Annotated in this window: 111 protein-coding genes, 2 tRNA genes and 2 riboswitches (1 of these 115 running past the window's edge); of the genes, 61 read left to right on the top strand and 52 right to left on the bottom strand. The window is 68.8% G+C overall.

Going from position 1 to position 111,119, the window contains the following annotated elements; all coding sequences use genetic code 11:
* Both GSQ87_RS14125 and GSQ87_RS14120 read right to left on the bottom strand, forming a co-directional pair.
* Positions 1-1,029, bottom strand: partial view of a leucine-rich repeat domain-containing protein gene (locus tag GSQ87_RS14125; protein ID WP_158916027.1) — the 5' portion only. Its footprint begins 279 nt before the window's first position; the window shows 1,029 of its 1,308 coding nt (coding positions 1-1,029); the start codon lies at positions 1,027-1,029; the stop codon falls past the left edge of the window.
* Between the two features lie 135 nt (positions 1,030-1,164).
* On the bottom strand, positions 1,165-1,428 hold the full coding sequence (locus GSQ87_RS14120) for a hypothetical protein (protein ID WP_158916026.1): 264 nt from the start codon (positions 1,426-1,428) through the stop codon (positions 1,165-1,167).
* Positions 1,429-1,654: 226 nt separating this feature from the next.
* Between GSQ87_RS14120 and GSQ87_RS14115 the strand changes: the two genes are divergently transcribed.
* Positions 1,655-3,172, top strand: a complete 1,518-nt coding sequence (locus tag GSQ87_RS14115) for an MDR family MFS transporter (RefSeq protein ID WP_174241437.1) — start codon at positions 1,655-1,657, stop codon at positions 3,170-3,172.
* Positions 3,173-3,266: 94 nt separating this feature from the next.
* On the opposite strand, the gene GSQ87_RS14110 is transcribed toward GSQ87_RS14115, so the two are convergent.
* From GSQ87_RS14110 to hemC, 4 genes are all read right to left on the bottom strand, one after another.
* Positions 3,267-3,342: transfer RNA gene (locus tag GSQ87_RS14110), tRNA-Ala, on the bottom strand.
* An 89-nt stretch (positions 3,343-3,431) separates the two neighbouring features.
* On the bottom strand, positions 3,432-3,884 hold the full coding sequence (locus GSQ87_RS14105; protein ID WP_158916025.1) for a TIGR02300 family protein: 453 nt from the start codon (positions 3,882-3,884) through the stop codon (positions 3,432-3,434).
* Between the two features lie 255 nt (positions 3,885-4,139).
* Positions 4,140-4,865 carry a uroporphyrinogen-III synthase gene (locus GSQ87_RS14100; protein ID WP_158916024.1) on the bottom strand — a complete coding sequence of 242 codons (726 nt, stop codon included), beginning with the start codon at positions 4,863-4,865 and terminating at the stop codon, positions 4,140-4,142.
* A gap of 5 nt (positions 4,866-4,870) precedes the next feature.
* Positions 4,871-5,824, bottom strand: coding sequence for a hydroxymethylbilane synthase (gene hemC, locus GSQ87_RS14095; RefSeq protein WP_158916023.1), 954 nt, complete (start codon positions 5,822-5,824; stop codon positions 4,871-4,873).
* 80 nt (positions 5,825-5,904) lie between these two features.
* On the opposite strand from hemC, the gene tsaD reads away from it, so the two are divergent.
* The 4 genes from tsaD to GSQ87_RS14075 are packed head-to-tail and all read left to right on the top strand — an operon-like array spanning position 5,905 to position 8,651.
* Positions 5,905-6,999, top strand: a complete 1,095-nt coding sequence (tsaD, locus tag GSQ87_RS14090) for a tRNA (adenosine(37)-N6)-threonylcarbamoyltransferase complex transferase subunit TsaD (RefSeq protein ID WP_158917687.1) — start codon at positions 5,905-5,907, stop codon at positions 6,997-6,999.
* Positions 6,996-7,985 (top strand): NAD(P)H-dependent glycerol-3-phosphate dehydrogenase, encoded by a 990-nt coding sequence (locus tag GSQ87_RS14085; RefSeq protein ID WP_158916022.1) that lies wholly within the window; start codon positions 6,996-6,998, stop codon positions 7,983-7,985. Before tsaD ends, GSQ87_RS14085 begins: the two co-directional genes overlap by 4 nt.
* A 34-nt stretch (positions 7,986-8,019) precedes the next feature.
* The gene (locus GSQ87_RS14080) at positions 8,020-8,307 is read left to right on the top strand and encodes a YciI family protein (RefSeq protein WP_158916021.1); all 288 of its coding nucleotides are present in this window, start codon (positions 8,020-8,022) and stop codon (positions 8,305-8,307) included.
* Positions 8,304-8,651: a Rieske 2Fe-2S domain-containing protein gene (locus GSQ87_RS14075; protein ID WP_158916020.1), complete on the top strand. Its 348-nt coding sequence runs from the start codon at positions 8,304-8,306 to the stop codon at positions 8,649-8,651. Before GSQ87_RS14080 ends, GSQ87_RS14075 begins: the two co-directional genes overlap by 4 nt.
* Before the next feature lie 143 nt (positions 8,652-8,794).
* Here the strand turns inward: GSQ87_RS14075 and thiC are convergent, their stop codons facing one another.
* Positions 8,795-10,621, bottom strand: coding sequence for a phosphomethylpyrimidine synthase ThiC (gene thiC, locus GSQ87_RS14070; protein WP_158916019.1), 1,827 nt, complete (start codon positions 10,619-10,621; stop codon positions 8,795-8,797).
* Between the two features lie 65 nt (positions 10,622-10,686).
* Positions 10,687-10,794: riboswitch (TPP riboswitch) on the bottom strand.
* A 156-nt stretch (positions 10,795-10,950) separates the two neighbouring features.
* Here thiC and pip point away from each other — a divergent pair.
* Positions 10,951-11,955, top strand: a complete 1,005-nt coding sequence (gene pip / locus GSQ87_RS14065) for a prolyl aminopeptidase (protein ID WP_158916018.1) — start codon at positions 10,951-10,953, stop codon at positions 11,953-11,955.
* Between the two features lie 72 nt (positions 11,956-12,027).
* Complete coding sequence (gene gpmA / locus GSQ87_RS14060) at positions 12,028-12,738, top strand: 2,3-diphosphoglycerate-dependent phosphoglycerate mutase (RefSeq protein ID WP_158916017.1); 711 nt, start codon at positions 12,028-12,030, stop codon at positions 12,736-12,738.
* Positions 12,739-12,895: 157 nt separating this feature from the next.
* On the opposite strand, the gene GSQ87_RS14055 is transcribed toward gpmA, so the two are convergent.
* The 3 genes from GSQ87_RS14055 to miaA are packed head-to-tail and all read right to left on the bottom strand — an operon-like array spanning position 12,896 to position 14,814.
* Complete coding sequence (locus tag GSQ87_RS14055) at positions 12,896-13,270, bottom strand: Hpt domain-containing protein (RefSeq protein WP_158916016.1); 375 nt, start codon at positions 13,268-13,270, stop codon at positions 12,896-12,898.
* A gap of 5 nt (positions 13,271-13,275) precedes the next feature.
* A complete protein-coding gene (locus GSQ87_RS14050; RefSeq protein ID WP_158916015.1) occupies positions 13,276-13,848 on the bottom strand; it encodes a nucleoside 2-deoxyribosyltransferase in 573 nt (190 codons plus the stop codon).
* Between the two features lie 33 nt (positions 13,849-13,881).
* The gene (miaA, locus tag GSQ87_RS14045) at positions 13,882-14,814 is read right to left on the bottom strand and encodes a tRNA (adenosine(37)-N6)-dimethylallyltransferase MiaA (protein WP_158916014.1); all 933 of its coding nucleotides are present in this window, start codon (positions 14,812-14,814) and stop codon (positions 13,882-13,884) included.
* Here miaA and serB point away from each other — a divergent pair.
* On the top strand, positions 14,813-15,706 hold the full coding sequence (gene serB / locus GSQ87_RS14040; protein WP_216839317.1) for a phosphoserine phosphatase SerB: 894 nt from the start codon (positions 14,813-14,815) through the stop codon (positions 15,704-15,706). The genes miaA and serB overlap by 2 nt on opposite strands.
* A gap of 8 nt (positions 15,707-15,714) precedes the next feature.
* Here the strand turns inward: serB and hflC are convergent, their stop codons facing one another.
* Together hflC and hflK are read right to left on the bottom strand one after the other, a co-directional pair.
* Entirely contained in the window at positions 15,715-16,587 is an 873-nt protein-coding gene (gene hflC / locus GSQ87_RS14035; RefSeq protein WP_158916012.1) for a protease modulator HflC, read from the bottom strand.
* Positions 16,584-17,903: an FtsH protease activity modulator HflK gene (gene hflK / locus GSQ87_RS14030; RefSeq protein WP_158916011.1), complete on the bottom strand. Its 1,320-nt coding sequence runs from the start codon at positions 17,901-17,903 to the stop codon at positions 16,584-16,586. Before hflK ends, hflC begins: the two co-directional genes overlap by 4 nt.
* Positions 17,904-18,004: 101 nt before the next feature.
* On the opposite strand from hflK, the gene GSQ87_RS14025 reads away from it, so the two are divergent.
* Positions 18,005-19,180 carry an Mrp/NBP35 family ATP-binding protein gene (locus GSQ87_RS14025; RefSeq protein WP_158916010.1) on the top strand — a complete coding sequence of 392 codons (1,176 nt, stop codon included), beginning with the start codon at positions 18,005-18,007 and terminating at the stop codon, positions 19,178-19,180.
* Positions 19,181-19,341: 161 nt separating this feature from the next.
* Here the strand turns inward: GSQ87_RS14025 and fliP are convergent, their stop codons facing one another.
* Together fliP and GSQ87_RS14015 are read right to left on the bottom strand one after the other, a co-directional pair.
* A complete protein-coding gene (gene fliP, locus GSQ87_RS14020) occupies positions 19,342-20,136 on the bottom strand; it encodes a flagellar type III secretion system pore protein FliP (RefSeq protein WP_158917685.1) in 795 nt (264 codons plus the stop codon).
* Between the two features lie 8 nt (positions 20,137-20,144).
* A complete protein-coding gene (locus GSQ87_RS14015; protein ID WP_158916009.1) occupies positions 20,145-20,423 on the bottom strand; it encodes a flagellar biosynthetic protein FliO in 279 nt (92 codons plus the stop codon).
* Positions 20,424-20,599: 176 nt separating this feature from the next.
* Here GSQ87_RS14015 and GSQ87_RS14010 point away from each other — a divergent pair, with 176 nt between their 5' ends.
* The 4 genes from GSQ87_RS14010 to GSQ87_RS13995 all read left to right on the top strand — a co-directional run bounded on the left by GSQ87_RS14010 (position 20,600) and on the right by GSQ87_RS13995 (position 22,626).
* Positions 20,600-21,010: a flagellar biosynthesis protein FlgB gene (locus tag GSQ87_RS14010; protein WP_158916008.1), complete on the top strand. Its 411-nt coding sequence runs from the start codon at positions 20,600-20,602 to the stop codon at positions 21,008-21,010.
* Positions 21,011-21,024: 14 nt separating this feature from the next.
* On the top strand, positions 21,025-21,450 hold the full coding sequence (gene flgC, locus GSQ87_RS14005; protein ID WP_158916007.1) for a flagellar basal body rod protein FlgC: 426 nt from the start codon (positions 21,025-21,027) through the stop codon (positions 21,448-21,450).
* An 11-nt stretch (positions 21,451-21,461) separates the two neighbouring features.
* Entirely contained in the window at positions 21,462-21,764 is a 303-nt protein-coding gene (locus GSQ87_RS14000; protein ID WP_158916006.1) for a flagellar hook-basal body complex protein FliE, read from the top strand.
* A gap of 133 nt (positions 21,765-21,897) precedes the next feature.
* A complete protein-coding gene (locus GSQ87_RS13995) occupies positions 21,898-22,626 on the top strand; it encodes a hypothetical protein (RefSeq protein ID WP_158916005.1) in 729 nt (242 codons plus the stop codon).
* Positions 22,627-22,669: 43 nt separating this feature from the next.
* Here GSQ87_RS13995 and folE read toward each other — a convergent pair whose 3' ends face one another.
* Positions 22,670-23,266, bottom strand: a complete 597-nt coding sequence (gene folE, locus GSQ87_RS13990) for a GTP cyclohydrolase I FolE (protein WP_158917683.1) — start codon at positions 23,264-23,266, stop codon at positions 22,670-22,672.
* 224 nt (positions 23,267-23,490) lie between these two features.
* On the opposite strand from folE, the gene fliQ reads away from it, so the two are divergent.
* Genes fliQ through cckA form a run of 4 tightly spaced genes read left to right on the top strand, consistent with a single transcriptional unit; the run spans position 23,491 to position 27,785 of the window.
* Complete coding sequence (gene fliQ, locus GSQ87_RS13985; protein ID WP_158916004.1) at positions 23,491-23,754, top strand: flagellar biosynthesis protein FliQ; 264 nt, start codon at positions 23,491-23,493, stop codon at positions 23,752-23,754.
* A gap of 10 nt (positions 23,755-23,764) precedes the next feature.
* The gene (fliR, locus tag GSQ87_RS13980) at positions 23,765-24,520 is read left to right on the top strand and encodes a flagellar biosynthetic protein FliR (protein WP_158916003.1); all 756 of its coding nucleotides are present in this window, start codon (positions 23,765-23,767) and stop codon (positions 24,518-24,520) included.
* A 6-nt stretch (positions 24,521-24,526) separates the two neighbouring features.
* On the top strand, positions 24,527-25,657 hold the full coding sequence (flhB, locus tag GSQ87_RS13975) for a flagellar biosynthesis protein FlhB (RefSeq protein WP_158916002.1): 1,131 nt from the start codon (positions 24,527-24,529) through the stop codon (positions 25,655-25,657).
* Between the two features lie 10 nt (positions 25,658-25,667).
* The gene (cckA, locus tag GSQ87_RS13970) at positions 25,668-27,785 is read left to right on the top strand and encodes a cell cycle histidine kinase CckA (RefSeq protein WP_158916001.1); all 2,118 of its coding nucleotides are present in this window, start codon (positions 25,668-25,670) and stop codon (positions 27,783-27,785) included.
* Positions 27,786-27,956: 171 nt separating this feature from the next.
* Here the strand turns inward: cckA and GSQ87_RS13965 are convergent, their stop codons facing one another.
* A complete protein-coding gene (locus GSQ87_RS13965) occupies positions 27,957-28,574 on the bottom strand; it encodes an ABC transporter substrate-binding protein (RefSeq protein ID WP_158916000.1) in 618 nt (205 codons plus the stop codon).
* Between the two features lie 108 nt (positions 28,575-28,682).
* The gene (locus GSQ87_RS13960; protein WP_254062959.1) at positions 28,683-29,594 is read right to left on the bottom strand and encodes a polyprenyl synthetase family protein; all 912 of its coding nucleotides are present in this window, start codon (positions 29,592-29,594) and stop codon (positions 28,683-28,685) included.
* Positions 29,595-29,809: 215 nt separating this feature from the next.
* On the opposite strand from GSQ87_RS13960, the gene ispH reads away from it, so the two are divergent.
* Together ispH and hpnH are read left to right on the top strand one after the other, a co-directional pair.
* A complete protein-coding gene (gene ispH, locus GSQ87_RS13955) occupies positions 29,810-30,814 on the top strand; it encodes a 4-hydroxy-3-methylbut-2-enyl diphosphate reductase (RefSeq protein WP_371416701.1) in 1,005 nt (334 codons plus the stop codon).
* A gap of 51 nt (positions 30,815-30,865) precedes the next feature.
* Positions 30,866-32,017 (top strand): adenosyl-hopene transferase HpnH, encoded by a 1,152-nt coding sequence (hpnH, locus tag GSQ87_RS13950; protein ID WP_158915998.1) that lies wholly within the window; start codon positions 30,866-30,868, stop codon positions 32,015-32,017.
* On the opposite strand, the gene GSQ87_RS13945 is transcribed toward hpnH, so the two are convergent.
* Positions 31,937-32,644: a hopanoid-associated phosphorylase gene (locus GSQ87_RS13945; protein ID WP_158915997.1), complete on the bottom strand. Its 708-nt coding sequence runs from the start codon at positions 32,642-32,644 to the stop codon at positions 31,937-31,939. The two genes, hpnH and GSQ87_RS13945, sit on opposite strands and share 81 nt — an antisense overlap.
* Positions 32,645-32,763: 119 nt before the next feature.
* Between GSQ87_RS13945 and GSQ87_RS13940 the strand changes: the two genes are divergently transcribed.
* Positions 32,764-33,141 (top strand): lysozyme inhibitor LprI family protein, encoded by a 378-nt coding sequence (locus GSQ87_RS13940; RefSeq protein ID WP_158915996.1) that lies wholly within the window; start codon positions 32,764-32,766, stop codon positions 33,139-33,141.
* A 74-nt stretch (positions 33,142-33,215) separates the two neighbouring features.
* Here GSQ87_RS13940 and shc read toward each other — a convergent pair whose 3' ends face one another.
* From shc to GSQ87_RS13895, 9 genes are all read right to left on the bottom strand, one after another.
* The gene (shc, locus tag GSQ87_RS13935) at positions 33,216-35,186 is read right to left on the bottom strand and encodes a squalene--hopene cyclase (protein ID WP_158915995.1); all 1,971 of its coding nucleotides are present in this window, start codon (positions 35,184-35,186) and stop codon (positions 33,216-33,218) included.
* Between the two features lie 26 nt (positions 35,187-35,212).
* The gene (gene hpnE, locus GSQ87_RS13930) at positions 35,213-36,460 is read right to left on the bottom strand and encodes a hydroxysqualene dehydroxylase HpnE (protein WP_158915994.1); all 1,248 of its coding nucleotides are present in this window, start codon (positions 36,458-36,460) and stop codon (positions 35,213-35,215) included.
* A complete protein-coding gene (gene hpnD / locus GSQ87_RS13925; protein WP_158915993.1) occupies positions 36,457-37,308 on the bottom strand; it encodes a presqualene diphosphate synthase HpnD in 852 nt (283 codons plus the stop codon). Before hpnD ends, hpnE begins: the two co-directional genes overlap by 4 nt.
* Positions 37,305-38,168: a squalene synthase HpnC gene (gene hpnC, locus GSQ87_RS13920; RefSeq protein WP_158915992.1), complete on the bottom strand. Its 864-nt coding sequence runs from the start codon at positions 38,166-38,168 to the stop codon at positions 37,305-37,307. The genes hpnD and hpnC overlap by 4 nt, the downstream gene beginning before the upstream one ends.
* Positions 38,165-39,310, bottom strand: coding sequence for a glycosyltransferase (locus GSQ87_RS13915; protein WP_158915991.1), 1,146 nt, complete (start codon positions 39,308-39,310; stop codon positions 38,165-38,167). Before GSQ87_RS13915 ends, hpnC begins: the two co-directional genes overlap by 4 nt.
* The gene (hpnA, locus tag GSQ87_RS13910) at positions 39,307-40,311 is read right to left on the bottom strand and encodes a hopanoid-associated sugar epimerase (protein ID WP_158915990.1); all 1,005 of its coding nucleotides are present in this window, start codon (positions 40,309-40,311) and stop codon (positions 39,307-39,309) included. Before hpnA ends, GSQ87_RS13915 begins: the two co-directional genes overlap by 4 nt.
* 102 nt (positions 40,312-40,413) lie before the next feature.
* A complete protein-coding gene (locus GSQ87_RS13905; protein WP_158915989.1) occupies positions 40,414-41,367 on the bottom strand; it encodes a VacJ family lipoprotein in 954 nt (317 codons plus the stop codon).
* Positions 41,368-41,501: 134 nt separating this feature from the next.
* Positions 41,502-43,550: a S9 family peptidase gene (locus GSQ87_RS13900; protein WP_158915988.1), complete on the bottom strand. Its 2,049-nt coding sequence runs from the start codon at positions 43,548-43,550 to the stop codon at positions 41,502-41,504.
* A 188-nt stretch (positions 43,551-43,738) separates the two neighbouring features.
* Positions 43,739-44,614, bottom strand: coding sequence for an NAD(P)-dependent oxidoreductase (locus GSQ87_RS13895; RefSeq protein ID WP_158915987.1), 876 nt, complete (start codon positions 44,612-44,614; stop codon positions 43,739-43,741).
* A 212-nt stretch (positions 44,615-44,826) separates the two neighbouring features.
* Between GSQ87_RS13895 and GSQ87_RS13890 the strand changes: the two genes are divergently transcribed.
* From GSQ87_RS13890 to GSQ87_RS13880, 3 genes are all read left to right on the top strand, one after another.
* Positions 44,827-45,153, top strand: coding sequence for a FeoA family protein (locus GSQ87_RS13890; protein ID WP_158915986.1), 327 nt, complete (start codon positions 44,827-44,829; stop codon positions 45,151-45,153).
* A complete protein-coding gene (locus tag GSQ87_RS13885; RefSeq protein ID WP_158915985.1) occupies positions 45,150-47,093 on the top strand; it encodes a ferrous iron transporter B in 1,944 nt (647 codons plus the stop codon). Before GSQ87_RS13890 ends, GSQ87_RS13885 begins: the two co-directional genes overlap by 4 nt.
* 90 nt (positions 47,094-47,183) lie before the next feature.
* Positions 47,184-47,414 carry a hypothetical protein gene (locus GSQ87_RS13880; protein ID WP_158915984.1) on the top strand — a complete coding sequence of 77 codons (231 nt, stop codon included), beginning with the start codon at positions 47,184-47,186 and terminating at the stop codon, positions 47,412-47,414.
* A 129-nt stretch (positions 47,415-47,543) separates the two neighbouring features.
* Here the strand turns inward: GSQ87_RS13880 and GSQ87_RS13875 are convergent, their stop codons facing one another.
* The 12 genes from GSQ87_RS13875 to GSQ87_RS13820 form a co-directional block, all read right to left on the bottom strand.
* Entirely contained in the window at positions 47,544-49,136 is a 1,593-nt protein-coding gene (locus tag GSQ87_RS13875; protein WP_158915983.1) for an alpha-glucosidase, read from the bottom strand.
* A 154-nt stretch (positions 49,137-49,290) separates the two neighbouring features.
* Positions 49,291-50,334: an LLM class flavin-dependent oxidoreductase gene (locus GSQ87_RS13870; protein WP_158915982.1), complete on the bottom strand. Its 1,044-nt coding sequence runs from the start codon at positions 50,332-50,334 to the stop codon at positions 49,291-49,293.
* Positions 50,331-51,254, bottom strand: a complete 924-nt coding sequence (locus GSQ87_RS13865; protein ID WP_158915981.1) for a RimK family alpha-L-glutamate ligase — start codon at positions 51,252-51,254, stop codon at positions 50,331-50,333. Before GSQ87_RS13865 ends, GSQ87_RS13870 begins: the two co-directional genes overlap by 4 nt.
* Before the next feature lie 4 nt (positions 51,255-51,258).
* Positions 51,259-52,014, bottom strand: coding sequence for an SDR family NAD(P)-dependent oxidoreductase (locus GSQ87_RS13860; protein WP_158915980.1), 756 nt, complete (start codon positions 52,012-52,014; stop codon positions 51,259-51,261).
* A 246-nt stretch (positions 52,015-52,260) separates the two neighbouring features.
* Entirely contained in the window at positions 52,261-53,787 is a 1,527-nt protein-coding gene (locus GSQ87_RS13855; protein ID WP_158915979.1) for an L-aspartate oxidase, read from the bottom strand.
* 11 nt (positions 53,788-53,798) lie between these two features.
* Complete coding sequence (gene nadA / locus GSQ87_RS13850) at positions 53,799-54,815, bottom strand: quinolinate synthase NadA (protein ID WP_158915978.1); 1,017 nt, start codon at positions 54,813-54,815, stop codon at positions 53,799-53,801.
* A gap of 166 nt (positions 54,816-54,981) precedes the next feature.
* Positions 54,982-55,233: an acyl carrier protein gene (locus GSQ87_RS13845; protein ID WP_158915977.1), complete on the bottom strand. Its 252-nt coding sequence runs from the start codon at positions 55,231-55,233 to the stop codon at positions 54,982-54,984.
* Complete coding sequence (locus GSQ87_RS13840) at positions 55,230-55,985, bottom strand: hypothetical protein (RefSeq protein ID WP_158915976.1); 756 nt, start codon at positions 55,983-55,985, stop codon at positions 55,230-55,232. The genes GSQ87_RS13845 and GSQ87_RS13840 overlap by 4 nt, the downstream gene beginning before the upstream one ends.
* 2 nt (positions 55,986-55,987) lie before the next feature.
* Positions 55,988-56,902: an amino acid--[acyl-carrier-protein] ligase gene (locus GSQ87_RS13835; RefSeq protein WP_158915975.1), complete on the bottom strand. Its 915-nt coding sequence runs from the start codon at positions 56,900-56,902 to the stop codon at positions 55,988-55,990.
* A 151-nt stretch (positions 56,903-57,053) separates the two neighbouring features.
* Complete coding sequence (locus tag GSQ87_RS13830) at positions 57,054-57,986, bottom strand: hypothetical protein (RefSeq protein WP_158915974.1); 933 nt, start codon at positions 57,984-57,986, stop codon at positions 57,054-57,056.
* 78 nt (positions 57,987-58,064) lie between these two features.
* Positions 58,065-58,526: a preQ(1) synthase gene (gene queF / locus GSQ87_RS13825; protein WP_158915973.1), complete on the bottom strand. Its 462-nt coding sequence runs from the start codon at positions 58,524-58,526 to the stop codon at positions 58,065-58,067.
* 201 nt (positions 58,527-58,727) lie between these two features.
* A complete protein-coding gene (locus tag GSQ87_RS13820) occupies positions 58,728-59,900 on the bottom strand; it encodes a PLP-dependent aspartate aminotransferase family protein (protein ID WP_158915972.1) in 1,173 nt (390 codons plus the stop codon).
* 74 nt (positions 59,901-59,974) lie between these two features.
* Here GSQ87_RS13820 and GSQ87_RS13815 point away from each other — a divergent pair, with 74 nt between their 5' ends.
* Both GSQ87_RS13815 and rimO read left to right on the top strand, forming a co-directional pair.
* Positions 59,975-60,961 (top strand): CorA family divalent cation transporter, encoded by a 987-nt coding sequence (locus GSQ87_RS13815; protein ID WP_158915971.1) that lies wholly within the window; start codon positions 59,975-59,977, stop codon positions 60,959-60,961.
* Positions 60,962-61,055: 94 nt separating this feature from the next.
* Complete coding sequence (rimO, locus tag GSQ87_RS13810) at positions 61,056-62,465, top strand: 30S ribosomal protein S12 methylthiotransferase RimO (protein WP_158915970.1); 1,410 nt, start codon at positions 61,056-61,058, stop codon at positions 62,463-62,465.
* Between the two features lie 148 nt (positions 62,466-62,613).
* Here the strand turns inward: rimO and GSQ87_RS13805 are convergent, their stop codons facing one another.
* Entirely contained in the window at positions 62,614-63,462 is an 849-nt protein-coding gene (locus tag GSQ87_RS13805; RefSeq protein WP_158917679.1) for an ABC transporter permease, read from the bottom strand.
* Positions 63,463-63,677: 215 nt separating this feature from the next.
* Here GSQ87_RS13805 and GSQ87_RS13800 point away from each other — a divergent pair, with 215 nt between their 5' ends.
* Positions 63,678-64,181, top strand: coding sequence for a GcrA family cell cycle regulator (locus GSQ87_RS13800; RefSeq protein WP_158915969.1), 504 nt, complete (start codon positions 63,678-63,680; stop codon positions 64,179-64,181).
* A 185-nt stretch (positions 64,182-64,366) separates the two neighbouring features.
* Here GSQ87_RS13800 and GSQ87_RS22800 read toward each other — a convergent pair whose 3' ends face one another.
* Positions 64,367-64,534 (bottom strand): GIY-YIG nuclease family protein, encoded by a 168-nt coding sequence (locus GSQ87_RS22800; protein ID WP_256375903.1) that lies wholly within the window; start codon positions 64,532-64,534, stop codon positions 64,367-64,369.
* Positions 64,535-64,667: 133 nt separating this feature from the next.
* A complete protein-coding gene (gene rpmE / locus GSQ87_RS13790) occupies positions 64,668-64,892 on the bottom strand; it encodes a 50S ribosomal protein L31 (protein ID WP_158915967.1) in 225 nt (74 codons plus the stop codon).
* Positions 64,893-65,031: 139 nt separating this feature from the next.
* On the opposite strand from rpmE, the gene GSQ87_RS13785 reads away from it, so the two are divergent.
* The 7 genes from GSQ87_RS13785 to acnA all read left to right on the top strand — a co-directional run bounded on the left by GSQ87_RS13785 (position 65,032) and on the right by acnA (position 77,254).
* On the top strand, positions 65,032-66,909 hold the full coding sequence (locus tag GSQ87_RS13785) for an ABC transporter transmembrane domain-containing protein (protein WP_158915966.1): 1,878 nt from the start codon (positions 65,032-65,034) through the stop codon (positions 66,907-66,909).
* A 151-nt stretch (positions 66,910-67,060) separates the two neighbouring features.
* A complete protein-coding gene (locus GSQ87_RS13780) occupies positions 67,061-68,035 on the top strand; it encodes a S1C family serine protease (protein WP_158915965.1) in 975 nt (324 codons plus the stop codon).
* A gap of 72 nt (positions 68,036-68,107) precedes the next feature.
* Positions 68,108-68,197: riboswitch (glycine riboswitch) on the top strand.
* 161 nt (positions 68,198-68,358) lie between these two features.
* The gene (gcvT, locus tag GSQ87_RS13775; protein ID WP_158915964.1) at positions 68,359-69,525 is read left to right on the top strand and encodes a glycine cleavage system aminomethyltransferase GcvT; all 1,167 of its coding nucleotides are present in this window, start codon (positions 68,359-68,361) and stop codon (positions 69,523-69,525) included.
* A gap of 204 nt (positions 69,526-69,729) precedes the next feature.
* Positions 69,730-71,073: an aminomethyl-transferring glycine dehydrogenase subunit GcvPA gene (gene gcvPA, locus GSQ87_RS13770; protein WP_158915963.1), complete on the top strand. Its 1,344-nt coding sequence runs from the start codon at positions 69,730-69,732 to the stop codon at positions 71,071-71,073.
* Positions 71,070-72,629: an aminomethyl-transferring glycine dehydrogenase subunit GcvPB gene (gene gcvPB, locus GSQ87_RS13765; protein WP_158915962.1), complete on the top strand. Its 1,560-nt coding sequence runs from the start codon at positions 71,070-71,072 to the stop codon at positions 72,627-72,629. Before gcvPA ends, gcvPB begins: the two co-directional genes overlap by 4 nt.
* Before the next feature lie 283 nt (positions 72,630-72,912).
* Positions 72,913-74,301, top strand: a complete 1,389-nt coding sequence (locus GSQ87_RS13760; protein ID WP_158915961.1) for a cystathionine beta-synthase — start codon at positions 72,913-72,915, stop codon at positions 74,299-74,301.
* Between the two features lie 208 nt (positions 74,302-74,509).
* Positions 74,510-77,254, top strand: coding sequence for an aconitate hydratase AcnA (gene acnA / locus GSQ87_RS13755; RefSeq protein WP_158915960.1), 2,745 nt, complete (start codon positions 74,510-74,512; stop codon positions 77,252-77,254).
* A gap of 307 nt (positions 77,255-77,561) precedes the next feature.
* Here the strand turns inward: acnA and GSQ87_RS22345 are convergent, their stop codons facing one another.
* Both GSQ87_RS22345 and glf read right to left on the bottom strand, forming a co-directional pair.
* Positions 77,562-77,729, bottom strand: a complete 168-nt coding sequence (locus GSQ87_RS22345) for a hypothetical protein (protein WP_174241435.1) — start codon at positions 77,727-77,729, stop codon at positions 77,562-77,564.
* Positions 77,730-77,865: 136 nt separating this feature from the next.
* Positions 77,866-80,136, bottom strand: a complete 2,271-nt coding sequence (glf, locus tag GSQ87_RS13750) for a UDP-galactopyranose mutase (RefSeq protein WP_158915959.1) — start codon at positions 80,134-80,136, stop codon at positions 77,866-77,868.
* Between the two features lie 546 nt (positions 80,137-80,682).
* Between glf and GSQ87_RS13745 the strand changes: the two genes are divergently transcribed.
* The 6 genes from GSQ87_RS13745 (at position 80,683) to GSQ87_RS13720 (ending at position 85,399) form a co-directional block, all read left to right on the top strand.
* Positions 80,683-81,813, top strand: coding sequence for an ABC transporter permease (locus GSQ87_RS13745; RefSeq protein ID WP_158915958.1), 1,131 nt, complete (start codon positions 80,683-80,685; stop codon positions 81,811-81,813).
* The gene (locus GSQ87_RS13740; protein WP_158915957.1) at positions 81,810-82,640 is read left to right on the top strand and encodes an ABC transporter ATP-binding protein; all 831 of its coding nucleotides are present in this window, start codon (positions 81,810-81,812) and stop codon (positions 82,638-82,640) included. The genes GSQ87_RS13745 and GSQ87_RS13740 overlap by 4 nt, the downstream gene beginning before the upstream one ends.
* The gene (locus GSQ87_RS13735; RefSeq protein ID WP_158915956.1) at positions 82,640-83,578 is read left to right on the top strand and encodes an MlaD family protein; all 939 of its coding nucleotides are present in this window, start codon (positions 82,640-82,642) and stop codon (positions 83,576-83,578) included. The genes GSQ87_RS13740 and GSQ87_RS13735 overlap by 1 nt, the downstream gene beginning before the upstream one ends.
* Positions 83,575-84,336: an ABC-type transport auxiliary lipoprotein family protein gene (locus tag GSQ87_RS13730; RefSeq protein WP_158915955.1), complete on the top strand. Its 762-nt coding sequence runs from the start codon at positions 83,575-83,577 to the stop codon at positions 84,334-84,336. Before GSQ87_RS13735 ends, GSQ87_RS13730 begins: the two co-directional genes overlap by 4 nt.
* Before the next feature lie 68 nt (positions 84,337-84,404).
* A complete protein-coding gene (locus tag GSQ87_RS13725) occupies positions 84,405-84,752 on the top strand; it encodes an acyl-CoA thioesterase (protein ID WP_158917677.1) in 348 nt (115 codons plus the stop codon).
* Between the two features lie 161 nt (positions 84,753-84,913).
* Positions 84,914-85,399 (top strand): hypothetical protein, encoded by a 486-nt coding sequence (locus GSQ87_RS13720; protein ID WP_158915954.1) that lies wholly within the window; start codon positions 84,914-84,916, stop codon positions 85,397-85,399.
* A 142-nt stretch (positions 85,400-85,541) separates the two neighbouring features.
* Here GSQ87_RS13720 and GSQ87_RS13715 read toward each other — a convergent pair whose 3' ends face one another.
* Positions 85,542-87,185, bottom strand: a complete 1,644-nt coding sequence (locus GSQ87_RS13715; RefSeq protein ID WP_158915953.1) for an acyl-CoA dehydrogenase family protein — start codon at positions 87,183-87,185, stop codon at positions 85,542-85,544.
* A gap of 78 nt (positions 87,186-87,263) precedes the next feature.
* Between GSQ87_RS13715 and GSQ87_RS13710 the strand changes: the two genes are divergently transcribed.
* On the top strand, positions 87,264-88,034 hold the full coding sequence (locus GSQ87_RS13710) for an enoyl-CoA hydratase-related protein (protein ID WP_158915952.1): 771 nt from the start codon (positions 87,264-87,266) through the stop codon (positions 88,032-88,034).
* A 56-nt stretch (positions 88,035-88,090) separates the two neighbouring features.
* On the opposite strand, the gene GSQ87_RS13705 is transcribed toward GSQ87_RS13710, so the two are convergent.
* Positions 88,091-88,165 (bottom strand) — tRNA-Thr (locus GSQ87_RS13705).
* A 126-nt stretch (positions 88,166-88,291) separates the two neighbouring features.
* Between GSQ87_RS13705 and GSQ87_RS13700 the strand changes: the two genes are divergently transcribed.
* From GSQ87_RS13700 to rpsU, 17 genes are all read left to right on the top strand, one after another.
* The gene (locus GSQ87_RS13700) at positions 88,292-89,623 is read left to right on the top strand and encodes an amidohydrolase family protein (RefSeq protein WP_254062958.1); all 1,332 of its coding nucleotides are present in this window, start codon (positions 88,292-88,294) and stop codon (positions 89,621-89,623) included.
* 40 nt (positions 89,624-89,663) lie between these two features.
* Positions 89,664-90,290 carry a DUF2059 domain-containing protein gene (locus GSQ87_RS13695; RefSeq protein ID WP_216839313.1) on the top strand — a complete coding sequence of 209 codons (627 nt, stop codon included), beginning with the start codon at positions 89,664-89,666 and terminating at the stop codon, positions 90,288-90,290.
* Positions 90,291-90,300: 10 nt separating this feature from the next.
* Complete coding sequence (locus tag GSQ87_RS13690) at positions 90,301-90,453, top strand: hypothetical protein (protein ID WP_158915951.1); 153 nt, start codon at positions 90,301-90,303, stop codon at positions 90,451-90,453.
* Positions 90,454-90,566: 113 nt separating this feature from the next.
* Positions 90,567-90,806: a twin-arginine translocase TatA/TatE family subunit gene (gene tatA / locus GSQ87_RS23160; protein ID WP_158917671.1), complete on the top strand. Its 240-nt coding sequence runs from the start codon at positions 90,567-90,569 to the stop codon at positions 90,804-90,806.
* 54 nt (positions 90,807-90,860) lie between these two features.
* A complete protein-coding gene (gene tatB / locus GSQ87_RS23155) occupies positions 90,861-91,400 on the top strand; it encodes a Sec-independent protein translocase protein TatB (protein ID WP_158915950.1) in 540 nt (179 codons plus the stop codon).
* A complete protein-coding gene (gene tatC / locus GSQ87_RS13675) occupies positions 91,397-92,296 on the top strand; it encodes a twin-arginine translocase subunit TatC (protein ID WP_158915949.1) in 900 nt (299 codons plus the stop codon). The genes tatB and tatC overlap by 4 nt, the downstream gene beginning before the upstream one ends.
* A 107-nt stretch (positions 92,297-92,403) precedes the next feature.
* The gene (gene serS / locus GSQ87_RS13670; RefSeq protein WP_158915948.1) at positions 92,404-93,684 is read left to right on the top strand and encodes a serine--tRNA ligase; all 1,281 of its coding nucleotides are present in this window, start codon (positions 92,404-92,406) and stop codon (positions 93,682-93,684) included.
* Between the two features lie 34 nt (positions 93,685-93,718).
* Positions 93,719-94,513 carry a 5'/3'-nucleotidase SurE gene (gene surE / locus GSQ87_RS13665; protein WP_158915947.1) on the top strand — a complete coding sequence of 265 codons (795 nt, stop codon included), beginning with the start codon at positions 93,719-93,721 and terminating at the stop codon, positions 94,511-94,513.
* Between the two features lie 4 nt (positions 94,514-94,517).
* On the top strand, positions 94,518-95,177 hold the full coding sequence (locus tag GSQ87_RS13660) for a protein-L-isoaspartate(D-aspartate) O-methyltransferase (protein ID WP_158915946.1): 660 nt from the start codon (positions 94,518-94,520) through the stop codon (positions 95,175-95,177).
* Between the two features lie 72 nt (positions 95,178-95,249).
* Positions 95,250-97,211, top strand: a complete 1,962-nt coding sequence (locus GSQ87_RS13655) for a LysM peptidoglycan-binding domain-containing M23 family metallopeptidase (protein WP_158915945.1) — start codon at positions 95,250-95,252, stop codon at positions 97,209-97,211.
* A 120-nt stretch (positions 97,212-97,331) separates the two neighbouring features.
* Positions 97,332-97,682, top strand: coding sequence for a preprotein translocase subunit YajC (yajC, locus tag GSQ87_RS13650; RefSeq protein WP_158915944.1), 351 nt, complete (start codon positions 97,332-97,334; stop codon positions 97,680-97,682).
* A 25-nt stretch (positions 97,683-97,707) separates the two neighbouring features.
* Positions 97,708-99,297 (top strand): protein translocase subunit SecD, encoded by a 1,590-nt coding sequence (gene secD, locus GSQ87_RS13645; protein ID WP_158915943.1) that lies wholly within the window; start codon positions 97,708-97,710, stop codon positions 99,295-99,297.
* A gap of 13 nt (positions 99,298-99,310) precedes the next feature.
* The gene (secF, locus tag GSQ87_RS13640; protein WP_158915942.1) at positions 99,311-100,267 is read left to right on the top strand and encodes a protein translocase subunit SecF; all 957 of its coding nucleotides are present in this window, start codon (positions 99,311-99,313) and stop codon (positions 100,265-100,267) included.
* Between the two features lie 4 nt (positions 100,268-100,271).
* On the top strand, positions 100,272-100,640 hold the full coding sequence (locus tag GSQ87_RS13635) for an Mth938-like domain-containing protein (RefSeq protein WP_158915941.1): 369 nt from the start codon (positions 100,272-100,274) through the stop codon (positions 100,638-100,640).
* Between the two features lie 3 nt (positions 100,641-100,643).
* On the top strand, positions 100,644-101,432 hold the full coding sequence (locus GSQ87_RS13630; protein WP_158915940.1) for a squalene/phytoene synthase family protein: 789 nt from the start codon (positions 100,644-100,646) through the stop codon (positions 101,430-101,432).
* Positions 101,433-101,684: 252 nt separating this feature from the next.
* Positions 101,685-103,199 (top strand): S10 family peptidase, encoded by a 1,515-nt coding sequence (locus GSQ87_RS13625; protein WP_158915939.1) that lies wholly within the window; start codon positions 101,685-101,687, stop codon positions 103,197-103,199.
* Between the two features lie 201 nt (positions 103,200-103,400).
* Positions 103,401-103,637: a 30S ribosomal protein S21 gene (gene rpsU, locus GSQ87_RS13620; protein WP_158917669.1), complete on the top strand. Its 237-nt coding sequence runs from the start codon at positions 103,401-103,403 to the stop codon at positions 103,635-103,637.
* A 75-nt stretch (positions 103,638-103,712) separates the two neighbouring features.
* On the opposite strand, the gene GSQ87_RS13615 is transcribed toward rpsU, so the two are convergent.
* From GSQ87_RS13615 to GSQ87_RS13590, 6 genes are all read right to left on the bottom strand, one after another.
* Positions 103,713-104,990: an ABC transporter permease gene (locus GSQ87_RS13615; protein WP_158915938.1), complete on the bottom strand. Its 1,278-nt coding sequence runs from the start codon at positions 104,988-104,990 to the stop codon at positions 103,713-103,715.
* A complete protein-coding gene (locus GSQ87_RS13610; protein ID WP_158915937.1) occupies positions 104,987-105,907 on the bottom strand; it encodes an ABC transporter ATP-binding protein in 921 nt (306 codons plus the stop codon). Before GSQ87_RS13610 ends, GSQ87_RS13615 begins: the two co-directional genes overlap by 4 nt.
* Before the next feature lie 21 nt (positions 105,908-105,928).
* Positions 105,929-106,306, bottom strand: coding sequence for a hypothetical protein (locus GSQ87_RS22540; RefSeq protein ID WP_216839310.1), 378 nt, complete (start codon positions 106,304-106,306; stop codon positions 105,929-105,931).
* 20 nt (positions 106,307-106,326) lie between these two features.
* A complete protein-coding gene (locus tag GSQ87_RS13600; RefSeq protein ID WP_158915936.1) occupies positions 106,327-106,602 on the bottom strand; it encodes a DUF2312 domain-containing protein in 276 nt (91 codons plus the stop codon).
* A gap of 183 nt (positions 106,603-106,785) precedes the next feature.
* Positions 106,786-106,911, bottom strand: a complete 126-nt coding sequence (gene ykgO / locus GSQ87_RS13595) for a type B 50S ribosomal protein L36 (protein ID WP_158915935.1) — start codon at positions 106,909-106,911, stop codon at positions 106,786-106,788.
* Between the two features lie 113 nt (positions 106,912-107,024).
* Positions 107,025-107,474 carry a hypothetical protein gene (locus GSQ87_RS13590; RefSeq protein ID WP_158915934.1) on the bottom strand — a complete coding sequence of 150 codons (450 nt, stop codon included), beginning with the start codon at positions 107,472-107,474 and terminating at the stop codon, positions 107,025-107,027.
* 145 nt (positions 107,475-107,619) lie between these two features.
* Between GSQ87_RS13590 and GSQ87_RS13585 the strand changes: the two genes are divergently transcribed.
* From GSQ87_RS13585 to GSQ87_RS13570, 4 genes are all read left to right on the top strand, one after another.
* Positions 107,620-108,855 carry a lytic murein transglycosylase gene (locus tag GSQ87_RS13585; RefSeq protein ID WP_254062956.1) on the top strand — a complete coding sequence of 412 codons (1,236 nt, stop codon included), beginning with the start codon at positions 107,620-107,622 and terminating at the stop codon, positions 108,853-108,855.
* A gap of 120 nt (positions 108,856-108,975) precedes the next feature.
* Positions 108,976-109,203, top strand: coding sequence for an aa3-type cytochrome c oxidase subunit IV (locus GSQ87_RS13580; protein ID WP_158915932.1), 228 nt, complete (start codon positions 108,976-108,978; stop codon positions 109,201-109,203).
* A 97-nt stretch (positions 109,204-109,300) separates the two neighbouring features.
* Entirely contained in the window at positions 109,301-109,990 is a 690-nt protein-coding gene (locus GSQ87_RS13575) for a DUF484 family protein (protein WP_158915931.1), read from the top strand.
* A gap of 191 nt (positions 109,991-110,181) precedes the next feature.
* Positions 110,182-111,066 carry a tyrosine recombinase XerC gene (locus tag GSQ87_RS13570; RefSeq protein ID WP_254063150.1) on the top strand — a complete coding sequence of 295 codons (885 nt, stop codon included), beginning with the start codon at positions 110,182-110,184 and terminating at the stop codon, positions 111,064-111,066.
* Positions 111,067-111,119 lie beyond the last annotated feature (53 nt).

Raw genomic sequence — 111,119 nt, 5'->3', positions numbered from 1 at the left:
GTCGCCGTGGAGCAGCCCGCGGGCGTGGAGGTGGGCTATGGCCTCGCCGACCGCGCTGGCGATCCGAATGGCGACATCGGGCGCCAGGCGCAGGGTGGGAGCGTAGACATCGCGACTACAGCTCTCCTGATCCGGAGGACCGGCCAGCGGGTGCCAGTGTGCGGGCAGCATCGGCATCACCAGCCCCGAGGCGTGGTCCGGATGTCCGGTCAGCCGGCCGAGGCCGCCGGTGAGCGCTGGATGATCGCCTGCGGTCAGACAGGCGGCCATCTCCCGCTCGGGCAGTCCGTCGCTCGTCATCGCGCCCTTGAACAGCTTCACGGCCACGCGCCTGGGCGTCGTGACTCCAGGTTCGCTCCATAGCGCTTCGTAGACCCGACCGGACGCGCCCTCGCCGAGCAGCGCGCCCGGCTGAAGGCTGGCCCAATCAATGACGGCGCCTTCGGGTTCGATGTCGCGGTCTAGGGGATTGCCGGCCCAGGCCAGCCAGGCCAGCTGTGGAAGCTCGACCAACCAGGACGGAAGCGCGGCGAAGGCGTTGGCCGACAGCCGCAGCAGTTCCAGCTTCGAAGCGCCGGCGAGGCTCTCCGGCAGGTCGCGCAACCGATTGCCGGCCAGCATCAGCTTCTGCAATTGCGGGCGCTGACCCAGGGCGTCGGGCAGGCGTTCGAGCGCGTTGTCGGTCAGGGTCAGCCAGCGGATGCGTGGAGGCAGCGCCTCGGCGGGGACCTCCCTCAGGCCGGTCCGCCTGAACCCGATCTGGCTCAGGGCGGGGCAGTCGCCCAGCACCGGCGGCAGGCGCTCGAACCGGGCGCCCGAGCAGAACAGCACCCTCAGCCTGCGCAACTGGCTGAAGACGTCCGGCAGGCGGGTCAGTTCGTTCCCGCTCAGGTCCAGGACCTCGAGCGTGTCCGCCAAGCCGCAGATGTCGGTCGGGAATTCCGTCAGACCGCCGTGGCTCAGGTCGAGCGCCCGGGCGCCTGCAAGGTCGCCGCGACGCAGCGCCTGTAGGGTCGTGGCCGAGGTCATGCAGCAGGTTCCGGGCGGAGGCTTACGGAACGCTCGCGCCCGTTTGCCTGGATCAATAGCGCCGTCGCCCGGCATGGGGAACATAGGCTTGCAGCCCGATCCTCGCTCGCCGCCTCTTCCGAGTGGATCCGTGGCCTAGGAGGCGAACTTCCAATGCAGGGCGCTCAGGGGGGCGACATGATCGCGACCGCTCTGCTCCTCGCGCAACGACGTTCTTTGATCCTCGAGCGCGATCACCCGATAGATCGGTAGTCCCCCGGCTTCTGCGGAGACGAGGTCTCCGGCCTTGATTTCGGAGCGCTCGATCGCAATCCAATGGCGCGCGCGCTGTTCCACGTCGACCTCCAGGCGATACCGGCCGTCGGGATCGGCGACCGTGAACCCACTCTGCGCGCGCAACAGTGACCAGGTGCTGAGGTCGGGCTTCAGCGGCCGTTCATCGTTTCTCCCGCAAGCCGGGGTGGCGGCGGGCTGGCGGGACCCGTTATGTCCTATTAGGAAAGCGGCCGAACTTTCGAATTGCGGATTGTCCGTTAGGGGACAAGCCGACTAGGCCAACGGCAGCCATGGGGACCCTCCTGCCCAGTTGTTCGCCCCTTCGCCCGCTCGCTCTGGGAAGCGGCGCATGCTGAGGCCCCGCCGGCGCGGCCTGGCGTCGATCAATGCGGAGATTCGCGACGGCATCGTGCCCGCCGCCGATGGGTTGGCGCTGGTGCCGAGCCGGCCGTCGACCGAGCCTCGCGGCTATCGCACTGTCGCCCTGATCATCGCCTGCGCCCTGTTCATGGAGCAGATGGACGCCACCGTCCTGGCCACCGCCCTGCCGACCATGGCGCGCGATTTCGGCGCGCCGGTCACCAGTCTCAGTTCGGCCCTGACCTCGTATCTGTTGGCCCTGGCGATCTTCATCCCCGCCAGCGGGCGCCTGGCCGACCGGTTCGGCTCCAAGACCGTGTTCCGCTTGGCCATCGTCCTGTTCCTGGCCGGCTCGCTGTTGTGCGGCCAGGCCAGGACCTTGCCGTTCCTGATCGGCGCCCGGTTCCTCCAGGGGATCGGCGGGGCGATGATGATCCCCATCGGGCGGCTGGTGCTGCTGCGCAGCGTGGCCAAGGAAGACATGGTCCAGGCCATGTCGTGGCTGATCATGCCAGCCCTGGTGGGCCCGATCGTCGGCCCGCCACTGGGCGGCTTCATCGTCACCTATCTGGACTGGCGGTGGATCTTCTACCTCAACCTGCCCGTCGGCCTGCTGGGGATCGCGCTAGTCACCAAGTTCATCGGCCAGGTGCGGGCCGAACGGCCGACGCGGCCCGACCTGGTCGGCTTCGTCCTGTCCGGTCTGTCTCTGGGTTGCCTGCTGTTCGGCTTCGAGATGACCAGCCGGTCGGGCGAACTGGTCCAGGCCCTGTCGCTGATCGCCGTGGGCCTGGTCGCCGGGCCGCTCTACATCCTCCACGCGCGACGCCGCCAGGACCCGATCCTCGACCTGTCGCTGATGCGCGTGCCGACGTTTCGGCTGTCGGTGATCGGCGGGTCGCTCACTCGCATCACCCAGGGGGCCCAGCCGTTCCTGCTGCCGCTGATGCTCCAGGTGGGGTTCGGCATGAGTGCTGCGGCCAGCGGCACGATCACCATCGCCGGGGCCATCGGCTCGCTGGGTATGAAGTGGCTCGCGCCGAAGCTGCTCAGGCGGTTCGGGTTCAGGAGCAGCCTGATCGTCAACGGTCTGATCGCCAGCGGCGGCTACGCCGTCTGCGGATTCTTTCGTCCGGCCTGGCCGGTGGCGGTGATCTTCGCCGTGCTGGCGGCCTGCGGTTTCTTCATGTCGTTCCAGTTCACCGCCTACAACACCATCGCCTATGACGAGATCCCACCCGAACGGATGAGCGCGGCGACCAGCTTCTACGCCACCTTCCAGCAGCTGATGTTGTCGCTGGGCATCTGCGTGGGCGCGGCCGCCCTGCACGTCGGCATGCTGGCCACCCACAAGACCACGCCCGGGCTCGGCCAGTTCACCTGGGCTTTCCTGGTGGTCACGGTCGTATCGGCCTCGGCGACGCTGTGGAACATGCGGTTCTCGGACACCGCGGGCGACGAACTCAGCGGGCGTTCCCCACCGATCAACTCGCTCCAAAAGACCTAGGCTGCGTTCCCGCGATCCTCCCTGATCGCCGCCGGCTCCTGGCGTTCCAAACGAACAAGGGGCCGGACCTTTCGGTCCGACCCCCTGTCGGTGTTGGTGGAGCTAAGCGGAGTCGAACCGCTGACCTCTTGAATGCCATTCAAGCGCTCTACCAGCTGAGCTATAGCCCCGGAGAACCGGGTTCGCGGCGGGCGGGGCCGCGAGGAGGGCGGAACCTATGTCAGGGTCCCGCGCCGATCAAGCCCCGTTTTTCGAAAGATTAGCGGCTCTCGTCTTCGTCGTGATGGGGCTCGATTTCGTCCTCGGGGAAGTCGTCCTCGTCTTCCTCCTCCAGGAAGGGCACGTCTTCGGTGTCGGCTTCCTCGAGTTCGGCGGGTTCCTCGAAGTCGACGCCGATATCGGGTTCGGCGGCGGGCTCGGCGGCGTCTTCGTCCTCGACCACGTCGGGTTCGACCGCCCCGTCGATCTCAGGGGTGGCGTCTTCCGCTTCCTCGAACTCCGCGCCCTCGACCTCCTTAGCCACGACCTTCGGTTCGTCGTCGCTCTCGTAGTCCGGGACGGCGCGGGTGCGGGCGCGGCGCGAGCGCACGGCCTCTTCGGGGTCGAAGGAGGTCGCGCACTTGGGGCAGACGGCCGGACGGCGGTTCAGGTCGTAGAACTTGGTCTGGCAGTTGGGACAAATCTGCTTGGTCCCCAATTCGGGATTGGCCAAGGAGGGACCTCTTGTTCGATCATATGCGATGCGGTCGGCTCCCTTGCCACGCGCCATGGGCGCTGTCAAAGCGCGCTTCACCCAAGCGTCCATGGGGCGCAGGCCCAGGCGCCGGCTTGGGGAACATCTGGGCGCCGAAAAGGCCTACCGCGCCACCGGCCAGCACCAGAGCCAGCCCGAACGCCAGGGCCGCCCAGAAGGCCGGGCTCAGCGTGGGACGAGGGACATATGGGTCCTCATCTTCGTCTGGCTGGGTCATCGCGACAGCAGGTCCAGCAGGCTCGCTTCGTCCGGGCTCGGCGCGACTACGGCTTCGGCGAACGCCATGGCGCGGAGCGGGGCGAGCGCGGCTTGGGAGATGGCGAGAACGCGGACGTCGGCGAGCGTGGCGGCCGGAATTCGCGCCAGCAAGGCGGCCACCGCCTGTGCGCCCTTGGGCGAGTGGATCAGGATTGTGGCCAGGGTCGAAGCGTCCAGCGCCTCGGCCGCCTCCGATGGAAGGGTGTCGTGAGCGTAGGTCTCGTAGACCGGCAGCCGGGTGAGCGAAATCCTGGCCGCCGCCAGGGGGCCAGCCAGATCGCCGGCCGTCTCGACCGCGCAGGGATGGACGACCACGGCGCCGGCGGGCAATGCTGCGGTGACAAGCTTCGCGAGGGTGGCGACGTCGCCGGCCGACGAGGCCACGCTCGAAAAGCCGGATGAGCGGGCCGTCGCCGCCGTGGCGTCGCCGACGCAGAAGACGGGCAGGTCCCGGCGCGGCTGTAGGTCCACGAACGTCCGCACCCCGTTGGCGCTGGTGAAGGCGAGGGCGTCGACCCCCGTCAGATCGATCCGTGCGGAGCCGAGGGCGCGCACCTCCAGCACTGGCGCGACGATGGGCCGATAACCCAGGGCTGCAAGCCGGTTCGCCGTGGCTTCGGCGCCAGGCTGCGCACGCGTCACCCAAACCTGGATCGGGGCCTGGGTCCGGGCGATCGCCATGCGTCTCAGCCCAGCTCCAGCCGGTCGCCGGCCTCGGCCCGGATCGCCTGGCCGAAGGCGAGGCCGAGCGCGTGGGCGTTCTGGTGATCCGGCGCGTCCAGGTCTCCCTCCCGCCGCCAGCAGGTGGAGCCGTCGGGCGCCAGGGCCTCGACCACCAGGCGCAGGGTTTCCCCGTCGCGCCAGGCGTGGGCGCCCATGGCCGTGCGGCAGGAGCCTTCCAGCGCCTCCAGCGCGCCCCGCTCGGCGGCGAGCGCCAGGGCGGTCGGGGCGTGGTGCATGGCTGTGGCCCAGACGCTGTGGGCGTCGTCTGTGCGGGTCTGGATCGCCAGGGCGCCCTGGCCGGGCGCCGGCGGGATGGCCCTGGGGTCGAAAGCCTGGGCGATGCGGTCCTGCAAGCCCAGCCGGTTCAGCCCGGCCGAGGCCAGCAGGGTGGCGTCCACCTCGCCGGCGTCGAGTTTGCGTAGCCGCGTCTCGACGTTGCCGCGGAACATGACGATCTGCAGGTCGGGGCGGCGGTGCAGGGCCTGGGCTTGCCGGCGCAGGCTGGCGGTGCCGAGCCGCGCGCCCTGGGGCAGGTCCTCGAAGCGGGCGAAGCGGGGACTGACGAAGGCGTCGCGCACGTCCTCGCGCTCGGGGTGGGCGGCCAGGACCAGGCCGGGTGTCTGCTCGGAGGGTACGTCCTTCAGCGAGTGGACGGCGCAATCGATACGCCCGTCGAGCAGGGCCTGCTCGATCTCCTTGGTGAACAGGGCCTTGCCCCCGACCTCCAGCAGACGGCGGTCCTGGATGCGATCCCCGGCGGTGGAGATCAGCACCAGCGGCGCGACCTCGTCGGCGGCCTCGGGCGGCTGGCCAAGCGCCTTGGTGATCGCAGCCTGGGTCCAGCGGGCCTGGATCTGGGCCAGGCGCGAGGCCCGTGTGCCGATGCGGATGGGGTTCGGAAAAGCGGTCGGTTGCATGGGGCGGGCGCGGACGCTACCTCGAAGGACTTGGCCAGCCCGGCTGGTATAGGAGGGCGGCCCCCTCCGCAACGCGAGCCCTGCACGCCTTGAGCGCCCTGACCGTCCTCGGTATCGAAACTAGCTGCGACGAGACCGCCGCCGCGGTCGTGCGCCTGGACGGCGACGCGGTGGAGGTGCGCTCCTCGGTGGTCGCCAGCCAGATCGACGCGCACCGCCCCTATGGCGGGGTGGTGCCCGAGGTCGCCGCCCGCGCCCATGTCGAGATCATCGACGACATCATCGAGCAGGCGCTGCGGGAGGCTGGGATCGGCATGGGCGACCTCGACGGCGTGGCCGCCACGGCGGGGCCAGGTCTGGTCGGCGGGGTGATGGTGGGTCTGTCGGCGGGCAAGGCCATCGCGCTGGCGCGCGGCCTGCCGCTGGTGGCGGTCAACCACCTGGAGGGCCATGCGGTGTCGGTGCGGCTGGCCCAGCCTGCGCCCTATCCCTTCCTGTTGCTGCTGGTCTCGGGCGGCCATTGCCAGCTGCTGGCGGTGGACGGGATCGGAGCCTGCACCCGGCTGGGCTCGACCATCGACGACGCGGCGGGCGAGGCCTTCGACAAGATCGCCGCCAGCCTGGGCCTGCCCTATCCCGGCGGCCCGGCGCTGGAGCAGCTCGCGCGTGCCGGCAAGCCGGATCGCTATGTGCTGCCGAGGATGCTGCTGGGGCGCAAGGACTGCGACTTCTCCTTTTCCGGGCTGAAGACCGCCGCGGCGCGCCTGGCCGAAAAGACCGAAAGCGAACAGGACCGCGCCGACCTGGCCCTGTCGGTGCAGACCGCCATCGCCGATCAGCTGGCCGAACGCTCGGGCCGCGCCATGGCCCTCTATGCCCAGGGCCGGGGCGGCGAGGGGCGGCTGTTCGTGGTCGCCGGCGGGGTGGCCGCCAATGGCGCGGTGCGCGCGGCGCTGGAGCGCACCGCCGCCGTCCATGGCTTCGCCTTCGCCGCCCCACCGCTGAAATACTGCACCGACAACGCGGCCATGATCGCCCTGGCCGGGGCCGAGCGGCTGGCGGCGGGGCTGACCGACCCGTTGGACGCGCCCGCCCGCCCGCGCTGGCCGCTGGACGCCGAGGCCGCGCGGCTCAACCCACTGCATATGCCCGGTCGCAAGGGAGCCAAGGCGTGAAGGTTGTCGGCGTCGTCGGCGCGGGCGCCTGGGGCACGGCCCTGGCCGAGGTCTGCGTGCGGGCCGGGCTGGAGGTGGTGCTGTGGGCGCACGAGCCGGAGGTGGCGCGCACCCTGGCCGAGACCCGCGAGAACCCCGCCTACCTGCCCGGCGTGCGCCTGAGCGACGCCGTGCGACCCACCGCCGACCTGGCCCACCTGGCGGCGGCCGATCTGATCCTGGCGGTCTGCCCGGCCCAGCACATGCGCGCGACCCTGGCCGCCCTGGGCCAGCACATAGGTCCCGGCGTGCCGGTGATGCTGTGCGCCAAGGGGGTGGAGCAGGGGACGCTGAAGCTGATGACCGAGGTGCTGGCAGAGATATTGCCGGACGCGCCCGCCGCCGTCCTGTCTGGCCCGAGCTTTGCGGGCGAGGTGGCGCGGGGCTTGCCCTGCGCGGTGACCCTGGCCTGCGCCGATCCCGTCCTCGGCGAGGAACTGGCGCACGCCTTGGCGACCCCCACCTTCCGCCCCTACCTGTCCGACGACCTGATCGGGGCCGAGGCCGGGGGCGCGGTGAAGAACGTGCTGGCGCTGGCCTGCGGCGTGGTCGAGGGGCGCGGGCTGGGCCGCAGCGCCCATGCCGGGCTGATCACGCGCGGCTTCGCGGAGATGACCCGGCTGGGCGTGGCGCTGGGCGGACGGGCGGAGACGCTGGCGGGGCTCTGTGGCCTGGGCGACCTGGTGCTGACCTGCTCCAGCCCGCAATCGCGCAATATGAGCCTGGGCGTGGCGCTGGGGCGGGGCGAGACGCTGGCGCAGGCGCTGGCCGGCAAACGCTCGGTGGCCGAGGGGCTGACCTCGGCCCCGGCGGTGCGGGCGCTGGCGGCGCGGCTTGGCGTGGAGACGCCGGTCTGCGAGGCGGTGGCGGCGGTGGTCGCCGGTGAGATCGACGTGGATGCGGCGATCGAGAACCTGCTCTCCCGCCCGCTCCGGCACGAAACCTGAAACACGAAACCTGAGACGAGCTGGGAGGACGCCCATGGCGCTGTTCGCAATGATCGGATTGGACAAGGCGGGCGGGGCCGAGCTTCGCGCCGCCACCCGTCCGGAGCACCTGGCCTACCTGGCGGCGCTGGGGGACAAGGTGAAGGTCGGCGGCCCCTACATGGATGCGGATGGCGGCTCGGTCGGCTCGCTGGTCATCGTCGAGGTCGAGGATCGCGCGGCGGCGGAAGCGATCCAGCAGGCCGATCCCTACGCCAAGGCCGGCCTGTTCGCCTCCACCGAGCTTTGGCCCTGGCGGGTGGTGGTCGGCGGCCTGGCGTGAGCGCCCGGCCTGCGCTCGGGCATGTCCTCTGTCGGCTGGACGAAATCGAGGACCCGGGCGCGCGGGGATTCGTGTTCGGGGAGGGCGAGGACCGCTTCGCCGGCTTCGTGGTGCGCCGGGGCGAGACTGTCGCGGGCTATGTCGACGCCTGCCCGCATGTGGGCGTGCCCCTGGCCCTGACGGCGACCGGCTATCTGACCCGCAAGGGCGACTACATCGTCTGCTCCACCCACGGCGCCCTGTTCCAGCTCGCGGACGGCCTGTGCGTCGGAGGGCCGTGCGCCGGCCGCAGCCTGCGGTCGTGGGCGGTGGAGGTGGTGGGGGGCGAGGTGCTGGCGGCATAGGCCCTCCCCCTCGCACGGGGAGGGAGGGACCCATTGCTTTAGCAATGGGAGGGTGAGGGTGGTCGGCGGCGCCCTATCCGGAAAGCACCCCGTTTCCACCCTCACCCCGACCCTCTCCCATGCAAGGGAGAGGGGGAATCTGATCAGATCGGCTGGTAGATTTGTCCGCCGAGTTCGCGGAACTTCTCGCTCATCTCGGCCATACCAGCTTCGGCCACGTCATTCTGGCCGCGGGCGGTTTCGCGGATCTCGTGGCTGATGCGCATAGAGCAGAACTTCGGCCCGCACATGGAGCAGAAGTGCGCGGTCTTGTGCGCCTCCTTGGGCAGGGTCGCGTCGTGGAACTTGCGAGCGGTCTCCGGATCGAGGCCGAGGTTGAACTGATCCTCCCAGCGGAACTCGAAACGAGCGCGGCTCAGCGCGTCGTCCCAGGCGCGGGCGGCCGGGTGGCCCTTGGCCAGGTCGGCGGCGTGAGCGGCGATCTTGTAGGCGATCACGCCGTCCTTCACGTCCTGCTTGTCCGGCAGGCCCAGGTGCTCCTTGGGCGTGACGTAGCAGAGCATGGCGGTGCCGAACCAGCCGATCATGGCGGCCCCGATGGCCGAGGTGATGTGGTCGTAGCCGGGCGCGATGTCGGTGGTCAGCGGCCCGAGCGTGTAGAAGGGGGCCTCGTGGCAGACCTTCAGCTGCTTATCCATGTTGGCCTTGATCTTGTGCATCGGCACGTGGCCGGGGCCTTCGATCATGGTCTGGACGCCGTGCTTCCAGGCCACCTGGGTCAGCTCGCCCAGGGTTTCCAACTCGGCGAACTGGGCCGCGTCGTTGGCGTCGGCGATGGAGCCCGGACGCAGGCCGTCGCCGAGCGAGAACGACACGTCGTAGGCGCGCATGATCTCGCAGATGTCTTCGAACCGCTCGTAGAGGAAGTTCTCGCGGTGATGGGCCAGGCACCACTGGGCCATGATCGAGCCGCCGCGCGAGACGATGCCGGTCACCCGCTTTGCGGTCAGGGGAATGTACGGGAGACGAACGCCGGCGTGGATGGTGAAGTAGTCCACCCCCTGTTCGGCCTGTTCGATCAGGGTGTCGCGGTACACCTCCCAGGTCAGGTCCTCGGCCACGCCGTCGACCTTCTCCAGCGCCTGGTAGATCGGCACGGTGCCGATGGGCGCCGGGCTGTTGCGCACGATCCATTCGCGGATGTTGTGGATGTTGCGGCCGGTGGACAGGTCCATGACGTTGTCCGCGCCCCAGCGGATGGCGAACACCATCTTCTCCACCTCCTCCGAGACGGTGGAGGTGACGGCCGAGTTGCCGATGTTGGCGTTGATCTTGACCAGGAAGTTGCGGCCGATCGCCATCGGCTCAAGTTCGCCGTGGTTGATGTTGGCCGGGATGATGGCGCGGCCGCGGGCGACCTCGTCGCGCACGAATTCGGGCGTCACGTGCATCGGCAGTTCGGCGCCGAAGGGATCGCCGTCCTGGATCAGGTCCTTGATGGTTTCGCGGCGCAGGTTCTCGCGGATGGCGACGAATTCCATCTCCGGCGTGATCAGGCCGCGGCGGGCGTATTCCATCTGGGTGACGCAGGCGCCGCCCTTGGCGCGGAGAATACGCGGCTTGTGGGGAAATTCGGGGACCAGGTAGCTGGCCGACACATTGCCGTTGTCCTCGGGCTTCACCGCGCGGGCCTCGACGACCTCGACGTCGCCGCGCGCCATCACCCAGGCGTCGCGTGGGCGAGCCAGGCCCTTCTCGATGTCCACGTCGGCGTCGGGATCGGTGTAGGGACCCGAGGCGTCGTAGATAGTGATCGGCGGCTCGTCGGCGCTCGGATGCACCGCAACTTCGCGAAACGGCACGCGCAGGTCGGGATATAGCTTGCCGGGCTCGTAGACCTTGCGGGAGCCGGGGATCTCGCCGGTGGCGACCTGGCCGGCGGGAAGGATGCGGGGCGTAGGGGCGTTCATGGGCGGCCTTCCGTAGCTCGGATCGGCTGACCTGGAATCGGACGGGAAAAGGGGATCGCGGGCATGTCCTGCCCTTGTTCCCTCCCTTCGCCGGCATGACCCGGATCAGGTTCGGCGGATCGCGGGCTTACCCGCCTCTCAGCCGCTCCGATGCGGCCCTCCGGTGAACGGGGGACACACTACGGCAGGCGTGGCCCGCGTCAAGCTCGGCCGGGATCACGATGCGACGCATCGTGAGCTGCGCAGGACGGAGGCGGATGACTTCAGGCCCTCTAGTCGTCGGGCGCGCGACGTTCTATCAGCGTTTCATGGAAGCTCGTCCGGGTCCCATGAACGTGGTCGTCCCCCCCAGCGGGCAAGGTCCGAATCCGTCGAGCCCGTCGGGGCGTCGCAGCCTGTATCCAGAGAACGAGCCCTTCGAAGCCGGCTGGATCGACACCGGTAGCGCGCACGAGGTCTATTTCGAGACCTGCGGCGCGCGCGACGGCAAGCCCTGCGTGATCCTGCACGGCGGCCCGGGCGGGGCGATCAACCCGACCATGCGGCGGTTCTTCGACCCGTCGCGCTGGCGCATGACCCTGTTCGACCAGCGCGGGTGCGGCCAGTCGCGGCCCAATGCGCTGCTGGACGGCAACACCACCTGGGACCTGATCGCCGACATCGAGCGGCTGCGCGAGCGGGCGGGCGTGGACAAGTGGACGGTGTTCGGCGGTTCCTGGGGCTCGACCCTGGCGCTCGCCTATGCCGTCACCCACCCCGAGCGGGTGTCGGGCCTGATCCTGCGCGGCGTGTTCCTGGTGACGAGGCGCGAGCTGGCCTGGTTCTATCAGGACGGGGCTTCCATGCTGTTCCCCGACGCCTGGGAGCGGTTCCTGGCCCCGATCCCCGAGGACGAGCGCGCCGACCTGCTCGGCGCCTATTACCGGCGGCTGACCGATCCCGACATCAAGGTGCAGCGCCCGGCGGCGGTGGCCTGGAGCCGCTGGGAGGGCGACACCATCTCGATCCGGGGTCCCGAGGCGCGCCCGGCCAAGTTCAATGAGCAGGATTTCGCCACCGCCTTCGCCCGCATCGAGTGCCACTACTTCAAGCACGGCGGTTTCTTCGAACACGACGGCTGGCTGCTGGACCAGGTCGACCGTGTCCGCCACATCCCCACCTGGATCGTGCAGGGCCGCTTCGACGTGGTGACCCCGCTGGAAACGGCCTGGAAGCTGAAGGCGGCCTGGCCCGAAACCCATTTCGAGGTGATCTGGGACGCTGGTCACGCCTCCACCGAGCCCGGCACCATCAACGCCCTGGTCCGCGCCACCGACGGGGCTTTCGCGGTCTGACCAAGGACCAAACGGGTTGACGGCCTGGCGCCCGCCTGACTACCAGCAGGGCGCTGAGATCAAGGACCTCCCATGCCCAAGCTCGTCATGATCCGCCACGGCCAGAGCGCCTGGAACCTGGAGAACCGCTTCACCGGCTGGGTGGACGTGGACCTGAGCGACCAGGGCGTGGCCGAGGCGGAACGGGCGGCCGAGCTGGTCCAGGCGGCCGGGATCGAATTCGACCGCGCCTACACCTCCGTGCTCACCCGCGCGATCCGCACCTGCGAACTGACCCTGCGCCTGTCCGGCCAGATCTGGGTTCCGGTGATCAAGGACTGGCGGCTGAATGAGCGCCATTACGGCGGACTGACGGGGCTCAACAAGGCCGAGACCGCCGAGAAGCACGGCGAGGCGCAGGTGATGATCTGGCGCCGCTCCTACGACATCCCGCCGCCGCCGCTGGCGGCTGGCGGCGAGTACGACTTCCACGCCGACCGCCGCTATGCCGGCGTGGCCATCCCCGACACCGAGAGCCTGAAGACCACGTTGGAGCGCACCCTGCCGTATTGGGAGGCGGAGATCGCGCCCAAGCTCAAGGCCGGCCAGACCCTGCTGGTCGCCGCCCACGGCAACTCGCTGCGCGCCATCGCCAAGCACCTGTTCTCCGTGCCCGACGACAAGATCGTCGGCGTGGAGATCCCTACCGGCAACCCGCTGCTGATCGAACTGGACGGGGCGCTGAAGCCGACCGCCGCACGTTACCTGGACGAGGCGCGCGCGACCAAGCTGCCTCCGATCTGACTTCCTTCCCCCTCGAAGGGGGAAGGGCGGGGTTGGGGGTGAGTGCAGGTCGTATCGGGGAGGGCGAACGAGGCGGTGCGGCTTCCCCGAGCTTTCCGAAAGCGTAGCGGCCACACCTTACCCCGACCCTCTCCCTTCGAGGGAGAGGGGGAATATTTTAGCGCCTACCCTTCAGCGATTGCAGCGCCCGTTCGTGGGTGTAGGCGGCGATATCGGACAGGGCGGCGTCGGCGGCGGTGCGGATGCGTTCGAACAGCATCAGCCGGGCGCCCAGCTCGGTGTCGGGCGTCGCTTCCGCCGCGCCGCAGACCTCGGCCAGGGCGAAGGCCCCGACGCCCAGGGCCGAGCCCTTCAAGGTGTGCGCCGCATCGCGCCAGCCTTGCGGCGGCCCGTTTGGGTCCAACAGTCGCAGCCACATGGAAAGCTGCTCGCGGAACAGGCCCAGCACCTCTTCGACCAGGGCGCTGTCGCCGGCCGCATAGTTTTCCAGATAGGCGAAATCCACCGCCCCGGTGATGTCGCGTCGCGCCATGGCCCTCAGTCCGCGTAGAGCTTCAGGGCGTCCAGGCACAAGGCCAGGCCGGTGGCGTCGGCCAGGGGGTCGGGCGTGACGATGATGTAGAAGCGCCGCGCCTCCGCCCACAGCATCAGGTTCTCGGGCAACTCCAGATCTTCGATCTCGCTGCCGTCCGGATCGCGCCAGACGCCAGCGCCGTCGACCTCCGCGCCCAGTATGGCCTCGACCCGGCCGAGGTATTCGGCCTCCGCTTCGTCCTCCACGTTCATGTAGGCGAACACGGGTTTGCCCAACGCCGAGGCGAAGCCCATTTCGAACGCCGCCGCCGGCTGGCAATTCGGCCCACGCCAGGGCGTCAGGTTGGCGACCACCGCGTCCGCGCCGCGCAGAGCCTGTAGCGCATCGGTGTAGAGCACCCGCGCCTGGAGCTCGCCCGCACGGCCCGCGCTCCCATCCTCGGGCGTCGGTTTGCGCGGCCCGACTGCGGTCAGGCCCACCGCCTCGCACATCTCGCGCTTGCGGTGATAGAGCGCCTCGCCATCGGGCAGGAAGAGGTCGGGACCGGAGAGGTAGATCGAATTGAAGCGCCGCATGACGCGGCACGAAGCGCGTCCCCGCCGCCGCCGTCAAGCTTCCGTCGGCAACCCCGCCAATCTCTTCAGCGCCACCCACTGGGCGTCGGGGTCGAGGGCGTCGATGCGGGGCCAGTCGGGGGTCTGGTTGCGAATCCAGGTGGATTGGCGCTTGGCGTAACGGCGGGTCTCCTGCTGAGCCAGGGCTAGGGCCTGCGCCAGCGTCAGGCCGCCGGCCAGGTGGGCGGCCATCTCGCGCACGCCCAGGGTCTTCATGGCCGGAAGCGTCGGGTCGAGCCCGCGCGCGGCCAGGGCCTGGACCTCGGCCAGGGCGTCGTGTTCGACCATCGCCGCGAGGCGGGCGTCGCATCGGGCGTAGAGGGCGGCGCGGGGCGGTTCCAGCGCCACGGCGCGCCAGCTCCCCTCGGCCAGGGTCGGCGTGGTCGAGCTCTGCCAGGCGTTCAGGGGGACGCCGGTGGCGGTCGCCACTTCGAAGGCGCGCAGCAAGCGCTGGCGGTCGCCGGATTCGATCCGCGCCGCCGCGTGCGGATCGCGCTCGGCCAGGGCCTGGCGGAAGGCGGCTTCACCCATTCGCTCGTAGTCCGCCCGCGCCGCCGTGCGCACGGCCTCGGGGACGGACGGGATGTCGGCCAAGCCCTTGGTCAGGGCCTGGAAGTAGAGCCCTGTGCCCCCGGTCACCACCGCGATCCGGCCCCGCGCGGCGATGTCGTCCAGCACGTGTCTTGCGGCCGTCAGCCAGCGCCCGACCGACCAGGTCTCGGCCGCATCGGCCACGCCGTACAGGTGGTGGGGCGCCTGGGCTTCGTCGGCGGGGGAGGGTCGTGCGGTCAAGGTGCGCAGGTCGGCGTAGAGCTGCATGGAATCGGCATTGACCACCTCGCCGCCCAAGGCCTGGGCCAGGCGCAGCGCCAGGGCGGACTTGCCGCTTGCGGTGGGGCCGGCGATCAGCCAGACGCTCGGCTCCATGCTGTTCGCCATAACCTTCGTCAGTCCCGATCCCATGGCCGCCGCGCTGGCGGCCGATCGCCTTTGCGAGGCCGTGACCTCCCAGGGCCTCGAGGTCAAGTCGCGCGGATTGCTGGGCCCAGGGGCCGAGGACGTGCTGGCCGAGGCGATGACCCTCGAACCCTTGCACCGCGTGGCCGCCGAGGCCGTGGCCGGCGTGGCGGTGGACGTCTGCGTCCAACCCTGGTTCGACCGGCGCAAGCGGCTGTTCCTGGCCGACATGGATTCCACCATGATCGGCTGCGAGTGCATCGATGAGCTGGCCGACTATGCCGGCGTGAAGGCCGAGGTCTCCGCCGTCACCGAGCGGGCCATGCGCGGCGAGATCGATTTCGAGAGCGCGCTGCGCCAACGGGTGGTGACGCTGAAGGGCCTGCCGGAAACGGTGCTGGCGCAATGCTACGAGGAGCGGGTGCGGCTGAACCCCGGCGCGCGGACCCTGGTGCGGACGATGGCCGTGCATGGAACGCGCTGCGTGCTGGTGTCCGGCGGGTTCGACGCCTTCACCGCGCGGGTGGCGGTCGCCGCCGGCTTCGCCGAGCACGCCGCCAACCGGCTGATCGTGCGCGATGGCGCACTGACCGGCGAGGTCGGCGAGCCGATCCTGGGCCGCGAGGCCAAGCTGGAGGCCCTATTGCGCCATCGCGCCGAACTCGGGCTGTCCGAGGCCGAAACCCTGGCGGTGGGCGACGGCGCCAACGACCTCGCCATGATCGAGGCGGCCGCGCTCGGCGTCGCCTACCGCGCCAAGCCCGTGGTGGCCGAGCGCGCCGACGCCCGGCTGGACCACGCCGACCTTACGGCCCTGCTGTACTTCCAGGGATATGCGGCGGCGGCTTTCGTGGTGGATTGAGGCGGCGCCTACCGCCCTTCCGGGCCCTTGGCGAAATCGCGCAGGAAGGCGTTGTCCGGCGACAGGATCAGGGTCGTGTCGCCTTGGGCCAGGGTGTTCTGGTAGGCCTCCATCTCGCGGAAATAGCGAGCGAAGGCGGGGTCGCGGCCGTAGGCTTCCCCCAGCACGGCGACACGTTGGGCGTCGCCTTCGCCCCGAATCCTCTGCGTCTGGCCTTGCGCGTCGCCGCGGATCGAGGCGACCTGCCGCTCGGCGTCGCCGATGATCTCCGCCTTGCGCTGGACGCCGTCGGCCCGGATCTGGGCGGCCTGTTGCTCGCCGCTCGCGCGCATCCGGCGATAGACGGCCTCGGCGTCGGCGGCCGGCAACTCCACATGACGCAGGCGCACGTCGAGGACCTCGATCCCAAGCCGGGCGAGAGCGGCCTGCCGGCGCAGGTCGTCCAGCGTCGCGACCAGTTCGTCCGGCCGCCCATGCGAGATGTCGCTCGCTGAAGCCGAGCCGAGCGTACGCTTCAGGCTGGCGGTCAACAGGGCCTCCATCCGTTCTTCGGCGACGCGCCGATGGCCGAGCGCGAGGTAGAACCTTTCGGGATCGTGGATGCGATAGTGGGCGAAGGCGTCCACCGTCAGCCGGCCGCCGTCGGCGCCGATAATTTCCGTCTGATTGGTCTCCACCGTCCGGCTGCGGGTGTCGAACCGCGCGGCCGTCTCGATCAGCGGCCATTGCAGATAGAGCCCCGGCGCGGTTTGAACCCTGACCGGGCGGCCGAAACGCAGCACGACCGCCTGCTGGCTCTGGCGCACCATGTGGACCGGGTTCAGCGCCACAGCGCCCGCCACGACTGCGATTGCGATCGCGACGATCGAACGCGCCTTCATCGCGCCGCTCCATCGGTGCGGGGGGGCTGACCTGCGCCCTGACTGGGGGAAACGCCTTGGCCCTGGCCCTGGGGCGCGGGCCCCGCCGGGTGCGCGACCGGGCCCTGCGAGGCGTCGGGCGTGGGGTGGGGCTTGAACAGCTCTGGGGGCAAGGCGACCGTGCTGTGCTCCCGGCCGTCGACCACCACCTTGTTGCTGGCGCGCAGCACGTGCTCCATCGTCTCGATGTAGATGCGCTGGCGGGTGACGGCGGGGGCCCGGCGGTACTGGGCGTCGATCAGGGCGAAGCGGTCGGCCTCGCCCCTGGCTTCGGCCTCCACCTGGTCGCGATAGCCCTGCGCCCCCTGGATCGCGCGGGCGGCCTCCGCCTTGGCGTCGCCGACCACCCGGTTGCGATAGACCTCGGCCTCGCTCACCGCCGCCTCGGCGTCCTGGCGGGCGGCGACGACGTCGCGAAACGCCGGCGCCGACGGCAGCGGCGGTTGGGCGTCGCGCACCTGCACGCCGACGATGGATACGCCCGCGCCGTCGCGGTCCAGCATGGCCTGCATCAGGGTCGCCGCGCGCGCCTGCACCTGGCTACGACCGCCGCCGAGAATGTCCTGGAGCGGGGTCTGGCCGACCGCCTCGCGCATGGCGCTTTCCGCCGCCATCTTCACCGCTGCATCCGGGTCGGCGATGCGGAACAGGTATCTGGGAACATCCGCCACGCGCCATTCCACGGCGTAGCCGACATCCACGATGTTCCCATCGCGGGTCAGCAACTGGTTCTCGCTGGGCGTCTCTTCGCCGCCGGAGCCGCCCACATCGAGACGGTTGACGGCGGAGACCGAGACCGTGCGCACGGTCTCGATGGGATAGGGCAGGTGATAGTTCAGGCCGGGTCCGGTCTGACCGACATAGGCGCCGAAACGCATGACCGCCGCCTGTTCGCCGGGTTGCACCTCGTAGAGGCCCGTCAGCGCCCAGATGGCCACGCCGGCGGCGATCGCAGTCCCCACGATCCTCGGGTTGAGCTTTTGCGCCTTGCCTCGGTCGAGCGCCCATCCCAGGCGGGCTTTCAGCAAGCGGGAAAGGTCGTCCAGGTCGGGTCCGCGCGGCGGCGGTGAATTGGTCTTCGGCGGTTTTACACGGGACGTCTCGGGCGGCCGCTCGCGCAGGCGTGGCGCGTCGCCCCAGGGATCGCCGCCTTCGCCGCCCGTCTTGGGCGTGTCCGCTCCGGATCGCCCACCCCCCTTTTTCGGGTCCGGCCGGTCCTGATCGCCGCCGGAAGGCGGGTTCCAGGGGCCGGGATCGCTGTTGTCGTTCCAGGGCATGGGGCTGCGCGAGGTCTCCGCCGCGGCTGGCGAACCCGATCAGGCCTTGATCTATCGTCCGCCCGTCAGGATATGAAGCGCCCCTAGGATCAGCGCAAGTCATGACCTCCAACGACACCAACCCCGTTCCCGACCGCGACCAGGTGCTGGCCGCCCTCGATCATGTCCGCGACCCCAAGTCCGGGCGAGGCTTGGCCGAGGCTGGGCTGGTGCAGGGGCTGGTGATCGCGCCCGGCCGCGCCGGCTTCATGCTGGAGGCGCCGGCGGATCAGGTGGAGCTTTACGCGTCCCTGCGCGACGCGGCGGAAAAGGTGCTGCTGGGCGTGGCCGGCGTGGAACGGGCCCAGGTGGTGCTGACCACCCAGGACGCCCCCGGCGCGCCGCCCACAGCCGACGCCTATCGAGTGGAGAGCCGTGCTCGCGGTGGTCTGCCCGACGCCGCCAAGGCCGTCCCCCCGTCCGGCGGCCATGGTCATGCCCACAAGCCCGCCCCGCGCCCTCAGCCCGTTCCCTTCGTCAAGCGGGTGGTGGCGGTGGCTTCCGGCAAGGGGGGCGTGGGCAAATCCACCGTTGCGGTGAACCTGGCCGTGGCGCTGGCGCGCGGCGGGCTGAGGGTCGGGCTGATGGACGCCGACATCTACGGCCCCTCGGTGCCGCGCATGCTGGGGCTGAAGGCCCAACCCAAGATCAACGCCGACAAGAAGATGATCCCGCTGGAGGCCTTCGGGCTGAAGACGGTGTCGATCGGCTTCATCGTCGACGAGGGTTCGCCGATGATCTGGCGCGGACCGATGGCGTCCTCGGCTATCACCCAGTTCATCACCGACGTGGTGTGGGGCGAGCCGGGCGATGAACTCGACGTGCTGGTGGTCGACATGCCGCCGGGCACGGGCGACGTCCAGTTGACCATGGCCCAGAAGGTCAAGGTCGACGGGGCGGTGATCGTCTCCACCCCGCAGGAGGTCGCGCTGATCGACGTGCGGCGCGGGGCGGGCATGTTCCGCAAGACCGACGTGCCGATCCTGGGCGTGGTCGAGAACATGGCCTACTTCCCGGATCCCGCCACCGGCGCGCCCATCCCCATCTTCGGCCGCGGCGGCGCAAAGGCGGTGGCGGTGGAGTTGGGCGTGCCGTTCCTGGGCGAGGTGCGCATCGACATGGCGCTACGCGAAGCCTGCGACGCCGGCCGCCCGCTGGTCGAGGCCGATCCGACCGGGGAGGTGGCCGGCGTGTTCGCCGCCATCGCCGAGCAGGTGGCGCGGGCGATCGGATACTAAACCCCTCTCCCCTTGCGGGAGAGGGAGGGGCCCAGCTTTGCTGGGAGGATGAGGGGGCGCGCTGCGGTATCCGCGGCCGACGTTCGTCGACCCCTCAACCTTCCCACACGTCTATCGACGCGCGGGCCCCTTCCTTCTCCCGCAAGGGGAGAAGGAGCGCCTTATCCCCCCGCTCCGTGCCGGAAGCTCTCCACCAGGCTGCCGCAGACCAGCCGCCAGCCGTCGACCAGCACGAAGAAAATCAGCTTGAACGGCAGCGACACCGTCACCGGCGGCAGCATCATCATGCCCATGCTGATCAGCACGCTGGCCACCACCAGGTCGATCACCAGGAACGGGATGAACAGCAGGAAGCCGATCTGGAAGGCGCGCTTCAGCTCCGAGATCATGTAGGCCGGCGTCACCACGGTCAGCGGCGTGGCCTGGGCGTTGGCGGGCTTGGGGATGCGCGACAAGCGGATGAACAGGCCGAGGTCGTCGCGATCCACCTGGCTCAGCATGAAGCTCTTGACCGGCCCGGTGCTAGCCTGGAACGCCTGGGGCAGCTCCATGGTGTGGTTCAGCAGCGGCTTGATCCCGGCGTTGTAGGACTGGGTGAAGGTCGGCCCCATGATGATGGCCGTGAGGAACAGGGCGAGGCTCACCATCACCGAGTTGGGCGGGCTCTGCTGCAGGCCCAGCGCCTGGCGCAGCAGGCTCAGCACCACGATGATGCGTACGAACGAGGTGGTCATCATCACGATCGACGGCGCCAGCGACAGCACCGTCATCAACCCGACCAGTTGCACCACCCGGTCGGTCAGGCCGCCGCCCGAGCCGAGGTCCAGGTTGATCGCCTGGGCGGCCGCCAGGGTGGGGCTGATCAGGGTCGCGAGCGTGGCGATCAGGGCCAGGCCGGCGGCGCGACGGGCGTCGGATGCTTGCGGCAGGGCGAAGTGGGCGGCCAGGGCCTTCAGGAAGCGCTTCACGCCGCACGCTCCGACGCGCGGCCGGCGGGGGTGGGCTCCAACACCTGGCCCTCGCCCAGCAGCACCAGCCGCTCCTGCGTGTCGACCCGCACCAGCAGCAACCGCCGGCTGGGGTCCAGTTGCAGGCTCTCCACGATCGCCAGGCGGCGGTCGGTCGAGGGCCGCATGGAGGCGAACAGGTTCTTCGGGCCCCAGCGCCGCGCGGCCCAGACGCCCATGCCGAACAGGCCGAGCGTCGCCGCCAGTGCGAACACCGCTTTCAGCAACAGAAACATGCGCCGCTCCGCCTACGGGACCCCGTGTCCGCACGCAGGCAATCTGGCGGGCCGGCGTTAAACCCGAGTTAACCACGATGGGGAGGGTTAACCGGTAAAGGCGCTTGGAAACCCCCTGTTAACCATGGACCCGGCAAATTCGACCCAGGTGGGGCCGTTCCTGCTGGGAGGATGCGATGAGTTTGGACTCCATTCCCCTGATGCAGATCATCAAGGGCAAGCTCGACTACACCAACCAGCGTGAGCGGGTGATTTCCGAGAACGTGGCCAACGCCGATACGCCCGGCTTCGCGCCCCGCGATCTCAAGCCGTTCACGGTCGAGGCGGCGATGACGCCCCACGCCCGTCCGGCGGGTCTGGATCGGACCAACGTCCAGCATCTGACGGGAACGCTCATCGGCGGCGGCGACCCCTACACCGCCAAGGAAGCGCCGGACTCCGAGACGCGACTGGACGGCAACCAGGTGGTGCTCGAGGAGCAGATGTCGAAGATGACCCAGTCGCGGATCGATTACGAGGCGGCGGTGGATTTCTACCAGCAGTCGATGAACCTCATCTCCACCGCGGCCAAAGAGCCGGGCAAGTAGGGGCGCGCTGATCCATGGCCAGTAGCCTGATCTCCAATTCCGACGCGGCGGTCTCCATCGCCAATTCCGCGCTGCGCGCCCAGCAGCAGCGGATGCGGGTGATCGCGGAGAATATCGCCAACTCCGATTCCACCGCCACCACGCCCGGCGGCGATCCCTACCAGCGGCAGGTGCCGGTGTTCGAACCCCACACCACCGACGACGGGGGCCAGGGCGTGCGGATGGCGGGGATACGGGCGGACACCGCCGCCTTCCACAGCGAGTACAATCCCAGCGCGCCGGGGGCCGACGCCAAGGGCTATCTGAAGACCTCCAACGTCGATCCCCTGACCGAGGCCATGGACCTGAAGGAGGCCCAGCGGGCCTATGAGTCCAACCTCAATGTCATCCAGGCGATGAACAGCATCGAGATGCGCACGCTGGACATCATCAAGAAGTGAGGTTTTAGGCGATGGTCTCCCCCCTCGTCGCCGCCAAGGCGTACGCCGCAGTCCAGAACCAGGGCTCCAAACCGGGCGGCGCGGCGAACGATATCGCCCCCGACTTCGGCCAGCTCGTCACCAACGCGATGAACGACGTGGTCTCCACCTCGCGCACGGCGGAAAAGCAGATGGTGGCCCAGACCCAGGGCAAGGCCGATATCGTCGACGTCGTCACCGCCGTCTCCTCCGCCCAGAGCAGCCTGGAGACCATGCTGGCCGTGCGCGACCAGGTGATCCAGGCCTACCAGTCCGTCATGAACATGCCGATCTGATTCAACATTTCAGCATTGCAAAGCGCCGTGATCCACAGCCGTGCTAGGCCTGCGCGTGTTGTGGGTTTTTTGCTGCGCTCCGGTTGAGCGGCCGCGTGGCGCAGGGGGCGTTATGATCAGCAGAGGTGCTTGGATGGGCTCGGCCGCCCTGGTGGTCGCAGCGGCGGGACTCTGGCCAGCGTGCGCGCTCGCCGAGACCGCCGTGGAGGCCCCCGTGCTCAAGGTCGGAGACCACTGGGTCTATAAGGAGACCACCGAGCGCGGGGCGGCTTACCGCGAGGAGCTGGTGGACGTCGTCGTGGACCGTATCGCCGGTAAATACGTCGAGATTTCCACTAAGCAGCCCGACTCCCCCGCGCCGGCCCTGGATCGACTCGTGCCCGCCGACTGGAGCCGCGAGCGAAGCGTCAATGGCAAGCTCACGATCGTGAACCGCCCGCTGAATTTCCCCCTACAGGAAGGCAAGCGGTGGACGGTGGAATACACCGAATTGAATCCCGCCCGCCTGGTCAAAAGCGAGCATCTGCACGTGGATTACACCGTGGGCGGTTGGGAGGATATCCAGACGCCGGCGGGCGTGTTCCGGGCGCTCAAGATCGAGGCGGAAGGGGACTGGACCAAGGAGACCGCCCCGGCGGTCGTCTCCGGAGGCGTGGCGGAGGCCGACGCCTCCGGCGCGGGCAGTTCGGCGCAGAGCCGCAGGCTACCGTCCCAGACTGGGAGCGGGCGAATCTATAAGGTCTTCTGGTACGTGCCGGAAATTAAACGCTTCGCGAAGGTTACCGAGGAGATTTTCAATTCCTCGGGCGTGCGCTCGGAGCGCACCACCGGCACGCTTCAGTCGTTCAAGCCCGCGACCTGAACGGGGTCTGATCTTCGCCGAACCGGCGGCGTGCTTTCCGCCCCTAAATCCCCACCAGCCGCAGGAACTCCTGGCGGGTGCGGGGGTCGTCGCGCACCGCGCCGATCAGGTGGCTGGTCACCAGCGCGGCGCCGGGCGAATTGACCCCGCGCAGCGTCATGCAGGAGTGGGTGCCTTCCAGCACCACGCCCACGCCCTTGGGCTTGAGCACCTCGTCGATGGCGCGGGCGATCTCAGCGGTCATCTTCTCCTGAATCTGCAGGCGGCGGCCGTAGCCGTTGACCACCCGCGCCAGCTTGGAGATGCCGACCACCCGGTCGTTGGGCAGGTAGGCCACGTGCGCCTTGCCGATCACCGGCAGCATGTGGTGCTCGCAGAAGCTGACGAACCGGATATCCTTCAGCAGCACCAGCTGGTCGTAGCCGCCCACCTCCTCGAAGGTGCGCTCCAGATAGGCGCGGGGATCGGCGTCGTAGCCGGCGAACAGCTCGCGGTAGGAGCGCGTCACCCGCGCCGGCGTCTCCAGCAGGCCTTCGCGGTCGGGGTCGTCGCCGGCCCAGCGAAGCAGGGTCCGCACCGCCGCCTCCGCCTCCTGCGCGCTCGGGCGGCCGTGGGGCGAGGGTGGGTTTCGGGGGGGCATCTCGCCGTCGACGGTGTCGTGGTCTTCGTCGATCGGCTGGCGAGGGGTCATTCGGCGGCTTTCGGATGGCGTTGCGTCGCTTTGGACCGAAGCCGGGTCGCTCGGCAAGTCCTGCCGAGAGATGGGTAGAAGGCGCCGAGCTGTACAGGCTTCGTTAACCTTAACCGCCGAGGGTCGCTCCGTGCGGTCGATGGACGGTCGCCTCAGTATCGGAGCGAAGGACCATGAACGGGTCGGAAGTCCTGGACATCGGCCGCGACGCCATCTGGCTGGTGATCCAGCTCGCAGCCCCGATCCTGCTGGTGGGCCTGGTCGTCGGCGTGACGATCGGCCTGCTCCAGGCCCTGACCCAGGTGCAGGAGCAGACCCTGGTGTTCGCCCCCAAGATCCTGGCCGTGTTCCTGGCGCTGCTGGTCTTCCTGCCTTTGATGGGGGGGCTGATGGGCGGCTTCATGCGCGAGATCGCCGCCCGCATCGCAGGGATGTAGGCGGCCTGCGGTGGAGCATTACGCCCTTCCGGCCCAGGTCTTCGGCGCGGGCCTGGTGTTCGCGCGGGTCAGCTCGTTCATGATGCTGATGCCGGGGGTGGGTGAGACCGCGATCCCAACGCGTATCCGCCTGGCCTTCGCCTTCCTGTTGTCGCTGACCCTGTATCCGCTGGTGCGCACTGCTTTACCGGCTGAGCCCGATAGCCTGGGCGGCCTGTTCAGCGTGATCGCGCTGGAGATCGGCATCGGGCTTGGTCTGGGCGCCCTGCTGCGGATGTTCCTGGGCGCGCTGGCGGTGGCGGGGGAGGTGATCTCGCTACAGACCACGCTCGCCATGTCCCAGACCACCAATCCGCTGCAGGCTCAGCCCAGCGCCACCATCGGCGCCTTCCTGTCCCTGGTCGGGCTGACCCTGGTGTTCACCACCAACCTGCACCAGCTGTTCATCGCCGGCCTGGTGCAGTCCTACCACCTGTTCCCGGTCGGCAAGGGCGCGCCGGCGCATGATTTCGCGTTGCTGGCGATCGAGACCTTCGGGCGCACCTTTTCGCTCGGCGTACAACTCGCGGCGCCGGTGATCGTGTTCGCCATGGTGTTCAACGTCGCCCTGGGCATGGTCGCGCGGATCATGCCGCAGTTCCAGGTGTTCGCCGCCGCCACGCCGCTGATCCTGATTCTCGGCCTGTCGGTGTTCGCGCTCAGCGTGGGGGCCATCGGCCTGGTCTGGCTGGACCGGGTTCAGGCCTTCGCCGAACGGCTGATCTGACCCGCCATGTCGGACACCCAGGACAAGGGCTCCAAGACAGAAGCCCCCACAGGCCGCCGTATCCAGAAGGCCCGCGAGGACGGCCAGGTCCCCAAGTCGCCGGAGGCCGCGTCCTTCCTGGCGCTGGCGGCGGCCTGCACGGTGGTGCTGATCGCCGGCGGCGGCATCGCCCGCCAGGTGGCGGTGAACATCCTGCCCTTCATCGCCCACCCCGACGCCATCGACCTTTCGGCCAACGGGGCGGTCGGCGTGTTCCGGGCCGCCATCGGCGCGGCGGCCCCAGTGGCGGTGGTGCTGGCCGCGGCGGCGGCGGCGGGCGTCGCCGGCCACATGGTCCAGCAGGGCTTCCTGTTTTCGCCCAAGAGCATCGCCCCCGACTTCTCCAAGATCGGTATAGGCGGCGGACTGAAGCGGCTGGTGGGCGTGGACAACCTGCTCAACTTCGCCAAGAGCCTGGTCAAGCTGGTGGCGATGGCCGCGGTCGTGTGGGCCCAGCTCAAGCCCCACGCCCACGATGTCGGCGGATTGGCCTGGATCGAACCTGCGAGCGTGTTGCCCTTCGCCGCCAACATCCTGCGGGCGGTGACGGTGGCGGCGCTGATCGTCTTCGGGCTCACCGCCGGGCTCGACGTCTTCCTGCAGCGCTATCGCTTCACCGAGCGGTTGAAGATGAGCCGCGAGGAGATCAAGCAGGAGAACAAGGACACCGAGGGTGATCCCTACATCAAGGCCAAGATTCGCCAGATGCGCATGCAGCGGGCCAAGACCCGGATGATGGCCAACGTGCCCAAGGCCACGCTGGTGATCATGAACCCGACCCACTACGCGGTGGCGCTCCGCTACGTCCAGGGCGAGACGGCGGCGCCCATCTGCGTCGCCAAGGGGGTGGACGAGGTCGCTCTGAAGATCCGCGAGGTCGCCGAGGCGCACCAGGTGGCGGTGATCGAGGACGCTCCCCTTGCGCGGGCGCTCTACGCCACGATCGACCTCGACGAGACCATCCCCCGCGAGCACTATGAGGCCGTCGCCAAGATCGTCGGCTTCGTGATGGGCAAGGGCCGCCGCAGGGCGCGTCCCGTTCGCCCGTCGGGAAGAGGGGCGGCGCCGGTGAAGGTCAGCAGCCCGGGCATGCGATGAGATCGAACACATGAATGCTTTCGTCTCCCGTATCGGCCAGGGCCGTCGCCGGGTCGATCCGTTGTCCGTGGTCGCCGCCGGTTTCTTCGTGCTGGCGATCGTGGCGGCGGCCTATCCGGCGTTCAAGGCGGGGCCGGCGACCGGACCCGGCCTGCTGCTGCTGATCGGTCTGGCGGGGGTGGCGTTCGCGGGCATCTACGCCTTCGCCAGCAGCGAGCCGCGCCGGGCCATGGCCACCGACGAGGGCCTGCACGCCCTGGTGGACGCGCTGACGGAGCCTGCCGCCGTGACCTCGGCGGCGGGGCGGCTGGTCAGCTTCAACGCCGCCTGGCGCGACGAGGCCGGCGTGATCCGCCGGCTGGATCGGGAGGGCGAAGCCGGTAAGGCCATGTACGCCGCCCTGGCCGCCGCCCGCCGCACGGGATCGGCCGAGGCCCGCCTGGGTCCCGACCCCGGCCAGCCCGTGACCATCTCCAGGCTCGGCGACGACAAGCTGCTGCTGCGTCTGGTGCGCGAGGAGGCCGCCGCCGAATGGCTGCCGGTGGAGCGGCTTGCGGCGGACGTACCCACGCTTTCCCCCGCCGCGCGCGCAGGCGGCTCGCCCATGGTGGTGGCGCTGGACGCCTTCGCCGCCGCTGCGCCCTTCGGCGCGGCCCTGTTGGACGGCGGGGATCCTTTCGAGGCCACGGTGATCGAGGCCAACGAGGCGATGGAGGGGCTCACCGCCGGCGCCGCCAAGCCGGGCGCGCGCTTTGTGGACCTTCTGGACACGGCGTCGCGCAACGAGGCGCGCGCACGTCTGGCCGCCCGGGGCGGCGGGCCGGTCGAGGTGCGTCTGGCGCACACGGCGGTCGGGGCCGCGCCCAAGATCGCCCACCTCTATGTCACCCAGGCCGAGGATCGGGTGGTGGCCTACCTGCTCGACGTGTCGGAGCAGAAGCAACTCGAACTGCAGCTCGGCCAGTCGCAGAAGATGCAGGCGATCGGCCAGCTCGCCGGCGGGGTCGCCCACGACTTCAACAACCTGCTCACCGCCATCCAGCTGCGCCTGGACGAGCTGCTACACCGCCATCCGGTGGGCGATCCCTCCTACGAGGGTCTGAACGAGATCCGCCAGACCGGGGTGCGGGCCGCCGATCTTGTGCGCAAGCTGCTGGCCTTCTCGCGCAAGCAGACCGTGCAGCGCGAGACCCTGGAGCTGGGCGAACTGATCAGCGAGTTCGAGGTGCTGCTGCGCCGCCTATTGCGCGAGGACGTGATCCTGTCCACCGACTACGGGCGCGACCTGCCCCTGGTGCGGGCGGACAAGAGCCAGCTCGAGACCGCAGTCATGAATCTGGCGGTGAACGCCCGCGACGCCCTGCGCTCGCACGGGACCAACGACGGGGGCATCGGCACGGTCAGCATCCGCACCGCCCGGCTCGACCAGGTCGGCGCCCGCGCGCTGGGCTTCCCCACCGCGCCGCCGGAAGGCTGCGCGCTGATCGAGGTGGCCGACAATGGGCCGGGCATCCCGCCCGAGGCCATGACCAAGATCTTCGAGCCCTTCTTCACCACCAAGCCGGTGGGCGAGGGCACGGGGCTGGGCCTCGCCACCGTCTACGGCATCGTCAAGCAGGCGGACGGCTGGATTCACGTGGACACCGCGCCGGGCAAGGGCGCCGCCTTCCGCATCTTCCTGCCGATCCACGTCCCCTCCGCGACCGCGCCCAAGCCGGTCGCCCCGCCGCCCAAGCCTGTCGCCCGCGATCTCTCCGGCGCCGGCCGCATCCTGTTTGTCGAGGACGAGGACGCGGTGCGTGTGGTCGCCGCCCGCCTGCTGCGCGCGCGCGGCTACGAGGTGATCGAGGCCGCCGACGGCGAGGAGGCGCTGGAACTGGCCGAGCAGCACGCCGGCGAGATCGACCTGTTGATCTCGGATGTGATCATGCCGGGCCTGGACGGGCCGACCCTGCTCAAGAAGGCGCGGCACTTCCTGGGCGACGCGCCCGTGATGTTCATCTCCGGCTACGCCGAGGCGGAGTTCTCCGACCTGCTGGAGGGCGAGAGCGGCGTCACCTTCCTGCCCAAGCCCATCGACATCAAGACCCTGGCCGAACGGGTGAAGCAGATCCTCCAGGGGGGATGAGAGGCGTCCCCTCTCCCCTTGTGGGAGAGGGAGGGGCCCATTGCATAGGCAATGGGAGGGTGAGGGGTCGACGGACGTTCGCCGTTGATATCGCAGCACGACCCCTCAACCTTCCCACGCGTCTATCGACACGCGGGCCCCTTCCTTCTCCCGCAAGGGGAGAAGGAGCAATCAGCCCTTGGCGGCCTTGTCGGACAGCTCGTTGATCTTCTTGACCAGGGCCTTGGGGCCGCCGCTCTGCAGGGTGGCGGCGTAGTCGGAGCGTTGCTGGCTGAGCTGGCTGATCGCGCCGTTGAAGTAAACGTCGATCACCTTCCACTCGCCGCCCGAGTCGCGCATCCGATAGGTCAGGTCCACGTCGCTGCCGTCCGAGCTCACCAGCTTGGTATGGACCAGCTTGTCGGGACCGCGGGTGTCCACCGTCCCCACCACCAGTTTCTGGCCGTGATAGCTGTCGAAATTCTTCGCCCAGGTGGACACGCTGTAGCGGGTGAAGGCGGTCAGCAGCGCCGACTGGTCGGCCGGCGCCATGGTCGTCCAGCCCGGGCCGACCGCAAAGCGGATCATCACCGGTAGGTTGAAGGTGCCGGTCACCGCCGGCTCCAGCTTGCGGTAGCGGCCCTGGAAGCCCAGCGAACGGCCGCCCTTCATCGCGTCCAGCAGGGTGTGGTCGAAGCTTTCGATCTGCTGGGCGGCCGGGTCGGAGGCCTGGGCGTAGACCGGGAGCGCCGGCGCGGCGAAGGCGGCGACGGAGGCCAGGGCGAAGAGGGCGGACTTCGACGGGTGCATTCGTAGGGTCCTGGACTAGCCGTTAGGACGGCGTTCGCATCGGGATATGGCCGAACTCGGGCCAGTTACCCAGAACGTAGCGGCAAGGCGAAGGTTTCGAGAGCGAAATCAGGCGTCGCGTTCCACCAGGAAGACGGGAAGGGCGCGCAGCACCTCGGCTTCGGCTCCGTAGGGCGCCAGGGCGTCGGCCGCCCGGGCTGCGACCCGCAGCGCTTCGGCCCGTGCGCCCTCGATCCCCATGATCGAGACCAGGGTCGCCTTGCCGGCTTCCGCGTCCTTGCCCACCGCCTTGCCGGCCTTCTCCGCCGTGCTGGTGGCGTCGATCAGGTCGTCGGCGATCTGGAACGCCAGGCCCAGGTCGTGGGCGTAGGCGCGGAAACGTGCGCGATCCTGTTCGCCCGCCTCGCCCAGCACCGGGCCGGCCTCGCAGCTGAACTCGAACAGGGCGCCGGTCTTCATGCGCTGGAGCAGGGCGACCTCGTCGGGACCGAAGTCGTTCTCCGGCGCCACGATGTCCATCATCTGGCCGCCGACCATGCCCTCGCTGCCCGAGGCGCGGGCGAGCAGGGCGGCCAGGGTGCAGCGCACCTCGGTCGAAGAATGGGTCTCGGGATGCACCAGCACCTCGAAGGCCAGGGTCAGCAGGGCGTCGCCGGCCAGGACCGCGGTGGCTTCGTCGAACTTCTTGTGGGTGGTGGGCCAGCCCCGGCGCAGGTCGTCGTCGTCCATGCAGGGCAGGTCGTCGTGGACCAGCGAATAGGTATGCATCATCTCGATCGCCGCCGCCGCTCTGAGCGCACGGTCCCGCGGCGCCCCGAACAGCTTGGCGCCTTCCAGGACCAGGAACGGCCGCATCCGCTTGCCACCGACCTGGATGGCGTAGCGCATGGCCTCCTGCACCCGGGCGTGATGGCCGGTGGGGCGGGGCAGCAGCCGGTCGAGTTCGGCGTTCACGGCGTCCGCGGCGGCGGTCATTTCCGACTTCAATCGGCTGGCGCTGTCGAGGGCTTGGGTGGTCAAGTCGGTGTCGCTTTCGATCGGTTGGCGAAGACGGCCGGTCACGATCCGGCGCGGCCGCGTCGTATAACGCGGGCGGTCTCCATAGCGTGACCTTGGCGCACCAGCACGTCGAAATCAGCCACCGGCGCCGATACGGTTTACGCCGCGCGCCTTCCAACCAGCGGGGCGGCTCCCTAATCTTATAAGATCGCGATGCAGCCTGGCTTCGAGCCGGGATCGATTGGCCGGCCGCCTGTCGCGGCGGCGGACCTAGGGAGACAGGGTTGCGGGTTGTTCTGGCTCAGCCGAGGGGCTTCTGCGCCGGCGTTGTGCGGGCGATCGATATCGTCGAGCGCGCGCTCCAGAAGTATGGCCAGCCCGTCTATGTGCGCCACGAGATCGTCCACAACCGCCACGTGGTCGAGAGCCTGAAGGCGAAGGGCGCACGCTTCGTCGAGGAGCTGTCGGAAATCCCCGACGGCGCCGTCACGGTGTTCAGCGCGCACGGCGTCTCCCAGAGCGTGGAGATCGAGGCGAAGGCGCGGGCCCTGCCGGTGCTGGACGCTACGTGCCCCCTGGTCTCCAAGGTGCATTCACAGGGCAAGCGCTACGTTTCGCGCGGCCGCTCGCTGATCCTGATCGGCCATGCCGGCCACCCCGAGGTGGAGGGCACCATGGGCCAGGTGGACGCGCCGGTGGCGCTGGTCTCCACCGAGGCCGACGTCCAGGCCCTGGCCTTCCCCACCAATACGCCGCTGGCCTATGTGACGCAGACCACGCTGAGCGTCGACGACACCAAGAGCGTCATCGCCGCGCTGAAGCGCCGCTTTTCAGACATCACCGGGCCTGATACCTCCGACATCTGCTACGCTACCCAGCATCGGCAGTCGGCTGTACGCGACCTTTGCAAGGTGGTGGACGTCCTGCTGGTGGTGGGCGCCAAGAACAGCTCCAATTCCAACCGATTGTGCGAGATCGGGCTGGAGGAGGGACTGCCGAGCTACCTGATCGCCGACGGTGGCGAGTTGGACCCCGAGTGGGTCCGCGGCCACGAAACGATCGGATTGACCGCCGGAGCCTCGGCTCCGGAGGAACTTATCCTGGACGTCATCGCCACCTTGCGCCGTATCGGCGATGTCGAGGTGACGCAAATGAACGGGATCAAGGAAGAGATCGAGTTCAGACTACCGGCCGAGCTTCGCACCCCGGCCGAAACCGCCGCCGAAGAGGCTGCGGCCTGATTGGGTTCATAGCGCCGCTCCCCCGGCGCGGACATACTTGAGGAGTGCGGCATGGGTCTTCCCCTGCAGCAAGTGGCCCGTATCGGGGCCTATGTGATGAAGAAGCACTGGTCGGGCGAGAAACGCTACCCGCTCGTGCTGATGCTGGAGCCGCTGCTCCGCTGCAACCTGGCTTGCGCCGGCTGCGGCAAGATCGACTATCCCGACGAAATTCTGAACCAGCGCCTGTCCTACGAGCAGTGCATGGCGGCGATCGACGAGTGCGGCGCCCCCGCCGTCTCCATCGCCGGCGGCGAGCCCCTGCTCCACCGCGACATGCCCAAGATCGTCAAGGGCTACATCGAGCGGAAGAAGTTCGTCATCCTCTGCACCAACGCGCTGCTGATGACGAAGAAGATCGACCAGTACGAGCCCGACCCCTTCTTCACCTGGTCCATCCACCTGGACGGCGACCAGGCCATGCACGACAAGTCGGTCTGCCAGGACGGCGTCTACCAGAAGGCGGTCGAGGCCATTCAGCTGGCCAAGTCCAAGGGCTTCCGTGTCCAGATCAACTGCACCGTGTTCGACGGCGCCGACCCTGAGCGTTTGGCTAGTTTCTTCGACGAGATGGAAGAAGCCGGCCTGGACGGCATCACCATCTCCCCCGGCTACGCCTATGAGCGTGCGCCGGACCAGGAGCACTTCCTCAACCGCGCCAAGACCAAGCAGTTCTTCCGCGACGTGCTCAAGCGCGGCAAGGGCGGCAAGGCGTGGAGCTTCACCAACTCGCCGCTGTTCATGGACTTCCTGGCCGGCAACCAGACCTACGAATGCTCGCCGTGGTCGATGCCGCTGCGCACCGTGTTCGGCTGGCAGAAGCCCTGCTACCTGATCGGCGAAGGCTATGTGAAGTCCTTCAAGGAGCTGATGGAAGACACCGAGTGGGAGGACTACGGCGTCGGCAAGTACGAGAAGTGCGCCGACTGCATGGTCCACTGCGGCTTCGAGGGCACCGCCACCACCGATGCGGTGAAGAACCCGCTGAAGATGCTGGGTCTGGCGATGAAGGGGATCAAGACCGAGGGCGCCATGGCGCCGGAGATCGACCTCTCCAACCAGCGCCGGGCGAACTACGTGTTCTCAGAGCAGGTCGACAAGAAGGTGACGGAGATCCGCATCGCCAATCCCAGGGCCTCCAACAAGGTGGTAGCTGCGGAGTAGGTCGAGCTTCCGGAAGGCGACCTCCGCCTCGCGCCCGGTGCGGATCAGCGCCGGGAGCTGGCGGGGATCGAGCGCCAGCGATTTGAGGACGGCGAGGATGTCCATCCCGCCGTCCTTTTTCATGCCCGCCTGCGCGGCCTTCGGCAGAGCGCGGTCGGCCCCGTCGGAAATGACCCGCAGGACTGCGAGCGGCAGGCCGTGGGCCGAGGCGAAGCGGGCGGCGACGTGGGACTCCATGTCCACCGCTATTGCGCGGGTCGCCGTGCGGAGGTCCGCCTTAGCCGTGGCGTCCACCACCATCGTGTCGCTGGCGGCGATGGAGCCAAGGTGAGCCGAGGATAGGGCTGTGACCAGTGCGCGCGCCCACCGCGCATCCGTGATCCAGCGCGTCGAAGCCTCGACGACCGCATCCCCGACGACCCAGTCCCCGACCGCCAGTTCCGGCGAAAGCGCGCCGCCGAGGCCGACGCTGACCACGCCGCGTGGGTGGTGGGTCAGGAAGGCGGTTTCAAGTTTGCGCGCCAGGCCGGCGGAGTCGCCGCCGCCGGGGACGACGATCAGGCCATGACTGGCGAGCAGGTCGGCTTCGCGCTTGAGGCCGGTGACGGCGAGGATGGGTGCGGTCACGCGATGGCCTCTCGGAATGATGACGACCCCGGATTCAATGTATGCAAGTTCGGCCCCCCTGGTAATTTGCCATCGTCACGCGATCTTCCCGCCACCATGCGCCACAAAGGAGTTCGGCCTTGAACCGACTGACTGTCCTACTCGCCCTTGTCATATCGACGCCCGGCGCAGCGGCGCTGGCGCAGGATTCGACCCACCTGTCGCCCCAGTTCCTGGCATGCCATCAACGGGCAGGTGACAATCCGGTCCAGAAATCCGTGTGCGCCCAGCGCGAGGCGGGCGCTCAGGACGACCGGCTGAACAAGGCCTATCGCCAGGTCATGGGCCAACTCGCGCAGAACCCGGCCGCTAAGACCAAGCTGCGCGATGAGGAGCGCAGCTGGATCAAGGACCGGGACTACACCTGCAAGGTCAACGGCAACACTATCGATGAGAGCTGTGTGGTGATGAAGACCGCCGTCAGGGCCGACGAACTCGAAAGCCGCGTGAGGTTCTAGCGGCGTCGTGGGATAGCTGCGGTCCGCAAAGGGCGGCGTCGGGCGTTCGCCCATCGCGCGGATCGCAGCCCGCCTCACATCCCGAACGCCACCTCGCGCGAGTTGCTCTGCATCAGGTTGCGGTAGCGGGCCATGGCCCACAGGGGGAAGAACTTCCGGTAGCCGTGGTAGCGCAGGTAGAAGACCCGCGGGAAACCGCCGCCGGTGTAGAATTCCTCCGGCCACAGGCCGTCCTCGTCCTGGGTGGCCTGGAGGTGCTTGATCCCGCGCGCCACCGCCGGGTGGTCCGCCTCGCCGGCCGACATCATGGCCAGCACCGCCCAGGCGGTCTGGGACGAGGTCGAGGGCGCGGGTACATAGCCCGTATAGTCCAGCTTGTAGCTGTCGCACGACTCGCCCCAGCCGCCGTCCGCGTTCTGGACCTTGACCAGCCAATCCACCGCCCGCGTCATCAGCGGGTCGGTCGGGCCGAGGCCGGCCTTGTTCAGCGCCACTAGGGCCGACCAGGTGCCGTAGATATAGTTCACGCCCCAGCGGCCCCAGAAGCTGCCGTCCGGCTCCTGTTCCTTGCGCAGGTAGTCGATGGCCGCGGTCATGCGCGGGCTGTCCAGCGGCTCGCCGAGCTGGGCCAGCATGCCGACGCAGCGCGCCGCCACGTCCACCGTCGGCGGGTCGAGCAGGGCGCCATGGTCGGCGAAGGGGATGTTGTTCAGGTAGAAGTGGGTGTTGTCCGCGTCGAAGGCGGCGAACCCGCCGTCCTTGCTCTGCAGGCCGACGATCCATTCCTCGCCGCGCGCGATGGCCTCGTCGTTTCCCTCGATCCCGAGGCTGGCGCGGGCGCGGTCCATGGCCAGCACCACCACGGCGGTGTCGTCCAGGTCGGGATAGTGGGCGTTGTTGTACTGGAAGGCCCAGCCGCCGGGGCGCACGTCCGGCTTGCGGTCGGCCCAGTCGCCCTTGACGTCCAGCACCTGGCGGTCGCGCAGCCAGTCGAGGGTGCCCTTCACCCGCGCAGCAGCCACCGGGCCGCCGGCCTCCATCAGGGCGTGTGCCGCCAGCGCCGTATCCCACACCGGGCTGGCGCAGGGCTGGCAATAGGCCTCCTCGTCCTTGATCACGAGCAGGTTCTCGATCGACTTGCGGGCGATGGCGCGGTGGGGATGGTCCTCGCCATAGCCTAGAGCCGCGAACATCATCACGCTGTTGGCCATGGCCGGATAGATGGCGCCCAGGCCGTCCTCGCCGTTCAGCCGCTCCACTACCCAGGCGACGCAGGCGTCGATGGACTTCTTGCGCAGCTTCTTGGGCCACAGGCTCTCGGTCGCCTTCAGCGCGCCATCGAGCATGTTGAAGCCGATGGTCCAGACCAGCTTGGGGTCGGCGGCGTTGGAGACGCGCGGGGCCTTGGCGACCGGCTTGAACAGCTCGCGCACGGTCACGTCGCGCGGGTTGCGGGCCTGGGGCCGCAGGTTCATCAGCACCAGCAGCGGCACGATCACCGTGCGCGACCAGTAGCTCATCTTGGACAGGTGGACCGGGAACCAGGTGGGCGCCAGGATCAGCTCGGCCGGCATGTTGGGGATTTCCGCCCAGGCGATCTCGCCATAGAGCGCCAGCTGGATGCGGGTGAAGACGTTGGCCGCCGCGGCTCCGCCCCGCGCCAGGATGGCTTCGCGGGCGCGCACCATGTGTGGGGCCTCGACGCTGTCGCCGATCATCTTCAGCGCGAAGTAGGCCTTCACAGTAGCGGAGATGTCGAAGGGGCCGTCGTGATACAGCGGCCAGCCGCCGTGCGCGGCCTGGATGCGGCGCAGGTAGACGCCGATCTTGCGCTCCAGTTCCAGGTCGTCCGGCTCGGCCAGGTACTGGCGCAGCAGGATGTATTCGGCCGGAATGGTGGCGTCGGCCTCCAGCTCGAACACGAAGTGGCCGTCCGGGCGCTGCGCACGCATGAGCGCGTCGGCGGCCTTGTCCACGGAAGCGTCAAGATTTTGGATCGAAACATCGCCGATCAGGCGGGTCTCGTCCAAGAAAGAGTCATACATTCTCAAGCTGTTCCCCAGGGGATCAACTACACGACCAAACGCGCGAGCGCCAAGTCGGCGGCGTGTCCTCCGGAACGCACTGCGCCCTCAATCGTCGCAGGCAGTCCGGTCGCGGTCCAATCGCCGGCCAGGATCAGGTTGCTCCAGCGGGTCTTCGCGGGCGGCCGCAGGGCGTCCTGCTCGGGCGTCGCGGCGAAGGTGGCGCGCTTCTCCTTGACCACCTGCCAGGGCGGAAGATCTTGGGACAGCCCGTGCACGGCGGCGACATCCTTCCACAACAGCCGCGCCAGCGCCTCGCGATCCATGTCCACGAGGCGATCAGCACCGCTCACTGTTACGGATATGCGCTCGGGGAAGGCGAAAATCCACTCCACGGTCCCGCCGATCACGCCGATCATGGGCTCGGCGTTGCTCGGCGGTGTCACCCTAAAGTGTGCGTTGACAATGGCGCGGTGCTCGGTCGGGACCGTCAGCCTAGGGACGAGTTCGCCCGCCACCCAAGGGGGAACGGCCAGCACGACCGTTTCACCGGCTCCGACCGTCACCTCGCCGTCCGCGAAGGTCAGGCCCGTGATCCGGTCTTCCGCCATCTCGAGCTTCCGCAGGCGGCGGCCCAGGCGCACCGTCGCGCCTGCGGATTCCAGCGTGGTGATGGCCGGATCGACGAAGGCTGCAGCCAGGGTGGGCTCGGCGATCCGGGGTCGATAGGCCGCGCCGCCCTTGGCCAGGGTCTCGCGCACCACCGCGCCGGCGAGGTCGGCCGATCCGCTTTTCGCCTCGGTGTTCAGCGCCGCCAGCAGGAAGGGCTCCATCAGCCGCTCCCACAGCACGCCTTCGCAGCGCATGGCCTGATCCACCCGCTTGCCGGGCTGAGGTCGGGTGAGGGGAACAAGGCCCAGATAGTCGCCGACCCGGGTGTCGGGCACGCGGCGCGAGGGCGAGAACACCCACCAGGGGATCGGGCCCTCGTTCGGGCGCAGGGTCCAGCGCTTGCCGGTGCGCACGTCGGCCCAGACGAACTCCGCGCGCTCGGGCCCGGCGAGGCGGTCGCGGGCGCCGATGGCGTCGAGATAGGCCATGATCGCGGTGTTGCCGGACAGGACCAGGTGGTTGCCGTTGTCGATGACCTGGCCGAGCTGCGGATCGAAGTATGAACGGCAACGCCCGCCGGCCTGGGCGGCGGCTTCGGACAGCTCCACCGTCACGCCCCGCTGGGCCAGTTTCACCGCGGCGGCGAGACCGGCGACGCCGGCGCCGATGACGTGGACCTTCATCCGAGCAGGCCGTGGCGCAGCACCAGCCACAGCAGTTCGCCCTTGCCGACCTTGACCCGCGTGCGCGGCGGCGTCCAGCCGAGCGCGGCGGTGCGGTCCAGCGTCTTGCCATAGACCGCCGACATCAGCCGAGGCGCCAGTAGCTTGCCGCGCGGCTTGGCCTTCAGCACCCGGTCGGCCGAGGCGTAGGCCTCGCGCGCCAGGGCTAGCAGCTCGCGGGCGGCCTGATCGATGTGGGGATGGTTCACCACCGTGTGCGGGTCGTCGCCCGCGATCCCGGCCCGGTCCAACGCCTCGCGTGGCACGTAGAGCCGCCCGATCGAGGCGTCCTCGTCGAAGTCGCGCAGGATGTTGGTGAACTGCAGCGCCCGGCCCAGGTGGTGGGCCAACGCCAGCCCCGGCTGTTCGTCCATGCCGAACACCTTCACCGACAGCCGCCCGACCGCGCAGGCCACCCGGTCGACATAGAGGTCCAGCGTGGCGAAATCCGGCGCGCGGATGTCGGCGTCCACGTCCATCTGCATGCCGTCGACCACGGCGACGAAGTCTTGCTTGCGCGCGCCGAACCGCTGCACCGCCTCGACCAGGAGGGCGGCGCGACCGGGATCGCCCCCCGCGTACAGGCTGTCCAGGTCGGCGCGCCAGGCGTCCAATTCGGCCCGGCGCGAGGCGCGGTCGCCCTGCATATCGTCGGCGATATCGTCGACGATGCGGCAGAAGCCGTAGATGGCGTACATCGCCTCCCGCTCCGCCTTGGGCAGCACGCGCATGCCGGCGTAGAACGAGCTGCCGGACGCGCCGGTCTGCTCGGCGGTGGCGGTCGTTGCTGGGGACGGTGTTGCGGTCATGCGCGCCGACGACGGAAGGGCAGCATGGCCATGGCGCTCAGCGCAAGGGCGGCGGCCTCGGCCTTGGTGTGGTGGACGCGCTCGCTGAGCGGATCGCGGACGATCAGGCGGCGGGTCAGGTCCTCGCCCAGGCGCTGGATCACCGCCACCTCCATCCTCAGCCGGGTGGCCTTGATCATGCCGGCGAAGGGCCTGGACTGGCTCAGCAGCACGTCGGTGCGCCGGGCCAGGTCGGCGATCACGCCCTTCAGCGCCGGCGACGCCTTGGGCGCGTCCAGCGCCTCCACCGTCAGCCCGGCCGCGCGCAGCTGGTCGTCGGGCAGATAGACCCGGTTCAGCGTGCGGTAGTCCTTCCCGCAGTCCTGTAGGTGGTTGATCACCTGCAGCGCCGCGCACAGGGCGTCGTTGGCGGGCCAGCTCGCCCGGCTCTCGCCATGCACGTCGAGCACGAAGCGGCCGACGGGCGCCGCTGAATAGCGGCAGTAGTCCATCAGGTCCGCCCAGTCGTCGTAGCGGAGCTTGGTCACGTCGCGGCGGAAGGCCTCCAGCAGGTCCAGGCCATGCTGCGGTGTAAGGCCATGTTCGTCCTGCACCCTGCGCAATTCCAGAGCTTCGGGATTGGCGTCGCTCTCGCCGGCCAGTGTCGCGCGCATGATCTCCAGGTGGGCGAGCTTCCCTTCCGGCGAGGCGGTCTCGCTGTCGGCCACGTCGTCGGCGACGCGGGCGAAGCGGTAGAAGGCGAACACCGTGGCCCTGTGCTTTGGCGCGATCAGGAAGGAGGCGACGGGGAAGTTCTCGTCGTTCTGGCCCTTGCCGGAGGCCAGCTCGGCGGCGCTCCCGTGTTCCAGTACAGCGCTCATGAGCCCGTCCCCACCATGGCTTGCGACCGGCCCTTCCACATGCCGCCCTTGCCCTGCCAGACCTGCACCGCCGACTGGAGGGTGAACAGGGTGTAGAGCGCCCCGATCACCGGCAGGGCCACGCCCCACAGCGGCGAGACGCGGTAGAGCCTCGTCATGGGGGTAAAGCTTATCGCCATCAGCAGCCAGGTCAGTGCGCCGGCGAGCTGGGCCCAGCCATGGCTGAACAGGGCGACCAGCGGCGGGGCCAGATAGGTCAGGATCATGCCCAGCACCGTACCGATCAACAGCCAGGGCGAATAGCCAAGCTGGGCGTAGGCGGAGCGCGAGATCATCCGCCCGATCTCGCCCAGGTTCTCGTAGGGGCGCAGGCTCGCCGCCCGCGTGCCGAGGCCGAGCCAGATCGGCCCCTGCCGCTTGAGCCGGGCGGCGAGCGCGCAGTCGTCGATGATGGCGTCCCGGATCGAGGCGATGCCGCCGGCCGCCTCCAGCGCCTCGCGCCGCACCAGCATGCAGCCGCCGGCGCCGGCGGAAACCTTGCTTCGGGTGTTATTGACCCAGCCGAACGGGAACAGCATGTCGAAGAAGTAGACGAACGCCGGGATCATCAGCCGCTCGGCGAAGGTCGCGCAGTGCAGCCGCACCATGATCGAGGCCAAGGCCAGCTTGCCTGCCTCGGCCCGTCCCACCAACTGGCGCAGGTTGGAAGGATCGTGGCCGATGTCGGCGTCGGTGAGCAGCAAATAGTCGGGTCCGTCCGCCGAGGCGTGGGCCGCCCCTTGGCTCACCGCCCACATCTTGCCGACCCAGCCGGCCGGCAGGGGCGAACCGGAGACGACTTCCAGCCTTTCCGAGCCCGGCAGGGCGCGGGCGACATCGGCGGTGCCGTCGTCGCTCTGGTCGTCCACCAGCACCACCCGGAATGGACCCGGATAGTCCTGGGCCAGCAGGTCGCCGATGGAGCGGGCGATCACATCGGCCTCGTTGCGGGCGGGGACCACGGCGACCACCGACGGCCAATGGACCGGCGAACCCGGCTGGTCTCGGTCGTCGCGTTCGCGCGCCAGCCAGAACAGGCCGCGCCCGAGCATCAGATAAAGCCAGATGGCGAGGCCGAGCCCGCCCAGGACGAGCGCGATCACTTGATGTAGCCCGCGGACCTGAACCAGGCGATGGCGTCCGACAGGGCTTGGCGATAGGGCCGCGCGCTATAGCCCAGCTCCCGCTCCGCTTTGGCCGAGCTGAAGAACATCTGGTAGCGCGACATGCGCAGCGCATCGGCGGTCAGGAACGGCTCCTTGCCGGTCAGCTTGGCTATACCCTCCGCCGCATAGGCCAGGGGGAACAGCGGCCCAAGCGGCAGGGCGACGGTGGGGGGCTTGCGGCCGGACAGGTCGGCGATCACCGCCAGCATCTCGCGCAGGGTGGCGTCCTGGCCGCCCAGGACATAGCGCTCGCCGATCCGGCCTTTGTCGAAGGCTAGCAGGTGGCCCTCCGCCACGTCGTCTACGTGGGCGAGGTTCAGCCCGGTCTCGACGAAGGCGGGCATCTTGCCGGTGGCGGCCTCGACGATGATCCGGCCGGTCGGAGTCGGCTTGATGTCGCGCGGGCCGATCGGGGTGGAGGGGTTGACGATCACCGCCGGTAGGCCGCGCTCACCCACCAGTCGCTCGACCTCGCGCTCGGCCACCACCTTGCTGCGCTTGTAGGCGCCGATGGCGGCCTCGGGCGTCAGTGGGCGGGTCTCGTCGGATGGGCCGTCCTTGAGGCTCAGGGTGGCGACGCTGGAGGTGTAGACGATCCGCTCCACCCCGGCGTCGAGCGCCGCTTCCATGATCCCGCGCGTGCCGGTCAGGTTGTTGCGCACGATCTCCTCGGGGTCGCGCGCCCACAGGCGGTAGTCGGCGGCGACGTGGAACAGGTAGCGCGCGCCTCGCACCGCCTTGATCAGCGAAGCCGGGTCGCGCAGGTCGCCTTCCACCTGCTCGCAGTCGAAATCGGCGAAGTTGCCGCGCGGACTGGAGGCCCGCACCAGGGCGCGCACGGAAAAGCCGCGCGCCGCCAGCTTGCGGGCCACCGCCGAACCGACGAAGCCTGAGGCTCCTGTCACCAGCACTCTGTCACCGGCCGAGCCGAACGCCATGGATCACGCCTAAACGCGGGCCGAACCCGCAAACCGCGCCTCTCTAGCGCATTCGCGGGAGCGGCGCGCTAGAGGCGTTTTGCATCGACGTCCGCCAAGGCCCTAGGCGTGGGGACCGGCTGGGGCCGCCACAGGCTGACCGGCCGGTCCCTGAGGCGTCGAAGGTTGCGGCGTCGGGCCCTGGGTTCCTGGTCCCTGATCGCCCTGGCCTTGCGGGGCGGGCGTTTCGCCGACCGAGGACTGGCCGTCGGCGGGCGCCGCTGCGCCGGGCTGCGGGCCGGTGTCGGGGCCGAAGTCCGGCAGGTCCTGCACGTTCACCTTGCCGCCGGTGATCTCGGCCTGGCGGTTCTGCAGGTAGAGCGAACGCAGGGTGGCGTACTGGTCGGTGGCCATGGCGTCGATCTGCTTGAGCTGCGGATCGATGTTGGCGCGGGTGTCCAGGCCGTTGACCACCGTCTTGGCGGCGCTGACCTCCCACCGGCCGGTGTAGCGGATCCAAGTCAGCGGATCGCTCAGGGTGTCCACGCCGCTGCCGATCAGGTCGCGCACGTCGGAGGGGCCCAGCACCGGGATGAAGATGAACGCGCCGGGCGGCACCCCGTAGCGGCCGAGGGTGTTGCCGAACCCGTTGGGATGAAAGGGGATGCCCGCCGTCGTCGCTGCATCCGCAAGGCCCGCGACCCCTACCGTGGAATTGATCGCGAAGCGGCCCAGCGTCTCGACCGCCGCCTTAGGATGAAGTTGGACCACGTCGTTGAAGAAGATCACCGGCGAGTTCACGTTGCGGATGGCGTTGTGCAGCCCCTTGCGGGCCGGGCTCGGCACCGCGTGGGCGTAGAATACCGAGGCGGGCCGGATCGCCACCCGGTCCAGATAGCGGAACACGGCGTAGGACTTGCGGTTGAGGTGCTCGTACGGGTCTTGGTTCGGATCCGTGGATGCGGCGCCAGCCGGGACGGACGCCTGATCCTGGGCGTTGGCGGGGGCCGCCTGCGCGATGGCCGCGCCTCCGGCGAGAAGCGAAATGGCGGTGGCCAGCAGCGATGCTCGAAGCACGCGGTATCTCCTGATGCGCGCGCCAACGGCTGCGCTTGGCTTCACAAATGATTTCGCAGGCGAAACGTTCAAGGCCACCTGTGCGGTAACTGCAGTTTGGCGGCGGTTTTTACAGGGTTGTGTCCGCCTGGGCCTCAGTTCCCGATCCAGCGCTTGAGCCAGCCTTCCACCGTGGCGTGCCATTGCAGCGAGTTCTGCGGCTTCAGCACCCAGTGGTTCTCGTCGGGGAAGGTCAGCAGTTCGCTGGGCACCTCGCGGCTCTGCAGGGCGGTGAAGGCGCCGAGCCCCTGTTCCAGCGGGATGCGGTAGTCCTTGGCGCTATGGATCACCAGCATCGGCTTGGACCAGTCGGCCACGTGGTCCACCGGATTGAAGCGCTCGAAGTTCTCCGGCTTCTCCCACGGCATGGCGTGGCCGTTCTCCCACTCGCTGAACCACTGCTCCTCGGTGGAATAGCCCATCATCCGGTTGTCGAAGACGCCGTCGTGGACGACCAGGCACTTCCAGGGCGTGTTCCAGACCCCGGCGATCCAGTCGATCATGAAGCCGCCGTAGCTGGCGCCCAGAGCACACGCTCGGTCGCCGTCGAGGAAGGAATACTTGGCCAGGGCCGCCGCCCAGCCCTTTTGCAGGTCCTCCAGCGGCCGGTCGCCCCAGTGGCCGGAGATGGCGTCGGTGAAGGCCTGGCCGTAGCCGGTCGAGCCGTGGAAATCGATCATCACCGCCGCATAGCCCGCGCCAGCGTAGGTCTGCGGGTTCCAGCGATAGCTCCAGCTGTCGCCGAAGCTGCCCTGCGGACCGCCGTGGATCAGGAAGGCGACCGGATAGCGCTTGCCGGGCTGGTAGCCGTAGGGCTTGACCACATAGCCGTGCACCGTCTCGCCGTTCCAGCCGGTGAAGCTGAACTGTTCGAAGCCGCCGAACTGCACGTCGGCCAGACGCTCGGCGTTGGCGTAGGTGATCCGCACCGGCGTGCTGCCATAGCGCACGGAATAGAGCTCGGCCGGGCCGCCGAGGCCGTCGCCGGCGAACACCGCGCCGTTGGGCGAGACATCGTAGTCGCCGACATGGCCGCGATCGGTCAGGGGCGTCACGCCGCCCGTGGCCACGTCGATATTGAACAGGCGGGTGACGCCGACGTCGTCGGCATTGGCCAGCAGGCTGTGTCCGTCACGCGACCAGGCGATGTGCTCGGCCGAGCGATCCCAGTTCGGCGCGACCTCGTGCTTCGCGCCGGTGGCGAGGTCCATCACCCAGACGCCGAAGCGGTCGGACTCGAAACCCGGCTTGGTCTGGGCGCGATAGGCCAGGAAGCGGCCGTCCGGCGATACGGTCGGCTCGGCGTCCCAGGCGGGATTGTCCTTGGTCAGGTCCACCGCCGGCCCGGCGCCATCGACCGGCGCGCGCCAGATGTCGAAATTGGTGCTCCAGGGCTCGGTCCGCCCAGCCATCCGCACCGAGAAGAACACGCTTTTCCCATCCGGCGACAGCGCGAAGTCCTCGGCCCCGCCGAACGGCTTGGAGGGGACGTCGCCGTCCAGGTGGGGCGTCAGCGGCGTGGCTTCCCTGGCCGCGACGCCGTTCGCGCCCAGCTTCAACGTGAACAGGTGGTTGCGCGTGCCGTCCGCCCAGGTGTCCCAGTGGCGCACGAACAGCTTGTCGTAGACCTGGCCCGAGGCCTTGTCCGCCTTGCGTTCAGTCGTGCGCGCGACAGTGCAGGCCGGCGTGCCGCAATCCGGGAACACGGCCATCGACACCACCAGGGTGCGGCCGTCGGCGCTGACGCGATAGGCGCCCACGTCCAGCGGTAACCGGGTTACCTGGGTCGCCTGGACGCCCGAGGCGTCGGTGCGCCAGACCTGGTCGGAGCCCGAGCGGCCGGACAGGAAGTAGATCGTGCGCCCGTCGCCCGACCAGCTCGCGCCGCTGGCCCCGCCGTCGGACGCCGCCAGCCGGCGCGTCTTGCCGCCCTGCGCGATCCAGAGGGCGTTGATCCCCTTGTTCGCCTTGAGATCGGTGGAGCGCACGCTGTAGACGACCGCGCCCCCGTCCGGCGAGACGTGCGGGTCCGACACCCGCTCGAGCGTCACCAGGTCCTTGGCGGTGAAGGGCCGGGCGTCGGCGCCGCCGGCCACGCCCAGGGTTGCGAACAGGAGCGGGATGGCGAGGCTTCTGAAGGTCATGCACCTGTATAGCCCCGCTTTCCGAGGTGCGGGAAGTGGGCTTGGGTTGCTGACCTGGCAGGCTGGGACCGGCCTATTACACCGCTCATCTCCGCGAAGGCGGGGACCCAGATTCATTCCGTGCGGCCGGCGGGCTTGATCTGGATTCCCGCCTTCGTGGGAACGAGCGGATTAAAACAAAGGTCAAATCACCCCAGCCCCGCGCGCCGGAACGCGACCTCCGACATCGCCGACCAGTCCTTCTCGCCCGCCCCGTTGGCGATGGCGTCGACGAAGTTGTCGCGTAGCACGCTGGCGAAGGGCAGGGGGACCTCGGCCGCCTCGCCGGCCGCCAGCGCCAGGCGGATGTCCTTCAGGCCGAGCTTCAGCTTGAACTTGGCCGGCTCGAACTCCTTGGCCAGGATCAGCGGACCGTAGACCTTGAAGGCCGGGGCCGCGAACAGGGTGCCGGTGATCAATTCGTAGAAGCTGTTCGGGTCCAGCCCCTGCTTCTCGGCGAAGGCGAAGGTCTCGGCCAGGGTCTCGATGGTCACCGCGATCATGAAGTTGGCCGCCAGCTTGGCGACGTTGGCCAGGTGGGGCTTGTCGCCGAGCGGCCAGGTCTTGCGGCCGATGGCGTCCAGCAGCGGCTGGACCTTGGCCAGGGCGTCGGCGGAGCCCGCGGCCAGTACGTTCAGCTCGCCTTTCTCCGCCACGTCGGGCCGGCCGAGCACGGGTGCGCTGACGAAGGCCACGTCCTTGTCGGCGTGGACGGTCTCTAGCTCGCGGGCCAGGGCGACGGAGATGGTGGCGCTCAACACGTGGACGAGGCCGGGGGCGGCGCGGTCCAGCGCCCCGCCGCCCAGGATGACCTCGCGCACCGCCTCGTCGTTGGCGAGCATGGTGATCGCGGCGTCGCCGGCGAAGGCGTCGGCGGGCGTGGCGGCCACCTTTGCGCCCTTGCCGGCCAGGTCATCAGCCGGGCCTTTGGAGCGGTTCCACACCGTCACCTCATGTCCCGCCCGCAACAAGCTCTCCGCCAGGCCTGCGCCCATGGCGCCCAGACCGATCACGCCGACCTTCATGTTCGTCTCCAAGGATCGCGGCCCGAGTTGCGCGCGCAACGCCCCATCTAGTGTGTCCAACTTCCCGACGCCCGCCTTCGATCCCGGCGGTTCGACGGAAAGGCGCGTTGGGCCCGCCGCCGCAGGGGCCTTGCTTAAGCCCTTCTTCGGACAGATATTGATAGTCAATCGCGGTTCAATCCGAAGGCGGTCCAACCCCAGTGCGCGCCGGTATGTTTTCAGGACGGGCCAAGTCGCCCGAGTCGTCCGGCGTGGTCCCGCTCGGATCGGCGGCGCGCGGCTTCAGCGGCGTGGTCGTCGGCGTGGGCGTGGCGTCCAACGACGGTGGGCTGCAGGCCGGCGAACTGGAGCGTCGGCTGCTGGAGATCGGCTTTGTCGAGGGCGCGCGGGTGGAGATCCTGCACGAAGGCGCCATCGGTCGCGACCCCATCGCTGTGCGGCTCGACGACATGCGCGTGGCGCTGCGCCGTCGTGAGGCCAATGCGGTGATGGTGCAGGCCGATGCGGGTGAAGCCGCCTACCTGACGGCCGCGGAATGAGCCTCGATCTCGGCGAGACGCTCGAATCGCCGTCCTCGCCCGCAACGGACAGCGTCGCCACGCCGCCACCGCCAACAAGCGCGACCCCGACCGCCATCCCCCGCATCGCGCTGGTGGGCACGCCCAACTGCGGCAAGACCGCCCTGTTCAACGCCCTGACCGGCGCGCGCCAGAAGGTGGCCAACTACGCCGGCGTCACGGTCGAGCGCAAGGAAGGCCCGGTCGTGGCCGCCGACGGCTGGCGCGGCCGCGTGGTCGACCTCCCCGGCACCTATTCGCTGCGCGCGCGCAGCCCCGACGAGGCCGTCACCCGGGACGTGGTGCTGGGCCGCTTCGCGGGCGAGGCCGAGCCTGACGTGATCATCTGCGTGGCCGACGCCACCAACCTGCGCCTAGTGCTGCGCCTGGCGCTGGAGCTGAAGTCGGTTGGCCGGCCCATGGTGCTGGCGCTGAACATGTTCGACATCGCCGAGCGGCAGGGCTGGCGCATCGATGTCGAGCGGTTGTCGCGCGAGCTCGGCGTGCCCGTCGTCACCACCGTCGCCACCCGCAAGCGCGGCATGGAAACCCTTCTGGACGCGGTGCGGGGCCTGGCCGTCCGCCCCATCGAGGCCCACGCCTGGCGCGAACCGACCTCGACGGAGCTGCGCGTCGCTCATCGCGAAGCCGAGCGCATCCGCAAGGCCTGCGTCACCCAACCGACCCAGCCCGACACCCTGACCGGGCGGCTGGACAGCGTGCTGCTGCACCCCATCGCCGGCAGCGCCATTCTGCTGACGGTGCTGTTCCTGATGTTCCAGGCGGTGTTCACCTGGGCCCAGCCGGTGATGGACCTGATCAAGGCCGGCTTCGACCATCTCGCCACCCTGGTCGCCCAGGTGATGCCGGAAGGCGTGCTGCGCAGCCTGATCACCGACGGGGTGATCTCGGGGGTGGGCAGCGTGCTGGTCTTCCTGCCCCAGATCCTGATCCTGTTCCTGTTCATCATCCTGCTGGAAGACTTCGGCTACATGGCCCGCGCCGCCTTCCTGATGGACAAGGTGATGGGCGGGGCGGGGCTGCATGGGCGGGCCTTCATCCCGCTGCTGTCGAGCTTCGCCTGCGCCATTCCGGGGATCATGGGCGCGCGGGTGATCGACAGCAAACGCGACCGGCTGACCACCATCCTGGTCGCCCCGCTGATGACCTGCTCGGCGCGCATCCCGGTCTACACCCTGATCATCTCGGCCTTCATCCCCAACAAGACGGTCTGGGGCTTCGTCAACCTGCAAGGGCTGGTGATGTTCGGCCTGTACGGAGCCGGCATCGTCAGCGCGCTGCTGGTGGGCTTCATCATCCGCAAGCTGTTCTGGCGGGGCGCGAGCGAGCCCTTCATCATGGAGCTGCCGGCCTACAAGCTGCCCGACGCCAAGAACGTGATCATGGGGGTGCTGACCCGCGCCAAGATCTTCCTGCGCCGCGCCGGCACGGTGATCCTGTCGATGATGATCCTGATCTGGTTCCTCAGCTCGGTGCCCGGCAAGCCGGCCGGCGCGGTGGGGCCGGCGATCGATTACAGCTTCGCCGGCATGATCGGCCACTTCATCGAGCCCGTGCTGCGCCCGATCGGCTTCAACTGGCAGATCGCCGTGGCCCTGATCCCGGGCATGGCGGCGCGCGAGGTCTCGGTGGCCGCGCTCGGCACCGTCTACGCCGTGGCTGGCGGGGCGGAGGCGGTGGGTCCGCTCGGCAACGCCCTGCACAATCAGTGGTCGATGCCGACCGCTCTGGCCTTCCTGGCCTGGTTCATCTTCGCCCCCCAGTGCGCCTCGACCTTCGGCGTGGTGAAGCGGGAGACCAACTCGTGGGCCTGGCCCACCGCCATGTTCGCCTACATGATGGCGCTGGCCTATCTGGCGGCGTTCGCGGCCTTCCATATCGCCAAGGCGTCGGGGCTCTGACGTCGGGGCTCCCGTTTCGCGCGCCGACCTCCTACATTCATAGTGTTCGCGCGGGGTCGACGTGCTGATCTTCAATGAGGTCGTCTGGCTATGAATCGTCCCTGGTTCGCCTCCAAGACCTACGGCATCGGAGCCTCCACGCCGATCCGTTGGGAAGGCTGGGCCGTTCTCGCCGGTTTCCTGGCGCTGTTCTTCGCCGATGTGCGTTTGGCGCCGGGCGTCTGGCGCATCGCGGGCGCGGTCGCCCTCCTGGTGGTGTTCGCCGCCGTCTGCGCCTGGAAGACCGAGGGCGGTTGGCGCTGGCGCTGGGGCGGACGCTAAGGGCTGGAGGCGGTGTTCGAATGCAGACCCTGATCGCTTACGTCATTGTCGTCCTGGCTGCGGGTTGGGTGGTCTGGTCGACCTTCCTGCCGCGCAAGCTGAAGGCGGATGTTAGGTTGAAGCTCGGGATCAAGCCGAAGCGAGGATCAGGCCGGATGCCGGAGCCAGTTCCACGTCGCCGTCGCTGAGCCGTCCACTCAGGTCGAACGCAACGCGCCAATCGCCGACGGGAAGCGTGAACCGGGCGTCGGTTTCGCCCAGGTTGAACAAGCATAGGCGCTCGCCGCCGCGAAAGAAGGCCAGCACCTCCGCTGGCCCATCCAGGAAGGCGATGTCGCCGGTCCGCATCGCCGGCTCCCCGCGACGCCAGGCGAGCCAACGCCGCACAAACGCCAGCATCGACTGCGGATCGCCGGCCTGAAGGTCCACCGCCAGCGGCCGGTGCGCCGGGTCGAGCGGTAGCCAGGGCTCGCTTTCGCTGAAGCCGCCATGCGTCGCCTGTGCGATCCACGGCATGGGTGTTCGACACCCGTCGCGGCCCTTGTCGGCGGGCCAGAAGGCGACGCCATTTGGGTCGCGTAGCCGCTCGAACGGCACCTCGGCCTGGGGCAGGCCCAACTCCTCGCCCTGGTAGACGAAGGCGGTCCCGCGCAAGGCGGTCAGCAGGGCGAACAGCAGCTTGGCGAACTGCGGCTGGGGTCGCCCAGCGCCCCAGCGCGTGGCGACGCGGATCACGTCGTGGTTGGAGAAGGCCCAGGACGGCCACGCCTCAGGCGCCAGCCGCATCAGCGTCTCCACCCCTTCGCGCAGGAAGGCGGCCCCGAACCGCTCGCCCAGGAACAGGAAGTTGTAGGCGGTGTGGTAGCCGTACGGGCCGCCGGTAAAGGCGGCGGTGACCTCCAGCGAGCGATGGCTGAACAACTCCGCCACGGTCATGCGACCCGGTTGCTCGTCGACCAGCGCGCGCAGGCGGGCGGCGAAGGCCAGGGCCTCGGGCTGCTCGCGGTCGTGGATGTGCAACTGCATGTCGTGCGGCTTGACCGCGTCGGTGCGGTGGGAGGGCGGGTTGTCGGTCAGGGCCGGGTCGTGGGCGAAGCAGTTGGCCACGTCGAGGCGGAACCCGTCCACGCCCCGGTCCAGCCAGAACCGCGCCACGTCCAGCACGGCGTTCTGCACCGCCGGGGTGTGGAAGTTCAGGTCCGGCTGCTCGGCCAGGAAGTTGTGCAGATAGTATTGCTGGCGTCGTCCGTCCCAGGTCCAGCTCGAGCCGCCGAACACCGCCTGCCAGTTGTTGGGCGGCGAACCGTCCGGCCTGGCGTCGGCCCAGACGTACCAGTCGGCCTTGGGGTTGGTCCGGTCGGCGCGGCTCTCGGCGAACCACGCATGTTTGTCGGAGGTGTGGGAATAGACCTGGTCGACGATCAGCTTGAGGCCCAGCGCGTGGGCTGCGGCCACCAGGGCGTCGAAGTGCGTCAGCGTCCCGAACAGCGGGTCGATGGCGCGGTAGTCGGCGATGTCGTAGCCGTAATCGGCCATGGGCGAGGCGAACACCGGCGACAGCCAGATCCCGTCCACGCCCAGGCTGGCGATATAGGGCAGACGCGCGATGATCCCCTTCAGGTCGCCCACCCCGTCGCCGTCGCCGTCGCTGTCCTGGAAGCTGCGCGGATAGACCTGGTAGATCACCGCGCCCTTCCACCAGGGCGTATCGGGCTGGGTCATGGGCGGGCGTCCGTTGAGGGCGGGGACTTAGCGGGGTGCGTGCTTCGAACCGCGGCCAAGCCGCTCCTCAGCATGACGAATGTTTTTGGAATGCACCAAGTTTCGTCATCCTGAGGAGCCCCGAAGGGGCGTCTCGAAGGACGCACAACGCCTCCTAGGCGACGACCGCCTCCGCGCCTACCGGCTGGATCACCTGGGCGGAGAAGCGTTCCATCTCCTCCAGCTGCGGGCTCATCTGCAGCAGCAGCAGGTCCAGCCCGGCGGCTTCGAATTCGGCGACGCGGGCGCGGATGTGCTCGGGCGTGCCGATCAGGCCGGGACGCAGGCCGCGGTTGGAGACGCTGTATTCCTTGATCTTCAGCTCGCGCTCCAGCTCGGTGCCCGAGAGCCATTGCTCGAAGTTGGCGAAGCCCGGTGCGCGGGTGTCGAGCGTGGTTATCCGCTCGACCTCGACCTCGGCCTCTGCCTGGGTGTCGCGGACGATGGCGTAGGCGGCCATGCCGTAGATCATCGGTCCCAGGCCGAGCGCCTCGCGGCGCGCGCGCATGTCAGCGATCTTGGCGGCGATGAATTCAGGCTCGTCGCCGTGCATGACGTAGGCGTCGCAATAGGTGGCGATCAGGGTCTTGGCCGAGTCCGACTCGCCGCCCGCATAGATGGTCGGTCGGGGCTTGGACACCGGCTTGGGCTCGCAGATGGCGTCCTTCATCGTGTAGCGTTCACCCTCGAAGCTGAAGGGGGTCTGGGTCCACAGCCCGTCGACCACCTGCAGCCATTCGCGGGTGCGGGCGTAGCGGTCGTCGTGCTGGTCGAACTGCAGGCCGTACTGGGTCGCCTCGTCCGCCCACCAGGACGACACCACGTTCAGCGCCAGCCGGCCGCCGGAGATGCGGTCGATATTGGCGGCCTGCTTGGCGAACAGGGCGGGGTGGTGGAAGTTCGGGCGCACGGCCACCATCAGCTCCAACCGCTTGGTGACGGCCGCGAGGGCTGCGGCGGTGGACCAGGCGTCCAGCGCCGGCTGGTCGGTCCCCTTGATGTCGTTCAGGTTCAGTTCGGCGACCAGGGTCAGGTCGTAGCCGATCTGCTCGGCCCGCTGGCACAGCCGGCTCATATAGTCCCAGCTGGCCGACATCCCCTCGTCGGGGACGTTGCGCAGCCAGCCGCCGAAGACCGGAGCCCAGAAGCCGTACTTCATGCGGCGGCCTTCCGGGTCTTGGCGATCTCGTCGACCACGAAGTCCACCAGCTTCTCGTGCGGGTCGTAGCCCAGTACGTCCAGCGGGTTGGCGACGAAGTTGGAGAGCGCATTGATGTCGTAGAACCGCTCCACCCCGTCGCGGTCGTCGACCATGTACTCGATGCCGCCGACGTCCAGGTGCGAGGCGCGGGCCACGGCCTCGACCGCCCGGACGATCTCCGGCGAGGGGGTGTAGGCCTCGATGGTGATCGAGGGCTTGTCGGCCATGCAGACGTCGGCCGGGCACAGGTCGAAGGTCGAGCCCGCGCCGTTCAGGGCGATGGCGTAGAGGAACTTGCCGTTCAAGGTTTCGCAGCGGATCACCTGGCCGTTGCGGGCCGGGACGTATTCCTGCACCAGGGTCACGCCGTTGATGCCGGTCGGGCAACCGTTCTCCTCGGCGAAGGCGGCCAGGTCCTCCAGGCTGTCGTAGCGGGCCATGCCGGCGCCGGAGCCGCCGATGTCGCCCTTGACCATGACCGGGAAGCGCAGCTCGGCGGCGGCGCGCACGATGTCGGCGGAGCGGTGGACGACCACGGTGGCCGGAATCTGCAGCCCCAGCGAACGCAGCAGAGTCATCTGGCGCGCCTTGGAGGTGTCGATGGTTAGCGCCGCGCTGCCGTTGATCACCCTGGCGCCGGCCGCCTCATAGTGGGCCATCAGCGCCTGGGAGTAGAAGATGGCGTGCTCGTCCTGGCGCAGGAAGGACGACATCGCCAGCCGGTTCAGCACCACCGGCGCGGGGGCGCGCAGGTCGGACGGGTCGAACAGGTGCTCCTGCACCGGGAGCGGGATCCAGCTCACCCCGCGCTTCTCCAGCACGGCGAACAGCGGTTTGAACCACTCGGGATGTTCGTAATAGATCGCCAGATCGGCCATCGGTTCAGCCTCGCTTCGCCGCCCACTCGGGGTAGCGGACAAATTCGACCTTCGGGTCTTCGCGCTCGCCCGTGACCAGTTCCAGCACCAGGGGGACGATGGCGTCGGGCGGGGTCAGGTCGTTGGGGTCTTCGCCCGGGAAGGCCTGCATCCGCATCCGTGTGCGCATAGGGCCGGGGCTCAACAGGATGCAGCGGATCGGCGTGTTGTCGGTCTCGTCGGCATAGGTGCGCACGATGGCCTCCATCCCGGCCTTGGTGGCGGCGTAGGCGCCCCAGAAGGCCTGCGGCTTGGAGGCGACGCCCGTGCTCATGAAGATGGCGCGCGCGGCCGGGGCCAGCCGCAGCAGCGGGTCCATCGAGCGGACCAGACGGTAGGTGGCGGTCATGTTCACCGCCAGCGACCGCTCCCACACCTTGGGGTCCAGGTGCGCCAGGGGCGTGATCAGGCCGAGGTCGCCGGCGTTGGAGATCAGGATGTCCAGCCGTTTCCACCGCTCGTAGATGGCCGCACCCAGGCGGTCGATGGCCGCGCCATCGGTGATGTTTACCGGGACCAGGGTGGCGCGCTCGCCGGTGGCGGCCAGGATGGCGTCGTCCAACTCTTCCAGGCCGCCCTGGGTGCGGGCGGTGGCGATCACATGCGCGCCGGCCTTGGCTAGGCCCAGCGCGATCTCGTAGCCGATGCCGCGCGAGGCGCCGGTGACCAGGGCGACGCGGCCAGCGAGCGGGGCGAGTTCTGGCGAGGGGGCTTCAGGCAAGGCGGCGTAGCTCCAAGGCCCTTATCCCCCTTGTCGGGAACGGGCGGATGTCCCTTCTCCCGCAAGGTGTGAAGCGACGCAAGCATGCACCCCCTCTCCCCTTGCGGGAGAGGGAGGGGCCCAGCTTTGCTGGGAGGGTGAGGGGTCGACGGACGTTCGGCGCTGAAAACGCAGCAAGACCCCTCAACCTTCCCACGCCGCTGCGCGACGCGGGCCCCTTCCTTCTCCCGCAAGGGGAGAAGGAGATCACGCCGCCACGGCCACCGGCTCTGCCAGCAGGTCCGTCAGGGCCAGCCGGCTGGAGCGCGCGACCGCCACGTGGGCTGGGTAATCGGTGCGGAAGTGGCCGCCGCGGCTCTCCAGTCGCGCCAGGGCGCCGATGACGATGAACAGGGCGGCCAGGGCTGGGTCGGCTTGCGGGCCCTCGCCGAACGCCAGCGGGCGCAGAGCGGCCAGCGCCGCCTGCAGCCCCGTCGCGTCGCGTAGCACGCCGGCATGGGCGTCCAGAATCGCGCGCACCACGCCGGGCTCCGGGCGCGGCGGCAGGCGCTGTGTCCGGGGCGTGCCCGCTGAAGCGGTGAAGCACGCCACGTCCCGCGCCACGGCCTCGCCGCACACCGCCGCCTCCAGCAAGGAGTTGGAGGCCAGCCGGTTAGCTCCGTGCAGGCCAGTGGAGGCGGCCTCGCCGCAGGCCCACAGGCCCGCGACCGTGCTGCGGCCGTGCGCATCCACGCCGATCCCGCCCATGTGGTAGTGCGCCGCCGGCCGGATCGGGATCGGCTGGAGGGCGGGATCGACGCCGGCCGCCAAGCAGGCGGCGGTGATCGATGGGAAGGCGACAGCGAAGCGTTCGCCCAGGGCCTCGCGGGCGTCCAGGAACACCTTGCGACCGGCGGTCAACTCGGCCCACACCGCGCGCGCGACCACGTCGCGGGGCTCCAGCTCGGCGCGACCGTGACCGGCCATGAAACGTTCGCCGAGATCGTTGACCAGGATCGCACCCTCGCCGCGCACCGCTTCGCTGACCAGCGGCATGGGGTCGAGGCCGACGTCGAGCGCGGTCGGATGGAACTGCACGAACTCCATGTCCGCCAGCACAGCGCCTGCCCGCGCCGCCATGGCCAGGCCCAGGCCCAGCGCGCCGGAGGGATTGGTGGTGTGGGCGTAGAGCCCGCCGAGCCCGCCGGTGGCGATCACGACCCGGCCGGATCGCAGGGTGAGCGCCGTCCCGTCCCTGTCGGCGGCCAGCACGCCGGCGACCGCGCCATTGGCGTCCAGCAGCAGGCGCCGTGCGTCGATCCGCTCCAGCAGGATGATGTTCCGTGTGCGGACGGCCGCCTCGACCAGGGCGCGCAGCACCTCGCGGCCGGTGCCGTCGCCCTGGGCATGGACGATGCGGCGACGGCTGTGGGCGGCTTCCAGCCCGAGCTTGAACGACCCGTCCGCCGCGCGGTCGAACCGGGCGCCGATCTCGGCCAGCCGGTCTACGGCCGAGGGGCCGGCGGCGGTGATGCGGCGCGTCGCTTCCGGCGCGCACAGGCCGTCTCCAGCGGCCAGGGTGTCCTGGGCGTGTAGTTCGGGCGCATCGTCCGCGCCCACGGCGGCGGCGACCCCACCCTGGGCCCAGGCGGAGGCCGCCTGCTGGCCGAGGTCGGCGGCGCAGAGCACCGTCACCGGACCGTACTCGGCCAAGCGCAAAGCCGCGCTCAGCCCCGCCGCGCCGGCGCCGATGACGATGGGCGCCCCGTCCCGATGCATGGTCCGCTGCTTCATGGTCCGCGCCCTCAGATCGCCAGCATCCGCTCCACCGCCTGACGGGCGCGGGCGGCGATAGCGGGATCGACCAGCACCTCGGTGGTCAGGGTCTCCAGCGAGCGGCGGATGCCGTTCAGGGTGATCCGCTTCATGTGGGGGCAGAGGTTGCAGGGCCGCAGGAACTCGGTCTCCGGGTTCAGGGCGGCGATGTTGTCGGCCATCGAGCACTCGGTGATCAGCACCGCCTTCTTGGGCTTGCGGCCGGAGATGTAGTCGGCGATCCCGGCGGTCGAGCCCGAATAGTCGGCCGCTGCGACCACCTCGGGCGGGCATTCGGGATGGGCCAGCACCACCACACCCGGCATCGCGTCGCGATATTCGGCGATGTCCTGCGGCGTGAAGCGTTCGTGCACCTCGCAGGCGCCGTCCCAGGTGATCATTTCGATCCCGGTCTCGCGGCCGATATTGGCGGCCAGGTACTTGTCGGGGATCATGATCACGCGGTTCACGCCCCACTCGCGCACCACCGTCTCGACCACCTTCTTCGCATTGCCGGAGGTGCAGCAGACGTCGGTCTCGGCCTTCACCTCGGCGGAGGTGTTGACGTAGGTGACCACGGGCACGCCGGGGTACTGGGCCTTGAGCGCGCGGACGTCGGCGGCGGTGATGCTCTCGGCCAGCGAGCAGCCGGCGCGGGCGTCGGGGATCAGCACCGTCTTGTCTGGGTTCAGGATCTTGGCGGTTTCGGCCATGAAGTGGACCCCGGCCATCACGATCACCGAGGCGCTGGTCTTCCCGGCCTCGCGCGCCAGGGCCAGGCTGTCGCCGACGATGTCGGCCACGCCATGGTAGATTTCCGGGGTCTGGTAGTTGTGGGCCAGCACGATGGCGTCCCGCTCGATCTTCAGCCGTTCGATCGCCGCTGCGTCGTCGGCGAAGCTGTCCCACTCGAACTTGGGGATGTGGCCGCCGACCCGCGCATAGAGCGCAGCCGCGTCCACAAGCCGTTGCGGCGCGGCGGAACGGGGAGCTAAAGCGAACGACATGCGGCGCTTCCTTGCTTATGCTCTCTTTGAGCATTTCTGGGGCGGCGTTCCCACGTAGGGACCGATCCTTCATAAGCCACTTATGCTACGTCTGAGCACAAGGCAAGGGTAGTCTGACGATTTTGTCGCGGGTGTCCTGGTGGCGACACGCGGCGCGTGACCGACCCTAAGCGCTTCGTGTTTCCTGTAGCAGTTTCAACAGCATGGGCACGCCATTCGCGCGCTCCATCTGCGCGCTGGTGAACTCCACGCCGAAGGTCTCCTCGAGGGCGAAGAGCAGGTTGACCATGGCGACGGAGTCCCAGCCCCGCACGTCGGCGGCGCGAGTGGACGGGCCGAGCTTGCCGGCGTGCGGCCCGACGTGTTCGCGCACCAGGACCAGCACCCGCTCGAGGTCCAGATCGAGGAGCAGGTTCACGCGGCCATTCCCGATGAGACGCGAACGTCGTGGGCGAGGGCGCGCGCCTTGCGTAGGATCGGCAGCCAATGCCGGCTGGTATAGGTCATGCCGTCCTCATAGGTGGCCAGGGTGTCGATCTCGGCCACCATCAGGCCGTCGGCCCGGCGTTCCACCCGCCCGACGTGCCCAGGTTCGCGGGCGGCCCGAATCCACAACAGGGTGTTGGGGCCCTTGCGGCGCAGGGCGCGATGCAGGTCGGCGGCCTGGTCTTCACTCACGGGACGTAGGCTGCGGAAAACATAGATGCGTCGGCCGGCTTGGACGTCCTCCAGGAACTTGCGTTTCAACAGGATCAGGCGGCGATGCTCTCGTTGCAGGACCTTGTCTGGATCGTCCAAGGCGATGCGCGCGAAGGTGTGGGAGTTGGCCTTGTAGAGGCGGTGATGGAGTAGATATTCCCCATCGTGCGTGTTGGTTTCCAGCTTCAGGTTGGCGATGTCGTCCCCGCCGGCCAGATTGTCGCCCAGCGTGTCCGTCAGCATCCGCACCGATGTCTCGGTCCATTTGAACATGCCGGGCAGGTCGACCCCGAAACCCTTCTGTAGGCTGGCGAACTCGCAGTTGTCGCCCAGGCTTTCGAATTGGCTGAGCAGACGGATGTTGGCGGCGTTGCGGTACTGAAAGACGGCCCATTTCACCCGACGCGCGGCGCGGCGCGCCAGCAGCAGCGGGTGCGTGTCGAACGCAGGCGTGGGGAAGGTGATCGTCACGTTCAGCCGTCCAGCAGGTCGAAGACGTCCGATGGCCAGGCGGCGGGGTCGACACCGTGCCAACGGAACAGGGCGAGCGCGATGCGCTCCAGGCCGAAACCGACGCAGGCGGTGTGGGCCGCCTCGCCATCGGGGGTGCGAAGCTCAAGCGCCTTGCCGAAATGATCCAGGTGGGCGTTGAAGCTCATGCAGGCGGTGGTCGCGGCGGCGTCGTTGATGGCCACCTTCAGTTCGTACTTCAGTTGTTGCTGCCGCTGACCCTGGCCCATGACGCCGGCGGCGCGGCCGAAGAACGGATCGTTGGCGGCTTCGAGTTCGGCGGACAGGCGCAGGGCGGCGAAGAAATCACGGCCTCGTTCCGTCCACTCTTCGCGGAAGGCCCAGGCCTGCTCGGGCGAGCCGATGCGCACGAACTCGTGCATCTGGAACGACTGCATCCGCGCCAGGTCGGTGGAGGGTTCGCGGCGAAAGCAGTGCGACTGCACCTGCACCGTATAGCCTTGCTCGGGCACTACGCCGCGTGCCGCCATGGCGGGATAGACCGGGTAGCAGCTCGCCGGCGTCAGTACGAGATCGCTGGCCGCCTGGGCGCCGGTCCAGTCGCCGCCGGCGTCGTGGGTCTTCACCAGGTCGCGGTGCGTGCGCTCGTCCCCGCAGAAGCAATGCACGGTGCCGAGCAGGTGGGGGAAGTTGCGGAAGTAGCCGATGCGTTCGAGATCGGCGCGAGGCGTCACCGGCGGGAACCGCATTCGTTCCGCTTGGCGCCCGAACAGGCGATTGATCGCCCGCGACAGGCCTTCTATTGCAAAACTGAAGTCTTCGCCGTGCCCGTAGACGCCTTGAGCACCCGTCGGGATCAGGGCGCGCGAACGCACAAGCTGCTCTGCAAGCCCCTGCGCCGTAGCCGTTTCCCCCACCGCCCTGCTCCAGACTGGATCGTTCGCCGGATGCGTTGATGCGGCGGACCTATTTCCACTCTGCAACAATTAACGCTCTGCGTCAGATGCCTGTTATGCGGCATTTGGCCGTGCGGATTCCGGGTGCGGCGAAACAGCCGAGCTTGAAGGGTCAGCCCGCGCGGGAAAGCGACAGCCGCGTTCCGGCGGCGGCGCGTTGGAGCAGCACCTCGCGCCGGAACCTGACCAAGCGCGCGGGACGGCCGCCGGTGTCGGCCAGCACCTCGCCGGTCTCCTCGATCAGGCCCTGGCTTTCCACCAGGCGGCGGAAGTTCTGCTTGTGCAGCCGCCGGCCCGCCAGCGCCTCCACCGCCTGCTGGAGCTGGAGCAGGGTGAAGGTCGGCGGCATCAGTTCGAACACCACTGGCCGGTATTTGATCTTGGCCCGTAGGCGCGACAGGCCGGTGGCCAGGATGCGGCGATGGTCATGGACCATGGGCTTGCCGGGATTGGGCAGCACCCGGTCGGGGGAGAGAGAGCGCGCGCGGGCCGCCTCGGGGATCAGGCCGGCTTCGTAGAGCAGTTCGTAGCGTTGGAGCGCCGCTTCCTCGTTCCAGGGCGAGCCGTCCAGGCCGAACATAATCTGGGCGCGCTGGCGGCGGGTGCGGCGGGTCTCGGCGTCAGGAGCCTCGTCCGCCCAGGCGTTCAGGCGCGGCGCGATCACCTCGGCCACGGGGTCGGCGGCCTCTTCGCGACGATCCTCCCAGGGGAAGTAGAGATACCAGTCGCGCCAGGCCACGCCGACGTCGCGGTCGCCCTCCGCCTCGCGGGTCAGGGCCAGATAGCTGAGCGCGATGGTGCGCAGATCGCCCCCGATAGTGCGGTCCCGGTCGGCGAAGGTGTAGAGCTGCTCGACATAGCCGAGGGGATGGTGGGTCGACGCCTCCACCCAGGCGCGCAGGCCGAGCTCCAGGGTGCGGTGCTCAGGCTGGAACGGGCCGGAGGGGATCGCGTCGCCATCGCTGACGGTGAGCACGCGGGGGCTGCCGTGCGTCGCCGCCACGATCACCGCGGACAGTTCGATGGCGTAGCCGGCGTCGCTCAAGCAGCCCGATCCCGTGAAACTGGATTACGCAGTTAGACCCGTTTGGGGTCAAGGATGCGACACCGGGCGCTTAAAGGTTCAGCCGCGCCCGCGATAGGTCGGCACGCCCTGGTCGGGCAGCCACAGGCCCTGGGGGACCGGCCCGGTCTGGTAGAAGACGTCGATCGGGATGCCGCCGCGCGGATACCAGTAGCCGCCGATCCTCAGCCACAACGGCTCGGCCGTCGCCGCGAACTTTTTGGCGATGGCGACGGTGCAATCCTCGTGGAAGGCGCCGTGGTTGCGGAAGCTCTGCAGGTAGAGCTTCAGCGACTTGGACTCCACCAGCCAGGCCTTGGGCGCATAGTCGATCACCAGATGGGCGAAGTCCGGCTGGCCGGTGACGGGGCACAGCGAGGTGAATTCCGGCGCGGTGAAGCGCACGCCATAGAGCGTGTCCGGTTGCGGGTTGGGCACGCGCTCCAGCACCGCGGTTTCCGGGCTGTCCGGGGCCGCGACCGCTTGGCCGAGCTGGGTCAGGCGTGAGGCGTCGGTGGTCATGGGCCGCAGTTAGGCGAGGGCACGGGACGGCGCAAGCACCCGAACCCTCTCCCCTTGCGGGAGAGGGAGGGGCCCAGCCTTGGCTGGGAGGGTGAGGGGTCTCGCCACGGCAAGGTGTTGAGCCTCCGTCGACCCCTCAACCTTCCCACGCGTCTATCGACCCGCGGGCCCCTTCCTTCTCCCGCAAGGGGAGAAGGAAGCCTAGTCCAGCGCCTGTTCCAGATCGGCGATCAGGTCGTCGGCGTCCTCGATACCCACCGAGAGGCGCACCAGGCTGTCGGAGATGCCCAGCGTCTCGCGCTGGGCCGCCGGGATGGAGGCGTGGGTCATGATCGCGGGGTGCTCGATCAGGCTTTCCACCCCGCCCAGGCTTTCGGCCAGGGTGAACAGGGCGACCCGCTCCAGCATCCGCGTCGTCCCAGCAAGGTCGCGGTCGAGCACCACGGTGACGATGCCGCCGAAGCCGTGCATCTGGCGCTTGGCCAGGTCGTGCTGGGGATGGCTCTCCAGGCCGGGATAGATCACGCGCTTGACGTCGCCGCGCGCTTCCAGCCAGCGAGCGATTTTCATGGCGTTGGCGCAGGTGCGCTCCATCCGCAGCGCCAGGGTCTTCACCCCCCGCAGCGCCAGGAAGCTGTCGAACGGGCCGAGCACGCCGCCGACGGCGTTTTGCAGGAACCGCACCTGATCGAGCAGCGCGCCTTCCTCGCGCACCACCACGCAGCCGGCCACTACGTCGGAGTGGCCGTTCAGGTACTTGGTCACCGAGTGCATGACGATGTCGAAGCCCAGCTCGAGCGGGCGCTGGCACCAGGGGCTGGCGAAGGTGTTGTCGGCGGCGGTGATCAGTCCGTGCTTGCGCCCGATGGCGGCCAGGGCCGCAAGGTCGGCCAGCCGCAGCATGGGGTTGGTGGGGGTCTCGGCCCAGATCAGCCGGGTGTTGGGGCGGATGGCGGCCTCGACCGCGGCCAGGTCGCCCAGGTCGACGAAGCTGACCTCGAGCCCGGCGCTGCGTTTTCTCACCTTGTCGAGCAGCCGGAAGGTGCCGCCGTACAGGTCGTCCGAGGCGATCAGGTGGTCGCCGCTGTCCAGCAGTTCCAGCACGGTGGAGATCGCCGCCAGCCCCGAGGCGAAGGCGAACCCGGCCGCCCCGCCCTCCAGGTCCGCAACCGCGCGTTCGAAGGCGAAGCGGGTCGGGTTGTGGCTGCGGCTGTACTCGAAGCCCTTGTGCACGCCGGGCGAGGTCTGAGCGTAGGTCGAGGTGGCGTAGATCGGGACCATCACCGCGCCGGTGGTGGGGTCGTGCTCCTGGCCGCCATGGACCGCGCGCGTGGCGAAGGCGGGTCGATGATTGGGGCGTTTGTCTTGATCCACGTGTAAAGGCTCCGCTACGCGTCCCGCGGTTCGCCCGCCCGGACCGGATTCATCTCAAGCTGAGGCTCTCATACATGCTTCAAGCCTATCCTGACCTCGGCGACTGCGAAATTTCCGCCGACCAGCTGCATCAGGAGGGGCTGAACGGCCACACCTGGATCGATCTGCAGGACCCGACGCCGGAAGAGGTGGCCGAGGTCGAGCGCATCTGCGGCCTGCGGGTGCCGACCCGCGCGGAACTGGAGGAGATCGAGCTTTCCAGCCGTATCCGGGTCGAAAAGGACACGCTGTACATGAGCGCGCCGCTGCTCGTGCGCACCGAGGACGGTAGCATCCTCACGGCGCCGACCGGCTTTGTGCTCAACAAACAGGTCTGCCTGACCGTGCGCTTCGCCGATCTGGTCGCCTTCGACAACGTCACCCAGGCGTTGAAGACGACCGACCACAGCACCGCGCCCGACATCTTCGCCCGCCTGCTGGAAGAGGTGGTGGACCGCGCCGCCGACCGGCTGGAGGTGGCGGCCGATGAGCTGAACAAGGCCTCCCACGCCATCTTCCATCAGGACGAGGCGCGCTCGGGCAAGAAGAGCAAGCTGACCCAGGACACCAAGCTGCTGCGCAGGATCATGACCCAGATCGGCCGCGCCAGCGAACGGATGTCGGTGGCCCGCTACACCCTGGTCTGCATCAGCCGCATGGCCCAGTTCACCGCCGAGCGCGGCAAGGACTGGTTGGACGAGGCCATGCTCAGCCGGCTGCACTCGGTGCGCGCCGACGTCGCCTCGCTGGAGCAATACGAGGAGAACCTGCTCAGTCGCGTGCAACTGCTGCAGGACGCCGCCACCGCCTTCATCAGCATCGAGCAGAACGACGTGGTCAAGGTGCTGACCATCGCCTCGGTCGTCGGCGTGCCGCCGGTGATGGTGGTCGGGCTGTACGGCATGAACTTCAAGTACATGCCGGAGCTGAATTGGGCGTGGGGCTATCCCTACGCCATCGCCCTGATCGTCATCACCACCCTGATCCCGCTGGCCTGGTTCAAGTGGAAGGATTGGATGTAGGGCGCAGTGCGGGGCTGCGTCCCCGCCGCGCTCGCAAATCTGGCGTTGCGGGAGTAGATAGTCCGCCTCCCCGCACACGGAACAGGACTTCTGGATGGCCGAGGCGTCCGACATCGCCGCCAAGCGCGCGCCGAAGATCGGCATGGTCAGCCTGGGCTGCCCTAAGGCGCTGGTGGATTCCGAGCGCATCCTGACCCGGCTGAAGGGCGAGGGCTACGACACCTCTGCCGATTACGCGGGTTCCGACGCGGTGATCGTCAACACCTGCGCCTTCCTCGACAGCGCGCGCGAGGAGAGCCTGGACGCCATCGCCGAGGCGCGCCGTTCGGGCCGCCCGGTGATCGTCACCGGCTGCATGGGCTCCGAAGAGGCGTTGTTGCGCGAGCGGTTCCCCGACCTCGCCGCCGTCACCGGGGCCCAGGCCTATGACGCGGTGCTGGATGCGGTGCACCGGACTGCGCCCCAGCCCGACCCTTTCGCCGATATCGCGGCCATGCCCGGCGGCGGGATCAAGCTGACGCCGCGCCATTACGCCTATCTGAAGATCTCCGAGGGCTGCGACCACCGCTGCAGCTTCTGCATCATCCCGAGCCTGCGCGGCGACCTGGCCTCGCGCCCGGTCGACGACGTGCTGCGCGAGGCCGAGGCGCTGGTGTCGTCGGGGGTGAAAGAGCTGCTGGTGGTGTCCCAGGACACCTCCGCTTACGGGCTCGACATCCGCTATGCGCCCGGCGAGTGGCGCGGCCAGCAGTGGAAGGCGAACCTGGAAGGGTTGGCGCGCGGCCTGGGCGAGCTCGGCGTCTGGGTGCGCCTGCACTACATCTATCCCTATCCGCACGTGGACGCGGTGATCCCGCTGATGGCGGAGGGCAAGATCCTCCCCTATCTCGACATCCCGTTCCAGCACGCCGCCCCCAATGTGCTTAAGGCGATGAAACGGCCGGGCAACCAGGAGAAGACCCTGGAACGCATCGGCCGGTGGCGCGAAATCGCGCCGGATCTGGCGATCCGCTCGACCTTCGTGGTCGGCTTCCCAGGCGAGACCGAGGCGGACTTCGACTACCTGATGCAGTGGCTGGAGGAGGCCCAGCTCGATCGGGTCGGTTGCTTCGCCTACGAGAACGTCAAGGGCGCCGCCGCCCGCGACCTGCCGGACCACGTACCGGAAGAGGTCAAGCAGGACCGCCGCCAGCGCTTCATGGCCGCCGCCGAAAAGATCAGCCGCGCCAAGCTGCGCGCCAAGGTCGGCAAGCGGATCAAGGTGCTGGTGGACGAGGTGCGCGCGGACGGAACCGCCATCGCCCGCACCATGGCCGATGCGCCCGAGATCGACGGCCGGGTGCTGGTGCGCGGCGCGGCCAAGTTGTCGGCGGGCGACTTCGCCGAGATCACCGTGGAGCGGGCCGACGCCTTCGACCTGGTCGGCCGGCTGGGCGAGGCCACGTTGAACCGCGCGCCCCTGGCGCCGGCGCGGCGGATGCACCGGGTGATCTCGCGGGTTTAGGGGATGCGTGCTTTGAGACGCGGCTCGCGCCGCTCCTCAGCATGACGAACCTTGGTGCAATCCATTTCCGCACGTCATCCTGAGGAGCCCCGAAGGGGTGTCTCGAAGGACGCAGCGCGGGTGATGCGAGCCGCTACCTAGGGAGGGCTCAGCTCTTCAGCCGCCAGCCGGTGCGGAAGATCTGGTAGGCCACCAGGGTCAGCGCCACGGTCAGCACAAACGTCGAGACCACGCCGATAAGGATCGAGCCGTCCGACTTGCCGATGAAGCCGTAGCGGAAGCCGTCGATCAGATAGAAGAACGGGTTGAAACGCGACGCTTGGTCGAACGGATGGGGCAGGCTGTTCACGCGGTAGAAGGTGCCCGACAGGAAGGTCATTGGCATGACGATGAAGTTGGTCACCGCCGACAGGTGGTCGAACTTCTCCGCCCACAGCCCCGCCACCACTCCCGTCAGCGCCATGATCATCGAGGCCGCCAGCGAAAAGTAGACGATCGCCCAGACGTGGACGAGGCCGAAGCGCGAGAACGGCCACACCGTCGCCGCCGTCACCAGCCCCACCAGCACGCCGCGCGTCACCGCGCCCGCGGTGAAGCCGATGGTCAACTCCCACGGCGACAGGGGCGGGGTCAGGAAGTCCGCCGCCGTCCCCATGATCTTGGCCTGCATCAGCGAGGACGAGGAGTTGGCGAAGGCGTTGTTCAGCATCGCCATCATGATCAGGCCCGGTCCGACGAAATGGGAGAAGGGCACGCCGTCCACGCCCGGGCGGGCGCCCTTCATCGCGACCACGAAGATCATCATGTAGAGCAGGGTGGTCACTACCGGCGCCGCGACCGTCTGGGTGGCCACCTTCCAGAACCGCATCACCTCGCGCTTGTAGAGCGTGCGCACGCCGATCCAGTTGACGCTGCCATAGGTCCGCGGCGGCTGAGGGACGATGTCGCGGGCGATGTGGGCCTCTGCGAGCAGGGCGCCGGGCGTCTGGACGTTCATCCCGCTCATGTGCCTCGCCGAGCCGGCCTTCGCAACTGCGCAGACCCATTCAGTCGCACCGAATCAAGATATGGTTCCTGTGGAAAGCGTCTCCCCACCTATTGTGTCTGCCGACCTGGGGGTTACGATATCTAGTGGGTTGAGGGCGGAAAAGGTCCTCAAGGACGCAAGATGTAGGGCCGTGGATCGGGCGGCCCGATAGAGCGGAGGCGGACATGGGCTGGACGGAAGATCGTGTCGAGACGCTGAAGAAGCTCTGGCTGGACGGCTACAGCGCCAGTCAGATCGCCAAGCAACTCGGCGCCGGGCTTACTCGCAATGCGGTGATCGGCAAGGTGCACAGACTGGGTCTTTCCGGTCGCGCGGCGCCCTCGCAACCCCAGCGGCCGGTGTTCAAGGCCACCCGCCCGGCGCGACCGGCGCCCGCGCCGGCCCCCGTGGCGCGCCGCGCCGAGCCGGTGGCTCAGCCCGAACCCAAGGTGGTCTACGTCACCGAAGAGGCGGGTTCGGCAACGGTGCTGACGCTGGGCGCCCACATGTGCAAGTGGCCGATCGGCGATCCGTCGACCGACGGCTTCAGCTTCTGCGGCCGGGCGTCGGGCGGCGACGGGCCGTACTGCGCCCAGCACGCCCAGGTCGCCTACCAGGCCCAGCCCCGCAAATCCGGCCGCCGGCCGGACTCGGTGGAGTTGGTGCGCTCGTTGCGGCGGTACATTTAGGGGCAGGCGGGGGGGAGGGGGCGCGGTGCGTTCCGCGCCTTTCCCTTTTTACAGTTTTCACGTCAGCGTCGGCATGCCGCGCCCTTCGAGACGCCCCTTTGGGGCTCCTCAGGATGATGAGTCTTTATTCGATAACCTTCGTCATGCTGAGAAGGGGCGATAGCCGCGTCTCGAAGCACGCAGGTCTAAGCAGTTGAGTGTCGATCGCGACAACGCCAACACCAGCACTCAACGTGAAGACAGCCATATCGCTGGGTGAAACCATCGATAGCGCCCTCGCGGTGCTCGAAAGCTCGACGCGATAGGTCGCTCGTCATGCCCGTGTAGATCGTCCCACGGGTTTGGCTGGCCATGATGTAGACGGCGATAATTCCGTCGCGTATGGCCATGCCGATGTCTGCGCCATGGATGCCCCGATCAAGTCGGGGCATCGCGGAAGAAGAGCAGACGAGAAAGGCGCCCGTCTCCGGACGCCTCCCTGCAATCCTACTTCTTCATGAACCCGCCGAACTTGGCGGCGAAGCGCGAGACGCGGCCGCCGCGGTCCAGCATGGTGTGGGCGCCGCCGGTCCACGCCGGATGGGTGCGCGGATCGATGTCCAGCGACAGGTTCGCGCCTTCCTTGCCGTAGGTGGAGCGCGTGCGGTAGGTGGACCCATCGGTCATGGTGACCTGGATGAAGTGATAGTCGGGATGGATATCTTGTTTCATTTCGGCCGACCGACATAAGGCGTGAAAACAGCGAAGCCCGCCGGAGTCGGCGGGCCGCAAGAAGGGCGTGCATATATCAGGCGCGGCCCTAAACACAAGAGGCGGGGCGCAATCCCCGCAGGCGTGGGTATCAGCGAACATGAGTGAAACAGTCGCCAGCACGGGCGTCAAGCCGAGCGCCGGGCCGCCCTCCGGCGCACCGCGAGGCCGATCCAACCCCGGCGCGGCGCTCGTCGCCCAGATCAACGAAGGCAAGAGCCGACGCGACAAGAACAAGGATGTGCGTCCGCTTCGCGGGCTCGCGCCCTTCGTCGGCGCCCACAAGGCGATCGCTGCGATCGCCTTCGTGTTCCTGCTGATCTCCACCAGCGCGACGCTCGGCCTGACCGGCGCCTTGCGCCTGGTCAGCGATCACGGGTTCGGCAAGGATTCGACCGGGCTGCTCGACCGCTATTTCTTTTTGATGCTGGCGGTGGCCGCGGCGCTGGCCCTGGCGACCGCCGGGCGGGCCTACTTCGTCAACCGACTCGGCGAGCGGGTGGTGGCCGATATCCGCGCCAAGCTCTACGCTCACGTGCTGACCTTGGATCAGGCCTATTTCCTGAAGACCCGCACCGGCGAGGTGCTGTCGCGCCTGACCACCGACACCGCCATCGTGGAGAGCCTGGTCGGGGTGCAGAGTTCGGTGGCCCTGCGCAACGTGCTGCTGGTGAGCGGCGCCCTGATCATCATGGTGTTCACCAGCGTCAAGCTGACCCTCTGCGTGCTGCTGGTCGCGCCGCTGGTGCTGATCCCGCTGGCCCTGTTCGGGCGGCGGGTGCGCCGCCTGTCCGCCCATGCGCAGGATCGCCTGGCGGATGCGGTGGGCTATGCGGGCGAGAGCCTGGACCAGCTCGACACCGTCCAGGCCTTCGGGCGCGAGGCGACGGCGGCGGCGCGGTTCCGCACGGCGGTGGAGACCGCCTTCAACGCCTCCCAGGCGCGCGGCAAGGCGCGGGCGGTGCTGACCTTCTGCGTCATGGTCTTCGTCTTCTGGGGCGTGGTGGGGGTGCTGTGGCTCGCCGCCCAGGCGGTGCGGGCCCACCAGATGACGCCGGGCGCCCTGCTCCAGTTCATCGTCCTGTCCGTGTTGGCCGCCAGCGCGATGAGCGCGCTCGGCGAGGTCTGGGGCGAGATTCAGAAGACCGCCGGGGCCATGGAACGGATCAACGAGTTGCTCGCCGCCCGGCCCCAGGTCTGCGCCCCCGCCCACCCCACGCCGCTGCCGCAGCCGGCGCGCGGCGAGATCGCGTTCGAGGACGTGGTGTTCCACTATCCCGGCCGCGAGGACCTGCCGGCGCTGAACGGCTTCAGCCTGCGGGTGCATCCAGGCGAGACGGTGGCCCTGGTCGGCCCCTCGGGCGCGGGCAAGAGCACGGTGCTGCGCCTGCTGCTGCGCTTCTACGATCCCCAGGGCGGCGTGGTTCGCGTCGATGGGGTGGACCTGAAGGACGCCGATCCCGCCGAGGCGCGCACCCGCATGGCCCTGGTGGCCCAGGACGCCGCCCTGTTCTCCGACTCGGCGCTGGAGAACATCCGCTTCGGCCGCCCCGACGCCAGCGAGGCGGAGGTGCGCCTCGCCGCCCGCGCCGCCGAGGCCGAGCGCTTCGTCGACGCCCTGCCGCAGGGGTTCGCCGAGGCGCTGGGCGAGCGGGGCCGCACCCTGTCCGGCGGCCAGCGCCAACGGCTGGCCATCGCCCGGGCCCTGGTCCGCAACGCCCCGATCCTGCTGCTGGACGAGGCCACCAGCGCCTTGGACGCCGAGAACGAGCGGCTGGTGCAGCAGGCGCTGTATGACGCCATGAGCGGGCGCACGACCCTGGTGATCGCCCATCGCCTGGCCACGGTGCTGCGCGCCGACCGGATCGTGGTGGTGGAGGACGGGCGGGTGGTGGAAGAAGGCCGGCACGCCGACCTCCTGGCCCGTGGCGGTCTCTACGCCCGCCTGGCCAAGCTGCAGTTCGAGACTGCGGCCTGAGGACGCGCGGGCCGTAGCCCGAGAAAGCGCCATTTGGGAAACCGCCAGCGGAAACTTTAACCTTAGCGGCAGGCGACGGCCCTCGCGCTCTTGCGCGGGGCGTCTGCGGACCTGACCTTAAGGACTGACCCTTCGCCCCAGCGAGAGAGACGTGCAGGAAGACTTCGAGGATTGGGAGATCACCCCCGACGCCCAGCCCAAGGCGGCGGACTACGGTTACGACCTCGACGCCGCCCTCTCCGGGGTGGTGGGGCTCGAGGCGCAGATCCCCGCCGACGCCTATACGGCCGATATCCTCGGTCAGGCGCGCGGCGGCAACGGCGTGCTGATCGACGACAGCGGGCTGGTGCTGACCATCGGCTATTTGGTCACCGAGGCGCAGCAGGTCCACCTGCACACCCGCCATGGCCAGGTCGTTGAAGGCCATGTGCTGGGCATCGACAACGCCTCGGGCCTAGGCCTGGTGCAGGCGCTGGACCCGCTGGATATTCCCGCGCTGAAGCTCGGCGATTCCCGCCACGCTACGCCACGCGAAGAGGTGGTGGTCGGTGGCGCGGGCGGGCGCAAGCGCTCGGTCGCCGCCAATATCGTCGCCCGCCAGGAGTTCGCCGGCTACTGGGAATACCTGATCGAGGAGGCGATCTTCACCGCGCCCGCGCACCCCAACTGGGGCGGTACGGCGCTGATCGGGCCGGCCGGCGACCTGCTGGGGATCGGCTCGCTCCAACTCCAGCACCAGGGGCCGGGCGGACGGGTGGCGCCGCTGAACATGATGGTGCCGGTGGAGCTGCTGGCGCCCGTCTATGAGCAGCTGAAGACCGGCAAGCGGACCCAGGCCCGCCCCTGGCTCGGCCTGTTCGCCCAGGAGCACGAGGACACGGTGGTGATCGTGGGCTTGGCCGGCGAAGGCCCAGCCAGCCGCGCCGGGCTGCGCGAGGGCGACGTGGTGCGCAAGGCGGCCGGGATGGAGCTGACCAACCTGGCCGACTTCTATCGCAGCGTCTGGGCGCTCGGTGCGCCGGGGGTGCAGGCGCCGCTGACCGTGGAGCGCGAGGGCGACGTGTTCGACGTCGTCGTGACCACGGCCGACCGCCACGACTTTCTGAAGAAGCCGCGGCTGAACTAGGCAAGCGGCCTGCAAACCTACACGCCGCACCCCGCTCCGGTTGACCTCGTAGCCCAGTTCGACCACGTTGCGCTCGCTCTCGCGGGAGAGACCGGGGACCATCCCGGCGCCGAAGGCGTAACCGCCCCGGAAACGCTCAGGCAAAAGGACCGCAGGGCTTCTAAGACGCTGGAAAGCAGTCCGTAAGGGCTCGCCGAAGGAGCAAGGTCGCGCCCGATCCGGGCGAGGCTGAAATCTCTCAGGCCCATGAGACAGCGGGGGCGACGACGGACGGCGGCAACGCCGTTCGGCGAATCGCACCTCCGACTCGAAGGGCCCACGGCTTGGACACCAACGCTCCCCTCCTGCGCACCGCGCTGCATGCCGCCCATGGCGCGGCCCAGGGCAAGATGGTCCCGTTCGGCGGCTACGACATGCCGGTGCAGTATCCGCTTGGCGTGCTGGGCGAGCACCGCTGGACCCGCGAGCACGCCGGCCTGTTCGATGTTTCCCATATGGGTCCGAGCTTCCTGGTGCTGGGTTCCAAGACCGGCGACGCCGAGGCCGACCATCGCGCGGTCGCGGCCCTGGTCGAGCCGCTGGTGTGCGGGGACATCGCCGGGCTGAAGCCGGGCCAGAACCGCTACACCCTGCTGCTGAACGCGGGCGGCGGGATCGACGACGACCTGATGATCGGCCGTCCAGCCGAGCCCGAGCGCCAGGGCGATCTCTACATCGTGGTCAACGCCGGCACCAAGGACGCCGACTTCGCCCGCATTGCGGCGGCGGCCGGCGCTCACGCCCGGCTGGAACGCGCCGATACGGGCGGGCTGCTGGCGCTGCAGGGACCGGAGGCCGTCGCTGTGGCCGCTGCGATCTTCCCAGGCGTGGAGGACCTCGGCTTCATGACGCTGAAGGCTTTCGAGTTCGAAGGCGCGCCTGTGCTGATCTCCCGTTCCGGCTATACCGGCGAGGACGGGGTCGAGATCCTGACGCCCGAACATACGGCCGTGCGCCTCTGGGACCGGCTGTTGTCCGACGAGCGGGTCAAGCCCATCGGTCTCGGCGCGCGCGATTCGTTGCGGCTGGAAGCCGGCCTGCCGCTCTACGGCCACGACCTGGACAGCAGCGTCAGCCCGGTGGAGGCCGACCTCGGTTTCGCCATCTCCAAGAAGCGGCGCGAGCGGGGCGACATCCCCGGCGGCGCGCGGATCGCTGCCGAGCTGGGCCGGGCCTTGTCGCGCGTGCGCGTCGGCCTGCGGGTGTTGAACGGCGCCCCGGCCCGCGAAGGCGCCGAAATCGCCGACGACCAGGGCCGGGTGATCGGCCGGGTCACCAGCGGCGGCTTCGCTCCCACGCTATCGGCGCCTATCGCCATGGGCTTCGTCCCTCCTGCCTTCCGCGCGCCGGGCATGGCGTTGCAGGTGCTGGTCCGCGGCAAGGCCCAGCCCGCCGAGGTGGTCTCAATGCCCTTCGTTCCCCATCGCTACGTGCGCAAGGCCAAGGCGTGATGGCGAGCACGTTAGCTCCCTTCCCCCTCGAAGGGGGAAGGGCGGGGATGGGGGTGAGTGCAGGCGCTCACCTGGTTAAGCGCGAGTGGCAGCGCCGTCTTCGATCTTTCCTCATCACCTGCGCGCACACCCCCACCCCTGCCCCTCTCCCCTCGAGGGGCAGGGAAGACCATTCATTTTCCCCGCTCCAAGGAGCCTGAGCCCATGCGTTACCTGCCCCTGAGCGATCAGGACCGATCCGACATGCTGGCGGTGATCGGCGCGCCCTCGGTGGACGCGCTGTTCGAAGCCGTTCCGAGCGACGTCCACCTCGACCAGCCCGTCGACCTGCCGTTCCATCAAGGCGAGCTCCAGGTCGAGCGCGCGCTGGGCCGCCTGGCGGCCAAGAACGTCGCCGCCGGTTCGGTCCCCTTCTTCTGCGGCGCCGGCGCCTATCGCCACCATGTGCCGGCCTCGGTCGACCACCTGATCCAGCGGTCGGAGTTCCTGACCTCCTACACGCCCTACCAGCCCGAGATCGCCCAGGGCACGCTGCAGGCGGTCTACGAGTTCCAGACCCAGGTGGCGGCGCTGACCGGCATGGAGGTGGCCAACGCCTCGATGTACGACGGCTCCACCGCCGCCGCCGAGGCGGTGCTGATGGCGGCGCGCATCACCCGCCGCTCCAAGGCGATCCTGTCGCCGGGCCTGCATCCCCACTACGCCGAGACCATCTACACCCTGGCCCATAACGCCGGGGTCAAGACCGATCCCCTGCCGCTGGCGGTGGACAACGAGGCGGCGGTGCTCAGTCACCTGGACGCCGACACCGCCTGCGTGGTGGTCCAGACCCCCAACCTGTTCGGCACGGCCACCGACGTCAGCAAGATCGCCGAAGCGGTCCATGCGGCCGGCGCCCTGCTGATCGTGGTGACGACCGAGACGGTCTCCTTCGGCCTGCTGAAGTCGCCGGGCGCCATGGGGGCCGACATCGTCGCCGCCGAGGGCCAGTCGATCGGCAACGGGCTGAACTATGGCGGCCCCTATGTCGGGCTGTTCGCGACCCGCGATAAATACGTGCGCCAGATGCCCGGCCGGGTCTGCGGCGAGACCACCGACGTGGCGGGGGAGCGCGGTTTCGTGCTGACCCTGTCGACGCGCGAGCAGCACATCCGCCGCGACAAGGCGACCTCCAACATCTGCACCAATTCGGGCCTGTGCGCGCTCGCCTTCACCATCCACATGTCGCTGCTGGGCGAGGTCGGCCTGCGCCGGCTGGCCCTGCTGAACCACCAGCAGGCGCGCCGGTTGAAGGACGCGATGAGTGCGGTTCCTGGGGTCGAGGTGCTGACCAAGCGCTTCTTCAATGAGATCGCCGTGCGCTTGCCCATCGCCGCCGCACCGCTGGTGGACGCGCTGGCGGCCAAGGGCGTGATCGCCGGCGTGCCGGTCAGCCGCCTGGCGCCCAAGGCCGGCATGGACGACGTGTTGCTGCTCGCCGCCACCGAGACCACCACCGACGACGATATCGCCGCCCTTGCAGCGGCCCTGAAGGAGGCGCTGGCATGAGCGCGCAGACCGGACCCATCCGTCCCGCCGGCCGTGCGGACGCGATCCATCTCGAGACCGACAAGCCCGTGACCCTGACCGGCGCGCGCGGCCTGCTGCAGGACGAGAAGCTGATCTTCGAACTCGGCGGCTGGGACAAGACCGGCGTCGATCTTCCGGAACCCGAGCTGGACGCCAGCGACCTCGGCGATCTGGTGCGCGCCGAGCCCATCGGCCTGCCGGGCCTGTCCGAGCCTGAAGCCATGCGCCACTACGTGCGCCTGTCGCAGAAGAACCACGCCATCGACCTGGCGCTCTATCCGCTCGGCTCGTGCACCATGAAGCACAACCCGCGCCTGAACGAGCGCCTGGCCCGGCTGGCGGGCTTCGCCGACATCCATCCGCTGCAGCCGATCTCGACGGTGCAGGGCGCGCTGGAGCTGATGGACGAGCTGTCCTACTGGCTGACCACCCTGACCGGGATGCCGGCGGTGGCCTTGTCGCCCAAGGCCGGGGCGCACGGGGAGCTGTGCGGCCTGCTGGCGATCCGCGCCGCCCACGAGGCTCGCGGCGACGCGCGCCGCCGGGTGCTGGTGCCGACCTCGGCCCACGGCACCAACCCCGCCACCGCCGCCCAGGTCGGCTACCTCGTGGAGGAGATCGCCCAGACCCCGGAGGGCCATGTCGACCTCGCCGACCTAGCGCGCAAGCTCGGCCCCGACGTGGCGGCGGTGATGGTGACCAACCCCAACACCTGCGGCCTGTTCGAGACCGAGGTGGTGGAGATCGCGCGGCTGACCCACGAGGCCGGCGCCTACTTCTACTGCGACGGAGCCAACTTCAACGCCATCGTCGGGCGGGTGCGTCCGGGCGACCTGGGCGTGGACGCCATGCACATCAACCTGCACAAGACCTTCTCCACCCCGCACGGCGGCGGCGGTCCCGGCGCGGGTCCGGTGGTGCTGTCCGAGGCGCTGGCGCCGTTCGCGCCCTTGCCCTGGGTGGTTCATCGTGATGGCGCGCTCGACTTGCGCGAACATGAGGAGCGCTCGGGCGAGGACGGGCGTCCGCAGGCGTTCGGCCGCATGTGCGCCTTCCATGGCCAGATGGGCATGTTCGTGCGCGCCTACGCCTACATGCTGAGCCACGGCGCCGACGGCTTGCGCCAGGTCTCCGGCGACGCGGTGCTCAACGCCAACTACCTGAAGTCGCGGCTGCAGGACGTGATGAGCCCGGCGTTCCAGGGCTACTGCATGCACGAGGCCCTGTTCGACGACCGCTGGCTGGCCGACACGGGGGTCAGCACGCTCGACTTCGCCAAGGCGATGATCGACGAGGGCTTCCACCCGATGACCATGTACTTCCCGCTGGTGGTGCATGGCGCGATGCTGATCGAGCCGACGGAGACCGAGCCCAAGGGCGAACTCGACCGCTTCGTGGTGGCGGTGCGGGCGTTGGCGGAAGCTGCCAAGGCCGGCGACGTCGAGCGCTTCAAGGGCGCGCCGTTCCACGCCCCGCTGCGCCGGCTGGACGAGACGGCGGCGGCGAGGAAGCCGAAGCTGAGGTGGACGGCCTGAGGCTTTCACCCTTCCCCCTCGAAGGGGTAAGGGCAGGGATGGGGGTGAGTGCAGGCAGTTTGAGGATGGGCGCGCGAGGTTCCTGATCTTAGATGATCCCGGCGTCTCACATGTTTATCCGTATCCGCGGCGGCCACACCCTCACCCTGGCCCTCCCCCTTCGAGGGGGAGGGAATCGCGTTTGAGGGCTACGGCTCCGGTCGTAATCCGGGGGTGGGCCGTGCTAAGGAGCAGCCTCATCCCGCTTTCATCGTGCGCCTCTGCGCCCGGATAAGGTCAAGTCATGCCTATCGCCCTGCCCAAGCCCGTCGGCTCCGCGCTGGACCTGATCGGCCACACGCCGATGCTGGAGCTGCAAGGCTTCGACACCGGGCCGTGCAAGCTGTTCCTCAAGCTGGAGAACATGAACCCGGGCGGTTCGATCAAGGACCGCATCGCCCTGACTATGATCGAGGCGGCCGAGAAGGATGGGCGGTTGCAGCCCGGCGGGACCATCATCGAGGCCACCGCCGGCAACACCGGCCTGGGCCTAGCCCAGGTCGGCATCCTGAAGGGCTATCGCCTGATCCTGGTGGTGCCCGACAAGATGTCGCGCGAGAAGATCCAGCATCTGCGTGGTCTGGGCGTCGACGTGCGCCTGACCCGCTCCGATGTCGGCAAGGGCCACCCCGAATACTACCAGGACATCGCCGAGCGGATCGCCGCCGACACCCCCAACTCGGTCTACGTCAACCAGTTCGCCAACCCGGCCAACCCGCTGGCGCACGAGACCTCGACCGGCCCGGAAATCCTGGAGCAGACGGACGGCGACCTCGACGCCATGGTGGTCGGCGTCGGTTCGGGCGGCACCCTGACCGGGCTGGGCCGCTACTTCGCCAAGCACTCGCCGAAGACCAAGATGATCCTGGCCGATCCGGTCGGCTCGATCCTGGCCCCGCTGATCAACGAGGGAAAGACCGTCACCCCCGGCTCCTGGGTGGTCGAGGGCATCGGCGAGGACTTCATCCCCGACACCTGCGACCTGTCGTTCGTGGAGAAGGCCTACGCCATCTCCGACCGGGAGAGCATGGAGACGGCGCGCGAGCTGCTGCGCCGGGCGGGTGTGCTGGGCGGCTCGTCCTCGGGCACTCTGCTGGCGGCGGCGCTGCGGTATTGCCGTGAGCAGACCGAGCCCAAGCGGGTGGTCACGCTGGTCTGCGACACCGGCTCGAAATACCTGTCTAAGATGTTCAACGACTACTGGCTGGCCGAGCAGGGCCTCGCCGAGCGCGCCATGCACGGCGACCTGCGCGACCTGATCGCGCGTGCGGTGGGCGAGGGCGGGGCGGTGACGGTGGCCCCGGAAGACACGCTGATGACCGCCTACAACCGCATGCGCTCGGCCGACGTCTCCCAGTTGCCGGTGCTGAAGGACGGCCGGCTGGTCGGGCTGCTGGACGAGAGCGACGTACTGTTCGCGGCGCAGAGCGAGCGCGAGCGGGCCGAGCGGTTCGCCCGCCCGGTCTACTCCGCCATGGCCACCCGGCTGAACACGCTGCAGGTGCGCGAGCCGCTGGAGGCCCTGCTGCCGGTGTTCCAGCGCGACGAAGTAGCCCTGATCACCGACGGCCGCGAGTTCCTGGGCGTGATCACCCGCATCGACCTGATCAACCACCTGCGCCGATCGGCCTGAGGCGCGGGGCATATTTGCGAATAGTTATTAATATCAGATTTGTGTCGTCATCTTCTTGCCGGTGAACGGCCCAGCTTCCCGCTCTGCATAGACGTCGCGCCGCCCGGGCGCTAAGACACGCCCGCATGCGGGAAACCCGCAGCGCTCGGTGGGAACCTGTGTGTCCCGCCAAGGGGGCGCGCGACCCCGCCGAACCGGAGAGGATCAAATGTCGTCCAAGGATAGCCTGAACACCCGTCGCGACCTACAGGTCGGGGACAAGACCTACGCCATCTACAGCCTGAAGGCTGCCGAAGAGGCGGGACTGGAAGGTGTCTCGCGCCTGCCGGTGTCGATGAAGGTGCTGCTGGAGAACCTGCTGCGCAACGAAGGCCCCACCGTCAGCGAGGACGATCTCCACGCGGTGAAGGCCTGGCTCGACAACAAGGGCAAGACCGAGCACGAGATCGCCTTCCGCCCCGCGCGCGTGCTGATGCAGGACTTCACCGGCGTCCCTGCCGTTGTGGACCTCGCGGCTATGCGCGACGCGATGCAGAAGCTTGGCGCCGACGCCAACAAGATCAACCCGCTGAACCCGGTGGACCTGGTCATCGATCACTCGGTGATGGTGGACCACTTCGGCACGCCGCAGGCCTTCGGCGAGAACGTCGACATGGAATACGAGCGCAACGCCGAGCGTTACCGCTTCCTGCGCTGGGGCTCCAAGGCGTTCCAGGACTTCCGCGTCGTGCCCCCCGGCACCGGCATCTGCCACCAAGTGAACCTGGAATACCTGGCCCAGACCGTGTGGAGCGTATCCGAAACGGGCGAGGACGGCGACGTCGAGGTGGCCTATCCCGACACCCTGGTCGGCACCGACAGCCACACCACCATGGTCAACGGCCTGTCGGTCCTGGGCTGGGGCGTGGGCGGGATCGAGGCCGAGGCCGCCATGCTTGGCCAGCCGATCCCGATGCTGATCCCCGAGGTGATCGGCTTCAAGATGACCGGTAAACTGCCCGAGGGCGCGACCGCCACCGACCTGGTGCTGACCGTCACCCAGATGCTGCGCAAGAAGGGCGTGGTCGGCAAGTTCGTCGAGTATTTCGGCGAGGGCCTGCTGAGCCTGACCCTGGAAGACCAGGCCACCATCGCCAACATGGCCCCCGAATACGGCGCGACCTGCGGCTTCTTCCCCGTCACCCAGGCGACCCTGACCTACCTGACCGAGACCGGCCGTGCGCCGGAGCGCGTCGCCCTGGTCGAGGCCTACGCCAAGGAACAGGGCCTGTGGGTCGACGCCGAGACGCCCGAGCCGGTCTTCTCCGAGACCCTGGAACTCGACCTATCCACGGTCCAGCCCTCGCTGGCCGGCCCCAAGCGTCCCCAGGACCGGGTGCTGCTGGCCGACGCGGGCTCGGCCTTCGCCGAACAGCTGGCCAACGACTTCGGCAAGGCCGGCCATGAGACCCACCGCATCCCGGTCAAGGCGGAAGAGGGCCAGGAAGCCTTCGACGTCGGCCATGGCGACGTGGTGATCGCGGCCATCACCTCGTGCACCAACACCTCCAACCCCTCGGTGCTGATCGCCGCCGGCCTGGTGGCCCGCAAGGCGCACGCCAAGGGCCTGAAGGTGAAGCCCTGGGTGAAGACCTCGCTGGCCCCCGGCTCCCAGGTGGTCACCGACTACCTGACCAACGCCGGCCTACAGGCCGACCTGGACGCGCTGGGCTTCAACCTGGTCGGCTACGGCTGCACCACCTGCATCGGCAATTCCGGCCCGCTGCCCCAGGCGATCAGCGATGCGATCAACGCCGACGACCTGGTGGCCGTCAGCGTCCTGTCCGGCAACCGCAACTTCGAAGGCCGGGTGAACCCCGACGTGCGCGCCAACTACCTGGCCTCGCCCCCGCTGGTGGTGGCCTACGCGCTCGCCGGCTCCATGCTGCACGACATCACCCGCGAGCCGCTGGGCATCGGTTCGGACGGCGAGCCCGTGCACCTGCGCGATATCTGGCCGACCTCGGAGGAGATCGCCAAGATCCAGCGCGAAGTGGTCACCAACGCCCTGTTCGCGCGCCGCTACGCCGACGTGTTCAAGGGCGACGAGCACTGGCAGGCGATCCAGATCTCGGGCGGCGAGACCTACGCCTGGGAAGGCGACAGCACCTACGTGCAGAACCCGCCCTACTTCGAGGGCCTGTCGATGACGCCCAAGCCCGTCGTCGACATCCAGGAGGCCCGCGTCCTGGGCATCTTCGGCGACAGCATCACCACCGACCACATCTCGCCCGCCGGTTCGATCCGCAAGACATCGCCGGCCGGCCAGTACCTGATCGACCATGGCGTGGACGTGGCGGACTTCAACTCCTACGGCTCGCGCCGCGGGAACCACGAAGTGATGATGCGCGGCACCTTCGCCAACATCCGCATCCGCAACAAGATCACCCCGGAGATCGAAGGCGGCGTGACCAAGCACTTCCCCTCGGGCGAGGTGCTGTCGATCTACGACGCGGCCATGAAGTACCAGTCCGAGGGCCGTCCCCTGGTGGTGTTCGCAGGCAAGGAATACGGTACCGGCTCCTCGCGCGACTGGGCGGCCAAGGGCACCAAGCTGCTGGGCGTGCGCGCGGTGATCGCCGAGAGCTACGAGCGCATCCACCGCTCCAACCTGGTCGGCATGGGCGTGCTGCCCCTACAGTTCCAGGTCGACGGCTGGGCCCGCCTGGGCCTGACCGGCGAGGAGATCATAACCATCCGTGGACTGAACAACCTCGCGCCGCGCAAGACCCTGACCGTCGAACTGTTCCGTCCGTCCGACCACAAGGTGGCCCGTTTCCAAGTCACCTGCCGGATCGATACCGAGACCGAGCTGGACTACTTCAAGGCCGGCGGCGTGATGCCCTACGTCCTGCGCAACCTCGCCCGCGACGGGCAGGAGCCGGAAGGCGAAGCGCTGCAGGCGGCGGAATAAAAGACGGGAGTGCGTGCTTCGAGGTGCGGCTCACGCCGCTCCTCAGCATGACGAGACTTGGTGAAATTCACTGCGCTTGGTCATCCTGAGGAGCCCTGAAAGGGCGTCTCGAAGGACGCAGATACAGTGCATTGGTTCTGACGATATGGCGGCGCGCGCGGGAAACCGGGCGCGCCGTTTCTATTTGGCGAAGTCGACCGCCCAAACGAAGATGGGCCTGGAACGTCCGAAGCGGTTTCCCGCCCCGGCGCCCAGGCCCGTCCGCCCGACCCTCAGGTCGCTAAATCTTGGAAGCTCTAGTCAGGGACTAGCGGCACTTCATGAACTTGCCGTGGATGTCCTTGCAGCGCCGCATCGGCATCACCCGCATCGGCGGGCACTTCATGAACTTGCCGTGGGCGTCTTTGCAGGGGGCGGCGAAGGCGGGTGCGGCGATCGCGGAGAGAGCGAAGGCGGCGATGATCAGGCTGCGCATGATGAGATTTCCTTTGGCTCGACATAGCTAAGCTAACCCGCAGATCTGCTTTCGCCAACTTACATGCGTGACCGGACACGGTCATATCCTTGCCCAGCAAGGCCTCCCTCCGAAGAGGGAGGCCGACGGCGGCGGATCAGGCGCGCGCCGCCTCGGTCACGTCGCGCGAGGAGACGGCGCGGTCGCCGACCTCCAGGATCTTGCGGTAGGTGGCCAGCGCCTGCCCCACCACCTGGTCCATGTTGTAGTAGCGGTAGGTCGCCAGCCGACCGACGAAGGTGACGTCCTGACGCGCCAGGGCCAGGGCCTCGTAACGCTTGTACAGGGCCTGGGCCTCGGCGTTGGGGATCGGATAGTAGGGGTCGCCCACGGCGCTCGGATACTCGTAGCTGATCGAGGTCTTGGGGTGTTTCTGGCCCGTCAGGTGCTTGTATTCGCTGATGCGCGTGTAGGGCGTGTCCGGGTGGGGATAGTTGACCACCGCCACCTGCTGGAACTGTTCCTGGTCGAGTGTGCGGTGCTCGAACTTCAGGCTGCGGTAGGGCAGCGGGCCGAAGCGATGGTCGAAGAACTCGTCCACCGGGCCGGAGAACACCAGCTGGTCGTACAGCACGTCGTCCTTGACCTCGGCGAATTCGGTCTCGGTCTGGATGGTGATGTTCTTGTGGTCCAGCATGTTGCCGAACATGTGGGTGAAGCCGAGCTTCGGCATGGCCTGGAAGCTGTCGCCGAAATAGCGGTCGTCGGTATTGGTGCGGGTGGGCACGCGCGAAGTGACCGAGCGGTCCAGCTCGGACGGGTCCACGCCCCACTGCTTGCGGGTGTAGCCGCGGAAGAACTTCTCGTAGAGCTCGCGGCCGACGGCTGCGACCACCACGTCCTCCGATGTGCGGATCTGGGCGGTGGGCTCGGCGCGGGCGGCCAGGAAATTGGCCGCTTCTTCGTCGGTGGTCAGGTTCAGCCCATAGAGCACGTTCAGCGTGGTGCGGTTGATCGGGATCGGCACCAGCTTGCCGTCCACGCTGGCCAGCACCCGGTGCTCGTAGGTTCGCCAGCCGGTGAAGCGCGACAGGTAGCGCACGATCTCGTCGGAATTGGTGTGGAAGATGTGCGGGCCGTATTGGTGGATCAGCACGCCGGCCTCGTCATGGACGTCGAAGGCGTTGCCGGCCACGTGGGGACGGCGATCGATCAGCAGCACGCGCTTGTTGGAGCCCACCGCCAGGCGTTCGGCGATCACCGATCCGGCGAAACCGGCGCCGACGATCAGTACATCGTAGTGGCTGCGGCGGCCGGCGCTGTGCACGGCTGGGCCGGCCACGACCGGGTTGGCGGCGGCCTTGGCGGCGGTCTGCGACTTACGCACCGCAGCCTCTTCGACCAGGGTGGCCATGCGGGCGTAGGTGGTGTCCCACGACAGATCGGCCAGGGCCTCGTCTACGGCTTGACGCCACGAGGTGGTGGAGGAGAGGCCGAGCGCCAGGGCGCTTTCGCACTCGATGATGAATTCCGCATGGGTGTCGGCGACCCGTACGGCTTCCAGCTCGCCATAGTGACGTTTCACGTCGACGATGGCGGTGGAGACCACCGGCTTGCCGCCGCACAGGTATTCGGGCGTCTTGGTCGGGCTGATGAAGCGGGTGGACTCGTTGATGGCGAAGGGCGCCATCGCCACGTCCCAGCCGCCCAGATAGAAGGGCAGCTCGGCATAGGTCTTGCCGCCCAGGTAATGGATGTTGGCGCGCTTGGGCAGGTCGGCGGGGTCGATCTTGACCACAGGGCCGACCATGACGATCGACCATTCGGGATGGGCGTCCGCCAGCTTGGCCAGCAGGTCGAGGTCCATCCGCTCGTCGATCACGCCGTAGAAGCCGAAACGCGGATGGGGCAGGGCGGCCTGGTCGGCCGGGTCCTGCGCCGTGGACATGCTGCGCGCCTGGGCGAAGTGGGCCTTGTCCACGCTGGAGGGGAAGGGGTGGATGTTGGCGTGCCAGCCGCGCTTGGCCTCGTACAGGCTGTAGCCGCCGGTGAAGACCACGTCGGCGAGACCGACCAGATCGCGCTCGAGCTGCTTGAGGCTGTCGGGGGCGAATTTGAAGTTGGAGAGCTCGTCCATGCAGTCGTAGACGACCGCCGCCGCCGTCTCGGCGACCGGGCGCGAGAACTCCAGCATCATCGGCGTGTAATACCAGACGATGGGCCGCTCCACGCCGCGTTCGGCCAGCAGGCCGGTCAGCAGACGCGTGAGTTCGGCGTTACGCCGCTCGTGGGACAGGCCGTCCGGCAGCTTCGGCGTGACGATGGTCACCTCCGACTTGGCGTCCTGGCGCACCTCCAGCGAAGCAGTCTCGCCGGGCAGCGGCTCTTCGAAGAAGATGACCCGACGATCCTGGGCGAAGCGCGACATCAGATGTTGAGGGCGCTGGAAAACGAAATCCCATCTCAGGTGAGAAAAACAGATCAGCGTATCGCCACCGCGATGCCCGAACGCCGCCGGGGCGACGATCGATGAGGATAAGGAAGGTGCAAGCGAGCGCGGCGACTTGTTGGTCAATGCCGTCATCCTGAAATTGAGTTTCCCCAGATGGGACGCAAACGGACTTTGCGAGCGAAAGTTCCGTTAACATGGCTACTTTAGTCCTTTCCAAATCCAAAAGCACAAAAATGTAAGATCGCGTAAATGTTGGATAGTGTTGTGTGGTTCAGTTGAAACATCCAGTTGCTCGTGGATCGTCTTCAGTCGGGCAGTAATCGACTTCTCGAGGTCTTGAGCGCTTGGTCGCCAAGCACAGCCATATCGTTCAGATGCGACTTTTAGGCGCAAGCTAGGGAAGCCGAGCGCGGCTCTGCTTCCCTCGAAGTCGCCCGGCCGACACCCTAGCGGGAAAAATTCAGGGTGCGATCGCGCCGCTTTTCTGGCCTAGATGGGCGGTGACGAGGGGGCGGCGAACGGATGAACAAACCCGCCGATTTCGAGATCGCCCCACGGATCGACGCATCGGTCGCCGTGGCGCTGACGGGAAATTGGACCGTCACGGGTATGGGCGTCGCGGGTGGACGTCTACTGCAAGCCCTTAGCGGCTCGGGAAAGGACACGGGCCGGGTCGCCTTCGACCTGTCCGGGCTCGAACGCTTCGACACCGCCGGCGCCCTGGCCTTGCTCAAGGCTTTGGATGGGCGAGACGATGTCCAGGGGCTGGACGCCCGGCCCGACGTCCACTCGCTGCTGGCCTTCGTCCATGGGGCCAGGACCGAAGGGGACCTCGCTGTCCATCGCGGCGGCGGTCTGTATGGGCTGCTGAGCCGGGTCGGCAGGGGCGTCGCCCACATCCTGTCCGAGGCGTTCCAGACCCTGGCCTTCTACGGCCGGCTGATCTCCGCGCTGTGGCGGGTGTTGCTCAATCCGCGCCGTATCCGCATCGCGCCTTCGGTCTCGCTGATGGAGCGCGCGGGCCTGGACGCCCTGCCCATCGTGGCCACCACCAACTTCTTCGTCGGCGCCACCGTCGCCTTCCTGGGCCAGAGCCTGCTCAACCAGTTCGGAGCCAAGATCTTCTCGGTGGAGCTGGTCGGGATCGCCGTGCTGCGCGAGTTCGGGGTGCTGATCACCGCCATCATCCTGGCCGGCCGCTCGGCCTCCAGCTTCGCCGCCGAGATCGGGGCGATGAAGATGAACCAGGAGGTGGACGCCATGCAGACCATGGGGGTCGATCCGTTCGAGGCCCTGGTGCTGCCGCGCTTCATCGCGCTTCTGGCCATGACCCCGCTGCTGACCTTCGTGGCCATGCTTTCGGGCCTGTTCGGCGGCCTGATCGTGATCTGGACGGCGGTCGGGCTGTCGCCGGCGTTCTTCATCCAGCGGCTGCTCGACAATGTCGGGGTGAGCCAGTTCTATATCGGCATGGTCAAGGCGCCCTTCCTGGCGGTGATCATCGCCGCCATCGGCTGTCGCCAAGGGCTGGAGGTCGGCGGCGACGTCGAGCAGCTCGGCCGGCGCGTGACCATGGCGGTGGTCCAGGCGCTGTTCTCGATCATCATCGTCGACGCGATCTTCGCCCTGATCTTCATGCAGTTCGGCCAATGAGCGCGTCCGTCCCGGCCTCCAAAGACATCAGTGCGCCGTCGCCCATCGGGGCGGAGGCGGCCCAGCCGATCATCGAGGTGCATGGCCTGGTCTCCCGCTTCGGCGAGAAGGTGGTCCACGACGGGCTCGACCTGACCGTCAACAAGGGCGAGGTGCTGGGCCTGGTCGGCGGCTCGGGGGCGGGCAAGTCGGTGCTGCTCAACACCCTGATCGGCCTGCGCGAGCCCGACGGCGGCACGGTGAAGGTGCTGGGCGTCGACGTGGCCCACGCCAGCGACGCGGAGCAGCATGGGCTGGAGAGCCGCTGGGGCGTGCTGTTCCAGGGCGGGGCGCTGTTCTCGGCCCTGACCGTGCAGGAGAACGTGGCCGCGCCGTTGCGCGAGCACGCGCGCCTACCCAAGCGCGAGATCGAAGAGCTGGCGGCGCTGAAGATCGCCCTGGCCGGCCTGCCGCCCGAGGCCGGTGCGCTCCGGCCGGCGGAGCTGTCGGGCGGGATGCGCAAGCGGGCCGGATTGGCGCGCGCCATCGCGCTCGACCCGGAGCTGCTGTTCCTGGACGAGCCGACCGCGGGCCTCGACCCGATCGGGGCGGCGGCCTTCGACCGGCTGATCCAGGCCCTGTCCTCGGCGCTGGGGCTGACGGTGTTCATGATCACCCACGACCTGGACAGCCTCTACGCCATCTGCGACCGGGTCGCGGTGATCGCCGACAAGAAGGTGGTGGCCAACGCCCCGATACCGGAGCTGGAACGCTCCGATCATCCTTGGATAAAAGAATATTTCCTGGGCCCTCGCGGCCGGGCCGCGCGAGCGGCGGGAGGGGCGTGATGGAACGCAACGCACACTACGCCTTGGTCGGCCTGATCACGGCCGTCCTGTTCGTCGGCCTACTGGTCTTCGTGGTCTGGCTGGCGCGACTGCAGTTCACCGCCGAGTACACGATCTACAACGTGGACTTCAAAGGGCCGGTGCGGGGGCTGTCCTCTGGCGGCGAGGTCTATTTCAACGGCATCAAGGTCGGCGAAGTGACCAAGCTGTCGCTGGACCGGGAAGACCCCAACCGGGTGGTGGCGCGCATCCGCACCACCGCCGACGCGCCGATCCGGGTGGATTCCTATGCGACGCTGGAGCCGCTGGGCATCACCGGGGTGAACTACATCCAGCTGACCGCTGGGACGGTGAGCAAGCCGCTGCTCAAGGACGTGACGCCGGACGGGCAGATCCCGGTGATCAAGACCAAGCAGGGGGCGCTCGAAGGCCTGCTGGAGGGCGGCGGCGACGTGCTGGCCCGCTCGGTGCAGGCGCTGGATCGGGTCAACCAGCTGCTGTCGGACTCCAACATCAAGAATTTCAACGCCACCCTGGTCAACATCAAGGACGCCACGGCCATGGTGAAGGACCAGAAGCAGCTGCTGCTGGACCTGGACAGCACGCTGAAGAGCGTCAACACCGCCTCGCAGCGGATCGCCAGCCTGTCCGGCGACGCCGACCACATGCTGACGGTCGACGGGCGCAACACCCTGGCCAAGCTGGACGGGGCCGTGGACGAGCTGAGGGGCGCGGCCGTCGATGCGCGCGGTCTGGTCGGGAGCCTGCAAGGCCCCACCGCCAATTTCGCCACCACTGGGCTGCCCCAGCTCACCCGCACCATCAACAGCCTGCAGACCGCCGCCGAATCGCTCGACCGGCTGGTCTCGCAGGTCGAGCAGAATCCCCGCCAGGTGCTGACCAAGGCCCCGGCCAAGACTGTCGAGGTGAAGCCGTGAAAGCCTCCTTCTCCAACGCCTTGAGCCGCCGTGCGCCTGCGCTGGGCGCGATCGGCGTCGCCCTTGGGCTCGTCTCGGGTCTGGGCGGCTGCGTCTCGCTGTTGCCCAAGTCCAAGCCGGTGCAGCTCTACCAGTTTGGCCGCGACGACGCGGCGACGGCGACGACCCCCGCGACCGTGGTGGGGCGCGGGCCGGCGGGGGTTTCCGGGGTAGTGCTGTCGGCGGTGGTGTTGCCGCGTGCGGGAATGGGCGACGGCATCCTGACCATCACCGGCGACCAGGGCGCCTACATCGCCGGCGCGCGTTGGCTGTCGCCGGCGGTGCTGATGTTCCAGGAGGACGTGCAGCGCACCTTCGAGGCGCGCGCCCAGAAGACCCGCATCCTCGATCGTGGCCAACTCGGCGCGGCCGACGCCCTGCTCCGCCTGGACGTCAGCCATTTCGAGGTGCGCTACGACGGGGACGCCGCGGCCGCGCCGGCGGTGCTCGTCGGCGTGCGCGCCACCCTGACCTCCGTCGACGGGCGCCAGGTCCTCCAGCGCGTCTTCACCCATCGCGAGCCGACGGCCGATAACCGGGTGTCGCTGTTGGTGGGCGCCTTCGACAAGGCGGTGGACGAAACCCTGGCCGAAGTGGTCGATTGGACCGATGCCGCGGCCCCGACCCTTGCAGTTGCGCCGAACGTGACGCAGACCCGATCCGTATCGACCCAAACCACCCAGACGACTCAAGCAACTCAATCCAGGACGCCGCAGTGACGCCCGACGAACCGACCTCCTCCAATCCGGCGTGGCCGTCGGATGAACCCATCATCCGCACCATCGCCATGCCCGCCTCGACCAATCCCGAAGGCGACATCTTCGGGGGCTGGCTGCTGTCGCAGATGGACCTGGCCGCGGCCACGGTCGCCTTCCGCCTGGCGCGGGGCCGTTGCGCCACCGTCGCTATCGACAGCATGAGCTTTCTCAGCCCGGTGTTCGTCGGCGACGAGGTCAGCCTGTTCGCCCGGGTGATCAGCAGCGGCCGAAGCTCGGTCAAGGTGTTCGTGGAGGCGTGGCGCCGCCGGCGCGACGCGCTCGACGCCATCCGCGTGACCCAAGGCACCTTCACCTTTGTGGCCATCGATTCGGATCGCAAGGCCCGACCGCTGCCTCTGGAAAATCAGGGGCTCTAAGGGGCCAACCAAGGGCGGCGACGACTCGCCTGCCACGCTAACCTGTTCAACCGTCCGGAGAATGCGGTGGTCGCCCGGACCATCGCGGCTTCATAACCCTTTCAGGATGATCGGCGAGCTGCGCTTCAGGCGCGCCATCAGGGACGTGAGGGCGGTTTCGGATGAACAAGCTTTTCTGCATCGCGACAGCGGCGGCGGCCCTGGTGGCCGGCGGCGCGCAGGCTCAACCCTATGGCTACGCCGGCGGCTATCTGCCGGCCCCCGCATACGCCTATGCGGGCTACAATGGCGGTGGTCAGGGCGGCGGCTACAGCCAGGCTTATGACGAGGGGAACTGCGATTCCTTCACCATCGTCGGCGCGCACGCGGGCGTGACGGTGCTGGGGCTCAACGCCGGCGCCGGGGCGCACCTGGGTGTGGGCGACGACGCCTGCCGCGGCCACCATCACAGCCGTATCCAGTTCACCCCGCCGCCCGCGCCCCAATACGCGCCGCCGCCGCAATATGCGCCGCAGGGTCCTTGCTGCATGGCCCCGCCGCCGCAGTACGCGCCCCCGCCGCGTCCCTGCTGCATGGCGCCGCCTCCGCCCCCGCCTTCGCCCTGCGACTGCGCCCCGCAGTACGGCGCCCAGCCCTACGGCTGGTAGTTTCAGACCTGCGTGCTTCGAGACGCGCCCTGGTGGAGCGCTTCTCGGCATGACGAAGATTGGTGTAATCCACTAAGTCCCGTCATCCTGAGGAGCCCTGAAAGGGCGTCTCGAAGGACGCAGACAGCTTGCGCCGATCTGGCTACCCCAGCGTCTGCCGCCCTACGATCGCCTGCAGGTCCACGCCTCGCGGCAGCGCCCCGTAGCTGACGCCCGCGCCGTCCCCGAACCATCGCGCGCAGAAGGCGTCGGCCACCGCCGTTGGCGCATGGCGGACCAGCAGAGCGCCCTGCAGCACAAGCGCCATGCGCTCGCACAAGCCCCGCGCGTCGGTCTCACCCACAGCCTCCGCCGCAGCCTGCCTTAGCGCTTCCGCCGCCCGATCCAGCGCCACATTTCCTCCGCGCGCCTGCTCCACCTCCGCCGCATAGGCCGCCAGCGCCGCCGGTTCGCGCTTCAGCGTCCGCAGCACGTCCAGCGCGATGATATTGCCCGAGCCCTCCCAGATCCCGTTCAGCGGGGCTTCGCGGTACAGACGCGGCATCGGCGTCTCCTCGACGTAGCCGACGCCCCCGTGGCACTCCATGCACTCGTAGACGAAGCCGGCGCACCGTTTGGTCAGCCAGTACTTGGCCAGCGCCACCGCCAGCCGGGCGAAGGCCTTGGCCTGCGGGTCCTCGTCGCCGAACGCGCGCGCGACGCGCATCACCAACACCGCCGCCGCCTCGTATTCCAGCGCCAGGTCGGCGATTACCGCGGTCATCGCCGGCTGGTCGATCAGGGTCTTCTGGAAGGCGCGGCGGCCAGATGTGTGGTTCACCGCCTCCGCCAGCGCCCGGCGCATGATCCCCAGCGTCGAGGCGATGGTGCCGAGCCGGGTGTGGTGGACCATGTCGATGATCACCTTCACGCCCGCGCCTTCCTCGCCCAGGCGCATGGCGTAGGCGTCATGGTATTCGATCTCGGCCGAGGCGTTGGAGCGGTTGCCGAGCTTGTCCTTTAGCCGCATCAGCTGGATCGTGTTGCGTTCCCCGTCCGGGGCGACGCGCGGGACTAGGAAGCAGCTCAGCCCGCCTTCCGCATAGGCCAGCGTGAGGAACCCGTCGCTCATCGGCGCCGAACAGAACCACTTGTGCCCCGTCAGCCGATAATCCCGTCCACCCAAGGGCGCGGCGCGGGTGGTGTTGGCCCGCACGTCGCTGCCGCCCTGCTTCTCGGTCATAGCCATGCCGAGCGTGATCCCGGCCTTGTCGGCGATGGGGCGCAGGGGCGCGTCGTATCGGCCGCCGAGCAGCTTCTCCAGCCAGGGCCCGGTCGCGTCCGTCTGGCTGCGCAGGGCCGGGGCCGAGGCGTAGGTCATGTTGATCGGGCACATCACCCCGGCCTCGGCCTGGGTGAAGATCGACAGCAGGGCGGCGTGGGCGACATGCCCGCTCGGTTCGCCCGAGGTCCAGGCGAGGTCGTGGATCTGGTGATCCATCGCGAGTGTCATCAGCGCGTGATAGCTTGGGTGGAAGCGCGCTTCGTCCAGCCGGCGGCCGTAGCGGTCGAACGGGACGAACTCCGGCGGATGGCGGTTGGCCAGTTCGCCCAGCTCCAGCGTCGCCTCCGACCCTGCCACCGCGCCTAGCGCCTCGGCCCGCGTGTCGAGCCAGCCGTCGGCTTCCCGCCGCACCGCATCGCGCAGCGCCAGGTCGGTCAGGTACAGGTTGCGCCCCGCGAACGGCGGCGGCTGGTTCTCCACCGTGTGGGTTTCGAGGTCGGTCCGGGGGGCGAAGCTCGGCATGACGTATTGGGCAGGTCTTTGCCTCGACACGTCAAGCCGGGCTACAACGCTTCCAGGTCAAAAGAGGACGGCGAGCCCATGGCGTACACGGTCATCGAAACGGAGCGGCGCGGCGGGGTGGCGGTGATCCGCCTCAACGATCCGGGCACCCTGAACGCCCTGTCCCAGGCCATGCTGGCCGAACTCGCCGAAGCCGTGTCTGAGGCGGAGGCCTCCGCCCGCGCCCTGGTGCTGATCGGCTCGGGCCGGGCCTTCTCGTCGGGCGCCAATCTGAACGAAGAGCGCACCACCGCCGATCTCGGCGAGTCGATTGAGCGGCGCTACAATCCGCTGGTGCGCAAGCTGCGCGACCTGCGCATCCCCTACATCACCGCCGTAGGCGGCGTGGCGGCTGGGGCCGGCTGTTCGCTGGCGCTGACCGGCGACCTGATCGTGGCCGGCGAGGGTGCGTCCTTCATCCTGGCTTTCCGCCGCATCGGTCTGATCCCCGACGCGGGATCGACCTTCCTGCTGACGCGCGCGGTCGGCCGGGCGCGGGCGATGGAGCTGATGTTGCTGGGCGAGGCCCTGCCGGCGGCCAAGGCTCTCGCGTGGGGCCTGATCAACCGGGTGGTCCCCGACGCCGAGCTGGAGGCTGTGGCCTTCGCCCTGGCCGAGGGCCTGGCTCAGGGGCCGACGCGCGCGTTGGGGCTGATCCGCAAGGCGGGCTGGGCGGCGTTGGACAACGGCCTGGACGCCCAGCTCGACTGCGAGCGCGACCTGCAACGCGAAGCCGGCTTCACCGAAGACTTCAAGGAAGGCGTCGCCGCCTTCCGCGAAAAGCGCCCGGCGCGGTTCACGGGGACCTAGCCCTACGGCTTGGCGTGCTGCCCCCGGAGGGGGTTGGTCTATCGAGTTTTGAAGAATGGTGCCGCCGGACAGGATTGAACTGTCGACCTCAGCCTTACCAAGGATGCGCTCTACCACTGAGCTACGGCGGCGGGGAGCGGGCGCTATAGCCAAAGCCGCGCGAGAGGGGAAGCGGAAATCTGATGCGTGTCGACGAAGGGCGCTTGAGCCGCGCACCGAAAGGCGCTGATCTGCGTGTCGCCCTGGGGGAAGATTCGATGAGTGGACGGAAGATGCACGCGGTCGCCGCGCTGACGGCGGCCGGTGCCGCTCTGGTTCTCGGGGCCGCGACGGCGATGGCCCAGGGGCCGCAGGGCCAGGCCCCGCAAGGCCAGACGGTCTATGTCCGCGCCGGTCGCCTGATCGATCCCGCCAGCGGCAGGGTTTCGGAGAACGTGGGCCTACTGATCCGCGACGGACGAATTGTCTCGGTTGGCGTCGCCACGCCGCCGCCCGGCGCCAAGGTGGTGGACCTGTCGCGCGAGACGGTGCTGCCGGGGCTGATCGATGTGCACGTGCACCTGACCTTCAACGCCGAGGACGCCGGTCCCAAGGCCCTGACCATCTCGATCCCCCGCCAGGCGATCGACGGGGTGCACAATGCGCGCAAGACGCTGATGGCGGGCTTCACCACCGTGCGCAACGTCGGCGCCAGCCACTTTACCGACGTGGCCCTGCGCGACGCGATCACGGCCGGCGAGGTCGACGGGCCGCGGATGCAGGTCTCCGGGCCGCCGATCGGCGCTACCGGCGGCCATGCCGACGAGAACCTGCTGCCCGAGGAGTTCAACTACGAGAGCGACGGCGTGGCCAACGGTCCCTGGGAGGCGCGGGCCAAGGTGCGGCGCAACTTCAAGTACGGTGCGGACCTGATCAAGTTCATGGCCACCGGCGGGGTGCTCAGCCACGGCGATTCGGTCGGCGGCCAGCAATTGTCCCAGGAGGAGATGGACGCCATCGTCACCGAGGCCCACCTGTGGGGCCGCAAGGTCGCCGTCCACGCCCACGGGACCGACGGGATCAAGGCCGCCATCCGCGCCGGGGCGGACTCCATCGAGCATTGCAGCTTCATCGACGACGAGGGGATCGCGCTGGCCAAGGCGCGCGGGACCTATCTCGACTTCGACATCTACAACGACGACTACATCATGGCGGAAGGCCCCAAGGTCGGCATCGAGCCGGCCTCGCTGGCCAAGGAGCACCTGGTCGGCCAGACCCAGCGCGACAATTTCACCAAGGCGGTGAGGGCGGGCGCCAAGATGGCCTTCGCCACCGACGCGGGCGTCTATCCCCACGGCGATAACGCGCGCCAGTTCCACTACATGGTCAAGTACGGCATGACCCCGATGCAGGCGATCCGCGCCGCCACCACGTCGGGCGCCGACCTGATGGGGCTGCAGGGCAGGGTGGGCTGTGTGTCCGTCGGCTGCTACGCCGACCTGGTCGCGGTCCCCACCGACCCTCTGAAACAGGTCGAGGTGTTGGAACATGTCGATTTCGTGATGAAGGGGGGCGTGGTGTACAAGGGCGCGGCCGGCGAAACGCCCTAGGCGGCGCAAGCCTGGCCCCAATCCTATCGAAAGCCGCAGTATGCGTCCCTCCGCTCCCGCCCTGCTCGCCGCCGCCGTCCTTGGGGCGTTCCTGACCTCTCCCGCCCTGGCCCAGGGCGTGGTCTCCACCGCCCGCCCGGCGCCGCCGGAAGCGGCCTCGCTGACCGCGCCCATCGTCGACGGTCCCGTGGTGCGCATCGATCCCAAGCGACAGGCGCTGGCGCGCCAGATCTACGACCTGATCGGCGCCCAGACCATGGGGACCAGCGTGCGCAGCATGACCACGGCCATGAGCCTGCAGTTCGCCAACATGATGGACGACCGCAGCGAGGCCCGCGCCAAGGCCATCGTGGCGGCGGTGGGCGACGGCATGAACAGCGTCATGCCCCAGGTGATCGACACCAGCGTTTCCGCCATGGCCCACACCTTCACCGAAGCCCAGCTGCAGGACATGCTGGCCTTCTACCAGTCGCCGACCGGGCGGGTGGTGCTGCTCAAGATGCCGGCGGTGACCCAGCAGTCCAACGCCGCCATCGTCACCTACCTGCCGCAGGTCCTGGCGGGGATCGAGGACAGCTACTGCAGCCGGGTGAAATGCTCGTCCCGGGAGCGCAAGGGCCTGGAGGCCGTGGCCGCCCACCTCGCCGCCGCCCATCCGGCTGGCTGAGGCGAGGGACTTGGCCGGGGACGGCGCCAAGGCGGAGCGGCTGGCCCAGGCGCTGCGGGCCAACCTGCGTCGGCGTAAGGCCGCGGCGTCTCCGCCGTCCTCCGAGCAGGAGGCCACGCGCGACCCTTCGCCACGCGAGCCGCCGGACAAGCCGCAGACGTGACCACGTGATTATTGCTATAGGGCGGTTTATTGGCGCGTCGGCGTTCAAGGCCCTATATTGAACGTTCGACATTCGAGCGGCCCGCGCCGCCCGCTTTCCGGAGTTGAGCCATGATTGGCGCTATGAGCCCGATCCACTGGATTATCGTCCTGGTCGTGGCCGCCGTCCTGTTCGGTGGTCGCGGCAAGCTGTCGTCCATCATGGGCGACGCCGCCAAGGGCATCAAAGCCTTCAAGGAAGGCCTGAAGACCGAGGACGAGCCGCCGGCCGGGACCAAGGTCTCGCCCCAGGTGGTCGGCCCAAGGGTCGAGCCCTCCGTCGACCAGCGCGAAGCCGAAGACGCTCGCCGCTGAATTTCCTAGCGCCGGCGGCCGACGCCGGCCGTTTCCTGATCCGGGTCTGAGCCTATGTTGCCGGAAACCGGCGCCACCGAACTGATTTTCCTGGCCGCCGTCGCGCTGATCGTCGTCGGGCCCAAAGACCTGCCGGTGCTGCTGCGCAAGGTCGGCCAGTTCATGGCCAAGGTCCGTGGCCTAGCCGCCGAGTTCCGCTCCAGCTTCGAGGAACTGGCCCGCCAGTCCGAGCTGGACGAGCTTCGCCGGGAAGTGGATGCGCTGCGTCGCGGCGACTACACCCAACCGATCCGCCAGGACCTCAAGGACATCGACAGCCATTTCGAGAGCCTGCATCGCGAGCTTGGTGCGCCGGCCCCATCGGGCTTCGGCGCCCGCGAGGGCGAGATCGCGCCCGGCCCCGACGCGCCGCCCGCCGCCCTGCCGTCGGCCGAGGGCGCTGCGCACCACCCTATCGCTTCCGAATCCGTCCTCCCGGTTCCCCCCGACGCCGCCCCCGAGGGGCTGGAGCCGGAGACCGAACCCTCGCCTCATGGGTCCGATCACGTTGAACAGTCCGCCGCTCCATCCCCCTCGCGGGAGCACGCTGGGTGAAGCGTGACGACGACAGCGAGATCGAGGACTCCCGCGCGCCGCTTCTCGAACACCTAGTCGAGCTGCGCCGCCGGCTGATCGTGTGCTGCGCCGTCCTGGTGATCGGGTTCGGCTTCTGCTTCATCTATTCCGGCAACATCTACCTGCTGCTGCTGCGGCCGTTCGAGATGGCCGGGGCCCTGCTGGCGCAGCAGAAGCACGGCGGCCATCACGGCCCGTTCGACCTGCTGTTCGCGGTCACTGGCATCCACCCGGTCAACACCCACGGCCAGAACCTCAAGCTGGTGTTCACAGCGCCGCTGGAGTTCTTCTTCACCAAGATGAAGCTGGCCGGCTTCGGGGCCATCGTGATCTGTTTCCCGGTGCTGGCCTTCCAGCTCTACCGCTTCGTGGCGCCCGGCCTGTACCGGCGCGAGCGCGCGGCCTTCCTGCCCTTCCTGCTGGCGGCGCCGGTGCTGTTCCTGATGGGGGCGGCGCTGGTCTACTTCATCATGCTGCCGTTCGTGCTCTGGTTCTCGCTGTCCCAGCAGATCGTCAGCCCCGATGTCCAGGTCGAGCTGCTGCCCAAGGTGTCGGACTATCTGACGCTGGTGACTCACCTGCTGCTGGCGTTCGGCCTGTGCTTCCAATTGCCGGTGGTGCTGTCGCTGGCGGGGATGGCGGGGCTGGTCAATGCGCCGATGCTGGCCAAGGGCCGGCGCTACGCCATCGTCGGCATCGTGTTCCTGGCGGCGATCGTCACCCCTCCCGATCCGCTCAGCCAGTGCCTGTTGGCGATCCCGATCTACGGTCTCTACGAGATCAGCATCTGGTGCGTACGCCTGATCGGGCTGCGCCGCGACCGCGAGGACGAGGCGCGCGACCTGGAAGAGGCCGGCGGCGGCAGCCCGGTCTAGGGCTTATTGCGCGTGCGGGACGCAAGATCGACGACGCGCGCTTCCCCTGCGGCGCGGGCGCCCTTAAACAAGCTGCTTCCGCATCGCCTTCCCTGAGTCTGCCCGGAATGTTCGACGTCAAGGCCATCCGCGACGACCCCTCAGCCTTCGACCGTGGCTGGGCCGCTCGCGGGCTATCGCCCCAGACGCCGGCGATCCTTGAGGCCGACCAGCGCCTGCGCGCCGCCCAGACCGCCTTCCAGGCCGTCCAGTCCAAGCGCAACGAGAGCTCCAAGCTGATCGGCGCGGCCAAGGCCAAGAAGGACGAGACTCGCGCCGCCGAGCTGATGGCGGAGGTCGAGGCGCTGAAGGGCGAACTCGCCCGCCAGACCGAGGAAGAGGCCACAGCCGCCAAGGCCCTGCACGACCTGCTCGCCGCCATCCCCAATGTGCCGGCCGACGACGTGCCCCCGGGCGCCGACGAGCACGGCAATGTCGAAACGCGCCGCTGGGGAACGCCCGCCGCCATCGCTAAGCCGCAGGACCATGTGGCGCTGGGCGAAGCCATGGGCCTGATGGACTTCGAGGCCGCCTCGCGGATGTCGGGCGCCCGCTTCGTGGTGCTCAAGGGCCAGCTCGCCCGGCTGGAACGCGCGCTCGGCCAGTTCATGCTCGACCTGCAGACCAGCACGCACGGCTATCAGGAGGTGTCCCCGCCGCTGATGGTGCGCGATCAAGCGCTGTTCGGCACGAGCCAACTCCCGAAGTTCGAGGAGGACCTGTTCCAGACCAAGGAAGGCTTCTTCCTCATCCCCACCGCCGAGGTCTCGCTCACCAACCTGATCCGCGAGCAGATCACCTCGGAAGAGGAACTCCCCCTGCGCCTCACCGCGCTGACCCCCTGCTTCCGTTCCGAGGCCGGGGCGTCGGGGCGCGATACGCGGGGCATGATCCGCCAGCACCAGTTCACCAAGTGCGAGTTGGTTTCCATCACCACGCCCGAACAGTCCGCCGCCGAGCACGACCGCATGGTCGACTGCGCCGAAGAGGTGCTGAAACGGCTGGAGCTGCCGTTCCGCACCATGCTGCTGTGCACCGGCGACATGGGCTTCTCGGCCCGCAAGACCTACGATCTGGAGGTCTGGCTACCGTCCCAGGACACCTATCGCGAGATCAGCTCCTGTTCGAACTGCGGCGACTTCCAGGCCCGTCGCATGGACGCGCGGATCAAGAAGGCCGGCGAGAAGGGCACGCGCTTTCCCCATACCCTGAACGGGTCGGGGCTGGCGGTCGGGCGCACCCTGGTCGCGGTGCTGGAGAACTACCAGGACGAGGGCGGCCGCATCGCCGTCCCCGAAGCGCTCCGCCCTTACCTTGGCGGCATGACCCACATCGGGGGCGCTCAATGAGGCTCTCGCCGACCCACCGCAAGGCGAGGCCCCGATGCGCATTCTGCTGACCAACGACGACGGTATCGCGGCCGAGGGCCTGCAGACCCTGGTCCGCGTGGCCCGCCAGCTGTCCGACGACGTATGGATCTGCGCGCCCGAGATCGAGCAGTCCGGCGCCAGCCGCAGGCTGACCCTGACCGAGCCGGTGCGCGTGCGCCAGCTCGACACCCAGACCTTCGCGGTGTCCGGCACGCCGACCGACTGCGTGATGCTGGCGATCCAGGAGATGATGGTCGACAAGGCGCCGGACCTGGTGCTGTCGGGCGTCAACCGGGGCCAGAACATGGGTGAGGACGTCACCTTCTCGGGCACCGTGGCCGGCGCGCTGCAGGGCATGGCGCTGGGCGTGCCGTCCATCGCCCTGTCCCAGGCGCTGACCCGCTTCCAGGACGCCCGCACCAGCCATTTCGAGACCGCCGAGCACCATGCCCCCGGCCTGATCGCGCGCCTGGTGGAGATCGGCTGGCCCGCCAAGGTGGTGATGAACCTGAACTTCCCGGCCTGCCTGCCCGACGAGGTCGAGGGGGTCGAGGTGACGGTCCAGGGCGTTCGCGACGAGCATCCGCTGCACTTCGAGAAGCGCACCGACCTGCGCGGCCGCGACTACTACTGGATGGCCTATCGCGGCCGCTCCTCGGAGCCCGCGGCCGGCACCGACGTGCACGCGATCAAGAGCCGGCGGATATCGGTTACGCCGCTGCATATCGACCTGACCCACCGCGAGACCGTGCACGACCTGCGTGGCCAACTCGGCGGCACGGTCCCCGTATTCCACGGCGCGGCCTGAGCCCGTGAGCGACACCCCGCAGGATCGTTCGGACACGCGCCTGGCCAAGCTGGTCCTGGGCCTGCGCTCGGGTGGGGTGACCGAGGCGGCCGTGCTGGCGGCGATCGAACAGACGCCGCGCGACCTGTTCGTGCCCAACCTGTTCCAGGAGCGGGCCTGGGAGGATAGCGCCCTGCCCATCGCCTGCGGCCAGACCATCAGCCAGCCCCTGATCGTGGGCCTGATGACCCAGGCGCTGCACTTGAAGCCCCGCCACCGGGTGCTGGAGATCGGCACCGGCAGCGGCTACCAGACCGCCGTGCTGGCCCGCATCGCCCGCTACGTCTACACGGTGGAGCGCTACCGCACCCTGCTGGGCGAGGCGGAGGCGCGGTTGAAGCACCTGGGCTTGCTCAACGTGATCAGCCGCTTCGGCGATGGCGGGGAGGGCTGGCGCGAGCAGGCGCCGTTCGACCGCATCCTGGTCACCGCCGCCGCCCCCGAGGAGCCGCGCAAGCTGCTGGCCCAGTTGAAACCCAATGGCGTCCTGGTTGCGCCGGTGGGTCGCGGTCCCGTGCAGACTCTTTTGCGCTATGTGGGCGACGCCAAGGGCGCCTTCGTGAAAGAAGAGCTAGGCGAAGTGCGTTTCGTGCCCCTGCTGAGCGGCGTGGCGCGGGAACTGTGAGCGGACGGGGGTAGCCCTTTCCGACGGCTCGACCGACAATTCCCGGCGAGTCGCGATTATTGCGAGGTAGAGATGTCCAACCGTCGGGAAAAGTCGGTCGCCGCGAACGGCCACGCGCGCCGGGGCCGTCTGACCTTGGCGGTCGTGCTGCTGGCGGGAACCGCGGCCTGCACCGCCGCGCCGCGCTATCCGATCGACGCCAACGAGCGGCCGGGCGACGGCGGCCTGAAACCCTGGCAACCGCGGTATCCGGTCAGCCCCCAGGACGCCGCCCAAAACGCCGCCGACCGCGCCTCCGGGACCGCGGTCGGACCGCGCGACGGGGTCAATCCTCCGGCTCCGACCTATCCGCCCCGCGCGACCACCCCGCCGCCGCCGCCTTCCGACGACGATGGGATGCACCCGGTGCCGAGTTCGTCGGTGGATAGCTCCGACCTGCCCCCGCCGGGTTCGGTCGCTCCGCCCGCGCCCGCCGGCCCGCACCTGGAGTCCGAGGTCGAAGCCGAAGCGCACATGCTCCCCGGCGTCGCCTTCGCCCGCTATTTTGCGGAGACGCGGTCGGACGAGGGGGCTGGGTCAGGCTTAGAACTCGCCGCCGTCCACCATCGTCATCATGCCGCGAAGGCCGCAGACAGCGACACCTCGGCCGATGACAAGAAGAGCGCGCATCGCCGTCATGGCCGCAAGTCCAAGTCGTCCGAAGAGACAGCGACTGGCGACACCCCCTATCAAACCAGCGTGCGGCCCGGCGAGAAGCTGGCGGACGTGGCCAAGCGCCTGCACGTCTCGCCCAGCGCCCTGGTCAAGCTCAACGACATCAAGCATCCCCGCCACGTCCACGCCGGCACGGTGCTGAAGGCGCCCTATCGCTACAGCTACGAGGTGCAGAAGGGCGACACCCTCTACACCATCAGCCACCGCTTCGATCAGGTCCCCGAGGCCGTCGCCAAGCTGAATGGACTGAGGCACGCCGCCGAACTGCAGCCCGGCCAGGCCATCGAACTGCCGCCCACTGCTTCGGACCAGGGCGCTCGTCGCCACGCCGCCGCCGAGGTCACGCCCGTGGCCGCGCCCGACAGCGTGATCCGCGCCGCCCTGCACAAGGCGCGTCGCGGCGATCACCTGACCCGGCGGGAGCGGGCGGCTCTGGCCCAGGCTCAGGCGCGCGACGAAAGCGCCCGCGCCGAGGCCAAGCCTCACGTCAACACCCGCGCTGAGGCCGCCGCCGAGATCGCGGCGGATGCAGCGGCCAACGCCGAAGCGACGCCCAGCCGCGGCCGTCGGGGTCGTCCTGTCCATACCGCCGCCGCCGACGCCAGCGAACCCGCCACTTACAATCCCCCGCCGGCCATCCTGCGGCCGGCGCCGCGTCCCGCTTCTCCGTCGGTCGCCCAGACCGCGGACATCCCGCCGCCGGTCGTCCCCTACGCCTCCACACCCAGCCCCTCGTCGACAGCTGCGACGACGGTTCCCGGGCCCGTCGCGACCCTGAATGCGCCGACCTACCGCCCGACCTATCCCTCATCCTCCGCTTCGTCGGGGACCTACGCCCCCAGCCTTGGCCGCGCGCGGCCAACTGCGCCGGAAACCGGCGGCGGAGCGCTGACGCCCTCCGAGATCGCGGCCGCCGGCCGGGGCCGGTTCGTGTGGCCGCTGAAGGGCAGCGTTCTGGCGCCTTTCGGCGACCGGGGGCCCGGTCAGCACAACGACGGTGTGGATATCGCCGCCCAGTCCGGCGATAGCGTGCGGGCGGCGGCGGCCGGCGAGGTGGTCTACGCCGGCAGCTCCATCCCCGGCTTCGGCAACCTGGTCTTGGTCAAGCATGCGGGCGGGTGGGTCACTGCGTACGCCCACCTGAACCGGATCGAGGTGCGGATGAAGGATAGCGTCGCCCAAGGCGACGAGATCGGTCAGGTCGGCCAGACCGGCGCGGTGGACCGTCCGCTGCTGCACTTCGAGGTCCGATACGCCCCTCAGCCCACCGAGAAGGCCCGTCCGGTCGATCCGGCCCTGGTCCTGCCCGCGGGCGGTTGACGCTTTGCTGCAAAGGTCGTCAGGGACGCATTGCCAAACCGGAGGCGCTCGCCTAGCTTCCGCGCCTCTTTGATCCGGCCGAGGTCCGTCCCGGCCGCCGCGGCCGTTTCCGGAGCCCAAATGTTTGCTTCTCCCGCCTTCGCCCAGACCGCCGGCGCCGCGTCGCAGGATGGACCGATGGGCATGCTGCTCCAGTTCGCCCCCCTCGTCGCGATCATGGTGCTGGGCTATTTCCTGCTGATCCGTCCGCAGCAGAAGCGCATGCGCGCCCAGCAGGACCTGGTCAAAGGCGTCAAGCGCGGCGACACGGTGGTGCTGACCAGCGGTGTCTTCGGCAAGATCACCCGCGTCGACGACACCGAGGTCCAGGTCGAAATCGCTCCGAACGTGAACGTCAAGGTCGTCCGCTCGATGATCTCCGACGTCCGCACCCGTGGCGAGCCTTCGGCCGCCAACGACGGCAAGTCCTAAGCGCTCGACCGGATAGGCCGCCGCCGTGATCCAGCTCCGCACCTGGAAGGTCGTTCTCGTCCTGCTGGCCGCTGTCTTCGGCCTGGTGTTCACCTTGCCGAACGCCCTGCCGACCTCGGTCACCGACCACTTGCCCGCGCTGCTGTCCAAGCGGCTGAACCTGGGTCTGGACCTACAGGGCGGCTCCTATCTGCTGCTCGAAGTCGACACCGACTCCCTGCACAAGGAGCAGCTCACCAACCTGACCGAGGACGTGCGCCGCACCCTCACGGATGGAAGCATCGGCTTCACGGGCCTGGGCGTGGTCGGCGATACGGTGCGCGTGCGGCTGAACAACCAAGGCCAGGTGGGCGCCGCCGCCAGCCTGCTCCGCTCCAAGCTGGTCCAAGCCAGCGCCCAGGGCGTGCGCGACCTGAACGTGGACGCCGGCCCGGACCAGAGCGTGGTCCTCAGCTACCCGGCCGCGACGTGGCGTGAACTCAGCGCCAGCGCCGTGCAGCAGTCGATCGAGGTGGTGCGCCGCCGGATCGATTCGCTCGGCACGCGCGAGCCCACCATCATCCGTCAGGGTCTCAACCGCATCCAGATCGAAGCGCCCGGCGAGAGCGATCCCGAGAAGTTGAAGGCCATCATCGGCCAGACCGCCAAGCTCACCTTCCATATGCTGGACCAGGACACGCCGCTCGATCAGGCGGCCGGTCATATCCCGCCGGAAGACGAACTGCTTCCCAGCGAAACCCCCAGCGAAGCCCAGGGTGTCCTGGTGCGCCGTCGCGTCATCGTCTCGGGCGCGGACCTGGTGGACGCCCGTGTCGCCTTCGACCAGCAGGGCCAGCCGGCGGTGTCGCTACGCTTCAACGGCCACGGCGGCGACCTGTTCGGCCAGATGACGGCCCAGAACGTCGGCCGCCGCTTCGCCATCGTGCTCGACGGCAAGGTCATCACCGACCCGAACATCCTGGGCGCCATCCCGGGGGGCACCGGCCAGATCAGCGGCAGCTTCACCGAGGAGACCGCGTCCAACCTGGCCCTGCTGCTGCGCTCCGGCGCCCTTCCCGCCAAGCTGAACTTCATCGAGCAGCGCACGGTGGGCGCCGAGCTCGGCGCGGACGCGGTGCGGGCCGGCGCGATCTCGCTCGGCATCGGCGCCGTCGCCATCTTCGTGTTCATCATCTGCGCCTACGGCCTGTTCGGCGTGTTTGCGGCCATCGCCCTGCTGGTCAACGTGCTGATGATCTTCGGGGCCATGTCGATCACCCAGGCGACCCTGACCTTCCCGGGCATCGCCGGCCTGATCCTGACCCTCGCGGTCGCGGTCGACGCCAACGTGCTGATCTACGAGCGCATGCGCGATGAGGCCCATGCCGGACGTACGCCGATCATGGCCGCCGACCAGGGTTTCCGCCGGGCGCTGGTCTCGATCATCGACGCCAACGTCACCACCATGATCTCAGCCCTGATCATGTTCCAGTTCGGTTCGGGTGCGGTCCGCGGCTTCGCCTGGACCCTGTTCGTGGGCGTGCTGACCTCGGTGTTCACCGCCGTGCTGATCACCCAGGTGCTGATCGGCTGGTGGTTCCGGGTCGCCAAGCCCAAAGCCCTGCCGATCGCGTAAGGACGATAATCCCATGCGCTGGCCGCTGATCCGTTTCCTCCCCCGCCAAACCCACTTCAAGTTCGTGAAGTGGGCGCCGATAGCCGCCGCCGTCTCCGCCCTGCTGGTGGTGGGTTCGATCGCGTGCCTGGCGACCCGCGGGCTCAACCTCGGCATCGACTTCAAGGGCGGTGAGCTGATCGAGATCGTCACCCCGGGCCCAGCGCCGCTGAACGCGCTGCGCGCCAGCTTGGCGCGCCACGGCGCCAACGATCCCCAGGTGCAGGGCTTTGGCGCGCCGAACTCGGCCATGCTGCGCTTCAAGCCGGCGAACGGAAGCGATCCGGTGCAGGCGGTGAACGCCATGCGCACCAGTCTGACCCAGGACTTCCCCGGCATCCAGATCAAGCGGGCCGAGGCGGTGGGCGCCAAGGTCTCGGGCGAGCTGCTCACCCACGGCTTCCTGGCGCTCGGCGTCGCCCTGACGCTGATGCTGGTCTACATCTGGTTCCGCTTCCAGCTGCAGTTCGGCCTGGGCGCGGTGCTGGCGGTGCTGCACGACATCGTGCTGACGCTCGGCATCCTGTCGGTGCTGCAGATCGAGTTTTCCATGACCTCGATCGCCGCCCTGCTGACGGTGATCGGCTACTCGATGAACGAGAAGGTCATCACCTTCGACCGGCTGCGCGAGAACCTGCGCAAGTACCGCCGCATGCCGCTGCGCGACGTGATCGACCTGTCGGAAAACGAGCGTCTGTCGCGCACCCTGATCACCGGCTCGACCGCGCTGCTGGCCTTGGCCGGCGCGCTGATCTTCGGTGGCCCGGTGCTGTTCCCGCTGGTGTTCAGCATGGTGTTCGGCATCTTCGTGGGCACCTATTCGTCGATCTATGTCGCCCTGCCGCTGGTGCTGGTCTGGGGCGTCAAGCGCGGCGACGAGGTGATCCCCGCGCCCAGCAAGGCGGCCAAGGCGGCGGCCCAGCGGCCCTGATCCCATGGCCGCGTCTCTCCGCCAGCCCCCGGTGGTCGAAGCCTTCGGCGGCGGTGGTTTCCGTATCGACGGCGTGCGCTGGGAAGGCTCCATCCTGATCCTGGACGACACGGTTCGGACGTGGCCGGTACATGCCCTGGCCGACCTCGCGCCCGACCACCTGCACGACGTGCTGTCCGCGCCGCTGGAACAGGTGGAGCTGGTGCTGCTGGGGACCGGACCTGCCACCACCATCGCGCCACGGCCGATCCGCGAGGGGCTGAAGGCCGCCAATCTCGGCCTGGAAGTGATGAGCACGCCCGAGGCCTGCCGCATGTACAACTTTCTGGCCGGCGAGGGCCGCCGTGTCGCCGCCGCCCTGATCGCCGTCTGAGCCATGGCCGAGCAGCCCGCCCCAACCAAGGCGGAGGACGACCCCACCGACCTGGACGCCCTGGTCCGCCGCCTTGATCCCGACCGCTGGCTGGCCAGCCGCTTCATCGCCGATCCGGAAAAGCGGCGCACGGTGATCGCGCTCTACGCCCTCAACGGAGAACTGGCGCGGGTCGGGGAGAGCGTCAGCAATCCACTGGCCGGAGAGATTCGCCTCGCCTGGTGGCGTGAGCGGATGGAGGCGATCGCGGCCGGCGCCGAGGCGCCCGGCCAGCCGGCGCTGCTGGCTCTGGCCGAGGTGCTGAAGAGCGGCGCGCTGCCGGGCGAACTGCTCGACGCCTTGGTCGAGGCGCGTCACGCGGACCTGGAGCCCGAGCCTTTCGCCGACGATGCGGCCCTGGCCCGCTATCTGGACGGTACGGCGGGCGCGGTGATGGGCCTCGCCGCCCGCGCGCTCGATCCCAAGACGCCGTTGCGCGCCGTGGTGGAGGCCGGTCGGGCCTGGGGCCTGGCGGGGCTGTACCGCGCGCGCGCGTTCTGGCGGGCGGGCGGGCGCAACTGGGTCCCGGCAAGCTGGAATGCGCCTGATGAGCCGGTCCTGGCCGAGCGGGTGCGCGCCGAGGTCGACGCGGCGCTGGCGCGGGCGCGGAGCGAACTGGGCGCGCTCAGCGTCGCGGCCTTTCCCGCAGTGGCCTATGTCGGCTTGGCGGGATCGTACGCCCATGGCCGGACGCCGGGCGAATTGGAGCGTCGTGGACGGCTGCTGCTGGCTACGCTGAGGGGGCGGGTCTAGCGCTGCGTCAGGCGTGTCTGCGTGCTTCGAGACGCGCTGCGCGCTCCTCAGCATGACGTAGGTTTTTTGAAGGGCCCGATCCCTCACACCCGTCATCCTGAGGAGCTCCGAAGGAGCGTCTCGAAGGACGCACCTGCCCCGACCGTTGGCCTAAACCTTCACATTAAGCTTTCGTCATGTGGCCTCGCCTCCGTTGCACCCGACCCATGCGGCGCTAACAGTTCGCCCTTCGAAGTCGGTGGGAAACTGAGAATGCGTAACCTCTTTGCGGCGACCGCTATCGCGGCGCTGGCGTTCGGCCTGTGCGCCTCCGCCCATGCACAGGACAAGCCCGACAAGGCCAAGCCCGACACCGCCGCAAGTAAGGACGACAAGACCGACTTCGCGCCCTTTCCCGCCGACGCCCATGTCGAGCAAGTCACCCACGTCGCCGGCAAGACCCTGAACTACACCGCCACCGTCGGCTCGCTGCCGGTGCGCGACGACAAGGGCAAGAAGATCGCCGACGTGGTGTTCACCGCCTACACCCTGGACGGCGTCCACGATCCGCGCCGCCCGGTGACCTTCGCCTTCAACGGCGGTCCGGGTGCGGCCTCGGTCTATATGAACCTGGGCGCCATCGGCCCCAAGCACGTTCCCTTCGGCAAGGCTGGCGACAGCCCGTCGGACGCGGCGGTGCTGACCGACAATCCCGGGACCTGGCTGGACTTCACCGACCTGGTGTTCATCGACCCCGTCGGCACCGGCTTCTCCCGCTCGCTGGTCGACGAGGCCGAGAGCAAGAAGCACTTCTACGGCACCAAGCAGGACATCGAGTACCTGTCGCGCATCATCTACGACTGGCTGAACAAGAACGGCCGGCTGACCTCGCCCAAATACGTCTCGGGCGAGAGCTATGGCGGCTTCCGCTCGCCGCGCATCGCCCATTACCTGCAGACCCGGATGGGCGTGGGCGTCAGCGGGGTGGTGATGGTGTCGCCCTATCTGGACAGCGCCGCCGAGTTCGATCCCGGCCTGTCGCCTCTGCCCTGGGTGATCACCATGCCGGCCATGGCCGCCGCCAACCTGGAGCGGCACGGCGAACTCGACGCCGCCCACATGGCGCCGGTGATCGCCTATGCGCGGGGCGATTTCGCCTCCGACCTGATGAAGGGCCGCACCGATCCCGCCGCCAACCAGCGACTGACCGCCAAGGTGAGCGAACTGACCGGGCTCGACCCGAACTTCGTCAAGGTGTCGGGCGGGCGGATCGAGACCCAGGCCTTCCTGCGCGAGGTGTTCCGCCAGCAGGGCAAACTCGGCAGCCGCTACGACAGCAACGTGACCGAATGGGACCCCTTCCCCTACGCGCCCGAGCAGCGGACCAACGACCCGATCCTGGACAGCACCATCGCGCCGACCACCAGCGCCATGGTCGACTTCGACACCCGCGTGGTTGGCTGGAAGGTCGACGCGCCCTTCCATACCCTGAGCTACGATGTCGGGCGGATGTGGAACGACGGCCATGACGAGCAGGTCGAGAGCGTGACCGACCTGCGCGAGGCGGTGGCGCTCGATCCGAAGATGAAGGTGCTGATCGCCCACGGCTGGGACGACCTGTCGTGCCCCTTCATGGCCTCGGTGCTGATCGTCGACCAGATGCCGACCTTCGGCGATCCGAACCAGGTGCAGGTGAAGGAATATCCCGGCGGCCACATGTTCTACGCCCGCCCCGACAGCCAGAGGTCCTTCCGCCAGGACGTGATGGCGATGTACGGAGCGAGTTGATCGTCACCGCGTTTGAGAAGGGCGGACGTCCAAGGCGGCGTCCGTCTTCCTGCTTAAAGCGGCGCGGCGAGTGTGGACAGGCAAAGTCTGTTCTGCTACCTCGTCGCCTTCGGCACGGAGGGCAGCCTCCGGGCATATGAGCCGTTCGCCCTTATCTCAAAGTCGCATAGCGCCGCGCAGGGTCCAGAGGAGGGCCTAGTCATCGTCCAGATTTTCGTCCGCGACAACAACGTCGATCAAGCCCTCAAGGCGCTGAAGAAGAAGATGCAGCGCGAGGGCACCTTCCGCGAGATGAAGCGGCACGTGCATTACGAGAAGCCCTCCGAGAAGCGCGCCCGTCAAAAGGCCGAAGCGATCCGCCGCGCCCGCAAGCTGGCCCGCAAGCGCGCCCAGCGCGAAGGCCTGCTGCCCGCGACCCGTCCGGTGGTGAAGCGCTAGGCGCTTCGTCCACGACGTCGAATTTCAACCACCCCCGGAGCCTGGCTCTGGGGGTGGTTTCGTTTGGGGGCTATCTCATGTCTCCGCCGGCCGCGCGAACGCCGCCAGCAGCCGCTTGACGTCCAGCTTCCCGCCGCCTGACAGCGCCCCCGCCCGGAACGCCCGCGCGCACAGCCACATGATCGCAGCCGCCGTCGCCGCCATCTCCAGCAGCGCTGCGGCCACCTGCCAGAGCGGTAGGCCGCTGGCGATGCGGGCGATCATCAGGAACGGAGTGAACAGCGGGACCCACGACAGGATCACGATCACCGGCGCATCCGGCCGCTGCTGCGCCAGGCTGAGGAACACCATCGGGATGCTCAGCACGATCATCAGCGGGCCGAGCAGCGTCTGGGCCTCGCGGCTGGTCTCGCAGAAGGCGCCGATGGCCGCGAAGATCGAGGCGTACATCAGATAGCCCCCGGCGAAGAACAGGACGAACCAGACGATCAGCCCGTGGCTGAGCAGCGCCCCGCCTAGCTCTCCCAGCAGGTGTGGGGACGTCCGGCTCACCGCGGTCAGGCCGAGCGCGCCCCAGACCGCCAGCACGGTGCCCGTCAGGCCGGCCACGCCCAAGATCTTGCCGCCGAGGATCTCGGGGATGGAGGCGCACGACATCAGCACCTCCAGGATGCGGCCCGACTTCTCCTCGATCACGCTGTTGAGCAGGATGCCGGCGCCGGTCACCACCGCCATCCACAGCACGAACGCCAGGCCGAGCGCCAACAGGGTAGGGGCTTGGTCTCGGAAGGAAACGCGTTCCGACCTGGCGCGCGGCGAGAAGCTGCGGACCTCCGGCTGGACGGCGTCCACCGATTTCAGCAGGTTGGAGGGCAGGCCCGCGGCGATGAGGCGGTTCTGGCGCATCCTGTCGCCGACCGCCCGCTCGACCAGGCCGGCGAGGCTGGAGGTGGTGGGGTCGCGCGTCCAGAAATCGACGCGCGCCTTGGTCGACACGCCCGAGATGATGACCACTAGGTCGAGCGCGCGTTCCCCGCGGGCCGACAGCGCCGAACGCAGCGGAGCGATCGCCTGTTCGGGAGAGCCGGCATCGGTGGAGGCTGGCGGCGGCGCGACGATCTCGGCTAGGGGCGGCTCCCCGCTGAGGGTTGGCTGCAGCGCCCGGTCGAAGCCAGAACGGGTGAGATCGATCACGGTCAGCCGGGGCGGAGGCGCCGCCGACTGCAACGCCTTGGGACCGCCCATCAAGGCGAAGCCCAGCACCAGGGGCGCCACGCAGAGAGATATCCAGAACCCCGGCGTGCGCAGGTAGCTGACGTATTCCCGTCGGGCGATCTTCAGTAGGCGGATCACGCTGCGCCTCCTGTCAGCACGATGAAGGCCTCGTGCAGGGTGGGCGCCTCGACCCGGAACTGGGTCAGGTCCAGCCCTCGCTCGAAGGCGGCCTTGAGCGCGGCCTGGGGCTGGGCGTCGCGCGCCAGGTCCGCCAGCAGGCGCATGGGGCCGTCGTCCTCGATCCGCGCCGCTTCCACCGAGACCACGCCCGGCAGAGCCAGGGCCTGTTCGCGGGTGATCGCGCCCTCCAGCACCAGCCGCTGGGTCGCCGAGGCGCAGGCCTCGCGCACGGTGCCGTCGAACACCTTGCGCCCGCGCGCCATCAGCACGATGCGCCGGCACAACCGCTCGGCATGGGCCATGACATGGGTGGAGAAGATCACCGTCGCGCCGCGATCGGCCAGTCCGCGGATCAGTTCCTCCAGCCCCTGCTGATTGACCGGGTCCAGCCCGGAGAAGGGCTCGTCCAGGATCACCAGTTCGGGGTCGTGGGCCAGGGCGCAGACCAGTTGGACCTTCTGCGCCATGCCCTTGGACAAAGCCTTCATCGGCCGGTTCAGGGCGTCGCCCAGGCCCTGGGATTCCAGCAGCTCGATCCCGCGTCGCTTCGCCTTGGCCGCCGGCACGCCTTTCAGCCCGGCGAAGAACACCACCGCCTCGACCGGGGTCATCCGGCGGTACAGGCCGCGCTCCTCGGGCAGGAAGCCGATGCGGTCGCGCACTGTCGTCGGGTCGCTGGCGCCCAGCACGGTGATCCGTCCCGAGGTGGGCGGGATCAGGCCCAGCACCATGCGCAGGGTGGAGGTCTTGCCGGCCCCGTTCGGGCCCAGGAAGCCGAAGATGGTCCCTGGCTCCACGGAGAAGCCGAGGTCGCGCACGGCGTGGAAGTCGCCGTAGCGCTTGTTGACCTGTTGCAGGTCGAGGGCTGGGGTCACGTGGCCTCCGGTGCGGAGAGCCTAGCTGTCACGCTTGCGGGCGCCAAAAGGTTTACGCCGGATCATTCCGGGCCTGGACGCGGCACCCTTGTTCGCGCCGTCCTTGCTCGCGTCGGTCTTGTCTGGGCGGGCCTTGGCGGAGGGCGGCCTAGTCCGGCCGCCTTTGCGCGCCGGCGTCTCGCCATCGGCCTTGGCCCCGATCTCCCTCAGCTTGCGGGCCTGGAGGATCGACAGGGCGCTCTCGCGGTCGCCCTTCTCCGGGTCGGCGAAGGCGCGGCCATACGTTCCGATCCGCGTCTCCACGCTGTCGAGGAACTCCCCCTCCCAGTCGGACAGCTCCGTTTCGCCGGCCTTCAGTTTCAGCCGGCGAATGGTGCGAAGCGCCCGCGCCTTTTTCATCGGGGCGGGAAGGGAAGACCTTAGAGGCCGCCGATGGCGGAGAGGTAGAGGTCGATCAGCGCCTCTTCCTCGTCGCGCTTCACCTTGTCCTGTTTGCGCAGGCGCACGACCTTGCGCAGGATCTTGGTGTCGAAGCCCTCGCCCTTGGCCTCGGAATAGACCTCCTTGAGGTCGGCGGAGACGGCGGCCTTGTCTTCTTCCAGCCGCTCGATCCGCTCGATGAAGCTCTTCAGCCGGCCTTGGGCGGCCGAGGTGAGGATGTCGGCATTGGACTCGAACGAGGCGTCGTCGGCCATGGGGCGGAACTCCGGAAAAAGACGAAGGGGGAACCTAGCGGGGGCGAGCGGACGCTTCAACGCGCATCGGCGCACAGGCGGCGAAACGCCGGCCGCCAACGAAAACAGCCCGCCGCGGGAGGCGACGGGCTGTAGAAAAACGAAGGCGCGACAGTCCCGCCGAAGCGGAACCTGCGGGCTGGATCAGCCCTGCTTGGCCTTGAAGCGCGGGTCGGTCTTGTTGATGATCAGCACGCGGCCCTTGCGGCGCACGAGCTTGCAGTCCCGGTGACGGTTCTTCAGGGACTTGAGCGAGCTTCTGACCTTCATGACCGCTATTCCGCAAATAGAAAAACCCCGCGCGGATTAACGTGCGGGATGGAGGCGGCTGTTTAAGGAAACGGGGCGGGCGCGTCAAGGGGGCGCCGGCGTCGCCATCCTGCTCAGCCGCCGTTGCAGTGCACCGTATAGTCCATGGTGTTGCTGCGGTTGCCGGCGTCGTCGATCAGATAGGCCCGCATCTTCATGTGATAGCTGTTCGGCCCACACCGCACGTATCCGATATAGATGGCGCCGCGCTTCTGCATCTCGGGCGGCAGGCGGACCAGGCCGTCCTGCACCTTTTCGATCGGGCCGTTGGTCTCCACCAGGTCGCGATGGATGAAGCGGACGTCCCCGTCGGCGTCGTGGAAGTGGAACTCGTTGACCACGGTGTCGTAGACCGGCCGCACCGTCCTTTGGGTGATCTCGTCGATGACCGGAGGGCTGCCTGCGTTCGGGGCGGTCGAGGCGACGGGCGGGGCGACCGTCTCCCCGACGCAACCCGCCAGGGCGACGGCGACAGCGCCGCTGGCGGCGACCAGGAAGAACCGTTCCAGCAACCGGATGCGCATCGTCAGACGTCCTCTTACGCTCGGCAACTCATGCGCGAGAGAGGTGATGCTGTCCAGTGTCATGTCGATGACGGTGTCGGGGTTTTGACTGTTGTAATCGCAGGTGTTCCGTTAGCTTGAGAGTATGGATCGTCGCGCCTTCCTCATGTCCGTTTCCGGCGTCGTCGCAGCGCCGGTGTCGGTCTGGGGGCCGGGCACGGCGCCGCCGGGAAGCGACGCGCTGTTTAGCGCCTGGATGCAGGGTTTCGTCGACCGCGCAGCCGGCGCCGGCTGGTCGCGCGCCCAGATCGAGGCGGTGTTCCAGGGACTGCAGCCCGACCCGCGGGTGATCGCCGCCGATTCGCGCCAGCCCGAACTGTCCAAGCCGATCGGCGACTATATCAAGGGCGTGGTGGCCGACAGCCGCATCGCCGAGGGCCGTTCGCGCCGCGACGCCAACCCGTGGCTGGCCGCGACCTCGGCCGAGTACGGCGTGCCGGCCGAGATTCTGGTGGCGATCTGGGGCGTGGAGTCGAGCTTCGGCCGCATCCAGGGCGACATGGACGTGATCCGGTCCCTGGCCACCCTGGCGGCGGAGGGGCGGCGCAAGGACTGGGCGGAGGGCCAGCTGCTGGCGGCGCTGCGCATCCTGTTCACCGCCCAGGCCAGCCGCGAACAGCTCAAGGGCTCCTGGGCCGGGGCCATGGGCCAGACCCAGTTCACGCCGGAGGACTACCTGTCGTTCGCGGTGGACGGCGACGGCGACGGGCGGCGCGACATCTGGGGATCGGCCAACGACGCCCTGTCGTCGGCCGCCAACTTCCTGCAGCGCAAGGCGGCCTGGCGCCGGGGCGAGGCCTGCACCCGCGAGGTCGTCCTGCCGGCGAGTTTCGACTATGGTCTGGCGGAAGGGGTGAAGCAGCCCTGGGCGGTGTGGCGTGGGCTCGGCCTACGTCCGGCCTCGGCTCCTTTGTATGGCCCGATTGTCGACGAGCCGGCGCAACTGCTGCTGCCCTCGGGCTGGACCGGGCCGGCCTTCCTGGCCTTCCCCAACCACTTCGCCATCCGCGCCTACAACAACTCCACCTCCTACGCCCTGGCGGTGGACCTGCTGGGCCAGAGGATCGGAGGCGCCGCGCCGCTGACCCGGCCCTGGCCCGACGACCTGCCGATCTCGCGCTCGGATCGCATCGCCGCGCAGGAGTCGCTGCAACGCATGGGTTACGATGTCGGCGCGGTGGATGGGGTGCTGGGGTTGAAGACCCGCCAGGCCGCGCGCGGCTGGCAAAAGACCCGCGGCCTGCCGGCGGACGGCTATCTGAGCTATGCGCTGATCCAGCAGCTCAAGACCGAAGGCGGGGTTTCCGCCAGCGTTCCGCCGCCCCCGCCGCCCGAGCGGTAGGGACGAACGCTGAAAGATTGGCTTCGAAGTCCATCCTCAGGGCTCTGATCGCCGCGCCGGCTTGAGCGAAGCGGGCCTATGTTGTAGGTCGCCCAGGAGCGAGAAGGCCGAGGATATACGATGGCGCAGCAGGGCGAGTATCACCGGGGCGAGATGACGGTCGCCGACCAGCGTTCGACCTACACCCTGTTCAACAGCATGGTCCATTGGTGCTCCGCCGGCGTAGCGGCCCTGGTCGCGCTGCTGACCATCTGGTTGTGCGCCCACGCGGGTTTCCTGCTGGGCCTGATCGTGGCCGTGGTGATCATGGGCGTGGCCTTCTTCATGAGCCGCAAGACCGCCCACTGACGCCGCCCCTACGACGGTTTCCAAACGTCGTAAAACGAACCTTAACCTCGTTCTGACCTGATCGCGCCGGGCGCCGTTTCGGCGCGTGAGGCGTGGCATGACGGAAATTCTCAGCGGCGAGGGGCTGAACCTCGAAGGCGGCGCGGACTGGGACGCGGCGCGCTCCCTGATCATGCTCCGCCCGGAACTGGTGCGCGACGACGTCACGCTGTTGCAGGCGCTGGGTCTGCGCCCGCACGCCGCCAACGTGCTGGAGTTCGGCCCCGCCGCCTTGGCGCGTCTGGAAGCCGCCCGCGACCGCGAAAGCTCCGCCCGCCAGGATGTGGAAGACATCGCCCGCGCCAACTTCGCCGCCCAGGCCGAGGTCCACGCCCTGGTGCTCGACCTGCTGGAGGCCCGCAACAGCGCCGATCTCGCCTTTCGCCTGAACGAGGGCGCCCAACGCCGCTTCGGGCTGGAGACCGCCGCCGTCGGCGTCGAGGGCGCGGCGCCTCCCGGCTGGCGCAACCTGCCCGTGGGGCTGGTCGGCTATATCCTGGAGCCCGGCCGGCTGTGCGGCGTGGGTCCCTGCACCGGGGGCCACGAGATATTCGGCGAGGCGGCGGAGCGGGTGCGCAGCGTCGCCCTGGTGCGCATGAGCCTGTTCGACCCCAGCCGCTCCGGCCTGGTGGCCTTCGGTTCCGGCGACCCGGACGGCTTCACCGCCGACATGGGCGTGGAGCTGATCGCCTTCGTCGGCCAGGTGGTCGAGCGCTTGGGCGAGCGGTGGCCGCCGCCACGTCACTAGGCGTTTTGCGTGCCGCGTGCTTCGAGACGCGCTTCGCGCTCCTCAGCATGACGAGGTTTGGTGATTGCAAAAACCTCCGTCATCCTGAGGAGCCCCAAAGGGGCGTCTCGAAGGACGCACAGACAGGGCGACCCTTAGTGAGCGATCACGATGCCACGCCCCGCAACGCCCAGCAGGCGCTCGAAGCCTGGATGGGCTACCTCGCCCACGAGCGCCGCGCGTCTCCGCTGACGCTGGAGGCGTATCGCGACGACCTGCAAGCCTTCTTCGCCTTCATCGAGGTCCATCGCGGCGAGCGGTTGTCGCTGGCGGTGCTGTCGGACCTCTCGGCCGCCGAGGTGCGCGCCTACATGGCCCACCGGCGGGGCGGGGAGACGCCGTTGTCGCCGCGTTCGCTGAGCCGCCACCTGTCGGCGATCCGCAGCTTCTTCCACTGGGCCGACCGGCGACTGGGCGTCGCCAATCCGAACATGGCGCTCGTGCGCGGACCCCGGGTCAAGCCGACCCAGCCGCGGCCGGTGTCGGAGGACCATGCGCGCGGCTTGATCACCGAGGCCGAGGAAGACCCTGACCGCGAACCCTGGGAGACCGCGCGCGATGCGGCGGTGCTGACCCTGCTCTACGGCTGCGGCCTGCGCATATCGGAGGCGTTGGGGCTAAAGCGGGCCGAGGCGCCGCTGCCCGACACCCTGCGTGTGCTGGGCAAGGGGTCCAAGACCCGGCTGGTGCCGGTGCTGCCGGCCGTACGCGCGGCGGTCGACGCCTATCTGGCCGAGGCCCCGTTCCGCCTGGCCCCGGACGAGGCGCTGTTCCGCGGCAAGCGGGGAGGGCCGCTGGGACCGCGCTACATCCAGGGCCTGGTGGCGCGTCTGCGCGGCCGGCTCGGCTTGCCCGACAGCGCCACCCCGCATGCGCTACGCCACTCGTTCGCAACCCACATCCTGGCCGGCGGCGGCGATCTGCGTTCGATCCAGGAGTTGCTGGGCCACGCCTCGCTGTCCACCACCCAGAAGTACACGGCGGTGGATGCGGCGGGCCTGCTGGCGATCTATGAAAAGGCCCATCCGCGTGCTTGAGGCTGAGCCGGCTCGACGTTTGAGGTGAATTCGCCGCAATGTGGTCGCTTCGC

This window comes from Caulobacter sp. S45, from assembly GCF_009765965.1.
Classification (GTDB): Bacteria; Pseudomonadota; Alphaproteobacteria; order Caulobacterales; family Caulobacteraceae; genus CAHJWH01.
The sequence above is the reverse complement of the archived record's forward strand: the minus strand, read 5'-3'. Positions and strand labels throughout refer to the sequence as shown.

What these genes read in the sequence shown, in the direction of transcription:
- flhB (WP_158916002.1), top strand. Translation starts at nt 24,527, where the DNA reads ATGTCGGACACCCAGGACAAGGGCTCCAAGACAGAAGCCCCCACAGGC.
- GSQ87_RS13815 (WP_158915971.1), top strand. Translation starts at nt 59,975, where the DNA reads ATGCTTCAAGCCTATCCTGACCTCGGCGACTGCGAAATTTCCGCCGAC.
- GSQ87_RS13575 (WP_158915931.1), top strand. Translation starts at nt 109,301, where the DNA reads ATGACGGAAATTCTCAGCGGCGAGGGGCTGAACCTCGAAGGCGGCGCG.
- GSQ87_RS13900 (WP_158915988.1), bottom strand. Translation starts at nt 43,550, where the DNA reads ATGACCTTCAGAAGCCTCGCCATCCCGCTCCTGTTCGCAACCCTGGGC.
- GSQ87_RS13735 (WP_158915956.1), top strand. Translation starts at nt 82,640, where the DNA reads ATGGAACGCAACGCACACTACGCCTTGGTCGGCCTGATCACGGCCGTC.
- hpnE (WP_158915994.1), bottom strand. Translation starts at nt 36,460, where the DNA reads ATGAAGGTCCACGTCATCGGCGCCGGCGTCGCCGGTCTCGCCGCCGCG.
- GSQ87_RS13695 (WP_216839313.1), top strand. Translation starts at nt 89,664, where the DNA reads ATGCGTCCCTCCGCTCCCGCCCTGCTCGCCGCCGCCGTCCTTGGGGCG.
- flgC (WP_158916007.1), top strand. Translation starts at nt 21,025, where the DNA reads ATGGCCAGTAGCCTGATCTCCAATTCCGACGCGGCGGTCTCCATCGCC.
- GSQ87_RS14050 (WP_158916015.1), bottom strand. Translation starts at nt 13,848, where the DNA reads ATGCGGCGCTTCAATTCGATCTACCTCTCCGGTCCCGACCTCTTCCTG.
- rpmE (WP_158915967.1), bottom strand. Translation starts at nt 64,892, where the DNA reads ATGAAACAAGATATCCATCCCGACTATCACTTCATCCAGGTCACCATG.
- GSQ87_RS14115 (WP_174241437.1), top strand. Translation starts at nt 1,655, where the DNA reads ATGCTGAGGCCCCGCCGGCGCGGCCTGGCGTCGATCAATGCGGAGATT.
- gcvPA (WP_158915963.1), top strand. Translation starts at nt 69,730, where the DNA reads ATGCGTTACCTGCCCCTGAGCGATCAGGACCGATCCGACATGCTGGCG.
- GSQ87_RS14025 (WP_158916010.1), top strand. Translation starts at nt 18,005, where the DNA reads ATGACCTCCAACGACACCAACCCCGTTCCCGACCGCGACCAGGTGCTG.
- folE (WP_158917683.1), bottom strand. Translation starts at nt 23,266, where the DNA reads ATGCCCCCCCGAAACCCACCCTCGCCCCACGGCCGCCCGAGCGCGCAG.
- GSQ87_RS13880 (WP_158915984.1), top strand. Translation starts at nt 47,184, where the DNA reads ATGAATCGTCCCTGGTTCGCCTCCAAGACCTACGGCATCGGAGCCTCC.
- GSQ87_RS13570 (WP_254063150.1), top strand. Translation starts at nt 110,182, where the DNA reads ATGGGCTACCTCGCCCACGAGCGCCGCGCGTCTCCGCTGACGCTGGAG.
- miaA (WP_158916014.1), bottom strand. Translation starts at nt 14,814, where the DNA reads ATGGAGCCGAGCGTCTGGCTGATCGCCGGCCCCACCGCAAGCGGCAAG.
- GSQ87_RS13760 (WP_158915961.1), top strand. Translation starts at nt 72,913, where the DNA reads ATGCCTATCGCCCTGCCCAAGCCCGTCGGCTCCGCGCTGGACCTGATC.
- gcvPB (WP_158915962.1), top strand. Translation starts at nt 71,070, where the DNA reads ATGAGCGCGCAGACCGGACCCATCCGTCCCGCCGGCCGTGCGGACGCG.
- GSQ87_RS13655 (WP_158915945.1), top strand. Translation starts at nt 95,250, where the DNA reads ATGTCCAACCGTCGGGAAAAGTCGGTCGCCGCGAACGGCCACGCGCGC.
- ykgO (WP_158915935.1), bottom strand. Translation starts at nt 106,911, where the DNA reads ATGAAGGTCAGAAGCTCGCTCAAGTCCCTGAAGAACCGTCACCGGGAC.
- shc (WP_158915995.1), bottom strand. Translation starts at nt 35,186, where the DNA reads ATGTATGACTCTTTCTTGGACGAGACCCGCCTGATCGGCGATGTTTCG.
- GSQ87_RS13585 (WP_254062956.1), top strand. Translation starts at nt 107,620, where the DNA reads ATGTCCGTTTCCGGCGTCGTCGCAGCGCCGGTGTCGGTCTGGGGGCCG.
- pip (WP_158916018.1), top strand. Translation starts at nt 10,951, where the DNA reads ATGAACGTGGTCGTCCCCCCCAGCGGGCAAGGTCCGAATCCGTCGAGC.
- hflC (WP_158916012.1), bottom strand. Translation starts at nt 16,587, where the DNA reads ATGAAGGCGCGTTCGATCGTCGCGATCGCAATCGCAGTCGTGGCGGGC.
- GSQ87_RS13885 (WP_158915985.1), top strand. Translation starts at nt 45,150, where the DNA reads ATGAGCCTCGATCTCGGCGAGACGCTCGAATCGCCGTCCTCGCCCGCA.
- serB (WP_216839317.1), top strand. Translation starts at nt 14,813, where the DNA reads ATGCTGTTCGCCATAACCTTCGTCAGTCCCGATCCCATGGCCGCCGCG.
- surE (WP_158915947.1), top strand. Translation starts at nt 93,719, where the DNA reads ATGCGCATTCTGCTGACCAACGACGACGGTATCGCGGCCGAGGGCCTG.
- thiC (WP_158916019.1), bottom strand. Translation starts at nt 10,621, where the DNA reads ATGAACGCCCCTACGCCCCGCATCCTTCCCGCCGGCCAGGTCGCCACC.
- GSQ87_RS13995 (WP_158916005.1), top strand. Translation starts at nt 21,898, where the DNA reads ATGGGCTCGGCCGCCCTGGTGGTCGCAGCGGCGGGACTCTGGCCAGCG.
- GSQ87_RS13635 (WP_158915941.1), top strand. Translation starts at nt 100,272, where the DNA reads ATGGCCGCGTCTCTCCGCCAGCCCCCGGTGGTCGAAGCCTTCGGCGGC.
- GSQ87_RS22800 (WP_256375903.1), bottom strand. Translation starts at nt 64,534, where the DNA reads ATGGCCAGCCAAACCCGTGGGACGATCTACACGGGCATGACGAGCGAC.
- GSQ87_RS13855 (WP_158915979.1), bottom strand. Translation starts at nt 53,787, where the DNA reads ATGAAGCAGCGGACCATGCATCGGGACGGGGCGCCCATCGTCATCGGC.
- GSQ87_RS14015 (WP_158916009.1), bottom strand. Translation starts at nt 20,423, where the DNA reads ATGTTTCTGTTGCTGAAAGCGGTGTTCGCACTGGCGGCGACGCTCGGC.
- glf (WP_158915959.1), bottom strand. Translation starts at nt 80,136, where the DNA reads ATGTCGCGCTTCGCCCAGGATCGTCGGGTCATCTTCTTCGAAGAGCCG.
- hpnC (WP_158915992.1), bottom strand. Translation starts at nt 38,168, where the DNA reads ATGAGCGCTGTACTGGAACACGGGAGCGCCGCCGAGCTGGCCTCCGGC.
- GSQ87_RS13865 (WP_158915981.1), bottom strand. Translation starts at nt 51,254, where the DNA reads ATGGCCGATCTGGCGATCTATTACGAACATCCCGAGTGGTTCAAACCG.
- GSQ87_RS13700 (WP_254062958.1), top strand. Translation starts at nt 88,292, where the DNA reads ATGAGTGGACGGAAGATGCACGCGGTCGCCGCGCTGACGGCGGCCGGT.
- hpnD (WP_158915993.1), bottom strand. Translation starts at nt 37,308, where the DNA reads ATGACCGCAACACCGTCCCCAGCAACGACCGCCACCGCCGAGCAGACC.
- GSQ87_RS13600 (WP_158915936.1), bottom strand. Translation starts at nt 106,602, where the DNA reads ATGGCCGACGACGCCTCGTTCGAGTCCAATGCCGACATCCTCACCTCG.
- GSQ87_RS13805 (WP_158917679.1), bottom strand. Translation starts at nt 63,462, where the DNA reads ATGAACGTCCAGACGCCCGGCGCCCTGCTCGCAGAGGCCCACATCGCC.
- tatB (WP_158915950.1), top strand. Translation starts at nt 90,861, where the DNA reads ATGTTGCCGGAAACCGGCGCCACCGAACTGATTTTCCTGGCCGCCGTC.
- hpnA (WP_158915990.1), bottom strand. Translation starts at nt 40,311, where the DNA reads ATGGCGTTCGGCTCGGCCGGTGACAGAGTGCTGGTGACAGGAGCCTCA.
- GSQ87_RS13895 (WP_158915987.1), bottom strand. Translation starts at nt 44,614, where the DNA reads ATGAAGGTCGGCGTGATCGGTCTGGGCGCCATGGGCGCAGGCCTGGCG.
- rimO (WP_158915970.1), top strand. Translation starts at nt 61,056, where the DNA reads ATGGCCGAGGCGTCCGACATCGCCGCCAAGCGCGCGCCGAAGATCGGC.
- GSQ87_RS13710 (WP_158915952.1), top strand. Translation starts at nt 87,264, where the DNA reads ATGGCGTACACGGTCATCGAAACGGAGCGGCGCGGCGGGGTGGCGGTG.
- gpmA (WP_158916017.1), top strand. Translation starts at nt 12,028, where the DNA reads ATGCCCAAGCTCGTCATGATCCGCCACGGCCAGAGCGCCTGGAACCTG.
- hpnH (WP_158915998.1), top strand. Translation starts at nt 30,866, where the DNA reads ATGGGTCTTCCCCTGCAGCAAGTGGCCCGTATCGGGGCCTATGTGATG.
- GSQ87_RS22345 (WP_174241435.1), bottom strand. Translation starts at nt 77,729, where the DNA reads ATGCGCAGCCTGATCATCGCCGCCTTCGCTCTCTCCGCGATCGCCGCA.
- GSQ87_RS13965 (WP_158916000.1), bottom strand. Translation starts at nt 28,574, where the DNA reads ATGCACCCGTCGAAGTCCGCCCTCTTCGCCCTGGCCTCCGTCGCCGCC.
- GSQ87_RS13740 (WP_158915957.1), top strand. Translation starts at nt 81,810, where the DNA reads ATGAGCGCGTCCGTCCCGGCCTCCAAAGACATCAGTGCGCCGTCGCCC.
- GSQ87_RS13890 (WP_158915986.1), top strand. Translation starts at nt 44,827, where the DNA reads ATGTTTTCAGGACGGGCCAAGTCGCCCGAGTCGTCCGGCGTGGTCCCG.
- GSQ87_RS13630 (WP_158915940.1), top strand. Translation starts at nt 100,644, where the DNA reads ATGGCCGAGCAGCCCGCCCCAACCAAGGCGGAGGACGACCCCACCGAC.
- GSQ87_RS14010 (WP_158916008.1), top strand. Translation starts at nt 20,600, where the DNA reads ATGAGTTTGGACTCCATTCCCCTGATGCAGATCATCAAGGGCAAGCTC.
- cckA (WP_158916001.1), top strand. Translation starts at nt 25,668, where the DNA reads ATGAATGCTTTCGTCTCCCGTATCGGCCAGGGCCGTCGCCGGGTCGAT.
- GSQ87_RS13745 (WP_158915958.1), top strand. Translation starts at nt 80,683, where the DNA reads ATGAACAAACCCGCCGATTTCGAGATCGCCCCACGGATCGACGCATCG.
- GSQ87_RS14055 (WP_158916016.1), bottom strand. Translation starts at nt 13,270, where the DNA reads ATGGCGCGACGCGACATCACCGGGGCGGTGGATTTCGCCTATCTGGAA.
- GSQ87_RS13625 (WP_158915939.1), top strand. Translation starts at nt 101,685, where the DNA reads ATGCGTAACCTCTTTGCGGCGACCGCTATCGCGGCGCTGGCGTTCGGC.
- GSQ87_RS13720 (WP_158915954.1), top strand. Translation starts at nt 84,914, where the DNA reads ATGAACAAGCTTTTCTGCATCGCGACAGCGGCGGCGGCCCTGGTGGCC.
- GSQ87_RS14080 (WP_158916021.1), top strand. Translation starts at nt 8,020, where the DNA reads ATGGCGCTGTTCGCAATGATCGGATTGGACAAGGCGGGCGGGGCCGAG.
- secF (WP_158915942.1), top strand. Translation starts at nt 99,311, where the DNA reads ATGCGCTGGCCGCTGATCCGTTTCCTCCCCCGCCAAACCCACTTCAAG.
- GSQ87_RS13800 (WP_158915969.1), top strand. Translation starts at nt 63,678, where the DNA reads ATGGGCTGGACGGAAGATCGTGTCGAGACGCTGAAGAAGCTCTGGCTG.
- GSQ87_RS13875 (WP_158915983.1), bottom strand. Translation starts at nt 49,136, where the DNA reads ATGACCCAGCCCGATACGCCCTGGTGGAAGGGCGCGGTGATCTACCAG.
- GSQ87_RS14000 (WP_158916006.1), top strand. Translation starts at nt 21,462, where the DNA reads ATGGTCTCCCCCCTCGTCGCCGCCAAGGCGTACGCCGCAGTCCAGAAC.
- queF (WP_158915973.1), bottom strand. Translation starts at nt 58,526, where the DNA reads ATGACCACCGACGCCTCACGCCTGACCCAGCTCGGCCAAGCGGTCGCG.
- hemC (WP_158916023.1), bottom strand. Translation starts at nt 5,824, where the DNA reads ATGCAACCGACCGCTTTTCCGAACCCCATCCGCATCGGCACACGGGCC.
- GSQ87_RS13590 (WP_158915934.1), bottom strand. Translation starts at nt 107,474, where the DNA reads ATGCGCATCCGGTTGCTGGAACGGTTCTTCCTGGTCGCCGCCAGCGGC.
- acnA (WP_158915960.1), top strand. Translation starts at nt 74,510, where the DNA reads ATGTCGTCCAAGGATAGCCTGAACACCCGTCGCGACCTACAGGTCGGG.
- GSQ87_RS13580 (WP_158915932.1), top strand. Translation starts at nt 108,976, where the DNA reads ATGGCGCAGCAGGGCGAGTATCACCGGGGCGAGATGACGGTCGCCGAC.
- yajC (WP_158915944.1), top strand. Translation starts at nt 97,332, where the DNA reads ATGTTTGCTTCTCCCGCCTTCGCCCAGACCGCCGGCGCCGCGTCGCAG.
- hflK (WP_158916011.1), bottom strand. Translation starts at nt 17,903, where the DNA reads ATGCCCTGGAACGACAACAGCGATCCCGGCCCCTGGAACCCGCCTTCC.
- GSQ87_RS13870 (WP_158915982.1), bottom strand. Translation starts at nt 50,334, where the DNA reads ATGAAGTACGGCTTCTGGGCTCCGGTCTTCGGCGGCTGGCTGCGCAAC.
- GSQ87_RS13715 (WP_158915953.1), bottom strand. Translation starts at nt 87,185, where the DNA reads ATGCCGAGCTTCGCCCCCCGGACCGACCTCGAAACCCACACGGTGGAG.
- GSQ87_RS13725 (WP_158917677.1), top strand. Translation starts at nt 84,405, where the DNA reads ATGCCCGCCTCGACCAATCCCGAAGGCGACATCTTCGGGGGCTGGCTG.
- fliQ (WP_158916004.1), top strand. Translation starts at nt 23,491, where the DNA reads ATGAACGGGTCGGAAGTCCTGGACATCGGCCGCGACGCCATCTGGCTG.
- nadA (WP_158915978.1), bottom strand. Translation starts at nt 54,815, where the DNA reads ATGTCGTTCGCTTTAGCTCCCCGTTCCGCCGCGCCGCAACGGCTTGTG.
- serS (WP_158915948.1), top strand. Translation starts at nt 92,404, where the DNA reads ATGTTCGACGTCAAGGCCATCCGCGACGACCCCTCAGCCTTCGACCGT.
- GSQ87_RS22540 (WP_216839310.1), bottom strand. Translation starts at nt 106,306, where the DNA reads ATGAAAAAGGCGCGGGCGCTTCGCACCATTCGCCGGCTGAAACTGAAG.
- GSQ87_RS13785 (WP_158915966.1), top strand. Translation starts at nt 65,032, where the DNA reads ATGAGTGAAACAGTCGCCAGCACGGGCGTCAAGCCGAGCGCCGGGCCG.
- GSQ87_RS14100 (WP_158916024.1), bottom strand. Translation starts at nt 4,865, where the DNA reads ATGGCGATCGCCCGGACCCAGGCCCCGATCCAGGTTTGGGTGACGCGT.